The organism is Streptomyces abyssomicinicus (assembly GCF_008974245.1).
Classification (GTDB): domain Bacteria; phylum Actinomycetota; class Actinomycetes; order Streptomycetales; family Streptomycetaceae; genus Streptomyces; species Streptomyces abyssomicinicus.
The window spans coordinates 1,793,554-1,876,413 of record NZ_BBZI01000005.1 but is presented as its reverse complement, the minus strand read 5'-3'; the positions used below and the strand labels follow the sequence as shown (position 1 = coordinate 1,876,413).

67 protein-coding genes and 4 pseudogenes are annotated in these 82,860 nt (G+C 71.0%); 28 read left to right on the top strand and 43 right to left on the bottom strand.

Annotation, left to right across the window (positions count from 1 at the left end; genetic code table 11):
• From GBN72_RS08000 to GBN72_RS07970, 8 genes are all read left to right on the top strand, one after another.
• A partial coding sequence (locus GBN72_RS08000; RefSeq protein WP_281371475.1) for a DEAD/DEAH box helicase occupies positions 1-1,095 on the top strand: 1,095 nt, incomplete at its 5' end.
• Positions 1,085-1,630: a hypothetical protein gene (locus GBN72_RS35125; RefSeq protein WP_246212319.1), complete on the top strand. Its 546-nt coding sequence runs from the start codon at positions 1,085-1,087 to the stop codon at positions 1,628-1,630. The genes GBN72_RS08000 and GBN72_RS35125, both read left to right, overlap by 11 nt.
• 139 nt (positions 1,631-1,769) lie before the next feature.
• The gene (locus GBN72_RS07995) at positions 1,770-3,827 is read left to right on the top strand and encodes a TerD family protein (protein WP_246212317.1); all 2,058 of its coding nucleotides are present in this window, start codon (positions 1,770-1,772) and stop codon (positions 3,825-3,827) included.
• Between the two features lie 153 nt (positions 3,828-3,980).
• Entirely contained in the window at positions 3,981-4,505 is a 525-nt protein-coding gene (locus GBN72_RS07990; RefSeq protein ID WP_151770843.1) for a Pycsar system effector family protein, read from the top strand.
• 39 nt (positions 4,506-4,544) lie between these two features.
• The gene (locus tag GBN72_RS07985; protein ID WP_151770842.1) at positions 4,545-5,204 is read left to right on the top strand and encodes a Crp/Fnr family transcriptional regulator; all 660 of its coding nucleotides are present in this window, start codon (positions 4,545-4,547) and stop codon (positions 5,202-5,204) included.
• A 168-nt stretch (positions 5,205-5,372) separates the two neighbouring features.
• Complete coding sequence (locus tag GBN72_RS07980; RefSeq protein ID WP_246212315.1) at positions 5,373-6,104, top strand: hypothetical protein; 732 nt, start codon at positions 5,373-5,375, stop codon at positions 6,102-6,104.
• 251 nt (positions 6,105-6,355) lie between these two features.
• The gene (locus GBN72_RS07975; RefSeq protein ID WP_246212314.1) at positions 6,356-8,413 is read left to right on the top strand and encodes a hypothetical protein; all 2,058 of its coding nucleotides are present in this window, start codon (positions 6,356-6,358) and stop codon (positions 8,411-8,413) included.
• Positions 8,410-9,069, top strand: coding sequence for a hypothetical protein (locus tag GBN72_RS07970; RefSeq protein ID WP_246212313.1), 660 nt, complete (start codon positions 8,410-8,412; stop codon positions 9,067-9,069). Before GBN72_RS07975 ends, GBN72_RS07970 begins: the two co-directional genes overlap by 4 nt.
• 423 nt (positions 9,070-9,492) lie before the next feature.
• Here the strand turns inward: GBN72_RS07970 and GBN72_RS07960 are convergent, their stop codons facing one another.
• Positions 9,493-11,058 (bottom strand): restriction endonuclease subunit S domain-containing protein, encoded by a 1,566-nt coding sequence (locus tag GBN72_RS07960; protein ID WP_151770839.1) that lies wholly within the window; start codon positions 11,056-11,058, stop codon positions 9,493-9,495.
• Positions 11,059-11,327: 269 nt separating this feature from the next.
• Between GBN72_RS07960 and GBN72_RS07955 the strand changes: the two are divergent.
• Positions 11,328-12,537 (top strand): annotated as a pseudogene (locus tag GBN72_RS07955) (IS256 family transposase).
• Positions 12,538-12,636: 99 nt separating this feature from the next.
• Here the strand turns inward: GBN72_RS07955 and GBN72_RS07950 are convergent.
• Positions 12,637-14,778, bottom strand: coding sequence for a hypothetical protein (locus tag GBN72_RS07950; RefSeq protein ID WP_151770838.1), 2,142 nt, complete (start codon positions 14,776-14,778; stop codon positions 12,637-12,639).
• 244 nt (positions 14,779-15,022) lie between these two features.
• A pseudogene (locus tag GBN72_RS07945) lies at positions 15,023-15,863 on the bottom strand (IS5 family transposase).
• Between the two features lie 386 nt (positions 15,864-16,249).
• Between GBN72_RS07945 and GBN72_RS07940 the strand changes: the two are divergent.
• Both GBN72_RS07940 and GBN72_RS35840 read left to right on the top strand, forming a co-directional pair.
• The gene (locus GBN72_RS07940) at positions 16,250-16,834 is read left to right on the top strand and encodes an SMI1/KNR4 family protein (RefSeq protein ID WP_151770837.1); all 585 of its coding nucleotides are present in this window, start codon (positions 16,250-16,252) and stop codon (positions 16,832-16,834) included.
• Positions 16,835-16,836: 2 nt separating this feature from the next.
• Positions 16,837-16,971 carry a hypothetical protein gene (locus GBN72_RS35840; RefSeq protein ID WP_281371472.1) on the top strand — a complete coding sequence of 45 codons (135 nt, stop codon included), beginning with the start codon at positions 16,837-16,839 and terminating at the stop codon, positions 16,969-16,971.
• Between the two features lie 121 nt (positions 16,972-17,092).
• Here the strand turns inward: GBN72_RS35840 and GBN72_RS07930 are convergent, their stop codons facing one another.
• The 4 genes from GBN72_RS07930 to GBN72_RS07915 form a co-directional block, all read right to left on the bottom strand.
• Entirely contained in the window at positions 17,093-17,584 is a 492-nt protein-coding gene (locus GBN72_RS07930; RefSeq protein WP_151770835.1) for a hypothetical protein, read from the bottom strand.
• A 333-nt stretch (positions 17,585-17,917) separates the two neighbouring features.
• Positions 17,918-19,720: a chitinase gene (locus GBN72_RS07925; RefSeq protein WP_151770834.1), complete on the bottom strand. Its 1,803-nt coding sequence runs from the start codon at positions 19,718-19,720 to the stop codon at positions 17,918-17,920.
• A 468-nt stretch (positions 19,721-20,188) separates the two neighbouring features.
• Entirely contained in the window at positions 20,189-21,676 is a 1,488-nt protein-coding gene (locus GBN72_RS07920; protein ID WP_246212312.1) for an FG-GAP-like repeat-containing protein, read from the bottom strand.
• A gap of 517 nt (positions 21,677-22,193) precedes the next feature.
• Positions 22,194-23,156, bottom strand: a complete 963-nt coding sequence (locus tag GBN72_RS07915) for a zinc-binding dehydrogenase (protein WP_164540451.1) — start codon at positions 23,154-23,156, stop codon at positions 22,194-22,196.
• 95 nt (positions 23,157-23,251) lie between these two features.
• Here GBN72_RS07915 and GBN72_RS07910 point away from each other — a divergent pair, with 95 nt between their 5' ends.
• Complete coding sequence (locus tag GBN72_RS07910; RefSeq protein ID WP_151770832.1) at positions 23,252-23,890, top strand: TetR/AcrR family transcriptional regulator; 639 nt, start codon at positions 23,252-23,254, stop codon at positions 23,888-23,890.
• A 207-nt stretch (positions 23,891-24,097) separates the two neighbouring features.
• Here the strand turns inward: GBN72_RS07910 and GBN72_RS07900 are convergent, their stop codons facing one another.
• The 4 genes and pseudogenes from GBN72_RS07900 to GBN72_RS07885 form a co-directional block, all read right to left on the bottom strand.
• Entirely contained in the window at positions 24,098-25,471 is a 1,374-nt protein-coding gene (locus tag GBN72_RS07900) for a HEAT repeat domain-containing protein (RefSeq protein WP_246212311.1), read from the bottom strand.
• 846 nt (positions 25,472-26,317) lie between these two features.
• A complete protein-coding gene (locus GBN72_RS07895; RefSeq protein WP_151770830.1) occupies positions 26,318-26,851 on the bottom strand; it encodes a DUF7919 family protein in 534 nt (177 codons plus the stop codon).
• A gap of 7 nt (positions 26,852-26,858) precedes the next feature.
• Positions 26,859-26,998: pseudogene (locus GBN72_RS35115) on the bottom strand (YnfA family protein); the annotation flags it as partial.
• A gap of 419 nt (positions 26,999-27,417) precedes the next feature.
• On the bottom strand, positions 27,418-28,245 hold the full coding sequence (locus tag GBN72_RS07885) for a class I SAM-dependent methyltransferase (RefSeq protein ID WP_164540449.1): 828 nt from the start codon (positions 28,243-28,245) through the stop codon (positions 27,418-27,420).
• 551 nt (positions 28,246-28,796) lie between these two features.
• Here GBN72_RS07885 and GBN72_RS07880 point away from each other — a divergent pair.
• The 3 genes from GBN72_RS07880 (at position 28,797) to GBN72_RS07870 (ending at position 30,777) form a co-directional block, all read left to right on the top strand.
• Positions 28,797-29,417 (top strand): hypothetical protein, encoded by a 621-nt coding sequence (locus tag GBN72_RS07880; protein ID WP_151770829.1) that lies wholly within the window; start codon positions 28,797-28,799, stop codon positions 29,415-29,417.
• A gap of 107 nt (positions 29,418-29,524) precedes the next feature.
• The gene (locus tag GBN72_RS07875) at positions 29,525-30,076 is read left to right on the top strand and encodes a SigE family RNA polymerase sigma factor (RefSeq protein ID WP_151770828.1); all 552 of its coding nucleotides are present in this window, start codon (positions 29,525-29,527) and stop codon (positions 30,074-30,076) included.
• The gene (locus tag GBN72_RS07870; protein WP_151770827.1) at positions 30,073-30,777 is read left to right on the top strand and encodes a hypothetical protein; all 705 of its coding nucleotides are present in this window, start codon (positions 30,073-30,075) and stop codon (positions 30,775-30,777) included. Before GBN72_RS07875 ends, GBN72_RS07870 begins: the two co-directional genes overlap by 4 nt.
• 306 nt (positions 30,778-31,083) lie before the next feature.
• Here the strand turns inward: GBN72_RS07870 and GBN72_RS07865 are convergent, their stop codons facing one another.
• Entirely contained in the window at positions 31,084-31,551 is a 468-nt protein-coding gene (locus GBN72_RS07865) for a peptidoglycan-binding domain-containing protein (protein WP_151770826.1), read from the bottom strand.
• A gap of 136 nt (positions 31,552-31,687) precedes the next feature.
• On the opposite strand from GBN72_RS07865, the pseudogene GBN72_RS34025 reads away from it, so the two are divergent.
• Positions 31,688-31,843 (top strand): annotated as a pseudogene (locus tag GBN72_RS34025) (ISL3 family transposase); the annotation flags it as partial.
• A gap of 38 nt (positions 31,844-31,881) precedes the next feature.
• On the opposite strand, the gene GBN72_RS07860 reads toward GBN72_RS34025, so the two are convergent.
• Genes GBN72_RS07860 through GBN72_RS07825 form a run of 8 tightly spaced genes read right to left on the bottom strand, consistent with a single transcriptional unit; the run spans position 31,882 to position 42,420 of the window.
• Complete coding sequence (locus tag GBN72_RS07860; protein WP_246212310.1) at positions 31,882-33,624, bottom strand: ABC transporter ATP-binding protein; 1,743 nt, start codon at positions 33,622-33,624, stop codon at positions 31,882-31,884.
• Positions 33,621-35,381 (bottom strand): ABC transporter transmembrane domain-containing protein, encoded by a 1,761-nt coding sequence (locus GBN72_RS07855; RefSeq protein WP_151770825.1) that lies wholly within the window; start codon positions 35,379-35,381, stop codon positions 33,621-33,623. Before GBN72_RS07855 ends, GBN72_RS07860 begins: the two co-directional genes overlap by 4 nt.
• A complete protein-coding gene (locus GBN72_RS07850) occupies positions 35,378-36,574 on the bottom strand; it encodes an alpha/beta hydrolase (protein WP_151770824.1) in 1,197 nt (398 codons plus the stop codon). The genes GBN72_RS07855 and GBN72_RS07850 overlap by 4 nt, the downstream gene beginning before the upstream one ends.
• Positions 36,567-37,421, bottom strand: coding sequence for an ABC transporter ATP-binding protein (locus GBN72_RS07845; protein WP_151770823.1), 855 nt, complete (start codon positions 37,419-37,421; stop codon positions 36,567-36,569). The genes GBN72_RS07850 and GBN72_RS07845 overlap by 8 nt, the downstream gene beginning before the upstream one ends.
• Complete coding sequence (locus GBN72_RS07840) at positions 37,418-38,476, bottom strand: FecCD family ABC transporter permease (protein ID WP_151770822.1); 1,059 nt, start codon at positions 38,474-38,476, stop codon at positions 37,418-37,420. The genes GBN72_RS07845 and GBN72_RS07840 overlap by 4 nt, the downstream gene beginning before the upstream one ends.
• Positions 38,473-39,516, bottom strand: a complete 1,044-nt coding sequence (locus GBN72_RS07835) for a FecCD family ABC transporter permease (RefSeq protein WP_218042021.1) — start codon at positions 39,514-39,516, stop codon at positions 38,473-38,475. The genes GBN72_RS07840 and GBN72_RS07835 overlap by 4 nt, the downstream gene beginning before the upstream one ends.
• Positions 39,513-40,523: an ABC transporter substrate-binding protein gene (locus GBN72_RS07830; protein WP_164540445.1), complete on the bottom strand. Its 1,011-nt coding sequence runs from the start codon at positions 40,521-40,523 to the stop codon at positions 39,513-39,515. The genes GBN72_RS07835 and GBN72_RS07830 overlap by 4 nt, the downstream gene beginning before the upstream one ends.
• A 31-nt stretch (positions 40,524-40,554) precedes the next feature.
• A complete protein-coding gene (locus GBN72_RS07825; protein ID WP_151770821.1) occupies positions 40,555-42,420 on the bottom strand; it encodes a siderophore-interacting protein in 1,866 nt (621 codons plus the stop codon).
• Positions 42,421-42,548: 128 nt separating this feature from the next.
• Here GBN72_RS07825 and GBN72_RS07820 point away from each other — a divergent pair, with 128 nt between their 5' ends.
• The 4 genes from GBN72_RS07820 to GBN72_RS07805 all read left to right on the top strand — a co-directional run bounded on the left by GBN72_RS07820 (position 42,549) and on the right by GBN72_RS07805 (position 47,245).
• The gene (locus GBN72_RS07820; protein ID WP_246212309.1) at positions 42,549-44,156 is read left to right on the top strand and encodes an AraC family transcriptional regulator; all 1,608 of its coding nucleotides are present in this window, start codon (positions 42,549-42,551) and stop codon (positions 44,154-44,156) included.
• A gap of 352 nt (positions 44,157-44,508) precedes the next feature.
• Entirely contained in the window at positions 44,509-45,141 is a 633-nt protein-coding gene (locus GBN72_RS07815) for an RNA polymerase sigma factor (RefSeq protein ID WP_151770820.1), read from the top strand.
• Positions 45,134-46,108: a CU044_5270 family protein gene (locus GBN72_RS07810; RefSeq protein ID WP_151770819.1), complete on the top strand. Its 975-nt coding sequence runs from the start codon at positions 45,134-45,136 to the stop codon at positions 46,106-46,108. Before GBN72_RS07815 ends, GBN72_RS07810 begins: the two co-directional genes overlap by 8 nt.
• 234 nt (positions 46,109-46,342) lie before the next feature.
• Entirely contained in the window at positions 46,343-47,245 is a 903-nt protein-coding gene (locus GBN72_RS07805; protein ID WP_151770818.1) for an aminoglycoside phosphotransferase family protein, read from the top strand.
• A 556-nt stretch (positions 47,246-47,801) separates the two neighbouring features.
• Here GBN72_RS07805 and GBN72_RS07800 read toward each other — a convergent pair.
• From GBN72_RS07800 to GBN72_RS07790, 3 genes are all read right to left on the bottom strand, one after another.
• A complete protein-coding gene (locus GBN72_RS07800; protein ID WP_151770817.1) occupies positions 47,802-48,422 on the bottom strand; it encodes a hypothetical protein in 621 nt (206 codons plus the stop codon).
• Positions 48,423-48,740: 318 nt separating this feature from the next.
• Positions 48,741-49,178 (bottom strand): nuclear transport factor 2 family protein, encoded by a 438-nt coding sequence (locus GBN72_RS07795; protein WP_151770816.1) that lies wholly within the window; start codon positions 49,176-49,178, stop codon positions 48,741-48,743.
• A gap of 390 nt (positions 49,179-49,568) precedes the next feature.
• The gene (locus GBN72_RS07790) at positions 49,569-49,994 is read right to left on the bottom strand and encodes a hypothetical protein (RefSeq protein WP_151770815.1); all 426 of its coding nucleotides are present in this window, start codon (positions 49,992-49,994) and stop codon (positions 49,569-49,571) included.
• Between the two features lie 255 nt (positions 49,995-50,249).
• Here GBN72_RS07790 and GBN72_RS07785 point away from each other — a divergent pair, with 255 nt between their 5' ends.
• Positions 50,250-50,450: a hypothetical protein gene (locus GBN72_RS07785; protein ID WP_151770814.1), complete on the top strand. Its 201-nt coding sequence runs from the start codon at positions 50,250-50,252 to the stop codon at positions 50,448-50,450.
• Positions 50,451-50,672: 222 nt separating this feature from the next.
• On the opposite strand, the gene GBN72_RS07780 is transcribed toward GBN72_RS07785, so the two are convergent.
• The 3 genes from GBN72_RS07780 to GBN72_RS07765 all read right to left on the bottom strand — a co-directional run bounded on the left by GBN72_RS07780 (position 50,673) and on the right by GBN72_RS07765 (position 53,156).
• Positions 50,673-51,185 carry a protein-tyrosine phosphatase family protein gene (locus GBN72_RS07780; RefSeq protein ID WP_151770813.1) on the bottom strand — a complete coding sequence of 171 codons (513 nt, stop codon included), beginning with the start codon at positions 51,183-51,185 and terminating at the stop codon, positions 50,673-50,675.
• 404 nt (positions 51,186-51,589) lie between these two features.
• Positions 51,590-51,928: a thioredoxin family protein gene (locus GBN72_RS07770; RefSeq protein WP_151770812.1), complete on the bottom strand. Its 339-nt coding sequence runs from the start codon at positions 51,926-51,928 to the stop codon at positions 51,590-51,592.
• An 88-nt stretch (positions 51,929-52,016) separates the two neighbouring features.
• Positions 52,017-53,156 carry a PucR family transcriptional regulator gene (locus GBN72_RS07765; RefSeq protein WP_151770811.1) on the bottom strand — a complete coding sequence of 380 codons (1,140 nt, stop codon included), beginning with the start codon at positions 53,154-53,156 and terminating at the stop codon, positions 52,017-52,019.
• Between the two features lie 132 nt (positions 53,157-53,288).
• On the opposite strand from GBN72_RS07765, the gene GBN72_RS07760 reads away from it, so the two are divergent.
• Positions 53,289-54,299, top strand: a complete 1,011-nt coding sequence (locus tag GBN72_RS07760; RefSeq protein WP_151771018.1) for a ferredoxin reductase — start codon at positions 53,289-53,291, stop codon at positions 54,297-54,299.
• Positions 54,300-54,306: 7 nt separating this feature from the next.
• The gene (locus GBN72_RS07755) at positions 54,307-55,425 is read left to right on the top strand and encodes a fatty acid desaturase family protein (RefSeq protein ID WP_151770810.1); all 1,119 of its coding nucleotides are present in this window, start codon (positions 54,307-54,309) and stop codon (positions 55,423-55,425) included.
• A gap of 127 nt (positions 55,426-55,552) precedes the next feature.
• On the opposite strand, the gene GBN72_RS07750 is transcribed toward GBN72_RS07755, so the two are convergent.
• From GBN72_RS07750 to GBN72_RS07685, 14 genes are all read right to left on the bottom strand, one after another.
• Positions 55,553-56,140 carry a GNAT family N-acetyltransferase gene (locus GBN72_RS07750; RefSeq protein WP_151770809.1) on the bottom strand — a complete coding sequence of 196 codons (588 nt, stop codon included), beginning with the start codon at positions 56,138-56,140 and terminating at the stop codon, positions 55,553-55,555.
• Positions 56,137-57,513, bottom strand: coding sequence for an Nramp family divalent metal transporter (locus GBN72_RS07745; RefSeq protein WP_246212308.1), 1,377 nt, complete (start codon positions 57,511-57,513; stop codon positions 56,137-56,139). The genes GBN72_RS07750 and GBN72_RS07745 overlap by 4 nt, the downstream gene beginning before the upstream one ends.
• Positions 57,500-58,855 (bottom strand): alkaline phosphatase, encoded by a 1,356-nt coding sequence (locus tag GBN72_RS07740; protein WP_151770808.1) that lies wholly within the window; start codon positions 58,853-58,855, stop codon positions 57,500-57,502. Before GBN72_RS07740 ends, GBN72_RS07745 begins: the two co-directional genes overlap by 14 nt.
• The gene (locus GBN72_RS07735; protein ID WP_164540443.1) at positions 58,852-59,448 is read right to left on the bottom strand and encodes an NUDIX domain-containing protein; all 597 of its coding nucleotides are present in this window, start codon (positions 59,446-59,448) and stop codon (positions 58,852-58,854) included. The genes GBN72_RS07740 and GBN72_RS07735 overlap by 4 nt, the downstream gene beginning before the upstream one ends.
• A complete protein-coding gene (locus GBN72_RS07730) occupies positions 59,448-60,347 on the bottom strand; it encodes an aminotransferase class IV (RefSeq protein WP_151770806.1) in 900 nt (299 codons plus the stop codon). Before GBN72_RS07730 ends, GBN72_RS07735 begins: the two co-directional genes overlap by 1 nt.
• 68 nt (positions 60,348-60,415) lie before the next feature.
• Positions 60,416-61,591, bottom strand: a complete 1,176-nt coding sequence (locus GBN72_RS07725) for a glycosyltransferase family 4 protein (RefSeq protein WP_151770805.1) — start codon at positions 61,589-61,591, stop codon at positions 60,416-60,418.
• Between the two features lie 30 nt (positions 61,592-61,621).
• Entirely contained in the window at positions 61,622-62,524 is a 903-nt protein-coding gene (locus tag GBN72_RS07720) for a nucleotidyltransferase family protein (protein WP_151770804.1), read from the bottom strand.
• Positions 62,512-63,873: an NAD(P)/FAD-dependent oxidoreductase gene (locus GBN72_RS07715; RefSeq protein WP_151770803.1), complete on the bottom strand. Its 1,362-nt coding sequence runs from the start codon at positions 63,871-63,873 to the stop codon at positions 62,512-62,514. The genes GBN72_RS07720 and GBN72_RS07715 overlap by 13 nt, the downstream gene beginning before the upstream one ends.
• A complete protein-coding gene (locus GBN72_RS07710) occupies positions 63,867-64,532 on the bottom strand; it encodes a hypothetical protein (RefSeq protein ID WP_151770802.1) in 666 nt (221 codons plus the stop codon). Before GBN72_RS07710 ends, GBN72_RS07715 begins: the two co-directional genes overlap by 7 nt.
• On the bottom strand, positions 64,529-65,860 hold the full coding sequence (locus GBN72_RS07705; RefSeq protein WP_151770801.1) for an MFS transporter: 1,332 nt from the start codon (positions 65,858-65,860) through the stop codon (positions 64,529-64,531). Before GBN72_RS07705 ends, GBN72_RS07710 begins: the two co-directional genes overlap by 4 nt.
• A complete protein-coding gene (locus tag GBN72_RS07700; protein WP_151770800.1) occupies positions 65,857-67,125 on the bottom strand; it encodes a galactosyltransferase-related protein in 1,269 nt (422 codons plus the stop codon). Before GBN72_RS07700 ends, GBN72_RS07705 begins: the two co-directional genes overlap by 4 nt.
• Positions 67,118-68,212, bottom strand: a complete 1,095-nt coding sequence (locus tag GBN72_RS07695) for an amidohydrolase family protein (RefSeq protein WP_151770799.1) — start codon at positions 68,210-68,212, stop codon at positions 67,118-67,120. Before GBN72_RS07695 ends, GBN72_RS07700 begins: the two co-directional genes overlap by 8 nt.
• A gap of 610 nt (positions 68,213-68,822) precedes the next feature.
• Positions 68,823-70,469 carry a phosphohexomutase domain-containing protein gene (locus GBN72_RS07690; protein WP_151770798.1) on the bottom strand — a complete coding sequence of 549 codons (1,647 nt, stop codon included), beginning with the start codon at positions 70,467-70,469 and terminating at the stop codon, positions 68,823-68,825.
• 69 nt (positions 70,470-70,538) lie between these two features.
• Complete coding sequence (locus GBN72_RS07685; protein ID WP_246212307.1) at positions 70,539-71,606, bottom strand: ParB/RepB/Spo0J family partition protein; 1,068 nt, start codon at positions 71,604-71,606, stop codon at positions 70,539-70,541.
• Positions 71,607-71,939: 333 nt separating this feature from the next.
• Here GBN72_RS07685 and GBN72_RS34020 point away from each other — a divergent pair, with 333 nt between their 5' ends.
• Positions 71,940-72,095 carry a hypothetical protein gene (locus tag GBN72_RS34020; RefSeq protein WP_164540441.1) on the top strand — a complete coding sequence of 52 codons (156 nt, stop codon included), beginning with the start codon at positions 71,940-71,942 and terminating at the stop codon, positions 72,093-72,095.
• Between the two features lie 185 nt (positions 72,096-72,280).
• On the opposite strand, the gene GBN72_RS07680 is transcribed toward GBN72_RS34020, so the two are convergent.
• A complete protein-coding gene (locus GBN72_RS07680; protein WP_246212306.1) occupies positions 72,281-73,576 on the bottom strand; it encodes a low temperature requirement protein A in 1,296 nt (431 codons plus the stop codon).
• 272 nt (positions 73,577-73,848) lie between these two features.
• Here GBN72_RS07680 and GBN72_RS07675 point away from each other — a divergent pair, with 272 nt between their 5' ends.
• Both GBN72_RS07675 and GBN72_RS07670 read left to right on the top strand, forming a co-directional pair.
• On the top strand, positions 73,849-74,367 hold the full coding sequence (locus GBN72_RS07675; RefSeq protein WP_151770797.1) for an effector-associated constant component EACC1: 519 nt from the start codon (positions 73,849-73,851) through the stop codon (positions 74,365-74,367).
• Entirely contained in the window at positions 74,364-78,947 is a 4,584-nt protein-coding gene (locus tag GBN72_RS07670) for a caspase, EACC1-associated type (RefSeq protein ID WP_151770796.1), read from the top strand. The genes GBN72_RS07675 and GBN72_RS07670 overlap by 4 nt, the downstream gene beginning before the upstream one ends.
• 68 nt (positions 78,948-79,015) lie before the next feature.
• On the opposite strand, the gene GBN72_RS07665 is transcribed toward GBN72_RS07670, so the two are convergent.
• Positions 79,016-79,696, bottom strand: coding sequence for an NAD(P)H oxidoreductase (locus GBN72_RS07665; protein WP_164540439.1), 681 nt, complete (start codon positions 79,694-79,696; stop codon positions 79,016-79,018).
• Between the two features lie 137 nt (positions 79,697-79,833).
• Here GBN72_RS07665 and GBN72_RS07660 point away from each other — a divergent pair, with 137 nt between their 5' ends.
• Positions 79,834-80,793, top strand: coding sequence for an AraC family transcriptional regulator (locus tag GBN72_RS07660; protein ID WP_246212305.1), 960 nt, complete (start codon positions 79,834-79,836; stop codon positions 80,791-80,793).
• Positions 80,794-80,940: 147 nt separating this feature from the next.
• On the opposite strand, the gene GBN72_RS07655 is transcribed toward GBN72_RS07660, so the two are convergent.
• Positions 80,941-81,582 (bottom strand): gamma carbonic anhydrase family protein, encoded by a 642-nt coding sequence (locus GBN72_RS07655; protein WP_151770794.1) that lies wholly within the window; start codon positions 81,580-81,582, stop codon positions 80,941-80,943.
• 165 nt (positions 81,583-81,747) lie between these two features.
• Between GBN72_RS07655 and GBN72_RS07650 the strand changes: the two genes are divergently transcribed.
• Positions 81,748-82,623, top strand: a complete 876-nt coding sequence (locus GBN72_RS07650; RefSeq protein ID WP_151770793.1) for a glycosyltransferase family 2 protein — start codon at positions 81,748-81,750, stop codon at positions 82,621-82,623.
• Positions 82,624-82,860: the final 237 nt, after the last annotated feature.

Sequence of the window (82,860 nt, the reverse complement as noted above, 5' to 3'; positions counted from 1 at the left end):
AGCGCCTCCTATCAGCGGTTGTTCGCCCACTTCCGGGATGCGCGCACGCTGTTGATGTCGGCGTGCTTCCAGCGTCTGGACGGCAAGCCGATCGACGCCGATGTCGTCTACCGCTACCGGCTGGTGGATTCCATCGCGGATGGCTCGGCGAAGAACCTGCGCGTGCACCGGTTCGCCCCGGATGCGGCGGCGACGGTGTACGAGGCGGTGTGGCCCGACGGGCGGCGTGAGCAGATCGTGGGCCGCGACGCCCTGCTGGCCGCGCTCGGAGACGAGCGGAAGATGGCCCGCATCACCGCGCAGTCCGATGCTTCAATCCGGCAGGTGATGGCCGTGACACGGGCCTGTTTGGACGCGCAGGCCAAGCTGCTGGCCCCCGTCAAACCCCGGGTCCTGTTTGCGGCGTTGGGGCATGCCCACGCCCACCAGATCGCCCGGATTGCCGAAGAGCACGGCATCTCCTGCGCCACGCTGCACCACAGCATGTCGGCGTCGGCGATCAAAGCCACCCGGCGGCGTTTCGAGTCGGACGCGGGTGATCTGCAGGGCATCGTGCAGTTGCGGACGCTCGGCCAGGGCTACGACTTCCCGCCCATCACCGTGGTCGTGCCCGTGCGCCCCTACGGCAGCTTCGGCGAGTTCTACCAGTTCATCGGGCGCGGGGTACGGGTGCTGCGGCATCCCGGTCTGGCGGCCGATCAGCAGTACCTGGATGTGGTCTGCCATGCCGAACTCGGCCTCGAGGACCACCTGGAGGGCATGTGCGAGGACAACGACATGGATCCCGCGCTGCTGCTCGACGTCCCCCTGATCGATGCCGACACGCTGGAGGCTGGCGTCGTGGGTGGTGACGACGCTGAAGAGGAGACATCTGACAGTGCGTTCCTGGGCGGGGTCGAGGCGTTCGTGCTGTACGAGCAGGGGCGTGTGGAGCAGCGGGTCGTGCACGACCTGGACCGGGTGGAGGCCCGGAGGACGGAGCGGGAGTTGCAGCTGATGGCGCAGCGCTACGCCGTCTACGCGCAGAACACCGCGACGCCGATGCCGTTTGAGCAGTTCGTCGAGTACATGCGGAGGCTGACCGGTGGCCGGTGATCTGTCGCGCTGGTGGCAGCCTGCTCTCGACGCGTCTCCCGAGGACTGGCTTGCCCTGGAGGCTGCTGCCGGTCGGCAGCAGCGGTTCGCTCAGCTCGACGCCCTCGCGGCCCGGCTGCTGGCCGCGGCGCTGGCCGGCCGGCGGGTGGCCTCGGTGGTCAAAGGGACAGGGCCGGAGGCAGCGGACAGCGTCAAGGTGTTGAGACTCACCGCCCGGCAGAGGGCATGGTGCGCCGAGGCGTTCGGCGTTCAGGAGCAGCAGCGGCGCGGTGCCTGGTATCTGCCGCAGAAGATGTCACTGAAAGGCGGGGCGGTGAATCTGCCGCACCTGGTGCGCCAACGGCCCGCTCACGCGCTGACGTTGGCCGCGGACGACTCGGCCGGCATCATCCTGGTGGACGGGTCGGCCGACGCGGTGTTGCTGTGGTCGGTGCTGGTCCCGTTGTTCGAGACACTGATCGATCCGATCCGGGTGCGGGCCGACGGGCCCGGCCAAGACCATCGACGACCAGCGGCGGCTGTGGTCCGGCATTGAGGAGGGCTACCGCCTGCTCGGCATTGCCGACGAGGCGCTGGAGGACTTCACCTTCGGCGGCGGCTGGCACCGGTTGGACCGGCCCGGGCAGCAACGCGCCCGTCTGCGTCTCCTGGACTCTCTTACCTCCGTCGATCCGATGCAGCTGGCCACCCGCCACCGCAGCCTGCAGCTGCAGGCCCTGATGGCCGCCTTCGCGAAGAAGGCCGCTAAGACCGGCACTGTCCTGGCGCGCCGGGTGCTGACGCGCGCCCTGCAGCCGGTCATCTCCGGCTACTTCGCCGGCGACTGGCTGGCCGTGATGGACTACCTTCAGGCGCCGCCGCACCCGGACGAGGAGGTCATCACCGCACTGCCTGAGCCGCGCCTGTATGTGGGGATGTCCGCCCAGGCGGCCGGCATGGCGGCCGAGGCGGGCATCCCGGAGGACGAGATTCATGCAATGCTCGCGGCCTTCCTCGGCGGCCCGACCTCCCTCTCTCCCGTCGAGGAACGCGTGGCAGCCCTGCGCAACTGGTGGACGGCCTTCGACCAGGCGCACGCCGCCCAACGCCCCGGCATGCGGTCGCTGTGGGGACTCGTCGATGACAGCATCATGGCCTTCGTGCCGGACGATCACGGCTTCACCCAGCAGCTGTACCGGCAGGTGCTGCCCGCTGCGGTCAACGAGCAGGTGGACCGGCTGTGGCAGTCGGTGACGCTGCAGCGGCACGCCAAGAGCATCGTCAGCAACCCACAACCCCACCAGCTGATGGCCGAAACCCTCGGCCCGGCCCTGGAGTTCTGGCACGGCGTCGCGCTCACCGCCTGGTTCGTGTGCGAAGGCCCCTACTCCCGCGCCCCACTGTCCGGTGTGGCCGACTACTACAGCCGCCCCCTCGCCGCACTGCGAGATACCGGCTGCCCCGTCTCGCCAGACCTTTTCGAGGAACTGCGCACCGCTGAACGGCATTTGGGACCGGAGGAGGCAATCGTCAAGCGACGCAGCAAGCTCCCGGTGGACACGGACGTCGGTTCCTTCAGCCTGACCATGAGCTACAGCAGCGGCCGCGGCAGCGGCAGGGAAGGCTTCGAGCGGGTCCGCGACATCGTCACCCGCCATCGCCGTGCCTGGGCCGAGCAGTATTTCGACACCTACCTTGAGCAGCGCTGGCGCACCGCGCTGGAAGACGTCGCCCGCGCCCATCACCGGCACGTGGCCGCGAAGAGCAGGCCGCCCACCCTGATCCAGTTCGCCCAGTTCGCCACCACCACGGCCAACCAGTGGACCGGCGGCGACCTCGGCGCGCTGTATACCGCGATCGGCGAGCCCGCACCCACCCAGCAGGAGCGCCCGGCCCGTCTCCTGCCGGGGGGCGACGGCCATGACTTCGCCCGCCGCGTCTACACCGCGCTCGGCGGCATCGCCGTCGACGACGATCTGCGCATGAACCAGCCCGAAGAAGCCGGACGGCAATGGCAACTCAGCTGCCTGGCCGTCGAAAGTCTGCGCTACGTGCAGCTCCACGAAGCCCTCGGCCAACCCCCCACACCCAAACAGTTCGGCTCCACGCGGCTGGCCTTGGTCTGGCCCGGAGGAGAAGCCGAAGGCTGGCCCGTCTTCCAACACACCCTGGCCGCGCTCACCAACACCAACCTGCCCTCAGAGCGATCGGACGCCGGGCCGACCGAGAGCCACCGTGATGCCCCGCAAAGCGCCGGGAGGGCGCTGAGCAAGGGGGCGAACGCCCCTCTGGAAGCCGAAGCCGTCACGGTACGCCTCATCACCACCGGCGCACCCGTCGATGTCTCCGCCGTGCTCCTCACCAGCCACGGCAGAGTACGCGGCGACCACGATCTCGTCTTCTACAACCACCCCCACCAAGACGGAGTCCACAGCAGCACAGCCGCCATCACCGCGGAACTACCCCATATCCCTGCCGACGTCCACAGCATCGCCGTCATCGCCAGCATCGGCCTCGAAGCACAGCCTACGGCCGTCTTCGACCAGCAATCCATATGGCGTGCGGAGACCACCCAACCCTCGGGCACCAACTTTTCCTTCGAGCCAGCACCCTTCACTTCGAGCGAGACCGTCTCCATCGTCGTGGAGATCTATCGGCACGCTTCGGGCTGGAAAATGCGTGCTGTCGGTCAGGGCTACGACACGGGGCTTGCCAGCCTGGCCGCGGACTACGGCATCGACGTCGAACCCTGACAGCGAAGTCAACGCCCGCCGCGCCCTCTGCTGCCTCACTCGCCCTTGCGTGACCTACAACGCCCGCACGGGGCCCGCTGGTGGGCACCGCCCGGAAGGAGAGCAGAGGACAGTCGAGTCATCAATGCGGCGGTTGGCTTCGCCTGGAGATGCATGGGGGTGGTCATGGGGCGCAGGGCCGGTGACGTGGCGAGGGCGGACGGGCAGCAGGTGCTGCGGCTGCGGGCCATGGCTGCCGACATGGTCGTCGAGCTGCAGCGAGCGGATGCCAAAGCCACTGCTGTGTGCGGGGCGGCGGCGGGATTTCTGACGGCTGGCGTGGCGATGTTGTTCGGGGTGAATGCCCCTAGCGGCCTTGAGGTGGCGCTGCTGTCCACCTCGTTGTTGTTGACGGCGGCGGTAGGCGCGGCCTTGTGGGCTCTGCGCCCGGTTCTTCCCCCGGCCGGTGCGCCTGACGAACTGCTCGGGTTGCGGCGGGGAGCGGACGCCGGGTTGCTGGTGGCCTCATTTGCCGAGATGAGCAGTGCGCGCCAACGGGACCTGGCGGAGAAGCGGTTGTCGGTGATGGCTGTTCTGGCGCGGCGGAAGTTCCGGGCGGTCCGTCTGGCGGTGGATCTGGTGGGGATTGCCCTGACGGTGGCCGGAATTGGGCTGTTGATCACCTACATGCCATGTTGAGACCATCCGAATGTGAGGGGCGCCACACCTGGGGGGACTGTGTATCAGCCGCACATCACGGTGATCGGTGAACAGTTGTGGTCTCAGTTGCGTGATCTCGCACCGCGGAGGTCGCGGCCGGCGCGCAGTGTGCTGTTACGGCAGGGCGATCCCGGGACGCATGTGATCCTGCTGGATTCCGGTTCCACGCTCGTGACGCTGACCGGCCAGAGCGGGGAACGGACGCTGCTGGCCGTGCGGGGAGCCGGTGAACTGCTGGGTGAGCTGGCGGTGCTGGACTCCCAACCCCGCTCAGCGTCGGTCATTGCGGCGGAGACCTGCATGGTACACATCGTCCCGGCCGCGGACTTCCTCGCCTTCGTGGACAAGTACGACTTGCTGGCGCCGTTGCTGCGACATGCCATCGCCCGCGTACGTGAGGCGGAGTCGGTGCGGCTCGAGCTGGCCACGGCGTCGGTTCCTGCCCGGCTTGCCTCGGCCCTGACCCGCCTGGCGGACCTCTCCTCAGCGACAACACGCGAGCTGTCGGTCCGTCTCACGCAAACCGAGCTTTCCCAGATGATCGGTGCCTCCCGCAACGCTGTCGGCACCGCTCTCAGGCCGTGGCGCGAGCACGGCTGGCTGGACACGACCCCCGGCGGGGGACTTGTGGTGCGCGACATCGCGGCCATCCGACGGCACGTCCGCGCCGCAACGTGACGCACAGCATCACAGTGATGCCCATTCCTGGGCACCACCCGCAGAAGGCCTAAATCAGCATGGCACCTGCTGTGACCGCCATGACTGAAAGGCCCGGCTTCCATGGATGCATCTGTCCTTCCGGACAGTCTCGACGTACCCCCGGAGCATGCGCTCCTGGTCGTCGACATGAGGAACTACAGCCAGCTACCCGAAGCGAAGATGGCTCCGATCCGCGCCGACCTGGATGACATCATCCTCAACACGGTCTTCCCGCACAGCGGGCTCGACGACCCCCGGTCGCGGGAGGGCGCTTACCGGGACACCGGCGACGGCGCCATCTGCGTGGTGCCGGCGCGTGACACGGCACGACTGGTGGACCCGCTGCTCGGCCACCTGAACGCGGCTCTTTCTCGCTACGACCAGTCCCGGCTGCGCGGCGGATCTGCGATCTGGGTCCGCGTCAGCGTCCACGTCGGTCCCCTCTCTTTGCCTGACCACCGGGGCGACGCCATCAACGAGGCCTGCCGCCTGGTCGACAGCCAGGCAGTGCGGCAGGCCATGACCGCGGCCACGAAGCACGGAGCCTACGTCGCGGCCGTCCTGTCAGGACCGGTGTTCGACCGCACCGTGCACGCCGGGCGCACGCCGCACCTGCAGCAGACGCACTTCCTGACGGCTGTCGCGCGCGTTGAGGGCAAGAGTTTCGAGCAGCCTTGCCAGCTTCACGTCCCGGGGATGGCGGCCGAGACGCTGCAGGGCTACATCACCGAACGGCCCCCGGCCGCCGACGCGGTCCCGGCTGATCCGCCGCCGGCCCCTGCAGATTCCGGGACCACGATGCAGTTCCTGGGGTCCATGAAAGACACCAACGTCATCGGCAGCGTCGGCACCTACTACCACAACAGTCCTGGGCGCTGAAACGCTCGCACTCAGCGTCCGCCGCTCCCCCATCACAGACGAGGCAGTGCATGTCAGAACAGGGTTTCGGGCCGTTAGGGCCAGATCATTCAGCCATCCCCCAGCCCGGTGAGCCGGAGCCGAATGGATCCGGCGGCTGGCGGCCGCCGTGGCGGCGGCAAGCGGACCGGCCAGAGAACTCTCCCCCGAGCAGCGTCCTGCCGCAGGGCTCGTCGAAAGGCCCGCACGCGGGCGCAGGCCCGGCGGATGCCGTGCCGGATGTACTCCTCACCAACGGCGCCGGCACTCATCTGTACGGCAGAGTCGACGTGGTCGCCGGCAGCATCAACAAGTTCGTCAGCCAAACGCGCAAGCTGGACCTGCTGGAGGGCGTGCGGATCGATCGCGGAGAGGTCCTGAGCCGGCCCTTCGTCTGCGAGGGGCAGTGGGCCGAAGCCTGGCAGCAGGCACTCACCCCGGAGGCGCCGCGACCGCGGCAGCGTGTGGTGATTGTGGTGGCACCCCGTTCCTTCGGCGCCACGACCTTCGCGTTGCGGCTTCTGGCTGAGCACACCGACAGTACGACCACGCTGGTCAAACTGGACGGGGACTGGAATGCGCCGAGCCAGGGGCGGCTGCCGTTGGAGGAAGAGCACGCCTACCAGCTGGACCTGAAGGATCCCGAGAGCGACCGGCCGTCGGCGGATTTCCTCGATGCCCTCAGCACATTCGCCGACCACCTCGGGGATGCCCGTTCCTACCTCGTGCTGACGGTCGCCCAGGAGCTGTGGGACGACCGGCTGACTACCCGCAAGGGTGTACAGGTCGTGTATCTCAGCGAGCCTCCGGATGCCCTGCGGGTGGTGGAAACCCGTCTGAACGCGGCCGGGCATGCGCCGCTCGTCGCCGACCTTCGCTCCTTCCCGAAAGCCGTGGCCTCGCTGCGGGGACTGCACGCTATGGCAGCCGTACGCGCCGCAAACACCATCGTCATGACGTGGCAGGAGCACAAGCGCCTGCAGGACGCCTGCACCTCAGCGGCCCTCCCCCGGTCTGCACCGGCCGACGCCTATCTCAGCCTGGAAGACCGCATCACCGCAGCGCTGTCGGACTGGAGGGATCACCTCGACGGGCTCTTCGGCGAGGTGGCGACCACTCACGACAATGTCAAGGGCTCCCTCACGCTGGAGGACCGCTGCCTGCTGCTGGCCCTGGCGGTGCGCCAGTCGGCTCCCCTGCCGATCGTGGCCAGCACCGCACGCGCCCTACACCAAGCCCTCGCCCCGAAGGACGCGGGCACCAGGTCGAGCCTCTCACCCACTCAGAGTTCCTTCGCCGGCCGCGGGCTGCGCCGCCGCATCCAGGACGTCGGCGCAGCCGTCGGCTCCCAGGACACCGTGCTCTTCGACCGGCCCGCCTACGGCCGGGCCATCCTCGAGTACGTCTGGGACAACTACGAGGCCATCCGCGAGGCGATGCTTGCCTGGCTCGTGCAGAGCGCCGCCGGCTACAGCACGGCCGATCTCTCGGTTGCCGCCCTGTCCGCCCTGGTCCTGCGCCACGGCACGACCGCCCACCTCACCACCCTGGGCGCCATCGCCCGCGAATCCCACCCCGACCTCCTCAGCGCCGTCCTGGACGTAACCGTCCACGACGAACACGTCGGACGCCTGGCCTGGGACGTTCTATACCGCTGGGCCGAGCAGAAGCCCTACGCGCCCACCGTCATCTCCGCTTGCCGCCGCGTCCTGCACGACGACGCCGCCAACGCGTCAACGGCGAAAAGGGCCATGGTGCGACTGCGGCGCATCGCCCACACCACCAGCGAGCCGGACCTGCGCCGTGACGTTCTCAAGGCCTTCGAAGAACTGGCCAGCCGGCCCACGGGCACCGCCCGGCTGGTGGCCGAAGTCCGCGACTGGCAGGAGTCCCAGGCATCCGCGAAGAGCGGGAGCTTGGCCTTTCTGGCCCTGATGCCCGTCCAGGACGACGGCATGCCCTGGCTCATGTCCGACCGCGCGCCGGACATCGACGTCCAGCGGGCCTTGCAGGACCTCCTCAGCAGTCCGGACACGACGGCCGAGGCCATCCCGTACCTCACCGGATGGATCCGTACGTGCGCGCCCGACCCCGCCTCCTACGGTCGCCTGCGCGACCAGCTTCTGCCGGCGCTGCGCGGTCACAACATGTTCCACGCCGGCATGGAGCTGATGAAGGCTCTGGCCGACGTCACCACGCCCCAGGGTGTCAACGCCGGCGAGGACTTCTACCAGCACCTGGTCGACCACCGTCTGCAGCCGGTGTTCTCTCTCACGAGGGACCCGGCATGAGGTGGCCCTGGCAGCGGGCGGAACGCACCACCACCTGCCCGCTTCCACGGCTGCTGGCCAGCGCGACCCCCGGCATCCCGTTCGAAGCGGTCTACACGCTGCGCTGGCGTCCCACACTGCGCCTGCGCCCCAACCTCGACGACCTCGTCCGCGCCGACGTCCATCAGAAGGCCGCCGCGACGGCGGCACGCTGGGACGCCGCCGACCTGCCCGCTGCCCAGGACGCCCTGAACGCCGCTTTGGGCGCTTCGCACGAGGGCAACCGCCACTATCGGATCCTGGCAACCCAGGTGGTGTTGCGTCTGTCGCCGGAGTCCCGGGAACGTCTCGCGCAGCGCACAGCGGACACCGAACGCATCCGGCGCCTGCAGTTCCTCAAGACACACCTTTACGACCACCCCGGCCTCGTCGTGCTCGACCGTCTCGAACGCCACCCCGGACGCCTCCCGGACGAGGAGACTGCCGCGCTGCAACGCCTGGCCCGCACGATCAAAGGCTGTGACCAGTGGTGGTATCCGCTGCTGGAACAGTGGGAACAACTCGGCGACGGCTTCAGCGATGCCGACAAGCAGCAGCGGGCGATGCTCGCCCTGCTCAACTCCGTCGCCGCGCTCAACGGCAGCGCATCATCCGCGGCGCAGGCGCCCGCCAACTGACGTCCATCACACGGCCCTTGGCACGTGGCGAACAAGGACTCTCACCGTGAAGCTTGTCCTTTGGAGAGCCGTGCTCTCCCCCCTGACCAGCCTGCAGGCCCTGCTCCTGCAACGGCGAAGCAAGACGCCGCTGTCCTACGACACGGCCTGGCGGCAGGCCCGCATGCTGCACGCACCTGACGAAATGGTCTACCGGCTCCACGGACACCACGCCGCCCCCGTCCCGTCCAACACGCCTGACCCAGCCCGTCCGTCCCCTCCCGACCCGACGGCGCGGCCAGAGGGCGGACCGCACTGAGTACGCGCTCGGGAAATCCACCTCCTCCCGGCCGGCCTGCACGCTGCTTCCGCAAGAAACCAGAGCCACGCAGGCGGCGAGTGAACCTGCCGGGCACCCCGGGGCTGGCGACAAGCCTGGGCGGGTCACAGCAGCTGTACATGCTCCAGGCTGGCCCGCAGTACCGGCGAGGCGTCTTCGACGACGTGTCCGTGCTCGAGGCTCTTGAGGATGACCTTGTCCTTGGGTGCACGGTCCACGTGGAAGGTGGACCACAGCCGGCACGTAGGACAGTCCCGGCCGACCAGGAACGGGCGCAGGAGGTGCAGCTCGTGGTCGCTGTCGCGCATGTAGAGGCTGCCGGCCTCGAGGTCGTTGCGGGGCACCGTCATGGTGCGGGTCGGCACGACCGGATGATCGCCTGCCAGCTCACGGTATTCGAGTGCGGCAGTCCGGGTGAGTGAATCCCAGCGGACGGTCGTGAGGTGCAGGAGAGGCCAGTCCGCGAGAAACCTCGCCGCCTCCAACAGGCAAGTCAGGTCGGCAAGGGCCTCTGAGGTAGCCCGCGGCAGGTCCACAGGGTCGATCCGCCGCAGGTGTGCCTGGTCGTTACGGCGGTCGCTGAGTCGTTGGCGAGCCTGGGCGGTCTCCTTGTTGTCGAGCAGAGACCGCAGGTCGTGAAGCGGGTGTCCTGGTGGCAGAGCGCGCAGTTTGCGGCTGGTGGAGACCTCCTGCAGGACGAAGGCCCACTCACCGAACCCGGGACCACCACGTCCAGCGGACAGCTTGTCCTTGATGGCGGTGGCCGATTCGAGTTCGATACCCGAAGACCAGGCGAGTGCCAATGCCAACTGGGCCGTGTAGCACAACAGAATCTCGGTCGTGTCCAGCACGGCCGCGTAAGCGCCCTGCGATGGTCCGGCGCTTGTCTGGGCCTCAGCCTCACGCCAGCGGGAGGCGACAGGGTAGGGGAATCGGGTGCGCACCGTGTGGCCCAGGTTGTCCAGCAACGATGCGGCCTCGACACGCAGCCGCAGACCTCGGCCCGATGCGATGATCCGCGACCGCGCCGCAGCCGCAGTCCTGTCCAGGAACACCGAGGCCAACAGGGAGTCTGCTTCCTCCCGCCACTCCTCAAGACGCGTCCTCGCAGCGGTGACGTCGTCCAGCGCCTTGGCAAGTGCTTCGTCAGGTTGCGGAATCGGCAAGGCCCGAAGCTTGCTGCCTCCCAAGTACAGTCCCGCCTGCAGTCCGATGAGCTTGCGGGCCAGCGGCATGCCCAGGAACAACACGGCAAAGCGGCGCTGCTGCGCGTCCAGACCGGGGCGAGGCCTCAGCGGAATGGCCATGTGAGTCGCCGCCGCGGGGAGGTTCTGGGGGGTCAGTTCCGCAACGACGAACCCGCCAGGATCCGTTGAGTGTTGGACGGGACGCACCAAGAGGTCACCGGGGGCCAGCAGATGCGACTCGGGAACATGCCCCCACAATGTCTCCTCCGTGGTGGGTGCAATCGTCCTGTCACGTCCGACATCGCGTCCTCCCAACAGCCGTACCGCACCGGGGTCTTCTGCCGTGCAGGTCCAGTTCTTCGCGTCGGCAAGATGGAGCGTCGGCAGCTGGTGATAGAGGTCGCCGAGCAAGCTCACGCCACCAAATCCGGCAAGGTCAGAGCGGCGGTCTTCGATGTCCGGGTCGTGAAGATCGAACGCCAATGATGCTGCGGGATCGGGGCGCCTACGGGCCACGTAGCCATGGCGCGCTCGGCCCCCGCCCCGGGAGAGCAGCCCCTGGAAGTCCTTCTCTACGGCGCCTTCGTCGTCGGGTCTGTAGCGTGAACGGTGTAACTCCCCGATAGGTCGCGGCAGTTAGGGCTGCTGTGACTGATGGGAGCAAGACCGTGAAGCAGAGTACGCGTTCGACCACTGAGGCGGACCAGAAGACGGCTGCGCCGTCTGTGGACAGGACCTTGGTGGCCCAGCTGATGGCTCAGGCGAAGGCTGACGGCGTGAGCCTGACCGGAGAAGGAGGACTTCTCGGCCAGCTGACGAAGCTGGTGCTGGAGGGAGCGTTGGAAGGCGAGCTCACCGACCATCTGGGCCGGGAGAACGGTGAGCGGACGGACGACGGCCGCAGCGGGAACTACCGCAACGGACACCGGTCGAAGACGGTGACGACCGAGGTTCGGGCCGGTGGAGATCGACGTCCCGCGAGACCGGAACGGGTCCTTCGAGCCGGAGCTGGTGAAGAAGCGGCAGCGGCGGCTGACGGGCGTCGACGAGATGGTGCTGTCGCTGTCGGCGAAGGGCCTCACCCATGGAGAGATCTCCGCACATCTCGCCGAGGTCTACGGCGCCGAGGTGTCCAAGCAGACGATCTCCACGATCACGGACAGCGTGCTCGAGCGGATGACCGAGTGGCAGAACCGCCCGCTCGACCGCGTCTACCCGGTCGTGTTCATCGACTGCGCGAACGTCAAGATCCGCGACGGCCAGGTCGCCAACCGGCCCGTCTACATGGCGCTCGCCGTGACCGCGGAAGGGACCCGGGACATCCTCGGCCTGTGGGTCGGTGACGGCGGCGAGGGCGCCAAGTACTGGCAGCACGTCCTCACCGAGATCAAGAACCGGGGCGTCGCGGATGTCCTCATGGTGGTCTGCGACGGGCTCAGGGAACTTCCCGAGTCCGTGACCCGCGTCTGACCCCAGGCCGTGGTCCAGACCTGCGTGGTTCATCTGCTGCGGAACAGCTTCCGCTACGCGGGCCGGCAGGACTGGGAGAAGCTCGCGAAGGACCTGCGGCCCGTCTACACGGCTCCGACCGAGGCCGCGGCAGCCGAGCGGTTCGGCGAGTTCCAGGAGAAATGGAGAACGAAGTACCGGGCAATCGTCCGGCTCTGGGACAACGCCTGGGCGGAGTTCGCACCCTTCCTCTCCTTCGACGCAGAAATCCGGAAGATCATCTGCACGACCAACGCGATCGAGTCGGTCAACGCCAGGATCCGCAAGGCCGTCCGGGCCCGCGGCCACTTCCCGACCGACCAGGCCGCCCTCAAGTGCATCTACCTGGCGATCATGAGCCTGGACCCGAAGGGCACCGGCACGAAAGCGTGGACCCGACGCTGGAAGCCGGCCCTGAACGCATTCGACATCGCGTTCGACGGCCGACTCACCACCGGCCTGACCAACAACTGACATCAGCAAACGGAGTTACACCGCTTCGCAGACACTCCCAGGTGAGATGCAGCGCACTGTGAAGCTACCAGTTATGAAAGGAAGGTTGCGAGCAGGTCGTCACAGGATGAGAGGGGTCAGTTTCGGTGACGTCCCAAGACCTGTCAGGAGGCTGACCTTGGGCACGGGCTTGTCCGCCTCGCGGCGTCCTAGAACCTCATCCCTTACAGCATCCACAGTCGTCTGCGCCCACTGCTCCTGCACCGTGGCCAGGACCAGGCCGGCCGCACCGGCCAGGGCGCACCCCTGAAGAAGCTTGGCGGCCTCATCCTTCCTCTTTCTGTGGGTGTTTGCGAGCGCGTCGTTCTTCTTGGCCTCCCCCAGCCACAGTTCCTGGGCAGTGGCGAGCGCGAAGTCCATCTCGACACAAGGGTTGCCGTCTACAAGGAGCTCGAACTCCTCGCAGACCAGTGCCTGCCGCGCCCAGTGCTCGCTGCGGAGGAACCGTGTGGCCAGAAGGGGGACGTCCCCGTCGTTCACCACGAGTTCCAGGACTGCCGGATGCAGGTCGTAGAACCATCGAGGCTCTGGTGCCGCAGGTCTCCACCGGTCAGATGTCAGCTGGTTGGTGCCCCCGCAACGCCGGCACAGATAGCTCTGACTGATCTCCGACAGAGGATAGAACTCAAGGATCGGGCAGTGGCCGCAGCCCAGCATCAGTCCGCGGCGCAGTACGCCCTGGGACGTCCACTGATCCACCTGCTCTCGCCGCGCCGTCGGCTCCCATCCATGGTCATCGAGGCCGGCGATGGCCTCCCAGGACAGCACCGTTGCCGACTTGAGCTTCCACCAGCTGCCCACCGGGCAGCCCCCGGGGACGGCTGGAGACATGAACATGCGCAGCAGGGCCCACCCAGGGCTGGCAGCAAGATCTTCCAGCGCTGTCCTGGAACCAAGGAGGCGTTCGGTGATGGCTGCCCGCTTCCCCGCTGGACTCGGGCGAACGTCTGCGCCTTGGGCAGATGCGGCGACCTTCAGCGTGCTCTTGATACCCGGCCAAGCCAGCCGTGGGGAGGCGAGGGAACCTGCCAGGGAAGCCCCACTGGGGACAAAGTCGAAACGGTGCGACCAGTAGGTGACTCCCCCGTCCGCAGCTCGAGCAAAGGTCTCCCACGGGTTCTGCCCTGCGGCCATCACGGCGTGCGAACCCAGTACAGGAAGCGGCGGCACGGGGTGGCTGGGGGCGGTAAGGGTGACCTGCCAGCGGTGCCTGTCGGGATCCAGACCGTTCGGGACTTCCGCGGCCAGCGAGAGAGAGGCCTGAAGGGTGCCATCAGGTTCCCTGGTGACGGGCAGTGAACGCGGTTGGTCCCAGCTGTCCTTCAGGACCACCATCAACGGGTGGTCAATGTCGATGGCGTCAGGGTGCACTGCTTCGAAGGGACGTTCTTCCTCTTCCGGTGGAATCGACCTGAAGGAGCGCTTGTGCCACCTCTCCTCGATCTGCTGCCGAGTCTCCTCAACGGTCAGCGACGCACTCGTCACCAGCACGCGCTTACGCGGCGAGAACAACCACATGTCGTACAGGCCAGGCTCAGCCCACGGAATCCACGTCACCACGCCACGGATCTGGCGCAGCACTTCAGCAAGGGCAAAGTCCTCCGGGCGGTCCCCCAGAACCACAACGGGCTCCCGTCGCTGGAACGCTCTTGAGACCGAGACACACAGCGCCGCCTCATGCGAGCGGGCGGGACAAGAATCCCCAAGTTCACCTGGATGCAGCTGCGAGAGCAGAGGCGACTCACTGCCGCGGGTGGCGGCCTCCTGCCACTGGCCGGCCGTGATCTGGCCTTCCACTTCGAGTTCACCGATACCCACGTGCATCGCATAGGCGAGGGCCTCCACCGCCGTCACCAGACGCCTCGGGACACCGACGCCCGTTGCCTTCGTGACCGCAGACAGTGGCGTGAGGTCGTGCACGTCGGCGTCGAACAGGTGGCTGCTCTGCACATGCTCATCGCGCCTGTTCGTACCACACAGCTCACGCAGTTCGTCGGCCGCTGCCTCGGCCTCCTGAACGATGGGCGCGTTCCACGGTTCCTTACGCAGCATCTCCTCGAACTGCTCGACAGCAGCCTCGCCGCCGGCCACCCTGGCTGCTCGACCAGCTATCAGCCCATCGATGGTGCCCGGCCACACCCCGTCGGCCGTAGCCCACGACGGCACGTAGGCGAGCACGTGATCAGGATTGAAACGCGTCAAGCAACGCTCCACAGCCGGGTGCGTGACGGCGGCAGACGGGATGACCACGCTGCCGCTGCACCCCCACACCCTGGACAGCCGTGCCAGACCCGCCGCGGCCCAAGCCACCCAGTTGTCATCATCGTGCGGGGCCACCAGGACCACTCTGGGCGGCCTGGCCGCGTAGGACAGAGGCAGAAAAGCAAACGACTGCTCAGACACCCGCCCAGTGTCTCTTATTTAGAGGTCGTTTTCGCCCGATGTTTCATCCCGGAATCGGCTGCTTGATCCGTGTTGTCGGGTCGCGCCAGGAGATGGCGTTCTCGCCGGTGAGGCGGCGGGCCATGAGGTCGGTCATGGCGATGTGGACCATGGCTTCGGAGCGGACGGGCAGGGTTTCGTAGTCGCGGGCGAGGCGGCGGTGGAGCATGAGCCAGCCGTAGGTTCGCTCGACCGCCCACCGCTTCGGGATCGGGGCGAAGCCCTTGGTACCGGGTGTGCGTGCGCTGATCTCCATGTCGATGCCGAGGGTGGCGGCATGTTCGACGAGGTGCTGGCGGTAGCCGCCGTCGACCCAGACCTTGCGGACGCCAGGGTGCTCGGCGGCCACCTGGTCCAGGAGACGGGTGCCGGCCACGGAATCCTGCACACCCGCCGCGGTGATCAGCACCGCGAGCAGGAGTCCGAGCGTGTCGGTGACGACGCTCCGCTTGCGTCCCACAATCTTCTTCCCGGCATCGGTGCCCTGGCTGGAGGCGGGGACGCTGGTGGACGTCTTGACGCTCTGGGCGTCGAGCACACAGGCCGACGGCTCGCCGTTCCGCCCTTCCTTCTCCCGCAGCAGTTGCCTGAGTAGACCGTTGAGCTGGGCGAATACGCCGTCCTGCTGCCACTTGGCGAAGTAGCCGTAGACCGTGTTCCAGTGCGGGAAGTCGTGTGGGAAGTATCGCCACTGAGCACCAGTGCGATCCACGTACAAGATCGCGTCCATGATGTCGCGCAGGTCATGTTCCGGTGGTCGGCCGAAGTCCAGAGCCCTGCCGCGGCGCTCGAAGCGCCAGGCCGAAAGCACTGGCTCGATCAACTCCCCAGCGGGCATCGGACAGATTACTCGGATACGGGCGTCGCGTCGGCTTTCTTCAAACGTACCGCCGCGGACCGAGTGCGCCCAGGCGCATAGCGACGACAACGGAAGCACGCGGCCGCGAAAGCCGGGCGTCCTGGGATGAGACAGGCGCAAGACACTGCCTGCCTCATCTGCCACCCCACCTGACCAGCAGGAATCAACCCGCACCGCCAGCACCACGGGCACCACAACCCGCCAATCCAAAAACCGCTGGATAGGTGGACAGTCCAGATGAAAACGACCTCTAAGTGGGCGTTTGGTTCGCTGTTGTCCGTTTGAGCCGGAGCTGGCTGGCAGCCAACCGCCCTCGCTCGCCAGCACGCCCAACGCAGGGCTTCTCCAGCCTCCCCGCTACAGTTCCGTCTCGTGACCGAGCCCACCCGCCGAATTGCTGCGGACGACGACGCGCTTCTAGAGAGGCTGCACGCACTTGCATGGGGTGCGGAGGGCGCGGTCCCTTCCCGCGGAGGTCTCCCGGACAAGCCCTTCCCACCCGTCACGATGGCCGAAGTCGAGCACGTGGAACAGAGGCTCGGGTATCGGCTGCCCGAGTTGCTTCGGCGTATATACACCGAGATCGGGGACGGAGGATTCGGGCCGGATGGCGGCCTCGCATCACTGATACCGCGCAGCATTCCGCACTGGCACGTCCAGGACTGGCCCTGCGCAACCGCCGTGCACGACCAGCGGTCTGGATGGGGGCCACCGGCCTCGTGGTTCTTCCTGACGGGTGGCGGCTGCACCATGGAGTGGCATGTCTCCCTGATAGCGATCGACAATCCGGTGCTTCTCTGGGACTCCGACGGCTGGGTACCGGAATGGGGCCAGAACCCTCACGATGGCCTGTGCTACGCGGCACCGTCTCTGCGCCGATGGCTGTGGACCTGGGCGGATGGAGGGGACGTTTGGGACGAGGCACTGGTGCAGATCAAGAAGGACGCCAGCAACTGAACGTGCTCGGCCACGAGCTCCTGCCGAAGAACATCGAAGGCACCCGCGCCAAGCTGAAACGCCTGGTCAAACTCGGCCTCCTCGCTGAGGCAGAGTCCGGAAACTTCACCATGGAACACCAGCCATATGGCTCGTGACCTGCGGCAATGTTAGCCTCACCGGGATCGAGCATCAGCTCACGACCCGGATCGCTGCCATTTCGTCCTCCTGTCCGGAGGCTTTCACGCCGTATACAGCTGCGTCCGTGACCGGCATCGCTCAGGTGTCGTACTCGCCGTTCCACGGGCTCGTGAAGCCCAGCCCATCGGGGTAAAGCTCAGCCCAGTCGTCCTCGCCGTCCCCATCATCGTCATGACACTCCGTGACGAGGCCGAAGAGCACCCCATCAACAGTGAGGCGGAAGGGGCGGATGGCGATGTTGCAGTACTCACGTTCCGCAAGGGCGGCGAGGTTGGCGGTGAGCCGGGCTTCCGCGCGGGCGACGACAGAGTCCTCGTCAAGCGGATGCTTCATCTGTTCTGCCCAGGTGCCGGCGCACCAGATGTCGGACTCTTGATGGTGGCCTCCATGGTCGAACTTGTGGAGCACCACGAAGAGCCGCTTGTGTTCCTCCCAGCCGTCTCCCATCGTGAACCCATCCGGAAACGCGTAGGTGATCGAAGCCAGAAACTGGCCGTCGCTGAACCGGCCAATGGTGCTCGTTCGATAGTCCGGCTCATGGGCGATGGGGATGATCTCAGGGACAGCCATGCCCCGCACCATAAACAGTCCGGTGAGCCCCACCCCTCAGCGGGCTCGAGACCAGAAACAGGCGTTTACCTGTAAACCGACATCACCTCACGAACCGCCCTCTAAGACCCGCCTTCCACCGCCACCTGCTGAACAAACGAACCGCCGCGGCAACGACGCCGTGAACACCCCAAAAACACCCCTCCCCCCCGACACGCCCACCCTCAACAGGTGAGTGGTCACGGCGGTCAGGGTGCTCCATGTCCGGCCCAGCTGTTGTCGAGGCGGTCCGCGCGGGGTGTGAGCGGCGACCGCGAGGTGACGGGCTGAGCCGTCACCTCGCGGGGTGGGTCGTCAGTTCCAGGTGTAGGCGTCAAAGTTCCGGCTGAACTCCCAGTTGTTGAAGCGGTCCCAGTTGATCGACCAGGTCATCAGGCCGCGCAGGGACGACCAGGTGCCGTGGGTCTGGTAGGAGCCGCAGTTCTGCTTCCTGGTGAGGCAGTCCAGGGCCTTGTTCACCTCGGCGGGGGTGGTGTGACCGTTGCCCGCCTGGGTGGAGGCGGGGAGGCCGATGGCCACCTGGTCGGGGCGGAGGCCGGGGAAGAAGCGCTCGGCGTTGCCGGCGACCGGGAAACCGGTGAGCAGCATGTCGGTCATGGCGATGTGGAAGTCGGCGCCGCCCATCGAGTGGTACTGGTTGTCGAGGCCCATGATGGGGCCGGAGTTGTAGTCCTGGACGTGGAGCAGGGTGAGGTCGTCGCGCAGCGCGTGGATGACCGGCAGGTAGGCGCCGGCGCGCGGGTCCTGACCGCCCCAGGGACCGGAGCCGTAGAACTGGTAGCCGAGCTGGACGAAGAAGGTCTCCGGGGCCATCGTCAGGACGAACTTCGCGCCGTACTTCGCTTTGAGGGCCTTGACCGCCTGGATGAGGTTGACGACGACCGGGCTGGTGGGGTTGCGGAAGTCGGTGTCGCCGGTCTGGAGCGAGAGCGAGTGGCCCTCGAAGTCGATGTCGAGGCCGTCGAGCCCGTACTCGTCGATGATCTTCGAGACGGAGGAGACGAAGGTGTCGCGGGCGGCCGGGGTGGCGAGCTGGACCTGCCCGTTCTGGCCGCCGATGGAGATGAGGACCTTCTTGCCGGCGGCCTGCTTGGCCTTGATGGCGGCCTTGAATTCGGCGGGCGACTCGACGCCGGGGCACTCGGCGGCCGGGCAGAGGCTGAAGCGGATGTCGCCCGAGGTCACCGAGGTGGGCTCGCCGAAGGCGAGGTTGATGACGTCCCAGGAGTCGGGTACGTCGGCCATGCGGGTGTAGCCGGAGCCGTTGGCGAAGCTGGAGTGGAGGTAGCCGACGAGGGCGCGGGCGGGCAGCTCGCCGCCTCCCCCGCCGTTTCCGGAGGCCGTGGTGGCGGTGACGGCCGCGGACTTCGCGGACTCGCCCGCGCTGTTGGCCGCCGACACCTGGAAGGAGTACGCGGTGCTCGGGCTGAGACCGGTGGCGGTGTACGAGGTGCCGGTCGCGGTGCCGAGCCGGCTCCCGCCCCGGTAGACCTTGTACGAGGTGGCTCCCGCGACGGCGGGCCAGCTGAGCGGCACCGAGGTGGCGGTCGGGGTGCCGGCGGCGAGGCCCGTCGGGGCGGCGGGGATCTGGACCGGGTCGCCGCCGGGCCCGAGGAGGGAGAGGTCGTCGGCCTGGTAGGCGGGGGTGCCGTACCAGCCGTGGGTGTAGATGGTGACCGAGGTGGTGTTCGCGCCGGTGGTGAAGGTCTTGGCGAGCTTCTGCCATTCCGGGGCCGACTGGGTCCAGGCGTACCCGTCGGTGGTGCCGGCACCGGCGACGCCGAGGTACACGTAGCTGCCGCGGACCCAGCCGCTCAGCGTGTAGGTCGCGTTCGGCTTCACGGTGACGGTCTGGGAGCACTTGGCATTGTCGCTGCCGGCCGGCGTGGCCTGCAGCGCCTTGGTGCCGCTGCGCACGGGGGTGGTGACGACGGCGCCGCTGCCCGCCGTACAGCTCCAGCCGTCCAGGCCGGCCTCGAAGCCGCCGTTGCGGGCGAGTTCGGAGTCGGCGGCCTGGGCGGCCGGGGTGAGCGCGGTGAGCCCGCCGACGGCGAGCGCGCCCACCAGTAGCAGGGTGAGAGGTCTGGTGCGGTCCACGACTGCCTCCGGGGGTGAGGGATCGGAGTGGAGCGCGCCACAGCATGGTCCAGACCAATCAAGTGGTCAAGACCTCTGTACGGGACTCGACGAGCGGGCCGACGACCACACCGTCCTCGTGCACGTCCGCAGCGTCAGCGTCAGCGTCAATGGTCGCGCCATGGCTGGTCTTCTCGGGGTTGTGTGCGCGATGCCGATTCCGCGGGCGGTCAGGGGAAGGCGGGCAGGACCGGGTGGTCGATGTGGTGCTCGGCATCGACTCCCCACGCGCCGCCCCACGCGGCCGTCGGTCCCCTGGGGTGCCGCGGACCCGCGCAGCAGGGCGGCGCGGGTCCGGGCGGCCGGGAGCTCGGCGGCCGAGGGCCACTGTCCGTATGGCCCTGAGGGCGTCACGCACCTGAAGCCGGGCGCGGCTGTGGCTGTGGCTGTGGCTGTGAAGGACGCTCCTGAGCGGGGGCCGTTTCCGGGTCAGTTCTCCACGTGCGGGCTGGTGAGGGCGGCGCCGAAGGAGGCGTTGTAGTCGCCCACGGTGATACCGGCGTTCTTGCCGCACAGGTTGACCGAGCCGTCCGGCACGGGGCCGGCGGCGGAGCCGCGGGCGATCCAGGCGCAGCCGTCGGAGTTCTCGCCGGGGGTGCCGACGATTGTTTCGGCCTTGCCGTCGTTGTCGAGGTCGGCGAGGTGGACGGCGGTGCCGAAGCTGTCGTCGGCCTCGGCGGTGCCGGGGATGCCCGCGGTGTTCTGGGTGTAGCCGGCCGCTTCGGCGGTTGTCAGGCCGGCGGCGGAGCCGCGCAGCAGGACGGCGGTGCCCGCCCGGGCGAGCGTCCCGACGGCCTCGCCGGGGGCGCCGACCAGGACGTCGGCGTATCCGTCGGCGTCGACGTCGCCGACGGACAGGGACTGGCCGAACTGGTCACCCCATTCGGCGGCGCCGGGAACTCCGGCCGTGTCCTGGTGGAAGACCTGCGGCTTCTGGTCGGCGGTGATGCCCTGGGCGCTGCCGAACAGGACCTGGATCTCGCCGCCCTGGTGGGCGGCGGGCGTAGGCGCGTCGCCGTAGCCGTCGTAGGCGATGCCGGTGACGAGGTCGCCGTAGCCGTCGCCGTTGATGTCGCCGATCTGCCCCGCGTGACCGTCGGCGTACGGCAGCGCAACGGGGTAGTTGGCGAGCGGGTCCTCGGGGTCGAGGACGCCCACGTCCAGTCTCACCGGTCCGCGGATGTCGCCGCCGGTGGGGCCGGCCAGGTAGAAGCGCTCGGCCCTGCCATCGCCGTTCACGTCGCCCATCACCACACCCCGGGCGTTCGCCCGCCACTCGCGGTAGTGGGCGGCGGCCTGGCCGGTGCGGGTGAAGGGCCCGCTGTAGGCGCTGATGCCGCAGCCCGAGCCGACACCGACCTCCGGCGCGCCGTCGCCGTCCATGTCGCCGGCGGCGATCGACATGCCGAAGCGGCAGGCGGTTCTGCCCTCGCCGTAGCCGGCCGGCGGGCTGATGGTCGCACCGCCGTTCAGTCCGCCGGGGCCGCCCCACACCACGGTCACCGAACCCCGCGACTCACCCGCGCCGTCGACGTTCTCACGGGGGGAGCTGACGAGGAGGTCGGCGTAGCCGTCACGGTCCAGGTCGGCGCCGGCCACCGTCCCGCCGAAGTGGTCGTATTCCTCGGCGGCGCCGGGGATACCGGTCGAGGCCTGGGTGATGACCGTGCGGCGGGTGGTGTTCACCGAGGACGCGGAGCCGTAGAGCACGACGACCGCCCCGGCTCCCTCCACCGTGCCGACGGCGGCGGCCGGGGCGCCGACGGCCAGGTCGCGGTAGCCGTCACCGTTGAAGTCGTCCTGTACGGGCGCGGTGTTGGCACCCTGGAAAGGGGCGGCGGCGGACGATGTCACCGGGGTGAGGGTGACGGCCATGGAGGCGGCGAGCACCGCTCCCACCGTGGCTGCTCTGCGCAACGAACACTCCTGTCTCAAGCAACGCAACGCCCCCATGACGCACGAGCAGCACGAAAGGTTGTACGCCCGATGCACACTCGCCGACCGCCCGCCGTCTCCCACGCCTGGGCGCGGCAGAGCGGTTCGGGAGCTGGTGGAGTCGGCGGCCCTGCCGGGCCGGCTGGGCCGTGGTGCGGCGCCCTGCGGGACGTTTCGGGCCTTGGGTCGAGCCGGCTCGACCTGCGGCATTCCCCAGGGCAGCACGGGAGTCGGGACGTCGAGCACCGCGCGCATGACACGGTCGGTGTATCCGTCAGGGGTGGGGGACGCAGCTCGACGTGGGCGCCCGCCTCGACTTCGCCGTGGCCTCCGTACCGGGGCCCCGGGCCCCCGGCCGTCAGGCCGCGCTCCGCTGTGGAGAGAACGTACGAACCCTGCGCCTGTACAGCACCGTTGAGAGGGCTGTGCCGGCGTTTCGCGTGGCGGCACCCCGGCCCATGGACGCCCCGGGCGCGCCACGGAGGGGAGAGCGCGGAGGCTACGGTGTCAGCACGATCCTGCCGAAGACTTCGCCTGCGTCCATCTTCCGGTGTGCCGACACGGCCTCGTCCAACGGCAGCAGTTCGTGCACCACTGCTTCGATCTCGCCTCGGCCGGCTGCGCCGAACTGCTTGCTGCGTACGGCACTCAGGTCGGCCGGGGAGACGGTGGCTGCGCTGAAAGCGGCGAAGGACATCGACTTCTGGAACGCCGCCATGATCTTCGTGCCGAAGTCCGCGGGCGGCTGACCTGCGACGGCGCCCACGGCCACCATGCGGCCGTTCGGGTTGAGCCTGTCGAAGAACGACGACATGTCCTCACCGGCCACAACGTCGATGATGACGTCGTAGCCCGTGGGAGCCGCTTCCCCTCCGTCGCCGGAGCGGTCCAGCACGTGGGTCGCGCCGAGACGGCGCAGCCGCTCGCCGCGCTCGGACGACGATGTCGTGACCGCCACAGCGGCGGCACCCCCGCGAGCCGCGAGCTGCACTGCCATGATCCCGATACTGCCGGCCGCGCCACGCACCAGGACCGTCTCGCCGGGAGCGAAATGGCCGTGGGCAAGCCCGAAGTGGGCCACCGCACCGGCGCTGCCGAGCGTCACCGCGGCGGCGGCCGACAGGCGGTCGGGCAGGGGAAGAATCTGCTCGACCGGCGCGACGGCCTGTTCGACGTAGCCTCCGCCGGTGCCGGTGAAGCCCCACACTCGCCGGCCGATCCACGACACGTCGACGCCGTCACCGACCGCGGTCACGGTGCCCGCCACCTCGCCACCCGGGATGTGGCCCTCCTTGAAGCCGTGGGCGGCCAGAGCCCCGCTCCGGATCACGGTATCGACACCGCCGACGCCCACCGCCTCGGTGGCGATCAGCACCTGCCCGGCAGCGGGTGCGGGTACCGGGAGGTCGACAACAGCCAGACCGTCAGGACTTCCGAACGTCCGGATCGAGATTGCCTTCAAAGTGGTCTCCAGGTCTTCGGACTGCTCAAGCGCGAGAGCTTCTACGTCGCGGGACGGTAACGGACGCCCCCGTCCGTCTGGGTAAAGTGAGAGTGGTGACCGACCGCTTGCCTCATACGTTGCGTTCCGACGCGCTGGACAATCGCGAACGCATCCTCGACGCGGCCCGGGCGCTGTTCTCCGCCGATGGCCTGGACGTGCCGATGCGGGAGGTCGCGCGGCGTGCCGGGGTGGGACCCGCCACCTTGTACCGTCACTTCCCGACCAAGCAGGCGCTGGTCGCCGATGCCTCCGCGGACCAGTTGCAGGCATGCCGCGCCATTGTCGACGAGGGGTGCGCGGATCCTGATCCGTGGCGTGGCCTGTGCATGGTGATCGAGAAGATCTGTGAGCTGCACGCCCTCGATCGGGGCTTCACCGAAGCCTTCCTGTCGGCCTACCCGGGGGTGACGGATGTCGCCGCGGGCCGTGAGTACACGGTGCAGGAAGTCGCCGAACTGGCCCGGCGGGCCAAGGAGGCAGGGCGCCTGCGGTCCGACTTCGTGCTGGACGACCTGATTCTCGTGCTCATGGCCAACAAGGGGATCCACGCCGCATCGGCCGCCACCCAGGTCAAGGCCTCCCGACGCTTTTCAGGGCTGGTGATCCAGGCGTTCGAAGCCTGCCCTCGCCACGCACCGCTGCCTCCAGCGGCACGACTGGCATCCGCACCACCCCAGGGCCTGTCGCGGTAGGTACCGGACCTACCACGACAGAAAGGTGACCCCGCTCCCGACGACTACGGAAATGCCGGTGGCGGCCATCGCCCGGCATCGCGCCGAGGTCCCTCGAGGAACCCGTCCGTCGCTGCCCCTGTGCCGAGGCAGCCGCGCTGGTCCACACCCTCGGTCGCTGCCAGTGGCTGGAGCACGGCGACCTCCTCGTCGCCGCGGCGACCGGCGTCATGCGTCTCGGTCGGGGTGGCGGCGTGTGCGGTACGTCCAGAGAGCGGACAGCCGGTGGTCGTGCTCGGAGAAGGCGTCGAGCGGTCCGATCCGCTCGTACGCCAACTCGGCCCGTGGGTCGTCGCGGCGGGCGAGAGCGAAGGCCGCCTCCAGGCGCAGGTCCTTGTCGTCCTCGTCGAGGAGGCCGAGGAACGCGTGCAACGTGGGGGCGGACCGGTCGTCGGAGCAGGCGAGGGACTCGGCGGCGCGGTGCCGCACCGGGAGGGCGTCGTCGTCGATCAGGCGGAGCAGGGCGTCCCGCATCGCCGGAGTGAGGTGGTTGCCGGGTGTGAACCGTGGAGCGAACACCTGGGCCACGGCGGCCCGGACGGCGGGCTCGGGATCGTGAACCATACCGAGCAGTGCGGACATGGCCGCCTCACCGCGTGCGGTTCCTTCCCGGCTCAGGCAGAACGCCGCCTCGCTGCGTACGCCCGGGTCCGGGTGGTCGGCGTACCGGAGGCCGATGGCCTCCTGGTCGGGATGATCCCAGCCGTTGTAGGCGTCCAGGATGCCGGCGAGCACGTGCCCGTCGGGCTCGTCCTGCGCCCAGGACGCCAGGAAGTCGGCATCCTGGGCGAGGTCCGACGCGCGGTCGTCCGGCTGGAGAAAGCACCGCTGCCACAGAACCGAGACCAGGAAACGGCGGTGCGTGGGATCGGGATGCCGGCGCAGAGCGGTGAGCTCGGACCATACGCGTGGGCCCCGGCGCTCGCCCAGGCAGTGGGCGGCGATGAACCAGTTGCTGTCCCATTCCTCCGCGTGCGGGACGGCGCGTGCCATCACTTCGGCGACGGGCGGCAGCACACCGAACCGCCACTCCAGTTGGGTGAGAACGGCCCCGTGCCCGGCCCGCACCGTGAGCCCTCCGAGGGAAACCTCGTCGATCGTGTCGCCGTCGGTCTCGTCGATCCGGTGCTTCACGGCCGGTCCGGCGGCCCCGGTCCGGCGGCGCAGCTCCTCCACCACACCGGTCTCATGCCAGTGCCGGGCCAGATCGAGCAGTTGCTGCCGGGAAGCCTCGGGCAGGCGGAGCCGAGGAGCGTCCCCGAGTACCACGGAGACCAGCGCCGGGGAGCCGGTGTCGACCGCCCGCAGCAAGGGAGTGCTCCCGTCCGGAAGGACGCGGTCCTGGTCGGCGCCCTCTTCGACCAGGACCTCGGCGGTGAGGTGGTCGCGCCGTGCCACGGCGGTGCAGAGCAGGGGCAAGCCGTCGGGCCCCGAGCTGTCCGGTGCCGCGCCCTGCTCCAGACAGGCCCGCACCGTGTCGGTGTCACCGGCAATCACGGCACTGACCAGCCGCTCGGTCAGGTCCAACGACGGCTTCGGCAACGCTCTCCTCGACGATGTGTTCGAAGGAGGCAACGTACCAGGAACAGGGCGGGTCGGATGTCCCCACCCGCTCTCCCGGGCACGACGGAGCTTTCCTCAACGTCCCCGGGCACCTGCTCGCACCACTCCGGAACTGGGTGCGCCATGTGCTCGTCGGCCAGCCGCTGGGCGCCGCGTTGTCCGCAGGGCGCTGCCGATGCGGATCACGGCCCGTCCGGGGTGTGTACGGCCAGGTGATCGCCGACGATGTCCGTGCAGCCGTCTCCGGTGACGGGTGCGTCGGGTAACGGCCGGAATCCCGCTGGGAAGCGCGCACGTCAGGCTGCGGTCCACCACCGTCCGCGAGCGTTCACCCCTGCCGTCGTCCTCGGCGGCCTGCGACACCATCGCGGAGGCCCGACGCCGCTGCCGCAGCCGGCTCTCAGCGATGCCGAGTTCGACCGCACGCGCCAATGACGGGTTCGGTGCGGTCCTCTTCCTCGCCGCCAGCAGGAACGCCGTCACGCTCGGCCTGATCGCCGGTGCGGGTGATCAGGCTCGTGGCCGGGCGCTTGTGGCGGGACGCCCGTAAGGCCAGGCGTGCGGAAGCCGCCATGTGGAGCCGGAGGGTGACCGCCGGAGACCTCGAGTCCGCCCGGACCCGACGGCACATAGCCCGTCTGGCAGCGCACGGCCTGGACACTCACTCCTTGGAACGCCCCTACGTCAGCGCCGCACTCCTGGTCGCCGTCGCAGGGGTGGCCCGCCTGTGCGCATCGGACGTGACCGTCCGACCGGGCGGAAAACAGTTTTCAGCCGAACCGGCAGGCAATGCCATCAGGTGACCCTCGGTCATGACGGGCACCCTCACTCGTCGTCGACGTGGCGAAGGACTTCATCCTCCGGTATGCACGGGAACCTGATTCCTGGAAACCTCGCCTGCCAGGCTCCATAGGGGTCGAAGGCGAGGACTGCCTCGATGAACGGCTGGGGCGGCAGGTAGGCGTGGTCGACGACGTAGTGGCCGATGAGGCTCGGGGCGGCGAAAACAGTGCCTGGGCTGCCGGGGACGCGGATCTCACCACTTCCGGCGCTTGCGCGCAGGTCTCCCGGGCGTGGTGTGTACCAGGGGTGGGAGTCGGGGAGAGGCGTGGGGCAAAGATCGCACTCGTGCAGGCCCAACATGACATTGACTTGCTGGGCATCGACTATCGCCAGGAGCTTGCGGGCGAATTCCCGGGGAGCCTGGCCGCTCGTCCAAGCGTAGCCACCTTCCAGCCAGCCTATGTTGAGTCGGTCGTAGGCTGGCTGAAAGCTGACAAAACGACAGCCGTCGGTCACGTCGATGAATTCGTCCCCTTCGCCCCAGTAGGCGTACGGGCTGAGGTCCGCGTAGAACATGTGCCCATCATCGCGCCGCGTCCCAGCGGTCGGGGCGGTAGCCGTCGGCGATCATGCCCAGGCGATCGCCCCCGCCACAAAGGTCCCGCCGTACGCGGCGAGGATGCGGCCGAATCTGTCGTCGGACTGGAAGGTCGCCACCACGCCGTCCTCGCCTGCGGTCTGCTGTCGTGCTCTGCTTCGTCCGTTGGATCGCTCCATGCCTGCTGACGAACGTGTAACCCGGTCCATGTGTCGTGTCCAGTGAACCGGGGCGGGCGCGGTCGACGGGTGAGGGACCAACGTGGTCCCCCTGCGTGCAGGCGTGGCCCGGTCTCGCCCACAGGGCCGCGCACGGCGGTGCACGTGTTGGACGGCAGGCGTCGGCCTAACGTCTGCCACGGACTCGAGGTCGTTCGGCGGGGTTTGTGCGAGGCGGCGTGCGAGGGCCGCGGTCGCGTCGTCGAAGTCGGCGCCGGGCCGTTCCACCATTCCGTCGGTGTAGAGGGCGAGTACGGCTTTCGCCGGGAAGGGGAACGGGCGGTGGGTCTGTTGCCGCTGCATCGGCAGGTACGTCACCACTGGGCTCACCCGGCGCGCTGTCCGACGCGGAGGACGCTCAGGTAACGGCGGGATGCTCGGTCGCCCATCCGCGTGCGGATGCGCTCGGCGATTGCGTCGAGCAGGGGCTCACGGACGTCGCGGTCGAGGCTCCGGTACGACGACAACGAGCGAAGGTGATCGGCAAAGCCGTCCCCGTCGAACCACTGAACGGTTGGGTACCAGCGCACGATCGTGGGGCCGAACAATCCTCCGGGGTCGTCGACCAGGCCCCAGCCCTCGGCGGTGGTGGGCACGTCGTCCTCCAGGGGAGGGTGACCCCAGTCAGGGTTCCCGGGGCAGAACCGCTCGTGGAGATCGGCGGTCTCGGCGTACACCTCCGGCTCCCATGCTCGGCGGACAACGACGTTGCCGAGCAGTGCCATCCAGCCTGCGGGACGGAGCACGTCGTGCGCTCGTTGCCAGCCGATCGACGGGTCGACCCAGTGCCACGACGACGCAGCCACGAGGACGTCGAAGCGTCGACCGCGGTCGTCCCACTCCTCGAACATCGACGTCTCGACTCCGACGTTGCCGAAGGTGGCGATCCGCCGACGGGCGAGTGCGGCCATTTCGTCGCCCGGCTCGATCGCGGTCACTGACCATCCGAGCGCTGCCAGCGAGTGCGTCGCCTGGCCGGTTCCGCAGCCCACCTCCAGCACCGACGACCCGTCGTCGATTCCGGTGATGGTGGCAAGGTCCGCGAACAGCTCGTCAGGGTATCCCGGTCGGACCCGGTCGTAGATCTCGGGCACTTCGTTGAACACCCGACCGAGGTCACGTCGATTCGGGCGCGTCTTCGGATCGTCTGTCACGAGTGCCCGCTCTCCGTTCCGACCGCAACCCGGCGGACTTCCGTCTGGTCGTCGAGCAGGTACTGAGCGATGGTCGCACAGCGGCTCGCAGCGGTGTGGGACAAGGCGAGGGCCAGGGCGAGGTACAAAGGGCCGGCGCCGGTGGTCAGCGCTTCGTGCAGTATCCGATCGCCGCGGATGCGTTCCGCGGGGCGTCGTCCAGGTCTCCAGCGGGGGGCGAACGTTGCCGAGGTGGATGTAGAGGCAGGTGCGGGGCTGTGGCCGGGCTCGGCTGTCGCCGCCGAGCAGTAGCAGCGGCCGGGTGCGGACGTCGCGGGCGAAGCCGGCGGCAGTTCGACGGTGCGGGCGTCGATGCGGGAGCGGGTCGCCAAGGGGCTTTCTTCGCCCGGAAGTTCCAGGTCGGTGAGGGCCTCGGCGACCCGAACTCGGGGACCGTTGGTCACCCCTCACGGGAAAGTCGCCCGGCAGGACATAGATGTGCGGCCCTGTGTCCGTCTGAGTGGTGCAAGGAGTTCGACAGACGCATCACTGGGACTCGCAGGAGGAGTCAGATGGAGATCAGGAGCGGATGGAGGCGGCTCGCCACGATGGGCGCCGCGGCCGTGGTGCTGGCGGGCGGTGCCGGTGCGGCCGTGGCCGTGGAGCGGACGGCCGGGCATGCCGCCCAGGTGCTGGCGACCGTGGACGCGGCGGCACCGGCGAAGGCCCCTGACCGTGCGACGACGGCCCCGGGGCCGCGAATCGTGCGGGCGTACCAGCCGGTGAGCATCGGGCAGGGCGCCGTCATGGCCCTGCTGCCCGAGGGGCGGCAGAACTACGTCGTGGCCTGGACGGACGTGCGTGAAGCGGTCGAGCAGGCCCGGGAGATGGTGGGCGACGACATCCGGCCCGAGAGCCTCAGCGGCGGCACCACCGTCGACGGGGCCGACGTGCTGTACACGGGCGCGTGGCGCACCAGCACCCCGCCTTCCCGGATAACCGTCCGCACGGCTGACGGCGCCGAACGGGACGCGGGCGTGCTGAGCCTGCCCGGCAGACCGGGCTGGGGGACCTACTACCTCGACGCCGCCGGATCGGGGGCCCCGCAGGGAACCGTCACGGTCACCGCGTACGGCCCTGACGGCGAGGTCCTGGCGACCCTGGCGTTCGACACGTTCCCGGCCGGACGCTGACAGCGACCGCAGACCCCGTGGCCGGAGCCTTCCGTGCTGTCCCGGTGCACCCTCGCACCGGGGCAGTGCGGCGGACGGGGGCCGGACACGGCGAACAGAGGACCCGAGTGAAGACCGACGCGGAAGCGGAGTTCGGGGCATTCATGGTCAGCCGCTGGCACCGGATGCTCAGGACCGCTCACCTGCTCACCGGACACCACCACGACGCGGAGGACTTGGTGCAGACGGCCCTGGCGAAGGCGTATGCCCGATGGGAACGGGTGAGGCGCAGCGACGATCCCGACGCCTATGTCTGGCGCATCATGATCAACGCCAACCGGGACCGGCTGCGCGTGCCACGGGCCCGGGAGTGGCTGACCAACCGCTTCCCCGAGGCGGCCGCATCGGAAAGGGCCGACTCGATCACCGAGCATTCCGCGCTCATGGCGGCTCTGGCCCGGCTTCCGCAGCGGCAGCGGGCGGTCGTCGTCCTGCGCTACCTGGAGGACCGCAGTGAGAGCGAGGTCGCCGCACTCCTGGGGACGCGGGTGGGCACGGTGCGCAGCCATGCCGCCCGTGCCCTGCGCAAGCTCCGCGCCGAGCCGGCTGTGACCGGACGCGACGGCGGACCCGTCCCTCTGGAGCGCAGCGAGGCCGTGCGGGAGGAGGTCCGCCGGTGAACGAGGACGACAGGCGGCTCGCCCAGGCGCTCCACCGCGCGGCCGACGCCTTCCCCATGAGCCCGGCCCCCGTCGACGCAGTGATGCGGCGTGGCCGGGTCCTGAGCCGTCGCCGCCGCGCCCGGGCAGGCGGCGCCTGGGCCGCCGCGCTGGTGGCGGCCACGACCCTCGGGGCGCTCACCGGGCAAGGCACGCACGACGGGACCGCACCGGTGCCACCCGCCACCGCCATGCCCAGCCCGCCACCGACCAGTTCCCCACCGCAGCAGGGTGCCCAGAGGGTGCGGGCCTATGAACAGGTGCCGATCGGGCACGGCCTGCGGATGGCGCTGCTGCCGGAAGGACGGCAGAGCTACGTCGTCGGCCAGGGCGACCTGACCCGGCCCATCGAGCTCGCCCGGGCCCACGCGGGCGGCGACAGCCTGAACCTCGGCGGCATCAGCTCCGGCACGAGCACGGTGGCGCAGGGAGTGGTGTGCACGGGCGCCTTCCGCACCCGCACCCCACCCGCCCGGCTGGTGATACAGGTCGGCAACGGCACGCCGCACGAGGCCCAGCTGCTCGTCCTGCAGGGCGACCCGGGCTGGGGCGCCTACCACGCGTTCCTCGACGGCGTGCCTCAGGACGCCACACTCACCGTCACGGCGCTCGCGCCGGACGGACACGTCCTGGCCCGGCTGCGCACGGAAGCACCACGCTGAGCCGTGAGCTGCCACGAGGTGTGCGGCATCCCGCGGGTTCGTCCTGGTCGTCGTCATCTCCCGGTGCCGCAGGTCGGCCCGGCAGATGGGAGCGAGGGATCGGGGCACGCGTCCTCGACGGCATGAACGCGGTAGCCGACGGCGAGCGTTGGGTGATCGTGTTACCGGCTCCGAGGCTGCCGTCCCTGCCCGGAAAGGCGTCGGCGAGGTCTTGGTGCTCACGGACGGACTGGGCCGCCCCTTTGTGGAGAGGGGCGGCCCAGCAGTCCTCAGGGGCGCGGATCAGGCTCGGCCGCGGGAGGCGGATCAGTAGCCGTACAGGTCGACGCACCAGTTGGCGAAGCGTGCGAAGGCGGCCCGGGTACCGTCCCCGGCAATGCCGTCGATCGGGCCGGTGTAGTTCCAGGCATCCTTCATCGCGCGCTGCAGCGCCTTGATGGTGTTGGGCCCGACGATCCCGTCGATGGCATCCGTGTACAAGCCGCCGTCCCGAAAGGCGGTCTGCAAGGCCTTCCAGCTGTTCGTGCCCAGGTAGCCGTCGATGGTTCCGGGGTTGTACCCGAACTCCTTGAGCCGGCGCTGGATGCCCTTGGCCTGTCTGGTGCTCAGCCCGAGGTTCTGGGTGGCCAGCGGGGTGATCTCGGAGGTGATGGTCGACGTGGTGTCTGCCGGAGCCGCAGTGGCGGTGGCGTTCGCGCCTGCGAGGGTACCGACGGCGATCCCCACGGATACGGCCGCACTGACGAACGTGCGCTTCCAGATTCCGAGTTGCATGCTCTTCCTCCTTCTGGTGCAGCTTGCGGGAGTCACCATGGCAGTTGATGGCTTGACGAAACCTTGCAGGAAGCTTGTGGACGCGTGAACGCTGTGGTCGTGCCCGTCTCTGCCATCGCCGGGTGCCCGGCATCAGGGCTTCACCGGCTGCCTGCACCTCCTGCACAGGTACATGAACCAGCGCCGCGCGGACACCGACCGAAGCCATGTCTCGTCACGCGGGCTCGCCCGGAGGCTGCAGGCCCGGCCCGGCAACCTCGAGGCCGGCCGACTCGCCCAGGCCGACAAGCTCCGCGGACTGCGGCGCGTCCAGGCCTGGTGATGCTGTTGTCACCGAGCGGCCTCCCAGGCCGTCCACAGCGCGGCGTACACACCACCGGCGTCGACCAGCTCTCCGTGGGTGCCGGTCTCGATGATCCGGCCGCGCTCCATCACCATGATCCGGTCGCAGGCCGCTGCTTGGGAGAGACGGTGCGCGACCACAACTGCGGTGCGCCCGGCGAGGACAGCATCAGCAGCGCGGTCGAGCTGCCCGGCGTAGGCGGAACCGGCCTCGGCGGTCGCTTCGTCAAGGATCACCAGATCGGCGTCGGCGAGCAGCAGGCGGGCGAGGGCGAGTTGCTGCGCCTGTGCGTCGGTGAGCGGGTGTCCGCCGACACCTAGCGGGGCGTCCATCCGGTCGGGGAGGACATCGAGGAGGGATGCGGCGCCGGTGGCCTCCAGCGCTGCGTGGAGGTCGCGGTCGGTGGCCCCGGGTGCGGCGAGGGTGAGGTTGTCGCGCAGGGTGCCCGTGAAGACGTGGACCTCCTGGGTGATCATCGCGGTACGGCTGGGGCGGGTCACCCTCCCGGCCTCAGGCAGGTGGGTGCCTGCGACGACGCCGGCGAGCGTGGTCTTGCCTGCCCCGGACACGCCGACGACGGCGACGCGCTGACCGGACGGAATGGTGAGGGTGATGTCGTCGAGTACGCGTGGCCCCTCGCCGTAACGGAATGAGACCTCGTCGAGTTGTACGGCGGTGCTCGCGGCCCGCGCCGGGACGTCCGACGGGCTGAACGGAATCGTGACGACCCCGATCATGCGGCTCAGCGATGCGAGGGCGGACTGGAGGGTGTCGATGACCAGCAGCAGCTGGTTGACCGGTCCGAGCAGGCGTAGCACGAGCAGCATGGCGGTGGTGGCGCCGCCGACGGTCGATGCGTCGTGGTCGATCAGGACGAAGCCGACGACGAGTACAGCGGCCAGGCTCAGGCACTCCCCGAGGTTGAGCCGGGCATTGAGCATGCTCAGCACGGTGCGTGCGCGGAGCGACTGCCTCGCGACGCGCCAGGAGTCCGTCATCACGGCTTGGTGTCGTTGCTCGGCGAGCCCGAAGCCGAGCACGGTGGCGTGGCCGCGCTGGGACTCGAGGATCTGCTGGGCACGCGCGCTCATCGCCGTGCGCTCGGCGCGGTAGACCCCTGGTCCGGTGCGCAGGTACCACCGCACGGCCAGCACGTAGACCGGCAGCACGACGGCGCAGGCGGCCGCGTAGGGCCATTCCAGTGCCGCGAGCCCGCCCAGCGACACGACGATGGTGAAGGCGGTGACGGTGAGCGCCGGGATCACGGCGGGGGCGGCGTCGGCGACCGCGGTGACGTCGTCGCTGGACCGGGATATCAGGTCTCCGGTGCCGGCGCGCTCGACGAGGTGCTGTGGGAGGGTCATGGCACGGCTCACGAGCTGCTCGCGCAGCGCGGCGAGGACGGAGTGGTAGACGCGGGTGGCGAGCACGATCGTCAGCGCGGTGCCCCCGGCACCGAGGACTGCCGAGAGCGTCATGACGGCCGTGACCGTCAGCACTGTGGGGAGGTCCGCGGTGCCGGCCTGCACGTGGTCGACGAGGTGTCCGATCGCGACGGAAACGATCAGGTCGGCGCCGGTGCTGACGATCCCCAGCATCCCGGTTACGGCGAGCCGGAGCCGGTACCCGTGGCTGAGCCGCCACACCTCCCGGACCGTCTCGCGGCCGCTCGCGACGGGCAGCCCGGAATCGGGAGCCGCTGTCCCGGGCATGGTGGAGGTGCCGCTCATTGCGCCGTCCTCGAGGTCGTAGGTGCGTCGTCAGGCAGTTCGACGACGCGGTCGCAGGCTGCGAGCAGTGCCGGGGTCGAGGCGATCAGCAGCGTCGAGCGGCCTGCCCGGACACCGCGCAGCCGGCCCGCGATCGTGTGCTCGGTGACCGAGTCGACCGCGGTGGTCGGGTCGTGCAGCACGAGCACCGGCGCGTCGCTCGCCAGGGCGCGGGCGAGCGCGATCCGCTGGCGCTGGCCGCCCGAGAGCCGGTTGCCGCCCTCGCCGACCGGGACGTCGAGGTCGGCCGCGAAGTCGTCGCAAGCGGCGGCGCGCACCGCGGCGTCCACGCGCTCGGGCGCGCCCGGGATCAGGGCGACGTTGTCGCGGAGGGTGCCGCTGAAGAGGGTGGCGCGGTGCGGCGCGACGGTGACCCGGGAGCGGTACTCGAGCGGGGACAGCTTCCGCGCCGCGACCCCGTCGAGCCGCGCCTCGATCCCTCCTTCGGCCCGCGGGTCGAGCAGCGCCTCGACGATACGGGCGGCGGTCCGGTCGTCGGCGCGCACGCCCACGAGCTTGCCGGGCTCGACCCGGATCGTCACGCCGGGCCCGGAGGTGCTCGGCACGACCACGTCCAGCTCCGGCAGCGCGGTGACCTCCCGCCGGGTCGCGTCATCGGGCCCGGCCGTCGGCTTCGCGTCGTCCCGCAGCACGTCGAGGACACGCACGGACGAGGCGCGTGCGCCGGCCAGGTTGGGGATGGACGTGCTCGCGATCGCCTGGATCTGCGGCAGCAGTGCCTGGGCGAGGCCGACGGCGGTGATCAGCCCGCCGACGCTGAGCTGTCCGTCGAGGGCGAACCAGCCCGCCAGCCCCACCACTGCGGCGACGAAGGTGCCGCTGAGCACGCCCGAGCCCATGAGGAACCTCCCCAGCAGGCCCGCGTTGCGCGTGGCACCGGCAAGGGTTCTCTGGCTTGCCTGCCGGTACCGGCCGGTCGCCTCGGCCTCGGCACGCATCCCTTTGATCACCCGGTAGCCGGCGACCAGGTCCGTGGCCTGTCCGACCGTGGAGGCCAGCAGCTCCTGGTACTCGCGGGTGTCCCGGGAGAGCCGCTCGCTGAGCATGCCCATCGACCAGACCGCGACCGGCGCCCCGAACAGCACCACGAGTCCGAGCAGCCGGTGCGTCGCCAGCAGCGACACCGCGATGAATCCGATGGCGGTGATCCTCGAGACGGGGATGATCGTCAGGATGACGGCGTTGGACAGGCGCGCGACGTCGTTCGTCATCACCGAGACCACGTTGCCGTCCGGCGCACGGCCGGTGCCGCCGACCGGGTGCAGCACGCCCGTGGAGAGGGTGGCACGGAGCCGGTGCTGCAGTACCTGCACCGCATGGGCGGTGAGGCGCAGCGAGAGCCTCGCCGCCGACGTCAGCGCGATGTAGAGGGCCACCAGCACGCCGAGCCACAGGGCCAGCTGTCCCTCGTCCCCGGTCGCGAGGGCCCGGTCGATCGCGAGTCCCATCACCACCGGGACCGCGGACTCGCCCACCTGCCACGCGATCGCCAGCAGCGCCGCGGGAACGCTGACTCGCCGCACCGAGAAGATCACGCGCCGCAGGAACCGGCCCGGGGTGGTCCCCGGCCCGGACTCGAACGGCCGAGTACCGAGCGGCTCGGCGGGAGCGAGCAGGAATACCGGCAGCCGGCGGGTCAGCGGTCCTCGCCCCAGTCCTGCGGGGTCGGCGCCGGGGAAACGCGAGGAGTTCCTCATGCCTGGCTCCGATCCCCGCTCGTGGGCGGGAAGCACCAGAGCAGCGCATCGGCGAAGATTCCTCGCCACCATGCGTAGTCGTGTCCGCCGGCGAACTCTCTGTAGAGGGTGTCGTAGCCCTTTGCGGTGAGCACGTGGTCCAGCCAGCGGCTGTGGGTGTTCGAGCTCTCCAGCTCGCCGACGTCGTGGAAGACGCGGAGCGGTGCCGTTTCCGCGGCCAGGTATTCGGCGATCAGTGTGGGTACGGGGGTGCGGCGCAGCAGCTCACCTGACCCGGTGCCCCACCTGAGGTCGGGGTGGTACCCGCACGAAGGGGACTGGAGGATGGCGTTGCCGAACGTCGTCGGGTGGTGGAGCGCTGTCCAGCCGGCGCACAGACCGCCGAAGCTCTCGCCGGCCAGCGCGACGTCACGGGGGTCCCGTGAGAGCGGATACCGGTGGTGGAGCCACGGCAGGAGTTCCTGGACCAGCATCCGGGAGAACGCCGGGTTGCAGAGCAGCTCCTTGTCGCGCCGCGGTGCGGGCTGACCGACGAGGACCACCACGCAGGGGCGAAGCAGTCCCGCCCGGACCAGGGCGTCACGAACGCTCGGCGCGCTGTGGTCCGGCGTCCCGTCCAGGTGGATCACGAAGGGCAGTGCGCTCTCTTCCGGGAACTCTCCCGGGGGCATCGAGACCCAGATGCGGCGTTCGCCTCCCAGGAGCTCGCCGGCCAGCACGGCAGCCTCCACCGCCGGGGCCGGCCGCGCTTCGGCCCGGTCGAGCCAGGGCAACGGCTCCGCGTCGGGCAGCACTGCGACCGAGGCCCCGGAGAACCGCTCCACCGAGCACTCCGAGAACCTCGGTGGCGGGTTGAACGGGTCCGCGACCCGTTCGCCCTCACCCGTCGGCCCGCGTCGTGCGAACACGTACGAGAAGCGCAGGTCGGCACCCATGCGCAGGGTGAGAACGCGGAACGGCGTCCCCGCCACCGGGGTGAACTCCGTGTCGATCGGGTTGAATCCGGCTCTGGGGCCGATCACCACCGCGAGGGTGACCGTCGTGTCGTCTCCGGGCTCGTCGACGAAGGTCACCTCCACCTCGTCCGCGGAGACCCGCTCGACGAGCGGTGCACCCGTCTCCTCGAGGTGTCGTCTGAACCTGTCCGGGCTCCACTCACCGGTCGCCAGCTTCTCGACCAACGGATCAGCCATTCTTCGCACGCTCCACGCCGGTGTGGTCGGCGGACCTCTGTCGGTTTCGTTCACGGCCGAGCGGCACCACTTGGGGGCTGCCGGCCACCGGATCGGGCACCACCAGGCAGCGCAGGCCGAACACCTCCTCGACCAGCTCGGCCGTGACGACCTCGTCCGGGGTGCCCTCGGCGACCACGACGCCGTCCTTCATGGCGATCAGGTGGGTGCCGTAGCGGGCGGCGTGGTTCAGGTCGTGCAGGACGGCGACCAGGGTGTGGCCGGCGTGGTGAAGGTCGGTGAACAGCTCCAACAGCTCGATCTGGTGGGTGATGTCGAGGAAGGTGGTCGGTTCGTCGAGCAGCATGATGTCGGTGTGCTGCGCGAGCGCCATCGCCATCCACACGCGCTGGCGCTGCCCGCCCGACAGCTCGTCCACCAGGCGCCCGGACAGGTCTGCGACCGAGGTCTGGTGCATCGCCCTGAGCACGGCCCGCTCGTCGTCCTCGGTCCACTGCCGGATGAACCCCTGGTGGGGGTACCGTCCCCGGGCCACGAGGTCGGCGACGGTGATCCCGTCCGGGGCGATCGAGGTCTGCGGCAGCAGCCCGACCCGCCGCGCCACCTCTTTGGTCCTGTAGGAGTTGATGTCGGCGCCGTCGAGGACGACCTGCCCGGCCGACGGCTTCCGCAGTCGGGTCAGGCTGCGCAGCAGGGTGGACTTGCCGCACGCGTTCGGGCCGACGATGACCGTGAACGACTCGTCGGGGATCGCCACCGAAAGGTGCTCGGAGATGATCCGCTTGTCGTAGCCGATCGTCGCCGACTCCACACGGAGGCGCGCGCGGTCGGCCGGGGGTGCGCTCACAGGCGTCTCCTGGCTTCGGTGTACAGCAGGTGTCCGAGGTAGCCGCCGCCGAGCACGACGGTGATGACGCCGACCGGCAGCGGGGTGGGGGCGACGTGCTGGGCGAGGTGGTCCGACGCCAGGCACAGCAGCGCGCCGACGAAGGCGGCGGGGGCGAGGGTGATCCCGGCGGTGCGGGCGAGCCGGCGTCCGATCTGCGGGGCGACCAGGGAGATGAACGCGATCGGCCCCGACGCGGCCGTGACCGTCGCCGTCAGCGCCACTCCCACCAGGATCAGGCCGAGGCGTGCGGGCGAGACCCGTACCCCGTGCGAGGCGGCCGCGTCGTCACCCAGCTCCATCTGCCGCATCGGCCGGCTCAACATCCCGGCCAGCAGCAGGAGTCCGGCGATGCAGGCGCCGCCTACGACGACCTGGGTCCAGGACACGCCGTTGAGCGACCCGGCACCCCACGCGGCCGCGGACATCGCCTGGTCCAGGTCGGCCTTGAGGATCAGCCAGGTGTTGAGCGACCCGAGCATCGCCGAGACGCCGATGCCGACGACGATCAGCCGGAACCCCTGCACCCCTCGTCGGTGGGCGAGCACGTACACGGCCACGGCGGTGGCCACCCCGCCCAGCAACGCCCCGCCGACCAACTGCACGTAGGTGCCGTCGACGACCAAGATCACGATCAGTGCGCCGGTGTAGGAGCCCTGGGAGAACCCGACGATGCCGGGGTCGGCGAGGGGGTTGCGCATCAGTGACTGGAAGACGGCCCCGCTCACACCCAGCGCGGCGCCGAACACCAGCGCCGCGGCCACCCGGGGCAGCCGCCACTCGACCACGACTTCGTGGACGATGCCGGTCTCCCCGCCGGTCAGCGCGGAGAGCACCTGCCCGGGACTCAGCGCGTACGAGCCGGTCATCAGCGCGAGCACCGCCGTACAGGCGATCGCGACCGCGAGCACCGCGCAGACGACGACCGAGCGCCACTGGAGCCGTACCGCGATCCGCCGGCGCCGCAGCACCAGCACACGCCGCCCGAAGTCCACCCGTGGAATGTGCATGCTCATAGTCCGCTCGACTTCTTCCGCCGCACCAGCGCGACGAGAACGGGGGCGCCGACGAAGGCGGTGACGATACCCACGGGGATCTCGCCGGGACGCATCACGATGCGGCCGAGGATGTCGGACACCAGCAGCAGGCTCGGGGCGAGGAGGACGCTGTAGGCGAAGATCCAGCGCTGGTGCGGGCCGACGATCCAGCGGGCCACGTGCGGCACCATGAGTCCGACGAATCCGATGGGTCCGGCGATCGCGGTGGCGCCACCGGCAAGGAGCGTGAGTGCGATCACCGCGAGAACACGGGTGTGTACCAGGCGGACCCCTTGGGCGACCGCCAGCTCGTCGCCCAGAGCCAGAGCGTTGAGCGGGCCCGACACCGCGAAGGCCAGGACGAGTGCCACCGCGAGGAACGGCAGGATCGGCCACACGACCTCGAGCGGACGACCCGCGATCGACCCGGCGTTCCAGTTCCGCATCGCGTCGAAGGCGTCCGGGTCGGTCAGCTGGAGCGCCTCCCTGGCACCGCCGAGGACGGCGCCGACGCAGACCCCGGCGAGCACCATGACCACCGGCGAGGAGCCCTGCCGTGTCGACCCGAAGGCGAGCACCAGGAGCGTGACGACCAGTGCCCCCGCGAACGCGAACCACATGTAGCCCTGGGCGTCACGGACGCCGAGCAGACCCACGGCGACCGTCACCGCGAAGGACGCACCGGCATGGACGCCGAGGACACCCGGATCGGCCAACGGATTGCGGGTGAGCGCCTGGATCAACGCGCCCGACAGACCGAGGGCGACACCGACGACCAGACCCACGACCGTGCGCGGCAGCCGGAAGTCGCGGATCGCGAACTGGTCGATGCCGGCCGAGGAGTGGAACAGCGCGTCCCACACCACCGACGGTCCGATCGCCGTCGAACCGATCATGACGCTCAGCACCAGCAGGACCACCAGTACCACCAGCGCGACGACCAGGCCGAGCAGACGGCGAGGCGGTCCGGGCACCGTCTCGGTGCCCGGACCGTCCTGCCGCAGGACGAGGGCTGTCACTGCTTGCCGGGGAGGGTCGCCAGTGCGCTGCCGAGCGAGTCCAGGTACTGGATGACGGGCCCGTAGGAGTTGTTGCCGGGGCAGAAGACTCCCAGCGCTCGACCGGAGCTCACGGCGGGGAGTGCCTTCCAGGTGTTGGTCTCGACCACCGGCACGAAGGGCTCTGTCGGCCGGCCGTCGGCGTCGACCGGGTAGGTGACCACGTCGTACTCGGACAGCTCACCGATCTGCTCGAACGGCAGGGACTCGTAGGCCAGGGGGTCCTCGCCCTCGGCCGCCTCGGGGAGGTCCAGGCCGATGTCGTCCCGGGCGATCTCGGAGCAACCGATGTCCGCGATGTAGAACGTTCCGGGATCGCTCCAGTCCCCGCGGGAGACGTCGACGAACGAGGTGCTGTCGATGACCTTGCCGTAGGTCTCCTGGATCTTGGTGACCTTCTCGTCGAACTCGGCCTTCTGCCGGCTGAGCGCATCCGTGACGTTGCCGGCCTCCGCGATGGCGTCGGCGAAGGCCTTCCACTCGGTGTCGAGCCCCCAGTACACGGTCGGGGCGATCGCCTGGAGCTTCTTGCCGACCTTGTCCCAGTCGTTGGAGTGGAACTGGACCAGGATGAGGTCCGGTTCGAGGGCGGCGAGCTTCTCGAGGTCCACCTCGCCACCGTCGCTGCCGACGATCTCGGCTGCCTCGTACGCGGTCCGCTGTTCCTCCGGCAGCACGTCGAGGTCGGACTCGGACGCCTCGGTGACTCCCACCGGCTTGCCACCCAGATCGATGAACGGGAGGTTCGTGTTGCCGATCGTGACGATTCGCCGGGGGTCGACGGGAATCTCGACGGTGCCGTTCTCGGCCTTCACGCTGTGGGTTCCGGCAGCCTTGCCGCCGCGGGCCTCGGTGGCCTTGTCGCCGGTGTCGTCGCCGTCACTGCCGCAGGCGGTGAGGACGAGCGACGCGCTCATCAGTGCGGCAGCGAGGGCTGCGCCGCGTCTCGTCAGGGGCGTGTTGCTCATGGGCGTTCTCTTCTTCTCGGGGTGGAGGGGTTCAGGCGGCGGTGGAGCGGAGGAGCTCATGGACGGTGACGCCCAGGCCGACGGTGCGCGCCGACCTGCGGGTGAGGCCGGCCCGGGCGATGACGGCGTCCAGCTCCGCTGCGGTGCGAAGGCCGGAGCCGTGGCAGACCAGGCGGATCAGGTCCTCCTCGCCGTCGTGCTCGTCGAGCTCGTCGGTGTCGAAGACCTCCTCGATGAGGAGCACCCGTCCGCCGGGGGCGAGGTTCTCGGCTGCCCGGCGCAGCGCGTGAGCGGCGTCGGCGTCGGGCAGGGTCTTGAAGGCACGGCAGATGAGCACGGCGTCGGCTGCCGGGCAGGGCTCGAAGACGGACTGCTCCAGCACGCCGACCCGCGCGCGTTGCTGATCGTCGGGAATCGTGGCGGGCAGGTCGCGGCGCAGCCAGTCGGCCTGGGCAGGCAGGGCGCAGATCGTCACGCGCAGGCTTTCGTGGGCCGCGACGTACTCACGGGCGTGGGCGCCGGCGCCTCCGGAGTGGATCACCAGGTGCTGGACTCCGGCGAGCAGGTCGGACGTGGCGATCGGTTCGGCCAGTGCGGGCTGGAACTTCGCCAGGCGCTCCAGGTGACGGTCCTCGTAGTCCTGCTCGGCTCGCACGTCGTCGAAGGTCTGGCCGGTGACCGAGGCGTAGGCGGGCCGGCCGGTGCGAACCGACTCCGTGAGGCCGTGGATCCCGAGCATCTCGCGACCGACCACCCCGGCGGGGTGGAGCCGGTCGGCGATGAACTCGAGAGTGAGGACGTCGCCGACCGGCGTCAGGGCGTAGTGACACGGCTTCGTCTCGGTCACCACGTCCAGGGTGTGCAGGTAACGCAGCAGCTTGCCCAGAGCGCGCTCGTCGGCGCCGACCTTGGCGGCCAACTCGGTCACGCCGGTCACGCCGCGGGAGACCAGGTCGGGAACGCCCAGCTCGACGGCGGTGCGGATCGCGATCGGCGCGACAAGCTCGGTCAGGTCGTGGAGCTTCTGGAACGGGGTGACCGTCCGCTCCGGGTCGGGTACCGCCCCGTCGCCCTCCAGTACGACGACCTCGGAGCGACGCCAGTAGCCGGCGAAGTCGATGTCCTCCTTGGGCATGCCACGGTCCTCGACCAGGTGCCGGCGGATGTCCCGTACGGCCGTGTGCTCGCCGGCCAGCCACGCGAACGCCTGGCCCGACCACCACTGCGCACCGCGGACGGTCTCGGTGAGCAGCGACGCGGTCCCGGCCGTCGCGCCGGAGCGGACCAGCCACGTCACGTCGACCCCGGGCAGCTCGCGCAGCTCCTGGCGGTGGGCGTCATCGGCGATCTCGATGAACACCTGCGCCCGGGCGTCGGGCGGGAGCTCGTCGAGCAGGCGGCCGATCGCGGGGAGTGCGGTGTCGTCGCCGGCCACGAGCCACCAGTCGGCGCCGGACGGGAACGCTTTGGACGTGCTCGGGCCGCTGAGGTGGATCCGGTCACCCGGCTGGGCTCGACAGGCCCATGTCGTTCCCGCGCCCACCCCGTGCCTGACAAAGTCCACGTCCAGCTCGCCGGCCTCGGGGTCCCACCGGCGGACGGTGTAGACCCTCGACAGCGGTCGCGGATCCTTGGGCACGATCAACTTCGCCTCGCCCTGGACCGGCAGCACCGGATCACGCTGACCCGGGTACGGGAAGTAGAACGCGAGGTCGTCGTCGAAGCCCGGGGAGTCGAAGGCCGGCCGCACGAGGCCGTCCGCAGCGGTGAACGCACGCAACTGTTCGCCGCTCAGCGTGACCCGCCGCATCCCCGGGGTGATGTCGGCGGTCCGGACCACCTCGACCTCACGCAGAGTCGGTGGGCGCACGGTGAGTCGGCGCGAGGTTTTGGGCATGCGGAGAACTGACCTTTCCGGTCGCTTCGAGGGCAGGAGTCGCGCACCGGCATCGGGAGGGCGCGCACTGCTAAAGTTAGGCGAACCTTACCTTCATTGGTGTGCGCAGACTGCCGTAGGGTTAGGACATGGTGGTTCCCTCCTCGTTCGCCGTAGGCGTCGGCGACCCGCCGCCCATTCCGACCGCGCGGTGGGGTTCAACGGACGGGCCCGTTCGACCGCTCCTGCTCTGGGTGCGCACCGGCATGGCGCGGGTGCGCCTCGACGGCGGGCCGGCACTGCACCTCGAGGCCGGCGAAGGCGCCTGGATCCCCGCCGACGGCTGGGCGGAGCGGGAGGTCATCACCGAGCCGGGCACCGTCGCCTTCCCGCTGTGGCCCCATGCCGGCGTCGGCGTCTGGGGGCCGTCGGAACTGACCCGGTTCGACGTTCCCAGCGGCTGGCAGGACTGGTTGATCCAGCTCTTCAACCTGCAGGTCACTCCCTTCAGCGGCCCCGGATACTCCCCCGAGGCGATCGAGGAGCTTCTTCGGCGTCCTGGCTCGCGCTCGCCGGCGCCCGCCGGGGCCGGGTGGAATCCGAGCTCGGAGGGGTCCACATCGCCGGCGATGCCGCGAGCCCTCGGAGCCAGGGCAGTCGCCGAGGAACTGATGCGCGACCCCGCGCTCGACCTCACGGTCGAGCAGTGGGCTGCGCGGGTGCTCTCCAGCGCGCGCACCCTCCGCCGTGACTTCCTCGCCGACACCGGGCTCACGTTCGAGCAGTGGCGGCTGCTCTGCCGACTCGGCGCTGCCGTGGAGTTCCTCGCCGCCGGTTACGACGTGGACCGGGTGGCCGCCCAAGTGGGCTTCGCCAGCCGCAACGGCCTCACGCGGGCCTTCAAGGGACGGTTCGGACTGACCCCCCACGAGTTCGGACGGAAGCTTTCGGCCCGACCTGGCGCCGGCGGGCTGACGCAACGGGCGGCGGCGGCACGGCAGACCGACGACCTGATCCGGATGATGCACCAGACGGACACACCCGCCGCGCCCGAGATGCTGCGCGCGGCCAGCACACCGTCGCACACCAACGACGTCCACGTCCTCAGCTGGATGTACCGAGGCAGCGGGTACCTGGACATCGGCGACAAACGCTACGAGCGGGAGCGAGGGATGGCGACCTGGATCCCCGCGGAGATGGAGCACGTCACCGGCCTCCGCGAGAACTCGGTCTCCCTGCCGCTGGGCAACGCGAGCACCGGCGACCTCCACCTGACAGCGCCGCTGCAGGTGCGGTTCTCGCCCGCGTGGGACGACTACTTGATGTTCTGCTCGATCAGCGCCCGCTCCGGACTGCGTCCTGACGGCCACAACCCCCGCCACATCCTCGACCTGTTCGCGGAACAGGTCGCCACGCAGCAAGCGCTGTCGGTGCCGATGCCCAACGATCCGCGGGCGCGTGCCGTCGCGCTGGAGTGCCTGCGCCGTATCGGCGAGCCCGGCGCGACGCACAGTGTCGCCGTCGGTGCCGAGATCCACCGCGCCTTCCGTGACGAGACGGGTATGACACTGGGCCGCTGGCGCTACGCCGCCCGCATGCGCGTCGCCCGCGACCTGCTCGCCGGGGGCGCGCCGCCCAGCTCCGTCGCGCGCAGGATCGGGTATGCCCACCTGCCCACGTTCAGCGCCGCCTTCTCCCGCTTCCACGGTCTGTCTCCGCGCGACTACCAGCAGCGCGAGTCCGAGCGGAACCGGTAGCGCCGTCGCTGTCCTGCAAAGCGGCCCTGTCCGCCACAGTTCGCTCCGGCTCACGGCGCGGATCTCTCGGACAGCGAGGATCTGCCGGCCGATGAACCGGGCCGTGAGGAAGCCTGACAGGTCGTCCTCGACCGTGGTGTCGCCGCATTCGTCCCTGTCGTAAGGGCCGTGGGGCTGGTCGGCTTCCGTCACGCCGGCGGCGCGGATGCGGCCCGGCGGGGACGAGGTGGAGGAACCGCCGGGGGCGGGGTGGTCGCCGGGAGGGGCTGAGGGAACCGCTTCGGCGCGATGGGCGAAGAGCAGGTGAAAGCCCAAGTGTTCGAGCATCGTCCCTTGGACGAGAGGAGCCCCGATGACCGTCGGACCAGGCGTCGGCATCGGCACCGCGCGTGCCGATGCGGAGAGCGACGCCTCAGTGATCGCGCGGTCCCGGGACGAGCCCGAGGCGTTCGCCGCGCTCTTCGACCGGCACGCCGACGCCGTGCACCGCTACGCGGCCCGCCGCCTCGGCGGCGAGATCGCCGATGACCTGGTGGCGGAGACCTTCACCACCGCATTCCAGCAGCGGCATCGCTACGACCCGGCCCGCGGCGCGGGCGCCGACGCCCGGCCCTGGCTGTTCGGCATAGCGACCAACCTGGTCGGCCGGCATCGGCGGGCCGAGGCCCGCCGGTTCAAGGCCATGGCCCGGGTCCCTGCCCTCGTCGACCACGACGAGCCGCTGGCCGACCGGGCCGCGGACCGGGTGGTGGCGCGGGCCGTACGCCGCGAGCTGGCGGCGGCGCTGGCCGCGCTGCCCGCTCGGCACCGGGACGTGCTGCTGCTGGTGGCCTGGGGGGATCTCGGCTACGAGGAGGCGGCCCAGGCCCTCGGTATCCCCGTGGGCACGGTCAGATCACGGCTGCATCGGGCTCGCAGCAAGCTGCGCGAAGCATTGGGCGGATCCGATCCGACGGCACTGCGAGAGGTATCCGACCATGAATGAAGAACTCGAACTCCTGAGGGAGTGGGACGCGGACGCGGCTCCGTTCAGCGGTCCGGCCCGGGACCGGGCCCGGCACCAGCTGCTCAACGCCATGGCCCACGCGGACCGGCGCACCGGCACCGGCCACCCCGGTCGCCGCCATGCCCTGCGCCTCGCGGCGGGCGCGGTGGCCGCCACGGCGGTTACGGGGACGGCGGTGCTGACCGGCACGGACGGCTCAGGCGAGGGCGGCGCACCGGGCACGAGCACCCCGCGGCTGGAGAACGCCGCCGCGACGGTGCTGAACGGGGCGGCGGCGTGGGAGCGCGAGCAGGAGAAGGAGCCGGCGGCGCCGCGCGACGACCAGTTCATCTACTCGAAGCGGATCATCCAGGAGACGGAGCAGGAGACCGGCGAGGTCAAGACCTACACCGACGAGATGTGGGAGTCGGTGGACGTCTCCCAGCCCTCCTTGAGCATGGAACTGGGCCGCGAGATGTGGGAGGAGCCCGAGGGGAAGGGCGGCGGGGTGTGGCCGCCCCGGAAGTGGAGCGAGTTGAAGAAGCTGCCCCAGGACCCGGAGAAGCTCATCTCGGCCATCATCTCGCTCGGCTCCCGCGCCGACGACCGGTCGGTCGGCGATCTCGACGCGTCCGAACGGTTCGAGGCCTACTGGCTGCTCGGCGAGCTCCTGAAGAACCCGGTGCTGCCCGAGGGACTGCGCCCCGCGGCGTACGAGGCGCTGGCCCTGGTGCCCGGCATCAGGACGATCCCGGGGGTGAAGGACTCCGCGGGGCGGACCGGGGTGGGGATCGCCTCCACCGAGCGCTGGTCCCACGAAGGCAAGTACCTGATCTTCGACCCGGCGTCATACGCGTTCCTGGGCTTCCGCGACGAGCGGATCTCGGCTTCCGGGAAGCAGAAGTACACCCAGCTGTCGCACGTGGTGGACTGGGGGATCGTCGACCGGGTGAGGCAGCGCCCGTAGGCCGCTGTCCCCCGCACGGGACCCTCAGGGCCGCCGGCACCGGCAGACGCTCGCCGGCGGCCCCGCGGTTCGCCTCGGGGAGGTTGTTCTCAGAGGAGTCCCAGGACGTGTCGGCCAACCCCACCTTGCTGTTCCTCGTCGTCGAGGTATGGCCGACGGCCACCGGGTCAGGCAGCCGGCCGGTCGCGGATCGTGGGAGCAGTCGGAAATCCTGCCCCGGTAGTGTGCTCTCGTATGACCGATTTCGAGATCGAGATCACCGCGGACCTGGTCCGTGACCTGCTGCTGGAGCAACATCCGGATCTCGCAGGGCTGGCCCTCCGCGAAGTGGCGGGCGGGTGGGGCAACCAGATGTGGCGCCTCGGGGACGATCTGGCTGTCCGTATGCCCCGTCAAAAAGGTGCCTCGGCCCTTCTGCGCAAGGAGTGCCGGTGGCTGCCCGTCCTGGGCCCGCGCCTGCCGCTCCCGGTGCCCAGCCCCGTGCGGATCGGTGAACCGTCCGTGCGCTTCCCGAAGCCCTGGACCGTCATGACGTGGGTTCCCGGCGAGCCGCTGGACCACGCCTCCACCAGCCTCGGCGACCACGCGGCCGACGCGCTGGCGGCCTTCCTCACCGCGCTCCACGTGGAAGCACCCGAAGACGCGCCGATCAGCGACGACCGCGGCGACCACCCCGAGAAGTGCACGGACGGCTTCGACCACTTCTTCCACGCCGTGATCCCCGCCGACCTCGCCGACGCCGTCCGCTCCGTCTGGGACGACGCCGTCGCGGCACCCGAATGGGCGGGCCCGCCACTGTGGGTTCACGGCGACCTTCACCCCGCGAACGTCGTCGTCTCCGACGGGACGCTCTCGGGCGTGATCGACTTCGATGCCCTGTTCGCCGGCGACCCGGCCTGGGACCTCGCGGCTGCCTGGGTGATCCTTCCCGCCGGTGCCGTCTCCCGCTTCTTCGACGTGTACGCGCATGCGGACGAGGGGACGATCCGCCGCGCCCGCGGGCTGGCCGCCCTGAAGAGCCTGTTCCTCATGCTCATGGGCCAGAACGGGGACCGAGGTCTTCCCGGTGGCAAGCCGCATTGGGGACCCGCAGGCCGGGCAGCTCTCGACCGCGTTCTGACGGAGGGTGTGAGGTAGACACGGATGGCGTCGGCCTCGCGGTGTGGAGCAGGTCCTCGTAGTGGTGGTGGCGCCGGGTGGCCCGACGGTGCTCGAGGAGGGCGACCGCGTGGCCCGGCTCTCCCGCGCAGACATGTGCCAGCGCCCGTACGACGGGGCGAGCACCTCACGGTAGGCGGGGCGCTCGTCGGTGGCCGCGGTGGCGGCGAGGGACCGCAGATCCTCGACCGCGCACTCCACGGCCAGGACGAGGGCGAGGCCGAACGTGTGGAAGATGTCCGTCATGCCGCCGGGGCCGTCCAGCAGCTCCCGCACGTGGTCCGGTTCGCAGATCCGCGCGGGTTGCTGTCCGGCGAGCAGCAGTCTCCAGTTCACTGCCGAGCGCATCGCCACGTCGGCACGGCGCAGCACGGTGTCGGCCCGTCGGCGCGCCTCGGCGAACCGGCCGGAGGCGATCAGTTGGAGTGCGGCGTGCCAGTCGAGGTGCGGGCGCTGGAGCGCGCCGGGGTTCTGCAGGAGCCAGCTGTCGGTGCGGGCGACGGCCTGTGGCCCGGCGCCTCGTCGCCCGCGTGCTTCAGTTCCGGGTCCGCGATGCTGCCGAAGGCGTGCGGCATGAGCCCGGCGGTCTCGTCGGCGGGGTGATCCGCGAAGTGGCGCAGCAGGTGTTCGGCGGCCAGGTGTACTGGCGGATCGCAGGAAGATCCCGTAGACCAGGCTTGTCCCACGGGCTCCCTCGGCCTTGGCGTGTTCGAAGGCCGAGGCCATACGGGACTTCAGGTCGGCTTCGCCGAGCGTCGCGTCCGGGCAGGAGGCGCAGCAGTTCCGCGTCGGGCAGGCGGGTGAGGCGTGCCTCGACCGTGGGGTCGAGGTCCGTGTGCGCGGTGACCGGCTGGCCGAGCCGCTGCCACCACGCGCGCCAGAGGGTCCAGAGGGTGTCGACGGCTGCCGTGTAGGTGCGCTGCAGGGTGGCGGTGTCCTGGTCCTGGTGGTGGGCGGAGAGCAGACGCACGGCGGTCTTCGCGCCGTAGGCCGCTTCGAGGAGGGGGAAGACCTCGCCGGGACCGGCGGACGCCGCGTGCCGGGCGTGTCCGCTCATGGTGCCGCGGGAGACGTGGCCGAGTGCCGTGGTGGCTTCGTGCACGAGGACGGTGCCACTGCCGGGAGGAGAGACGACGATCACCTGCCGTGCAGTCATGGGGCTCCCCCGATCACGACACGGGAAGCCTGCGGGACGGCCGAGAGCGCGGCCTTCTGTGCCGCTCCTTTCACGACCGACGCGTTCACGAAGCGCTGGCACCAGGAGGATGAGCACAGGAGGCCAGTGCTGCGCGAGGGGTGAAGGGCCGGCCCGCCGCGGCTCGGCGGCACCGCTGGTCAGGACACCGGGAGCTGACGCTGTCGTGCTCCGCGCCTGGGCACCGCCCAGGTTCCTCTTCGGCCGGTACACGCCGCTCACTCCTCCACCACCTCTTGCAGAGCTAACGCCACCACCTCGCACCCGGAACGGACCTGCTCACTTGGAGCTGCCCGGTCGCGGGACGGCTGTCCCGTCCGGCACCGGCGTGGCCTGGTGGTAGTAGAGCCGGAGCTCCCCGGCGGCGTCGCGGCGCCAGATCGACGAACGTCGGGCGTGCCGGTCCTCGATGCGGGTCTCGTAGGTGAGATGAACGATGCCGGGGGCGAGGAGAGTGCCCTCGAAGTGCTCCGCGGTGATGGGGGTGCTGTTCTCGGTTCCGCCGTGGAGCGTGGGCAGGGCGGCGACCATCTCTGCGTGCGTCCACCGCCGCCCGGAGGCACCCACCTCGACGAAATCGGGGTCGAAGAGGGCTTCGGCGAGGGGGCCGGAGAGGCGGACGGAGGGGTCGTGCAGCCGTCGCTCCCGGACAATCGCCTCGGTGACGTCCGGGTGCCGCGGACGCGCCTCGGGCGCTTGCAGGCCGTTCTGGATCATGGTGACATGATGCCCGATCGCGCTTGCGGGCCCTCGGCAGCCGGGCGCCTTTCGCCTTCCTCGATGCTCCGCCCGATGTGGCCGGCGAGGGTGAACACGGGATTCGGCGTGGCCTGCGCGGGGCCGTTGGGCCGTGGGGCCGTGGGAACCATCAGCACCGCCGAACCGAGCGGAGGACGTTTGTCGAGGACGGTGCTACTTCGCGCTGATGGCCGCAGCCTGCGTGCGGCATCGTTCCAGCCCTGCAGTGACCTCTTCGTGGTCGTGGCGGTCCTGGCCGGCCAGGAGTTCACCAGCCGCGGTCATGGCAGCCCAGAAGTCGGATGGGCTGGCCGCGTTCCACTCGCTCACCGAGGCCGCACGAAGCTTCCCGGCGGTGAGGTGATCGAGTCAGGAACGCCCGTGTTCGCGGTGGAGTTCGTGGTAGCCGCGAAAGTCGAAGAAGCGCAGGCCGTCGTTCACTGCTCCAGACAGGATTTCCGGCAGGGTCCATGGGTGGGAGGTGTAGTCGTCCATTGCCACGCCTCCGTACTCAAGCAGCAGAGCGATCATCTGGTGAACCTCTGCGGTGCCGTCGATCCGCCCGGAGATGCCGATCTGCACCGCCCATGTGGGGTGATGTCCGATGGCCGCTTCGAGGATCGCAACATCTTCAGGCTCCCAGTCGGAGAAGAGGTAGCCGGTCTGCTCATCGTCGGTGTCGATGTAGAGGTTGCCGTCCAGAGTCCACGGATGGCGCTGCCCGCGCAGATGCCGATCAAGCAAGGCAACCGTCTCAGCTCGCTCACCTGCGGGAAACACGAAGACACTTCGCATGGGTTGGAGCGTAGGCCGTGCAGCTTTGTGGCGACCATGGATTTCGGGGACGGTGCCGGTCCGTCGACGTCGTGGTGGTGGTGCGGTTGGCGATGTCTGCGCCGGTCGGCATGCCGTGGCGCAGCGGCGGCAGGTGAAGGCGTCAACTCCCGCCCGGTCGACGGCGGTTGGCCGAGCCGTCGTCGCGCCATCGACAGCGGGGATCCGGTCTGCCGTGTATGGCACCAGGACCGCAACTGAGGCAGCATGCCCTGCATGGTCGACTACGTGCCCTCTCCTGACGAGGTGGCCGCCGCCCAGACCCCGAACGGCGGCTGGTCCAAGAAGCAACTCGCGCAGTGGGGCATCCCCTGGCCCCCGCCGGCGGGCTGGCGCAAGCATCTGGAGGCGAAGTGGAGGGGCGAGGACGTCGGCCTGCTGCGCCGTGAGGAGCCGGACCAGGACGCCCTGTTCTGAGAGCACGTCGTCCAGGACCGGACGTAACGGTCTGGGGGGCCCGTGAGCCCTCTGTGGGACTTCGTGCCCATGCGTCGGGAGTGGTGATCTCAAGGCCTCCCGTGGATCGCCGGCCTCAACCAGCCATGAACCGCCACGAAAATCTTGGAAGAGCCGTTTCGCAGACACTCCCCAGGTCGGCGGCGCTGGTCCTGTAGGTCTCCTTCCCAGGGGAGGCTCCGTTCAGCCGAGCGTGTCGAGTCCGCTCAGGAGGTAGGCCACGTGAAGCCCGGTGGTGAGGTATTGCTCGAAGGTCTCGTTGTTGAGTGCCCGTGGCGATCGTCTCTGCCGAATGAGGCTGATGGCTGTGTCAGGGGTGTGACCCAGTTCGACGAGGGTCTGCGCGATGACCAGTCCGGAGCGGTTGTAGCCGGAGTGGCAGCGCACGAGCACGGTGCGGCCGTCTCGCAGAGCATGTGCCGCAGCGCGGGCCAACTCCTGGACGGAGTGGATCTGGTCGGCGGTGAGTGGGCCGTCGGGGAGCTCGGTGATCAGGTGCTGGGCTGCCTGGTGCGGACCGTGGCCTTCGCGGGTGAACAGGCTGATGACCAGGTCGAACTCCTCACCCGCGACAGCCGGATGGACTTCACCGGTGCGGTCGGCCCAGAAGTGTCCACCCATCCAGAGTCCTGGCGTGATCTCGTTCCAGGGCTTGTCGGGCTCAGGGGCGTCGTGATGCTTCTGCCGGGTTCTCACTTCACTCCTACGTCGGAACCGCACCACGACCCACCGACCGGACTGGGACCGACCGTCGCTCTCCCCCGGTCCGGCCCGTACCAGGGCTCGGTGCGGTCGGCGCCGGGCATCGGGAGGGAGTCCAGTTCCACCGGGCCCGGGTAGAAGGCCGCGTTGTTGGGGCCGGTCATGTCCTCGCCCAGCAGGTACCGGTGCAGCCACTCGGCGAAGCCGGGGAACCTCGTCCTCGGGCAGGTCGAGGCTGTTACGGCCGCCCCCTTGCCAGGTGGTCGGTCATGGGCGGCACCTCGTGGTGAGGGTGGGGCGCCGGACGGTGGTCCGGCGGCAGCACAGAAGCGTTCGCGCCGCGTCAGGCATCGGCCCAGGACGTGACGGGCGGCGCGGACACGTGCCGCCGCGGCCGTTCAGAGGTGGCCGTCCAGGAGCCCCTGAAGCTCGGCGAGGGTCATGGGCCCCGTGCCGCGCTCCACCGCCTCCCCCTCCATCAGCAGGACGTAGGACGGGGCTCCGGTGATCCTGTATCGCTCGGTGGCGGCCGGACATCGCGTGATGTCGGCGCGGACGACCGTCAGGCGGCCCGCGTGGTCGTCGGCGACTCCGGCCACGACGACGTCCATCACCCGGCAGGGCTCGATCGCCTTGGGCCATGTCCCGGTGAAGTACGCGAGGACGGGAACCGCGCTCATCCCGAGGATGAAGTCGAATTCCGCGTCCTCACGGGGGCGGTGCACCCGCTTCGTCATGGGAGTTCCTGACCTCGCGTTCCGTCGTTCCGTCGTTCCGTCGTTCCGTCCTCATCATCCCTCACGCGGTGCGGGCATGGGGCCGGTGTCAGGCGGCCCGGAGGCCGACCGCCAGTGTCAGTTCGAGGACCCGGTGTGGTGATGCGAGATCCGGAAACAGCTCCCGCAGCTGCGACATCCGGTACCGGACCGTCTGGGGATGGACGAACAACGCCGCCGCCACCTCGTCCCGCCTGCCCTGGTGGAGCAGCCACGCCCGCAATGTCTCCTCCAGCCGCCGTGCGGTCGCGGCAGGCAGGGCACGCAACGGTGCGAGGGCTCTGGCACACAGGTCTGCGAACGCGTCCACGTCGGCGCTCAGCACCAGCTCGGGCAGGTGGTCCTCGGTGTCGCGGATGTCGGAGGAGAGGGAGCGCGCGCGTACGGCTCGCGCGTACGAGGCGGACGCACGGGTCCACGGCCGGGGCGGGCCGACCACGGCGGTGCGGTCGGTCAGCTGCCGCAAGAGGTGTGATCGGTCGGCATCGGGGACGAGCAGCACACCGGTGGCGTCCGGAAGGTCGTCGAGGACGAGGGTGCCCGGGTCGAGCGCGCGGTAGGCGGGCCGGGCCTGGGCGGCGGGCAGCAGGACCGCGGTCAGCGAGACCGGAGGCTGCCACCCGGCCCGTTGCGCCGAGGCCAGCAGCACGTCCGGGCTGGCGCCCGCGAGGAGGTCGCGGGCCAGGTGTTCCAGGTGGCGCTCCTGGTCCCTGCCCCGGGCGGCCAGTTCGTCGGCGTGGCCCGCGGCGCTCGCGGCGGAGAGTTCGTCGATGTAGGCGAAGGTCAGCTCGGCGAACTTGGCGACCTCGGCGGCGGGCAGACCCGCGCGCACGGCGCCCGCTGCCAGGCATCGCCAGGCCACGCGGGCGCCGACGCGGTAGGCGCTGAGCAGGGCGTCCATCGAACGGCCGTCGCGTACCTCGCCGCGGCCCAGCTCGTAGGCCGCGTCACCGCCGTCGCCGCCGGTGGCGCTGCCGCTCGCGAGGTCCAGGTAGTGCCCCAGGGCGGTGCGGACGGCTCGGCGGATGGTGGCGCCCATGTGACCCGAGAGGGCGCTGGCGTAGGAAGGGACCTCGTCGATGATCGCCTGGACGACCTCGTCGGCGGTGGTCTTCAGCGCGGCCCGCAGCGCGGTGACCGTCGTCTCGTCCAGGGCCAGTTCGCTGGCCCTCCGGATTGCATGGCTCACGTTTTTGTTCCCTGCGAACAATCTAGCCGATCAGATTTACGTCCTGCGGTCAGGACTTTACGCCGTTCGGCGCAGCAAGCTGGAGTCATGACGAGTACAGCCCTGCGCAGCAGGGCGTGGAAACTGCTGGAGATGGTCACGACGCCGTTGCTGCCGTCGGACTACCTCGACCTGGTCAGCCCGCTGCGGGCGGGTGCCGACCTGCGTGGACGCATCGAGGCCGTGCACGCCGAGACGGGTGACGCCGCGACCGTCGTGATCAGGCCGGGACGGGGCTGGCGCGGCCACAGAGCCGGCCAGTACGTGCGGATCGGGGTCGACGTCGACGGGGTGCGCCTGTGGCGTGCCTACTCCGTCACCTCGCCGACGAGCCGCCAGGACGGCCGCGTCACGATCACCGTGAAGGCGATCCCGGACGGCAAGGTCAGCAACCACTTGGTCCGCAGGGCGAAACCGGGCACGCTGATCCAGCTCGACCAGGCGACCGGTGACTTCGTGCTGCCGCGGGCCAAGCCCGCCAAGGTGCTCTACCTGACGGCCGGCAGCGGCATCACGCCCGTGATGGGCATGCTGCGCGACACCGAGTTCGACGACGTCGTCATGGTCCACTGCGCGCCACGGCCGCAGGACGTGATCTTCCGCGACGAACTGCACGGCCTGGTCGCGGACGGGAAGCTGCGGCTCACCGAGGTGCACACCGCCACGGACGGCATGCTCGACATCGCCCGTCTCGACGAACTCGTGCCCGACTGGGCCGAGCGCGAGACCTGGGCCTGCGGGCCCGCGGGCCTGCTCGACACCGCCGAGGAGCACTGGAGCGAGCACGGCGTCCAGGAGCGCCTGCACACCGAACGCTTCCGCCCCTCCGTCGTCGTCGCCGGTGACGGCGGCGAGGTCACGTTCAGCGCCACCGGCAAGACCGTCGAGGCGGACGGCGCCACGCCGTTGCTGGACATCGGCGAGGAGGCCGGCGTGCTGATGCCCTCCGGGTGCCGCATGGGCATCTGCTTCGGCTGCGTCACGCCGCTCAAGGCGGGCGCCGTCCGCGACCTGCGCACCGGCGAGATCACCGAGGCCGAGCCGGGCGTCCTCATCCAGACCTGCGTGTCCGCCGCCGCGGGCCCCTGTGACATCGAACGGTAGGAGCACCGTGACCGCCATCGACCCCACCGCCCACCTGACCGCGGAGCAGATCGAGGAGCTCGGCCGCGAGCTGGACGCGATCCGCGACGAGGTGATCGCCGACCGTGGCGAGAAGGACGCCGCCTACATCCGCAAGGTCATCTCGGCGCAGCGCAAGCTCGAGCTGGCCAGCAGGGGCGTGCTGCTGTTCTCGTTCTTCCCGCCCGCGTGGCTGCTCGGCACCGCCGGCCTGTCCGTGGCGAAGATCATGGACAACATGGAGATCGGCCACAACGTCCTGCACGGCCAGTGGGACTGGATGCGGGACCCGAAGATCCACTCCACCACCTGGGACTGGGACCACGTCTCGCCGGCCGATCAGTGGAAGCACTCGCACAACGAGCTGCACCACACGTACACCAACGTGATAGGCAAGGACAACGACCTCGGCTACGGCATCATGCGCGTCGACGAGGACCAGAAGTGGCGCCCGTTCCACCTCGGCCAGCCGCTGTGGAACTTCATCAACGCCTGCTTCTTCGAGTACGGCATCGCGGCGTACGACCTGGAGCTCGGCAGGAACCTGCACAAGCGCCGCCGCAACAACCCGGAGTTCCGCGCGCGGGCCAGGGCCGTGGGCCGCAAGATCCGCAAGCAGGTGCTCAAGGACTACGTGATCCACCCGCTGCTGTCGGGCCCGTCGTTCCTCACCACGCTCGCCGCCACGTTCACCGCGAACCTGGTCCGCAACCTCTGGTCCCACTCGGTGATCATGTGCGGGCACTTCCCCGAGGGCGTGCAGGTCTTCGAGCGCCGGTCGATCAAGGGCGAGACGCGCGGCCAGTGGTACCTGCGCCAGATGATGGGCTCGGCGAACATCAGCGGCAGCAAGGCCATGCACTTCATGACCGGCAACCTGTCGCACCAGATCGAGCACCACCTGTTCCCGGACCTGCCGAGCAACCGGTACGCCGAGGTCGCGGTGAAGGTGCGCGCGCTGTTCGAGAAGTACGAGCTGGAGTACGTCACCGGGCCGCTGCCCAAGCAGGTGTTCTCCGCGTGGCGCAAGGTCGTCCGGCTCTCGCTGCCGAACAAGAAGCCCAAGGTCACGACGCCGGACCGCGAGCAGGAGCTCGTCGCGGCCTGATTCCGGTACGGGTTGGTCGTTCGGCCGTACCGGCGGCCGCGTAGCCCGGCCCTTCCGCCCCCCGGTCCGCCGACCGGGGGGCGGAAGGCATCGAGCTGGGCCGGTATCGCCGACGCCCGGCGAGACCTCAGGAGGCGGTCGTCGGGCCGGAGGCCGGGGGGTGAGGGGCAGAGGGCGGGCGGTCCGGTGGGGCGGCGTCCAGGCGCAGCAGCATCGTGTCCGACCGTCCCTCGCGCCCGACCGTGACGAAGCCACGGGAGGCGTAGAGGCGGGCCGCGTGATTGCCGTCCTCCACGCTGAGGCTGAGCCGGTCGAGGCCGGAACGCGCCGCCATGCCGATCAGGGCGTCGAGCAGGGCGCTTCCGGTGCCGTGTCCGCGGTGTCCGGGGAGGACACCGAGCGTCAACTCCGGTACGGAGGGGGCGACGTGTCCGTGACCGGGGTCCTCGGCCGGGAAGGTCCGGGCCCAGGCGGCGCCGACGGGTCGGCCGGCGCCGTCCTCGGCGACCACGCCGAAGTCGCCCCGCCGGGGCCAGCCGGTGACGTAGTGCGCGATGCGCGGGGTCCGCAGGATCTCGTCGAGGGTGTACCGCGGCCCGGTCCAGTTGTACGCCTGGAGGAGGATCTCCGCGAGGAAGCCGGCGTCCCCGGCTCTCGCGGGACGCAGCCGCGGGTGGCGCGCAGCGGCCGGGGGCCGAGGCGGGGGCGGGGTCACAGGAGGAGGCTGAGGTTGAGGCCGATGACCGCGGCTCCGGCCAGCGCGCCGCAGGCGGTGGTGACGGGGTGGTTCACCAGGGATCCCATCAGCCGCTTGTCCCGGGTGGCCAGGAGCAGCGGAACCAGGGCGAAGGGCAGTCCGAAGGACAGCACCACCTGGGACCACACCAGCGCGGTCGTCGGGTCGACGCCCATGCCCAGGACGAGCAGTGAGGGGGCCACCGTCAGGACCCGGCGCACCATCAGGGGCGGGCAGCGGCGGAGGAAGCCGGACATGATCACCTGTCCGGCGTAGGTTCCCACCGACGACGAGGCGAGTCCCGAGATCAGCAGCGCCCCGCAGAAGGCCAGGGCCACTCCCCCGCCCAGCGTCGACCGGAGCCCGTCCCGCACGTCCTCCAGGGTCTCCACGATCGGCCCGGGACCGCCGGCCAGGTGGGCGCCCACGATGAGCATGGCGGCGTTGACGATGCCCGCGAGCACCATGGCGGCGGTCACGTCGAAGCGGATGCCGCGGAGCACGGCGCGGTCGTCGCGGCCCGGGCGGAAGACCCCGGTGCGCCGCAGGGTCGTCACCCGCTCGGCGGACCGGGCGGAGTGCAGGTAGATCGCGTGCGGCATCACGGTGGCGCCGATGATGCCGACGGCGAGGAGCAGGCTCTCACGGCCGTCGAATCCCGGGACGAGGCCGGAGGAGAGGTCCTCGAGGGCGGGGCCGGCCGCCGCGGTGCACCACAGCATGCCGCCCGCGATGCCGAACAGCGCTCCGGTCACGATCCAGTCGAACCGTCGGCGGCCCCCGCGGTCGAGGAAGAGCAGCGCGAAGGAGGCGGCCGCGGTGATGGCGCCGCCGAGCAGCAGCGGCGTGCCCAGCAGCAGGTGGAGGGCGAGGGCGCCGCCGATGATCTCCGCGAGGTCGGTGGCCACGGCGACCGTCTCGGCCTGGACCCACAGGCCGTAGGTCACGGGCCTCGGATACCGGTCCCGGCACAGCCGCATCAGGTCGCGTCCGGTGGCGACGCCCAGTTTGGCCGCCAGGGTCTGGAAGAACAGTCCGGTCACGTTGGCCGCCAGCACCACCCACAGCAGGCGGTGCCCGAAGTGCGCGCCGGCGGTGAAGTTGGTGGCGAAGTTGCCCGGATCGACGTACGCGACGGCGGCGACGAAGGCCGGGCCCAGCATGACCGCGCGGGTCAGGGCGGCGCGGGGGACGCCCCGGGCGAGGTCCCGGCCCCCGGCCCCCGTGTCCTCCTGCCGGCTCCCCGGCCGGCCGCCCCGCGAGCCGGCTGCCGGGTCCGTGGCGGCCACGCCACGGACTGCCGGGCCGGCGGCGGTGTGCGGTGGCCGGGTGCCGGTGTCAGTCGGCGACACGGTTGTCCGCCTCCTTCCAGGTCCGGGTGATCAGGTGGAAGAGGTCGGTGTGGTCGCCGAGGCCGAGGACCGAGGCGGCGGACGGCCCGTGGGCGGCGATCCTCACCTGCGCGCCGGTGTGCACGAGGATCTCCCCGGGCAGGTTGGTGGCGTAGTTGATCAGCATGGGCTCGCCGTCGTGCGCGAGGAGCATCGTGGTGGCCCCGGGGCTCTCGACGTCGACGGGCAGGATCTGCGCGGAGTGCCCGTGGTCGGCGGTGACCAGGACCAGGGTGTCCCCGTGCTCCTCCGCCCAGCGCAGCCCCACCGTCACCGCCGCGTCGAACGCGGCCACCTCGCTGATCATGCCGCAGGCGTCACCGTCGTGACCGGCGGTGTCGATCAGCCCCGCCTCGACCTGGAGCAGGAAGCCGCGGCCCTCCGCACGCTCGTCCAGGATCTCCAGCGCCTTGGCGGTCATCCGGGCCAGCGAGGGCTGGTCCGCCGGGAGGTCCGGGTTGACCCGGCACACGGCCGCGGGGCCCCGGTCGACGCGTGCGGGCGGGCCCACCCAGTACCGGGCCAGCGCCTCTTCGCCGAAGAGGCCGAGCAGCGGCGTTCCCGCGTCCGCGGCGGCCAGTTCGGTCGCGGTGGTGATCACGCGGTAGCCGGCCGCGGCAGCCTGGTCGAGGACGGTGCGGCCGGCGAACTCGCCGGCCCGTACGGTCTGCCGGAAGTACTGCGCGCCGCCTCCGAGGAGCACGTCGGGGCGTGTGCGGACCAGTTGTTCCGCGATGGAGCCCGGCCCGCCGTTCTCGGTCGCCTGTTCCGGGCACCGTTGCATGGTGTCCGGTCCCCGGCCGCTGCGGTGGGCGACGTGGGCGCCCATGGCGGCCGGGGTGGGGTCGCACACCTCCTCGGTGGTGACGATGCCGGTGGCCATGCCCCGGTCCCGGGCGAGTTCCACCAGGGTGGGGACGGGCATGCCGAAGGCGTCCACGCCTATCGCGCCGTTGTAGGTCTTGGCCCCGGTCGCCCAGGCGGTGGCCGCGGCGGCGGAGTCGGTGACGTAGTTGTGGCGGGTCGGGTCGCCGGCGGTCACCGAGTAGTTGGTCACCGAGCCGGTGAAGAGGAACGAGTCGAGGATGAGTCGCCCGTCGGCGCCCTTCAAGTAGTTGCGGGCGATGGTGAGTTCGTCCTCACCCATGCCGTCCCCGATGAAAAGGACCACGTTCCGCGGGGTGCCCCGGGCGGAGAGCGCGAGCGCCTGCTCGGCCCGGTCGGGGTCGCCCCAGGAGCCCTCGCCCCGGCCTGCGCGCGGTGTGGTGCCGTGGCCTTCGTTCGCCGTCGTGTCGGTACTCATGCCGTGGTCCCTTCCGGTTGTCCCGGGCGCGGTCCGATGCCGCGCCTCGTCCGCTCGTACAGGCCCAGCGCGGCGACGGTCACCGCGTCGGTGACGTCGCCCGCCTGCTGCATCCGCCAGATCTCCTCGATGTCGAACAGGCCGAACCGCACGTCGCCCTCGCCGGGTTCGGGCTGCCGGCCGACGGTGGTCAGCGACCGCGCCAGATAGACGTGGCAGACGCCGGTGGCGTAGCCGTACGCCTCGTGCAGGAGGCCCAGGTGGTGCCATTCGTCCGCCGCGAGACCGGCCTCCTCCCGCAGTTCTCCGGCAGCGGTCTCCTGCGGCGGGACGCCGGGGGTGGCCGCCGAGCCCTGGGGGAACTCCCAGAACCGGCGGCCGACCGGATGCCGGTAGAGGTTGACCATGGCCAGCCGGCCGGGTTCCACCTCGGGCACCACCAGCGCGAAGTCGGAGCGCTCGAGCACCGACCAGACGCCGGGCGAGCCGTCGGGGAACCGTACGTCGTCCTCCCGCAGCCTCATGTAGGGCGACGTGTACACCTGCCGGGTGGCGAGGACGTCGAAGGCGCCTTCGGTGTTCGCCGTTCCCATCAGACGGCCACCGTCTCCAGCAGTCCGGCGTGCCTGCCGCCCCGGGAGGCCTCGCTCCAGAGGGTGCCGAGCTGCTTCAGCAGTGGCGAGGGCGCGTCGTAGTCGCGGTGGTCCAGCCTGCTCACCGGCACCACGTCGGCGAGCGTCCCGGCGAGGGCGAGGCCATCCGCGCCGAGCACGGTGGTGCGCAGCAGCGGTTCGCGGGCCCATTCGATGCCCTCGGCCCGGGCGATCGCGGCGAGCAGGGCGACGGTCACCGAGTCCAGGCAGCCCTCCCACGGCGGCGGGGAGCTGAGGCGTCCGCCGTGTTCCTGCACCACGGCGGCGCCGGCCGACTCCGCGACGCGTCCCTGGGCGTTGAGGACCAGCGCGTCGTCGTACCCGGCCTTCTTCGCCTCCAGCCGGGCGAGCCGGGTGAGCTGGTAGTTGCCGACCACCTTCAGGGCCGGGGGCAGTGTGTCGTCGGTGGGGCGCCGCCAGGCACTGGTCTGCAGGGTCACCGGCGCGGGGGCCCCGGGCTCCTGGCGGAAGGCGGCGACGGTCACGGAGGCCTCGCGGGCCCGGGGAGTGAGGACCGCTCCGACGACCATGGGCCGGATGTACACGTCGCAGTCGGGGAACCCGGCCGCCTCCTGCTCGGCGGCGGCCCGGCAGCCCTCGAGCAGTCCGTCGGTACCGCCCTCCAGAGGCAGGCCGAGGACCTGGCAGGACCGGGACAGCCGGTCGAGGTGGCGTTCGGCGCCGAGCAGCGCCAGCGATCCGTCGGTCTGCCGCCGGGCGACCAGGCCGTCGAAGACGCTGAGTCCGCGCAGCAGTGCGTCGGACATCAGGGGGAGCCTCGCTTCCTCCCAGTCGGCGAGCGCTCCATCGAGCCAGATGGTGCCGTTCTGTACGCGCATGGTTGAGGTGTCCTTGCGTCGGAGCGGAAGGTTCGGGGGATGGGGGTGGGCGGCCGGCGGCGCGGACGCTACCGGGAGGGGCCGGAGCCGTCCGGGCTCCACGCCGCGCGCACGCCCTCCAGCAGCCGTTCGGTCTGCTCGAGCATCCGGCGGACGTTGAACTCTCGGCGCACGGTGGCCAGGGCGTTGGCCGCCAGCCGGGCGCGCAGCCGCTCGTCGCCGGCGAGCTGTGCCAGGGCCTCGGCCCAGGCGCCCTCGGCGGTCGGCGGCAGGCGCAGTCCGACGTGCGGGTCGGCGATCACCTCGCGCAGTCCGCTCACGTCGCTCACGACGGTGGGCCGCCCGGCGGCCATGGCCTCCAGCACGGCGAGTCCGAGTCCTTCGGCGAGGCTGGGCTGCACGACCACGTCGCACTCGCGGTACACGGCGGGCATGTCGTCGAGGGCGAGGTCCTGGCGGAGCGTCACCCTCTCGCCCAGGTCGAGTTCCTTGATCAGCGTGAGCAGCCGCTCGTGGTAGCCGAGGTCGGAGGAGTGGGCGCGGCCGGCGATCACCAGGTGGGCGTCGACACCGCCGCGGACCAGCCTGTCGACCACCCGCACCATGAAGTCCTGCTGCTTGCGGGGGGCGATGCGGCCGCTGAGGACGATGACGAAGCGGCCGTCGGGCCGTCGCGGCCCGTCGGTCGCGAACCGCTCGCACTCGATGCCGTGCGGGATGTGGTGGGTCGTCTCCCGCGGGCTGCCGTAGGCGAGGGCCTTCTCGTGGTAGAAGCGGCTGCCCGCCACCACCGCGTTGACCGGCAGCGTCGAGTACACCAGGCGGGCCCGGCCACGGCCGAGGGGCCCGCGTTCGGGCTGCTGCTCGTGGAAGTTGGCCACCAGCGGGCGGCCGTAGGTCATGGCGACCATGCTGCCGAGCACGGCCGTCTCGTGGCTGTTGGCGAAGACGACGTCCGGGGTGCCCCAGGTGTCGACCAGGGCGGCGAGCTCCTCCGCGGCGCTGAACTGCATCTGCTCCCAGCGGAGTTTGGTCGGGTCGTCCAGCAGGTCCCGGTATGCCAGGAGGCGGCGGATCCGGGCCTGGCCGTCGAGGTCGTCGGCGGGTGCGGCGACACGGTCGCCGTCGGTGGCGACCAGCACGTCGTGGCCGCGGGCGGCCAGTCCGGTCGCGATGGTGCGGATGTAGGACTCGGCGCCACCGATCAGGGGGTGGTACGCCGGGGCGAGGGCGAGGACGCGCATGGGTTCTCCCGGGTTGGTTCGGCTTCTGGGTCAGGCGACGCAGCCGTCGGCCACGGTGGTGTGGTCGGGGACGGTCGCCCCGGGGAGGACGACCGTGTCGTGCAGTCGGGCGCCGGCCCCCACCACGGCGTCGTCGGCGACGAGGACCCGGCCGGTGAGGAGGGCCGAGGGGTGGACGCGGGCGGTGGGCGCGACGTGGTGGACGTTCCCGCCCGCCGGGGCGCGGGAGGCGAGGTCGTCGAGGACGGCGCGCCGGTAGGAGTCGGTGGTCCCCAGGTCGTCCCACCGGCCCAGCCACGGCACCAGGCCGACCGCGGCCCGCTCGGCGAGCAGTTCGGGGATCAGATGGGCGCCGAAGTCGTACAGGCCCTCGGTGGGGACGCGCTTGAGGAGTTCGGGGCGCAGGCAGTACGCGCCGCCGCTGACCCAGCTGCGGCGGCCCGCGGCCCACGCGGGCTTCTCGTCCAGCGCGGTGGGGCGTCCGCCGTCGTCGAGACGGAAGACGCCGAACCGGGAGCCGTCGTCCACCTCGACGGCGAGCACCGACAGGTCGCTGCCGCTCTCGTGGTGCCGTCGCACCAGTTCGGCCAGCGCCCCGTCGCCGAGGTACAGGTCGCCGGAGACGACCAGCACCGTGTCGGCGGCGGTGAGTTCGTCCTCGAAGGTGAGCATGGCGCCGGCCGGCCCGCGCAGTCGGTCCTCCCTGCGCGTGACGACGGGCAGGGCGAGGTCGGCGCGGGCGAAGTAGTCCTCGGCCGCCTCCGCGTGGTGGTGCAGGTTGCACAGGATCCGCCGGGCGCCGAGCGGCGCCACCTGGTCGACCAGCCGTCCCAGGATGGTCGTCGGGCCGAGCGGGAGCAGGGGCTTGGGCAGTCGGGCGGTGAGCGGCATCAGTCTGCTGCCGGCTCCGGCGCCGAGTATCAGGCACTCCACCTGTCGTTGTCCTTTCCGTGCGGTGCCGCGGGAACGTGGTGCGGCGTCGGGTGGTCGAAGAGTTCGGCTCGGGTGAACAGCGGGGTCATCTCCCAGTCCTCCGCGGCCCAGGGGGATGCGACGGAGCCGCCCGGGGCGGGCGACGGGCCGGACGACGGGCCGCTCCCGGTGGTGAACGGACCGGGCGGTGACGAGGCGGCCGGGGATCCGCCGGGCGGGGACGCCTCGCGCAGCCGGTCGAGGTCGGTGAGCCGGCCGAGGCGGTTCAGGCACTCCTCGGCGAACAGCGGGGCGAGCACGAGCTTTCCCGGCAGGACGGTGAGCGCGTTGTCCCAGCCGAGGTCGAACACGCCGCCCTCGGGCAGTCCGCCGCCGGCCTGGTCGGGCGCGTCCACCTCCACCTTGCACGCCGGGTAGAGGCCCCAGCGGGTGGCGGGGTCCGCCCACAGCCCGGGCAGGTGGTGGGCGAGGACCCGGGAGGCCGCGCCGAGCCAGGACCGGCGCGCGGCCTCGTCCTCGTCGCTCGCCCAGAAGTTGACGAACGTGGACATCAGGTAGACGCGCTCCCGGCCGGCGGGACGCGACGCGACGAAGAGTCCCTGCGCGCTGTCGGCGGGGAGACAGAACGCCTCGGGCAGGTCCTGGCCGGTGCGGCACACCAGCATGTAGGTCAGCCGGGTCCGCACGCCCAGGGTGCGTGCGAGGGGTCCCAGCAGGCCGGGTGTGCCCAGCCCGGCCGACAGCACGAAGGCGGGGGCGGAGACGGTGACCGTGCCCTCGCCGGTCAGGACGTCCACGGACCGTACCGACCCGCCGGAGTGGCGGACGGCCGTGGCGCGGCCGTGGAGGGTGGGGACGCGGGCCGCTGTGCCGGCCACGGCGCGCATCGCGGCGCGCGGCGACACGCTGGCCTCGGGCACCGCGAACGTCCCCGCGGTGCCGGCCAGGCCCGGCGCGTCGACGTCCTCCCAGGGCATGTCGAGGGACTTCCAGGCGGCCAGGGCCTCCTCCCGCTCCGTGTCGCTGGTGAAGCCGATGACGCTCCGTGTGCCGACGACGGCGTCGCCCGCCGGGGCGAGGCGGCGGGCCCACCAGTCCGCGCACCGCTCCAGCGCCTGCCGCCGGGAGGCGGTGATGCCGCGGTAGATGTAACCGCGGTGCAGATAGCCGTGGCAGTGACCGGTCTGGCCCGCGCCGAGCCGGCTCTGCTCCACCAGGAGGACCGGCACGCCGCGCCGTGTCAGCTCCTCGGTGACCAGCAGCCCGGTGACACCGGCGCCGACGACGACCACGCCCGGCCATCGCAGCCGGTCGCCCGGGTCGTCGCCCGCCGGGTGGCCGGTCACCACGACGCCGCTCCGGCGACGAGGCCGACGAAACCGGGGAGCCGCTCGATGAGCGAGCACCCCTCGTCCCCGGCCGGCGCCGGCACCAGCCGCCGTACGGGCCAGACCGTTCCCTGGGCCCGGATCAGGGCGTCCGCCGTGGCCGAGGGCAGGGACAGTTCAAGGCTGAGGCCGCCGGCCTCCGTCCGGATCTGGGTGTACTCCCCCGCTACGCCCGCCGACTCCGCACCGCCCGCCGCCGCTGCGGCGGCGGCGGCCTGCAGGGCGGGCCGGAGGGCGGGCGGGAAGGACCGGGGCACGGGGCAGGTGGAGAGGCCCTCGCGGACGTGGAACCCGACGCCGGCGAAGCCGCCGGGCACCGGACGGGCGATGCGCAGTTCGTCGCCGACGGCGCAGAGCACCGCGTCGGCCGGCACGCTCGGCAGCACGACTCGGATCCGCCCTTCGGTGACCGCGGCGAGGTGCCGGTGGCGGACGTCGATGTGGAAGAGGACCCCGTCCCGGACGAGCGGCCCGCGCACCGCCGTGACCGGCACGTGCGGCCGGTGCACGGCCACGGCGGTGCCCCACGGGTCGTCCGGGAGGGTCGGGCGGTCCGGGGCGTCCCGGTCCCCCGGGGCCGTCGTGGCCGACCGGCCGGGGCTGCTGGAGAGGGGGCTCACTGCGACCCCGCCAGGCTTCCCGGCGCCCCGGCCGTGGCCTCGTCCGGCTTGCGGAACTCGGGGAAGCGCACCGCGTGCGGCAGCCGGGCCGCCGCGGCGGCGAAGCACAGGCCGCCCGCCGCGATGACGACCGCGAGCAGTACCCAGGTCAGCGCCGAGGAGAACTCGAAGACGAAGCCGAAGCAGGCCGGGAAGACCGCCATGCCCACGGCGGCCGCGGTCTGGAACACCGCGACGGTCCGGCCCCGTACGGCGTCCGGCACCGACTCGGTCATCAAGGCGTTGGAGGCGGGCATGTACAGGGCGTCGACGACCGCCAGCACCACGCCGACGACCACCACGACGCACCAGGCGAGCGCCGACTGCCGTTCCGGCATGGCGGCCATCAGCAGCAGGGACGCGGACAGCAGCCCGGCGGAGAAGCAGATGACCCCCGCCCGGGAGCGGAACCGCACGGCATGACTGAGCGGTGTCTGGATGAGCGCCGCGATCCCGGTGTTCAGGGCGAAGAGCAGCGTGGACACGTAGACCGGCATGTCCCACCGCTCCACGAAGAGCAGCGGCAGTGCCACGGAGGGCAGCAGCATCACCGGGCTGAGCAGCACCTGGCCGATCACGAACAGGCGGTTGGCCCGGCCGGCGAAGGCGGTCCGCCATCCCCGTACGGCCTGCAGGAGTTCGGGATCCTCGTCGTCCTGGCCGCCGGCCGCCGCCGCGTCGGCGGCGGGCGGGGACATGGGCTGGAGGACGAACAGCAGCGCCGCCGCGACACAGGTGGCGATGTTGAGGACGACCAGCCAGCGGGCGCCGGCGTCCGTGCCGGCCGCGAGGATCACGGTGGCGAGGAGCGCGCCGATTCCCATGGCGCCCGCCTTGATGGACTCCAGGAAGGCGAACCAGCGTTCGAAGGGCCGTCCGCCGCTGAGTGTGTGCACGTAGGACGACCAGCAGGCCCAGTACATCCGGTCCGCGATGGCGACCAGCAGCATCGCCAGGAAGGCCGTGGCCAGGCCGTCCGCCAGCAGGTACAGCACATAACCGGCCGCCGACACCAGGTTGTTGGTGACCATGGCCAGCTTCGGGCCGAAGCGGTCGGTCATCGCCCCGCCCGCCAGTCCCGCCGGCAGCGACAGCAGGGTGGCCGCCGTGAGGGCGACGCCCAGCTCCGCCACGGCGATGTCGGTGGTGAGGGTGAAGTAGAGCAGGGAGATGGGGATCATCAGTCCCACTCCCACGGTGTCCACCAGGACCGCGGCCGTGGTCCGGCGTACCTCGGTGAGGGGCGGTACGCCGAATCGTGCGGCCAGTCCCTTGTTTTGTGTGCTCACGCCGTTTCCGTCCTCGTTCCGTGCGTCATCTCGTGCGCGTACTTCCGCGGGTCGCCGAGCGGCCCCGGGTTCGCGGGCCGCGGTGTCCTCGCGATGTGCTGGTTGGCCCGGCGCCCTTCGGCGTCGACCATGACCGGCCGGCGGTGCCACAGGTGCGCCAGCGGCCGGCTCCAGCGGGGCACGGACGTGTGGCGCAGCACCTGCCGGTAGAACTCGTTGTCCTCGTCGCCCCAGCCCCGGAAGCGCTCGTCGTAGCCGCCCACCGTCTCGAAGAGGTCGCGGGTGACACAGACGTAGCCGCCCCACACGTCGCGGAGCGCGAAGCCCCGCAGCCGCGACGCGTCCGCGGTCCCGGAGCCGCCGGGCGCCAGCCGGGACCGGATGGCCCGGCCGCTGCTGGCCGGGTCGAGGAAGACCAGGTCGCCGTAGGGCAGGAGGGCGGGGGGACCGTCCTCCAGGCAGGCCACCACCTTGGAGAGGTGGTCGCGCTCCACCACCATGTCGGCGTCGTGGAAGCACAGGTGGCGTGCCCCCGGGACGGCCGCGACACCGGCGTTCAGCGCCCAGCTCTTGTTGAAGGCACCCGGGTTGGGGAGGAACAGGTAGTCGTCGACGAGGTCGGCGAGGTACCGGTCCATCCGGGGCTCGACGTCCTGCTCCACGACGACGACCCGGTAGGCGGACCGGTCGAGGTCCTGCCTCACCGCCGAGGCGACGGCGGCCACGGCGTTGCGCGCCCGGCCGGTGTCGGAGGGGTGCGCCCGCACCGGGATGACGACCGCCACCAGGGGGTCGCCCGCGCCCGCCCGCGCCACCGGTTCGGCGCCGATCAGTGCGCGGACCTCCTCGGCGCTGCCCGGGACCGGCGGCTCGTCCTCGGCGGGCCGGCGGTAGGCGGCGCCCAGGTGGTACCGGATCACCGTGGTCCGCTCCGCTTCGGCGGCCATCTCCGCGAGCCGTGCGGCGAACGCCCCGTCATGGGCGAGCTCCGCCTCGAGTGCTGCTTCGAGGAACCGGTGGGCGGTGGCGTCGGCGGGGTCGGCGGCGAGCCGTCGCAGGACCTCCGGCACCGTCTTGTCCGCCCAGGCGCGGGAGAGGAGGGCGGCGCGTACGGCGTGGTGCGCGGGTTCCGTCTCCCGCCACGTGCTGGCGTTGACGGCCGCCTCCGGGTCGCAGGCGGCGACGTACACGCCGACGGCGGTACGGGCCGTGGTGCCGGGCGACTGCGCAACGGCGGGGGGCTGTGCGACCGCGGGCTCAGTCACGGCCCCGCCCCCCGTACCCCGCGCCGCCCACTCCGGCCACCGCGGGGACCCGCACCGGGGACAGCCCACGCCGCGCGTTGCGCCCGAACACGTGATCGAAGACGGAAGGGTCGGCGGTGAGGCTCCTCAGGTTGCGGCGCTGGGTGGCGAGCTCGCCGGAGCCGGCCGCCACGATGCCGTCGGAGCGGTACCAGAGCCCGCTGCCCTCCCGGTGGTGGAGTTCCTCCCCGGCCAGGAACGGGACGGCGATGTCGTCGGTGATCCCGATCAGGCGCTCGGGGCCGAGGTGCTCGAGCGTGCGGCGACAGATCTCCAGGTCGACGTGATCCCCGTCGAAGTTCAGGAAGGGCAGCAGGCTCCCCTCCCGGGCGGCCCGCAGCAGGGTCGCCGGCACCGGTCCCAGCAGCCGGTCGAGGTCCGCCGTCTCCCAGTCCGCGGCCAGTACCGGCGCGATCTGCTCGGCCCGGCGGGCACGCTCCTCCGCGGTCCGCCACACGTGGCGGAAGTTGCGCGGCATGTCGTTGTACAGGTGGTCGGTCAGCAGGACGTCCGGACCCGGGCCGTAGCGGTCCTGCACGTGCGCGATGACGGCGCGGGTGCGCTCGGCGCTGAGTTCCGGCGCGTGGTGCTGGAAATGCCCGAGCGCGATCTTGACGCCGTTGACGTAGCAGAGGTCGATCACGTCCCGGTAGGTGAGGCCGTCGTCCAGCTCGTCGTCGAGCTCGCCCATGTCCGGGCCCATCACGATGTACCGGAGGCCGTACCGGCCCATGACCGCGATGCGCTCCCACTCCTGGGCGGTGGGCGACCAGATCCCGCGCGGCGGCACCCCGCCGGTGCGGCCCAGCAGAGGGCCCTCCACGGAGAAGCCGAGGACGGCCGGCAGGGACGCTCGGTTCTCGTGCCACGCGCACATCAGGTCCGTCACCGCGGACAGGTGCTCGCGTCCCAGGAAGATGCCCGGTACGACGTCGAAGCCCCCCTTCTCCGCGAGACCGTTCGCGATGCCCAGCTGGTCCGGGGTCATCGAGCTGTAGTCGATCGCCCCTATTCCGTGGGTGTGAACAAGAACAGGCCGTGCATTCATGTGCCGTCCTCCGACGTGGTGAGCGTTCGAGTAAAGACGTTGCCGTAAATCTCGGGTCCGCACAAAACTTTGTCAACGTTCACTGGAGGAAAGTTGGACACCGGGAAAGAAGTGTTCAACCGCATCGCACGTGCAGTTGGCGACCGCCCACCCACCGTGCGAATCCGCACGTCATCCCCGCTTTCGGGCAGACACAGAGCCCTCCCCCGCGCGGTCGACGCACGGGAGAGGGAAGGAAAATGCCACTGGAACCGGAACCGACCGGCGAAGCGCCCGAATCAAGGTTCGCCGGCCCCCGGATCAAGGATCGCCTGAATTCCGGCGGAGTCGGTTTCCCGAACGGGGTGACCTATTCCCCGCACGGATACCGCGCCGTGTTCGACGGTCTCGACAAGGGACCGGAGAAACACGGAACAATTCATGGCCGGGGCCACTGTACGGCGGCGTATTCACGCCGTCGGTGCCGCGGCGGCGGAATTCCGCCGCCGCGGGCCCGCGTCCGGTTCGGTTCAGCTCGTCGTGCCTTCTCCTCCCTCGCGTGCGGCGCTTGTGCGGTCGCCGACGCCGGGCGCGGACGCGGACGCGCGGCATGGCCGCGCTCCGGTCCCCGTCACGCCCGGATCGCCTTCTCCACCATCTCCCTCGCCTCCTCCAGGACACGGTCGAGGTGGTCGGGACCGAGGAACGACTCGGCGTACACCTTCTGGACGTTCTCCGTCCCGGACGGCCGGGCCGCGAACCAGGCGTTGCGGGTGGTCACCTTGATGCCGCCCAGCGGTGTGCCGCTGCCCGGCGCGTGGGTGAGGACCGACTCGACGTCCTCGCCGGCCAGTCGGCCGCCCGGCAGCCGGTCGGCGGTCAGCCGGCCCAGCGCGGCCTTCTCCTGAGGACCCGCGGGGGTGTCGACCCGGACGTAGGACGGGCGGCCGAGGCGCTCGGTGATCCCGTTCCACAGTTCCGACGGGGAAGAGCCGGTGACCGCGATGATCTCGGCGGCCAGCAGCGCCGGGACGATGCCGTCCTTGTCGGTCGTCCACACCGAGCCGTCCCGGCGCAGGAAGGACGCACCGGCCGATTCCTCGCCGCCCCAGCAGAGCTGTCCGGTCCGTAGTCCTTCGGTGAACCACTTGAAGCCGACCGGCATCTCGACCAGCGGCCGCCCCAGTTCGGCGGTGACCCGGTCGACCAGGCCGGAGGTCACCACGCTCTTGCCGATCCCGGCGGCGGCCGGCCAGCCGTCCCGGTGGGCGTGCAGGTAGGGCACGGCCACGGCGAGGTAGTGGTTGGCGGGGAGCAGTCCGCCGTCCGGCGTGACGATGCTGTGCCGGTCGGCGTCGGCGTCGTTGGCGACGGTCACGTCGTACCGGTCCCGCCGCGCGGTGAGCGGCGCCATGGTGTGCGGCGACGAGCAGTCGGTACGCAGTTGGCCGTCATGGTCCGGCGCCAGGAACCGCCAGGCGGGGTCGGTGCGTTCGTTCAGCACGGTCAGGTCGAGGCCGTACCGTTCGGCGATCCGGCCCCAGTAGGCGACCGAGGCACCGCCCAGCGGGTCCGCGCCGATCCGGATGCCGCTCGCGCGCACCGCCTCCAGGTCGAGCACGGACGACAGGTCGTCGACGTAGGCGCCGAGGAAGTCGAACCGCCCCGTGGTGTCCGCGTCCTGGGCACGGGCGTACGGCACGCGGCGCACCTGCGACAACCCGGCGGCGAGCAGTTCGTTGGCGCGCCGCTCGATCCACGCGGTGGCCGTGGTGGAGGCGGGCCCGCCGTGCGGCTCGTTGTACTTGAAGCCGCCGTCGCCCGGCGGATTGTGGGACGGCGTGATCACCACGCCGTCCGCCGGGGCCCGCCCGCCGTGCCGCAGGTTGTGCGCGAGCACGGCGTGCGAGACGGCCGGGGTGGGGGTGAAGGCACCGGGCGCGTCCTGCAGCACGGCCACTCCGTTGGCTGCGAACACCTCGAGGGCGGTGATCCGGGCCGGTTCCGACAGCGCGTGCGGATCCGCACCGAGGAACAGCGGTCCGGTGACGCCCTGCGCGGCCCGGTACTCGACGACCGCCTGGCTGATGGCGGCGATGTGGTCGTCGTTGAAGGCGGCGGCCAGGGCGGAGCCGCGGTGCCCGTTGGTGCCGAAGACGACGCGCTGACGCAGGTCCCCGGGGTCGGGCCGCAGTGAATGGTAGGCGTCGACGACCCGGGAGACGTCGATCGGTTCCGTCTCGTCCCGTCCGCCGGTACCGGCCTGTTCGTGCTGCACCTTCGCCTCCTCGTGTCCGCTGCCGGGGCCGGCTCTCGGCTGTCCCGGTACCTCGTCCCTCGCGCGCGGTCAGTGCGCCAGGTCCCGCATGCTCGCGCTCCTCGCCCGCTCGCACTCCTCGGCGAAGGCCTGCCAGACGCCGGAATACCCCCGCAGCAGCTCTGCGAGGGGACCGAGGCAGTGCGGGGGGACGGTCGTGACGATCCGCTGCTGCTCGCGCACGGCCGCGGCGGAGACCTGGAGCAGCCGCAGCAGCTCGCGGCCGGTCCGGTTCAGCCGTAACGACGGGTCGCGGCTCAGCATGTCGGCCACCCGGCTGAGTGCCTCGGGTGTGACTGACACCGTTGTCGGAACAGGCACCGGGCGGGGGTGGCCCTCGGCCGGCGGCCCGGCCGAGGTGCCGGTGCGGGGGGCGGCGGGCTCCGCCGACCGGCGCACCCGGTCGGGCAGCGGGTCGGCCCCCCTGCGTAACCGGTCCCGGACGTCTGCCGCCGTGGCGGGCGAGATCCCGGCGGCCCGGGCGACCTGGCGGATCGGGGCGGTGGGGTTCCGCCGCAGCAGCTCGCTCGCCCTGGCCCGTCCCGCGGCCGCGTCGACGGGACGTGACCGGCCGTCACGTCCGACGCGGAAGGTGGCATCGGTGCCCGCCACGTCGTGCCGGAGACGCGCCACCTTGGTCGCGGAGATGCCCGCGACCGTGGCGACGCTCCGGTCCGACCAGTCCGGGTGCGTGGTCAGGATGCGCAGGGCCGCCGCCGTCCGGTCGGCCAGGGAGAGAGTCAGCCCGTGGGCCGTGTTCAGGGCGACGGACAGCACGAACACCTCGTCCGTGCCGCCCTCGAAGAACTGCGCGTCGATCCGCTCCAGGCCCCGCAGTGAGGCCGCGCGCACCCGGTGGACACCGTCGACGACCCGCATGGTCGCCCGGTGCACGACGATCGGCGGCAGCGCGGTCTCGGCCTCGCCGAGCAGCCGCACGTGGCGGGAGTCCTCGCCCTCCGACCGGGGTGATCCGGTCAGCCGCAGCGCGTCGAGGCGTACCTGTTCCACCGGCGAGCGGCGGATCGCCCCGATGGTCCGGGCGATCTCGCAGGCGGCCCCCTGGTCGGCGATGTCCGGTCGGCTGGCGTTGCTCATCCGATCTCCTCGAGGGACGTGTCGGTTTCCGGAATCGGGCCGCGGGTGTCTGCGTCCCGGCCACAGGCCAGGTTAGGGGGGTTCTGCTAGAGCGCCGCTCGGCCGGCCGTCGAGGAACCCGGGGCTCCGCGGCACCGGTTCGCACGCCGCCGGCCGGCGTTGCTTCCAGGCCGCCCCTCGTTCCGCCTTGCCGGGCGGACCACCGACGTCGACACGACTCCTCGGCTGCCGGAGCGGCGTGAGCCGAGGGCCGTCCGCTCCATGGCGAGGCCGGGCGTCGCCGGTCACGGCCCCACGACAGGGCGGCCCTGCCGGGGAAGCCGACGGCACCTGGTGTCAGCCGCCGCGGTCGGTCTCGTCCTGTTCCTCCTCGGCGCGCTCGTAGTCCACCTTCGGGCGCGCTACTACGAGTTCGGCATGCCGGCCGTGTTCCTCCCGCCGGCGGTGGCCTCGCTCGCGGTCGGGTCGGCCCACCAAGGCGCCTGGTGAACCCGGCGACGGGCCAAAACAGTTCGTCCAGCGCAGGGTGCATCCGGGGTGGACGGCCGCAGCCGCCGTACCGTGGGACTCCCCGCGTACCGCCTCGTCGTTCACGGCGACCGGCAGCTCCGAACGATCGACTGTGGCTCGTGGACCACCCCGGCGTCGCCTGCGCCGGTCAGGTGGTCAGGTGGTCAGGTGGCACTGTCGAGGCGGGTGCCGTGGAGCACGCGGCGTCGGCGGTGGTCGGTGATCTCGTGGGCGAGGACGGGGACGAACGGGGCCGGCATGACGACCATCAGGCAGGCGGCGACCCCGGTACCGGCCAGGGCCATCAGGACGGCCACGAGGGGGATCACCAGGGTCAGGGGCGTGAGCAGCAGGTGGAAGCGGCTCCACGAGGAAAGCAGCAGAGCCCGCAGCAGGTGGACGGTGAGCAGGTACAGGCCGATCGGCAGGGCCAGGAACAGGACCACCGCCACGTCACCGGTCCTCGCGTGGTGTTCGAGGGAGAGACCGGCCACGTGCAGACCCGCTCCGGTGCCGGCGACGGCCGCGTACAGCGGCATGTGGCCGTAGCCGAAGAGATAGCCGCGCCGACGGCGGTGGGCGAGGATCTCGCCGAAGGGCACGGTGAAGTACACCCACCACATGCCGAAGGTCAGACCGACACCGGCGACGACGACGGCGACGGCGTCGCCGGTCCAGTGCGTACCGTCCGCGCCTCCGAGCAGCTCGCCGGAGGAGGCGACGGTGCCGACGACGCCTTCGCCGAGGGTGATGATCGCGAAGAGGCCGTAGCGCTCGGCGACGTGGTGCGGATGCCAGGGGGTACCGCCGGCACCGCCCTGGGAGAGCACGGGCACGAGCAGTTCCAGTACCACCAGCGCGGCGAAGGCCGCCATGGTGGCGGCCAGCGGAGGCCGGGCGAGGCAGAGGGCCACCCAGCCGATCTGTGCGAGCGCCGTCCAGCGGATGTTCGCGAGCGCCGCCCGCCGGTAGGTCGGGGACTCGTGTGCGACGCGGGACCACTGGGCCATCATGGCGAGGCGCATCACGACGTATCCGGCGACGATCACCCGGAGTTCGAGTCGCTCTCCCCCCTCGACGGAGTGGAACAGCGCCGGCAGCCCGAGGGAGAGCACCACGACGCCGATCATCTGCACCATGGTCAGCACCCGGTCGAGCCAGTCGTCGGTGCCGAAGGCGGAGGCGAACCAGCTGTAGTTGATCCAGGCCAGCACGATCGCGAACATCGCCGGGGCGAACGCGGCGGCCGCTGCCCTCACGTGTCCCTCGGCGAGCATCTCCGCCACCTGCGAGGCGGCCGTCCCCACCGCGACCACGAACGTCAGGTCGAACAACAGCTCCAGTGGCGTGGCGGTCCGGCCCGGCTCCTTCGGATCACGGCCGGTCATCCGCGCCCGGCGGCGCACCCGGTGCCGTGTCGGCTCGGGCGGCGGGCCGGCGGAGGGTCCGGAGTCGCTCATGGTCAGGATCATGGACCACGTCCCCCTCGCCGGCCTCCCGGCACGGCGACCGGACCGTCATTGCTTCGGGGGATGACATCCGCGGCCCGGCCGGGGACGGCTGGGAGAGCGCGGTCGTCCACCTGGCCGGCCAGCGGCAGGTCGTGGCTGCCGGGAACTTCGGCGCTGCGGACGCGTCCATGCTCGTCGCCGCCTGACCGCCTGCCTGATCACCGGGTCAACATCGGTAAGGTGAAGGCCAGTTGGCTCGGACGACCCGCAGCAGGAGAATCATGCAGATCGCCATCACGGCGCAGGACGACGGTGGTCGGAGCAGTGCCGACGACCTCAGGGGGTGGCTCGGTCGCCAGCGTGAGCTGCGTGGCCGTGTGAAGCGAGGCTCCGGGGAGACGCCGGAACCCGGCACCATGGGATCGGCCTCCGAGATCATCACGCTGCTCCTGGCTCCGGGAGGCGTGGCGACCGTGCTGGCGGCCGCGGTGGTCGCCTGGGTGCAGAACCGCAGCGGCAGCCAGACCGTGACCATCACCCGCCCCGACGGCACCGAGATCACCGTGACCTCGGACCGGGTCAGAGGGCTCACCGCTCAGCAGACGGGTGATCTCGCCCAGCAGATCGCCGGCTCCCTGGAGCCGCCGGCCCAGCTGCCCGGACCCGACGGGCCGGGCGAGCCGGCCCAGCCTGGCGAGCAAGGGCGGCAGGGTCAGCAGGCCGACCCCGACCGGCGCCCGCCCCAGCGCCCGGACGCCGCCGGGCCGGCCGACGCCGGGGACGACAGCCGCCCACGATGACCGAGCCGCGCCGCGTCGGAGATCTCGCGGGCCCCGGCGTGCGCGCCGTCGTCGTCGGCACGGGCGTGCACGCGGCCGGCTCCGGGCTGCCCGCGCTTCCCAGCGTGGCGGCCACTGCCCGCGACCTCGCCGACGCCCTCCGCGAGGTCTGCGGCATGGCCCCCTCCCAGGTGGAGCTGCTCATCGACCCCGCCGACGGCTCCGCCGTCGTCGAGGCGGTCGAGGATGCCGTCGCCGAGGCCCGTGGCGTGGTCCTCTTCGCCTTCGTCGGGCACGGTCTCCTGGGCCCGCAGGACCAGCTCTACCTCGCCACCGCGGACAGTTCCGCCCACGGCATCGCCCGCTCGGTCCCGTTCCAGGTCATCAGGGACACACTCAGCAACAGCGGTGCCCGCGTCGTCGTTCTGCTCGACTGCTGCTTCTCGGGGATGGCCGGTCCCGTGGCGAGGGGAGCCGGCCGCGACCCGTACGTCACCGCGCGGCCCGACGGAAGCTTTCTGCTGACCTCCGCGTCGCGGCTCGACGTCTCCTTCGCCCCGGAAGGCGACCGTCACACGCTCTTCACGGGGAAGCTCCTCACCCTGCTGCGCGAGGGCGACCCCTCCGCGCCGGCCTGGCTCACCCTGGACGGTGTGTACGCCCACCTCGACCGGCAGTTCCAGGGCGGGTCGGTGCGTCCCCACCGGCAGAGCGAGGACCGGGCGGGCGACCTCGTCGTCGCCGCCAACCGCGCCTATCCCCCCGCTGCGGTGCCCGAGGTCGCCTCCGCGCACCCGGCCGACGGCACGGTCTGCCCGTATCCCGGCATGGAACCGTTCCGGACCGAGGACCACGACCGGTTCTTCGGCCGGGGGGAACTGGTCGAGGAACTGCTCGCCGAGGTGACCAGGCCCGCCGGCCGGGCGGGCGGCGCGGGGCGCCCGCCGCTCCTCGTCATGGGCGCCTCGGGCGTCGGCAAGTCCTCGATCCTGCGGGCAGGGCTGCTGGCCGGTCTCGAACGCCGCTACGAGGCGGACCCCTGCACGCCATGGCCCGCGCTGCTGCTCCCTTCCCCCGGTCCGCGTCCGCTGCGCTCCCTCGCCACCCTGTGGGCCCGGGCCTCCGGCGCGCCGCCGGCGGACGTCGAGCGACAGCTGCTGGAAGGCCGGCTGCCCGACGACGAGGCGTGCCGGGTGCTGGTCGTGGACCAGTTCGAAGAGATCTTCACCAACTGCCGGGACGGCGGCGAACGTTCGGCGTTCATCCGCGCGCTGTGCGGGGCCGCAGCCACGGGCGGCGACATGGGTCCCCGGGTCGTCCTGGGGCTGCGTGCCGACCACTACGGCAGTTGCCTCGAGCATCCCGAGCTCGGGCCCGCCCTCTCGCGGCACGTCGACGTCTGGCCCATGGACGAGGTGGCGTTGCGTGCCGTGATCGAGCAGCCGGCCCGCGACGCCGGACTGCGGCTGGAGCCCGGCCTCGTCGACGTGCTGCTCCGGGACACCCGCGAGGGCGGCGGCCACCGCCACGGCTCCGCGATGCCGTTCCTGGCCCACGCACTCCGTGAGACGTGGGTGCGCCGCAGCGGGCCGGCCCTCACCCTGGCCGGGTACGCCGCGACCGGCGGTATTTGGGAATCCGTCGCCCGGACCGCCGAGAGCATCTACGAAGGGTTCGACCGGCCGGGCCGTGAGGCGGTGCGTGAGCTTCTCCTGTCGATGGTGCTGATCGCCGGCAGCGGTGAGGAGGCCGTCCGCCGCAGGATCGGTCTGGACGAGCTGCTGGCGGACCGGCCCGCGGAGCATCGGCGTACGCTCGTCGAGGTCCGCGACCGGCTGGCCCAGGCCCGGCTGATCACCGTCGACCGGGCGGCGGCCCAGATCTCCCACGAAGCGCTCCTGCGCGCGTGGCCCAGGCTGCGCCGGTGGATCGAGGAGGACCGGGCCGGGCTGGTGACCCGCCAGCAACTGGCCGACGCCGCGGACGCCTGGCAGCTGGCCGGGCGCTCCCCCGAGTACTGCTACCGCGGGACGCGGCTGGGGGCGGCGGTCGACTGGCTGGGCGAGAAGCGGCACGCACGGCTGGTCCGCACGCTCGACCGCGCGTTCGTGACGGCGAGCCAGAACCTCGCCAGGTCGGAGGAGGAGCGTCAGCGGCGTCAGCTCGAGGAGGAGCAGCGCCGTGCCCGGCAGCTGGAGGAGGCACTTGGCCGGCAACGGCGGCAGGCGCGCCGGCTGAAGCAGCTGGTCGGTGTGATCGGCGCGGTGCTGTGCGTGGCGCTGGCCGCCGCGGGCTTGGCCCTCAACCAGCGTTCGCAGGCCCGCGCCAACGGCGAGCAGGCGCAGAACCGTCAGCTCCAGGCGGCCGCTCGCGCCGGCATCGGCACCGACCCGAGAGCGGCGCTGCTGCTGGCCGTCGCCGCGTATCGCGAGGACCCGTCACCGCAGAGCCGGGCCACCCTCATGGACGTGCTGAGCCAGACGCAGTACGCGGGCTCCCTCGACGCACCGGGCACGGTGGACTCGTTGTCCTTCAGCGGTGACGGCCGGATCCTCGCGGTGGGCGCGGGTGACGGATCGGTCGGCCTGTGGGACGCCTCCCGTTCCGGTGAGCCGCGCAGGTTCGCCGACGTCGTGGCGAAGGAGACCGGCTTCTTCGGCAATCCGGCGCTGTGGATCGGTGACGGCACGTCGCTGCTCCTGACCGGCGCGGACATCGACCGGTCCGTGGGCAGGTTCTCCCTCACCGACCCCAGGCACCCGCAGCCCCGGGGACGGATGTCGATGCCCGGGCAAGGCCTCGTGGAGGAGGCGGAGTTCAGTGCGGACGGCCGGACGCTGGTCACCTCCACCGTCGGGCAGACCAGGCTGTGGTCGGTGGAACCGGGACGTGGCGCCGTCCACGCCCGTGCGTCGCTGCCGCAGCGGAGGAGCAACGTACAGGCCGCCGCCTTCGCGGAGGACGGGGCGCTGCTGGTTCTGGGCTGGCAGGACGGCACGGTGGAGCTGTGGGACGTCGAGGACCTGGACCGGCCGCACCGTCTGGGCACGCTCGACGGCGTCGGCGGTCCCGCACGGTCCATCGCCGTCAGCCACGACGACACCCTCGCTGTCGCGTCGACCGACGCTCAGGTGCGTCTGTGGGACCTGGCGGACGGGGCCGGCGGCCGCCCGTCCACCGTGATCAGCGCCCACGGCGGCCCGGTGGAGGCGGTGGCGTTCAACAGGGACGGGAGTCGGCTCGCGACCGCGAGCGCCGACCACACGGCGACGGTGTGGGACGTCTCCCGTGCCCGGCCCGTCCGCTCCGCGGTCCTGACCGGCCACGCCACCACCGTCTCGGCCCTGGCCTTCGCTCCCGACGGCCGCACCCTGGCCAGCGGGGACAGCGACGGAGCGGTGCGCCTGTGGTCGCTGACGGACCGCATGGCTCCCACCGTCGCCGGCCGCCAGGTCACGCTGGCACCGCCGGACTACTACCGGTGGTTCGAGACGGTCGTCCCCTACGCCCTCTCCCCCGACGGACAGTTGCTGGCGCTGGCGACCGGCGAACGCGAAGTGAGTCTCGTCCCGCTCACCGGGCCCTCCGCGGGCCGGACGGCAGGTGTCGCCCGGACGGAGGCGAAGGACGACTCCTCCCCTTCGGCACTGTGGCTCTCGGACGACGGTGACCGTCTGGCGGCGGAAAACCCTCCGGGCACGCTGACGATGTGGAACGTGGAGCAGCCCGATCACCCCGTGCGGGAGTTCCGCCTCACCGCCGGGCCGCCCGACAGCTCCCTGCCGTTGAACGTGTCCCTCCGGGGCGAGGTGATGGCCGTCGGCGCGGAGGGCGAAGCCACTCTGTGGGATCTCTCGGACCTCTCCCGCACCGGCCGCCCCGAGCGGCTGAGCACCGTCAGGACGAAGACGAAGTCCGCCCCGCACGTCCTGCTCGGCCCCGAGGGCGGCCTGCTGATGGTCGACGGGGACCTGTACGACGTCACCGACCCACGTGAGCCCGACCGGTTGTCGGGCCTGCCCGCCCCGGACGACGGGCTCCTGTACCCCACCCCGCAGGCGTTCTCCGCCGACGGCGGGCTTCTCGTCGCGACGGATCCCGGCGAGGAGGGAGGACTCCTCTACGACGTCTCCGCCCCCGACCGTCCCCGGTTCCTGGGCCGGCTCCCCGGCGGCAGCACCACAGGCCCGTACGCGTTCAGCCGGGACGGCAAGCTGCTGACCGGCGCCGGCTCCGGCGCGCAGATGCTCGTCTGGGACCTGTGGGACCCCAGCGCCGCCCACGCGGTCACGTCACTCACCCTGGACAAGACGCCCACCGCTCTCGGGATCGCCCCGGACGGCACCACGCTGACCACCCATCACTATCCGGGCGTGGTCACCCACTGGAACCTCGCCCGGCTCGGTGCGACGCTCCGCGACCCCGTCGACCGGGCCTGCCGTCTCGCCGCGGTCAACCCCACCGTCACCGAGTGGCAGACGATCGCCCCGGGGGTGCCGTTCCGGCGTGTCTGTCCCGGCCTCGCCGCAGCGCCCTCGCCACCCCCGCCGGACGCGGCCCCGTCCTTCCCGCAGCTCCCCACTCCCCTCCCCGCCGGCTGAACGCGTGGGCCGACCGGGGGGGGCGTCTCGGTCTGCGGCCACAGAGGGATGCGGAACCATCCCCGGTGTCAGGCCGCCACGGGTGCCTCGGCGACGAAAGCCTCCACGAACTCCCCTGTGCGACGGTCGAAAGCCGTGTACTGTGCTTCGCGCTCCGCGCCCGTGATCGCGTCGCCGACCAGGAGATTGCCTTCGGCGTCGACGCGCTGGGGGCGTTCCTCCGCGTCGGTGAGCAGGCCGACGGTGGAGCGGGAGAAGCCGCAGTAGTAGGCGATGCCTTCGTTCAGGGTGGTTTCGAGCACGCTCTGCATGCCTGCCACGATCGGGTCGTCGGCGGTGGCGCCGGCCAGGCCCAGCCACAGGATGCGCTTGCCGGCGAGGTGGGGCTTGCTGCGGCCGTAGGCGAACCCGTAGTTCCATACGCGGTCGATCCAGCCCTTGAGAAGGGCGGGCACGCCCTGCCAGTACACCGGGAAGACGGCGACGACGGCATCGGCGTCGAGGACGCGCTGCATGTGGGTGTGCACCTCCTCGGAGTACCTCTTCTCCCGGTTGCCCCAGTCCGGCTGGTCCGCCGTGTTCATCCGCGGGTCGAACCCTTCGGCGTGCAGGTCGAGCAGGTCGACGCGGTAGCCGGCGGTTTCGAGCTGTGCGGCGGCACGGCGGGCCGTGTGCGCGGTGAGGGAATCGGTGCGGTGGTGCGCGACGATGACGAGGGCTGTCCTGGCACGGCTGTCGTACTGCCTCACGGTGTCTCCCGGTTGGTCTCGGTCGGTCTCGATCGGTCTCGCTCGATCCGGTGTACGAGTCCAGTTCACCCGCGACGACGTAGATGATCCATGGGAGAACCGCTCCGAAACATAGGAGATCGTCTACCGTGCCTCCCATGGATCCTTTGAGTTCGCTGCTGAGCGGTATTCGGGCCGAGGGGTCGGTCGTCAGCCACGTCGTGCTCACGGTGCCCTGGGCCGTCCGCTTCGCCGACATCGCGCCACTCACCATGATCAGCGTGCTGCGGGGCGGGGGCGTCCTGCTGCTGCCGGACGGAACGGAACGAGCGATCGGCGCGGGTCACACCGCCATCGTGCGCGGCCCCGGACCGTTCCACCTCGTGGACCACCCCGCCACCCTGGAAAGCTCCCACGCCGCGTACGAGATCACCTGTTTCACCGAGAGTTCCGAGTGCGGTGCTCAGGAACTCGGCGGTATCCAGTGGGGCGCCGACTCGGAGGAGGCGACTGCCCTGATCGTGGGCGCCTACCGCGCCTCGGGCCACCGCCACGAACGGCTGCTGCGTGCCCTGCCGCCCGTCCTGGTGGTCGAGGAGGACGCCGAGGTCTGTGGCTGGCTGGAGACGGCCGCCGCCGACGCCGCCCGCCTCTCGGCCGGTTCGCAGGCACTGATGGACCGGCTCCTCGACTGGGCGCTGGTGTGCACGTTGCGCAGCTGGTTCGACAAGGCGGGCGCCGACGCGCCCAGCTGGTACCGGGGCCTCGCCGACCCGGTCCTCGCGCCCGCCCTGCAGTCCTTCCACGACCGGCCCGCCGAGCCCTGGACGGTGGCGTCCCTGGCCGCGCGGGCCGGCGTCTCCCGGGCGCTGTTCGCCAAGCGCTTCACCCGCCTGATGGGCCGCCCGCCCCTCGCCTACGTCACCGAATGCCGCATGGACGAGGCCGAGGCGCTGTTGTCCGACACCGACCTCGGCATGGCGCAGATCGCCAGGTCCGTCGGCTACGCCGACGCTTTCGGCTTCAGCGCCGCGTTCAAACGCCACAAGGGCCGAAGCCCCAGCACCTATCGCACCGCGGTGGCCGTGGCAGCGTCCGGTTCTCTCGCGTCGAGGTAGACGGGCGGTGCGGCCCTGTCGTCAGACGCCCGTAAGGGTGCCGTCCAGCATGCCGTCGATACGGCCGACAGGCCGGTCGAGAGCGTCCACCGCAGTGAATCCGGACGGCTCGTCCACTCACCACATGCCGGCATCGCTGATGCAGCGTCAGCCGAGATTCGCGACCTCGTCGTCCGCGTGCGTGCCGAACTCGGCGACGCGCACCTCCGCGATGTGCTCGTGCCGGCTGATCCGGTCGGTCCACTCCGCGTCGACACCGAACGCCACCTGCGCGAAGCCCACCCGGCCGACGGCCTGGGCCAGGCTCGGATCCCCAGGGGACAGGAGCCGCACCGGCGCGTCGAGCGCCACGGTGTGCGGCGGCACGAAGTACTCATCCGGCAGAACGGTGCGCGCATGGACGAGCGCGCCAACAGCGACAACCGAGCCGGCCCCCAATCGAGCGCACTGCAGGACCGTCGCCGCGGTCGCCACATAGACGCACCTGCCCACCTCACAGCCCAGCAAGGTGGCATGCGGCCCCACGAAGACGTGGTCGCCGACAAGCACCGGCTGATCGCCTGCGACCGCGGACCCGCGCAACACCGCGTTCTCACAGATCACCGCTGCCTCCCCGACCTCGATCCGAGACCCCTCGGCATCGAGCACCGCACCGTACATCACCCGCGCCCTCGGCCCCACGCGGACATCACCGACCAGCGTGGCCGTCGGGGCGACATAGGCGGTGGGATGGATCTGCGGTTCATGCCCGCGATGCCGGATACGGATTCCCTGCGGTTCAGCGATCATGAGCGGAGTCTCACACGACCAACCGCGAGCATGCTGGCGGATTTCCGACGTCGCGTTCGTCGAGACCTGTGCCCTCCGCGATCCGAGGCACTACAGGGCGAACGACGGCTGACGCGGCACTAGCATCGCCGCATCGGAACCGGCCCCGAGGAACGGAGTTCATCCGTGCGTCACCCGCGCGTAGGCGTCGCCGTCCTGACCATGGGCACGAGGCCCGCCGAGCTGGCCGAGCTCCTCGACTCGGTTGCCGGACAGGAAACGCCTGCCCAGCGGGTGGTGGTCGTCGGCAACGGCTCGCCGCTGCCGTCCCTGCCCCCGTGGGTGACGGGGGTCGAACTGCCGGAGAACCTGGGGGTCTCCGGCGGCCGGAACGTCGCCCTGGCCCGGTTGCGGAAGTTCGGGGACGTCGACGTCGTCGTGGACCTGGACGACGACGGGCTGCTCGTCGGCCGGGACGTCTTCACCCGCCTGACGCGGCTGTACGCGGCGGACGAGCGACTCGGCGTCGTCAGCTTCCGGATCGCCGACGAGCGCGGCCGGACCCAGCGCCGGCACGTCCCGCGGCTACGCGCGGGAGACCCGACGAAGGGCGGGCCGGTGACGACCTTCCTCGGCGGCGGCCACGGCCTGTCCATGCGGATGCTGGACGAGACCGGCGACTGGCCGGGACCGTTCTTCTACGCGCACGAGGAGACCGACCTGGCCTGGCGGGCGTTGGACGCGGGCTGGACGGTGCTCTACGCGCCGGAGCTGGTGCTCCAGCATCCGTGGACGTCACCGACCCGGCACGCGGTCTACCACCGCATGGTCGCCCGCAACCGGGTCTGGCTGGCGAAGAGGCACCTTCCCGCCCTCCTCGTCCCCGTCTACCTCGGCGTCTGGGTCGCGATGACCGTGGCCCGCACCCGGTCGGCGGCGGGACTGCGGGCCTGGCTCTCCGGCTTCGCCGAGGGCCTGCGGACGCCGTGCCCGCCCCGCCGCCCGATGCGGTGGTCCACCGTGTGGCGGATGACGCGACTGGGCCGGCCACCCGTCATCTGAACCGGACACAGCTGGCTCAGCCGGTGTGTTGAACTGTCCAGGAAGCTTCCGACACCTTGATCACACCGGACACGGCAGGACCGTCTCCGTCCTGATCATGCTCCGGGCCCGCAGCCGCTGACCGCTTCATGCCCGCGGGTCGCGACACTCCGGGACATCCGGTCCTGTCAGTGTGGGGAACCGACATCATCTGCTACGGCCATGATCTGGCCGACTACATCGACCGTGAGTTCGGCG

Bases quoted from the DNA above. Each gene is read 5' to 3' on its own strand.
- GBN72_RS07895 (WP_151770830.1), bottom strand. From the start codon at position 26,851: ATGTTCTACGCGGACCTCAGCCCGTACGCCTACTGGGGCGAAGGGGAC.
- GBN72_RS07815 (WP_151770820.1), top strand. From the start codon at position 44,509: ATGACCGTCGGACCAGGCGTCGGCATCGGCACCGCGCGTGCCGATGCG.
- GBN72_RS07880 (WP_151770829.1), top strand. From the start codon at position 28,797: ATGGAGATCAGGAGCGGATGGAGGCGGCTCGCCACGATGGGCGCCGCG.
- GBN72_RS07990 (WP_151770843.1), top strand. From the start codon at position 3,981: ATGGGGGTGGTCATGGGGCGCAGGGCCGGTGACGTGGCGAGGGCGGAC.
- GBN72_RS07805 (WP_151770818.1), top strand. From the start codon at position 46,343: ATGACCGATTTCGAGATCGAGATCACCGCGGACCTGGTCCGTGACCTG.
- GBN72_RS07980 (WP_246212315.1), top strand. From the start codon at position 5,373: ATGAGGAACTACAGCCAGCTACCCGAAGCGAAGATGGCTCCGATCCGC.
- GBN72_RS07730 (WP_151770806.1), bottom strand. From the start codon at position 60,347: ATGCGCGTACAGAACGGCACCATCTGGCTCGATGGAGCGCTCGCCGAC.
- GBN72_RS07930 (WP_151770835.1), bottom strand. From the start codon at position 17,584: ATGGCTGTCCCTGAGATCATCCCCATCGCCCATGAGCCGGACTATCGA.
- GBN72_RS07760 (WP_151771018.1), top strand. From the start codon at position 53,289: ATGGTCACGACGCCGTTGCTGCCGTCGGACTACCTCGACCTGGTCAGC.
- GBN72_RS07810 (WP_151770819.1), top strand. From the start codon at position 45,134: ATGAATGAAGAACTCGAACTCCTGAGGGAGTGGGACGCGGACGCGGCT.
- GBN72_RS07695 (WP_151770799.1), bottom strand. From the start codon at position 68,212: ATGAATGCACGGCCTGTTCTTGTTCACACCCACGGAATAGGGGCGATC.
- GBN72_RS07725 (WP_151770805.1), bottom strand. From the start codon at position 61,591: ATGCGCGTCCTCGCCCTCGCCCCGGCGTACCACCCCCTGATCGGTGGC.
- GBN72_RS07865 (WP_151770826.1), bottom strand. From the start codon at position 31,551: ATGCAACTCGGAATCTGGAAGCGCACGTTCGTCAGTGCGGCCGTATCC.
- GBN72_RS07660 (WP_246212305.1), top strand. From the start codon at position 79,834: ATGGATCCTTTGAGTTCGCTGCTGAGCGGTATTCGGGCCGAGGGGTCG.
- GBN72_RS07795 (WP_151770816.1), bottom strand. From the start codon at position 49,178: ATGATCCAGAACGGCCTGCAAGCGCCCGAGGCGCGTCCGCGGCACCCG.
- GBN72_RS07825 (WP_151770821.1), bottom strand. From the start codon at position 42,420: ATGCCCAAAACCTCGCGCCGACTCACCGTGCGCCCACCGACTCTGCGT.
- GBN72_RS07790 (WP_151770815.1), bottom strand. From the start codon at position 49,994: ATGCGAAGTGTCTTCGTGTTTCCCGCAGGTGAGCGAGCTGAGACGGTT.
- GBN72_RS07995 (WP_246212317.1), top strand. From the start codon at position 1,770: ATGCAGCTGGCCACCCGCCACCGCAGCCTGCAGCTGCAGGCCCTGATG.
- GBN72_RS07685 (WP_246212307.1), bottom strand. From the start codon at position 71,606: ATGAGCAACGCCAGCCGACCGGACATCGCCGACCAGGGGGCCGCCTGC.
- GBN72_RS07770 (WP_151770812.1), bottom strand. From the start codon at position 51,928: ATGACGAAGCGGGTGCACCGCCCCCGTGAGGACGCGGAATTCGACTTC.
- GBN72_RS07850 (WP_151770824.1), bottom strand. From the start codon at position 36,574: ATGGCTGATCCGTTGGTCGAGAAGCTGGCGACCGGTGAGTGGAGCCCG.
- GBN72_RS07675 (WP_151770797.1), top strand. From the start codon at position 73,849: ATGCAGATCGCCATCACGGCGCAGGACGACGGTGGTCGGAGCAGTGCC.
- GBN72_RS07655 (WP_151770794.1), bottom strand. From the start codon at position 81,582: ATGATCGCTGAACCGCAGGGAATCCGTATCCGGCATCGCGGGCATGAA.
- GBN72_RS07830 (WP_164540445.1), bottom strand. From the start codon at position 40,523: ATGAGCAACACGCCCCTGACGAGACGCGGCGCAGCCCTCGCTGCCGCA.
- GBN72_RS07820 (WP_246212309.1), top strand. From the start codon at position 42,549: ATGGTGGTTCCCTCCTCGTTCGCCGTAGGCGTCGGCGACCCGCCGCCC.
- GBN72_RS07840 (WP_151770822.1), bottom strand. From the start codon at position 38,476: ATGAGCATGCACATTCCACGGGTGGACTTCGGGCGGCGTGTGCTGGTG.
- GBN72_RS07860 (WP_246212310.1), bottom strand. From the start codon at position 33,624: ATGAGCGGCACCTCCACCATGCCCGGGACAGCGGCTCCCGATTCCGGG.
- GBN72_RS07785 (WP_151770814.1), top strand. From the start codon at position 50,250: ATGGTCGACTACGTGCCCTCTCCTGACGAGGTGGCCGCCGCCCAGACC.
- GBN72_RS07670 (WP_151770796.1), top strand. From the start codon at position 74,364: ATGACCGAGCCGCGCCGCGTCGGAGATCTCGCGGGCCCCGGCGTGCGC.
- GBN72_RS07970 (WP_246212313.1), top strand. From the start codon at position 8,410: ATGAGGTGGCCCTGGCAGCGGGCGGAACGCACCACCACCTGCCCGCTT.
- GBN72_RS07740 (WP_151770808.1), bottom strand. From the start codon at position 58,855: ATGAGTACCGACACGACGGCGAACGAAGGCCACGGCACCACACCGCGC.
- GBN72_RS07855 (WP_151770825.1), bottom strand. From the start codon at position 35,381: ATGAGGAACTCCTCGCGTTTCCCCGGCGCCGACCCCGCAGGACTGGGG.
- GBN72_RS07735 (WP_164540443.1), bottom strand. From the start codon at position 59,448: ATGGGAACGGCGAACACCGAAGGCGCCTTCGACGTCCTCGCCACCCGG.
- GBN72_RS07680 (WP_246212306.1), bottom strand. From the start codon at position 73,576: ATGAGCGACTCCGGACCCTCCGCCGGCCCGCCGCCCGAGCCGACACGG.
- GBN72_RS07800 (WP_151770817.1), bottom strand. From the start codon at position 48,422: ATGACTGCACGGCAGGTGATCGTCGTCTCTCCTCCCGGCAGTGGCACC.